This is a genomic window from Cytobacillus sp. Hm23 (genome assembly GCF_051842895.1).
In the GTDB taxonomy this organism is placed as follows: domain Bacteria; phylum Bacillota; class Bacilli; order Bacillales; family SM2101; genus Nanhaiella.
The window spans coordinates 173015-288357 of the sequence record NZ_JBPXRQ010000001.1 but is presented as its reverse complement, the minus strand read 5'-3'; the positions used below and the strand labels follow the sequence as shown (position 1 = coordinate 288357).

The 115343-nt window shown below is 32.9% G+C and carries 94 protein-coding genes (2 of these 94 running past the window's edge); 66 read left to right on the top strand and 28 right to left on the bottom strand.

Going from position 1 to position 115343, the window contains the following annotated elements:
* Together ACSVDA_RS01255 and ACSVDA_RS01250 are read left to right on the top strand one after the other, a co-directional pair.
* Positions 1 to 584, top strand: the end of a protein-coding gene (locus ACSVDA_RS01255; protein ID WP_485880168.1) for an MFS transporter. 595 nt of this gene lie to the left of the window's left edge; 584 of the gene's 1179 nt are visible here — the last part of the coding sequence; its start codon lies off the left edge, out of view; the stop codon is at positions 582 to 584.
* A gap of 226 nt (positions 585 to 810) precedes the next feature.
* The gene (locus ACSVDA_RS01250; protein ID WP_485880166.1) at positions 811 to 1257 is read left to right on the top strand and encodes a flavodoxin; all 447 of its coding nucleotides are present in this window, start codon (positions 811 to 813) and stop codon (positions 1255 to 1257) included.
* A 165-nt stretch (positions 1258 to 1422) separates the two neighbouring features.
* Here ACSVDA_RS01250 and ACSVDA_RS01245 read toward each other — a convergent pair whose 3' ends face one another.
* Positions 1423 to 2799, bottom strand: coding sequence for a L,D-transpeptidase family protein (locus ACSVDA_RS01245; protein ID WP_485880164.1), 1377 nt, complete (start codon positions 2797 to 2799; stop codon positions 1423 to 1425).
* Positions 2800 to 3687: 888 nt separating this feature from the next.
* Between ACSVDA_RS01245 and ACSVDA_RS01240 the strand changes: the two genes are divergently transcribed.
* Positions 3688 to 4122 (top strand): DUF6526 family protein, encoded by a 435-nt coding sequence (locus tag ACSVDA_RS01240; protein WP_485880162.1) that lies wholly within the window; start codon positions 3688 to 3690, stop codon positions 4120 to 4122.
* A gap of 384 nt (positions 4123 to 4506) precedes the next feature.
* Here ACSVDA_RS01240 and ACSVDA_RS01235 read toward each other — a convergent pair whose 3' ends face one another.
* The 3 genes from ACSVDA_RS01235 to ACSVDA_RS01225 all read right to left on the bottom strand — a co-directional run bounded on the left by ACSVDA_RS01235 (position 4507) and on the right by ACSVDA_RS01225 (position 9263).
* Positions 4507 to 5520 carry an S-layer homology domain-containing protein gene (locus ACSVDA_RS01235; protein WP_485880160.1) on the bottom strand — a complete coding sequence of 338 codons (1014 nt, stop codon included), beginning with the start codon at positions 5518 to 5520 and terminating at the stop codon, positions 4507 to 4509.
* A gap of 757 nt (positions 5521 to 6277) precedes the next feature.
* Positions 6278 to 7657, bottom strand: a complete 1380-nt coding sequence (locus tag ACSVDA_RS01230; protein ID WP_485880158.1) for an MATE family efflux transporter — start codon at positions 7655 to 7657, stop codon at positions 6278 to 6280.
* Between the two features lie 610 nt (positions 7658 to 8267).
* Positions 8268 to 9263 (bottom strand): metal ABC transporter solute-binding protein, Zn/Mn family, encoded by a 996-nt coding sequence (locus ACSVDA_RS01225; RefSeq protein WP_485880156.1) that lies wholly within the window; start codon positions 9261 to 9263, stop codon positions 8268 to 8270.
* 250 nt (positions 9264 to 9513) lie between these two features.
* On the opposite strand from ACSVDA_RS01225, the gene ACSVDA_RS01220 reads away from it, so the two are divergent.
* Complete coding sequence (locus ACSVDA_RS01220; RefSeq protein ID WP_214481847.1) at positions 9514 to 9666, top strand: YjcZ family sporulation protein; 153 nt, start codon at positions 9514 to 9516, stop codon at positions 9664 to 9666.
* A 1243-nt stretch (positions 9667 to 10909) separates the two neighbouring features.
* Here the strand turns inward: ACSVDA_RS01220 and ACSVDA_RS01215 are convergent.
* On the bottom strand, positions 10910 to 12370 hold the full coding sequence (locus ACSVDA_RS01215) for a phosphatidylinositol-specific phospholipase C domain-containing protein (RefSeq protein ID WP_485880153.1): 1461 nt from the start codon (positions 12368 to 12370) through the stop codon (positions 10910 to 10912).
* Positions 12371 to 12662: 292 nt separating this feature from the next.
* Here ACSVDA_RS01215 and ACSVDA_RS01210 point away from each other — a divergent pair, with 292 nt between their 5' ends.
* The 12 genes from ACSVDA_RS01210 (at position 12663) to ACSVDA_RS01155 (ending at position 26721) form a co-directional block, all read left to right on the top strand.
* Entirely contained in the window at positions 12663 to 14732 is a 2070-nt protein-coding gene (locus ACSVDA_RS01210) for a sigma 54-interacting transcriptional regulator (RefSeq protein WP_485880151.1), read from the top strand.
* Between the two features lie 639 nt (positions 14733 to 15371).
* Positions 15372 to 16901, top strand: a complete 1530-nt coding sequence (locus tag ACSVDA_RS01205; RefSeq protein ID WP_485880149.1) for a class I adenylate-forming enzyme family protein — start codon at positions 15372 to 15374, stop codon at positions 16899 to 16901.
* Between the two features lie 5 nt (positions 16902 to 16906).
* Entirely contained in the window at positions 16907 to 18085 is a 1179-nt protein-coding gene (locus tag ACSVDA_RS01200) for a CaiB/BaiF CoA transferase family protein (protein WP_485880148.1), read from the top strand.
* Between the two features lie 39 nt (positions 18086 to 18124).
* Positions 18125 to 19303, top strand: a complete 1179-nt coding sequence (locus tag ACSVDA_RS01195) for a lipid-transfer protein (protein WP_485880146.1) — start codon at positions 18125 to 18127, stop codon at positions 19301 to 19303.
* Positions 19304 to 19401: 98 nt separating this feature from the next.
* Positions 19402 to 19845, top strand: coding sequence for an FAS1-like dehydratase domain-containing protein (locus ACSVDA_RS01190; RefSeq protein ID WP_485880144.1), 444 nt, complete (start codon positions 19402 to 19404; stop codon positions 19843 to 19845).
* Positions 19846 to 19957: 112 nt separating this feature from the next.
* Positions 19958 to 20344 (top strand): MaoC/PaaZ C-terminal domain-containing protein, encoded by a 387-nt coding sequence (locus ACSVDA_RS01185; protein ID WP_485880142.1) that lies wholly within the window; start codon positions 19958 to 19960, stop codon positions 20342 to 20344.
* Between the two features lie 351 nt (positions 20345 to 20695).
* Positions 20696 to 21508 carry an SDR family NAD(P)-dependent oxidoreductase gene (locus ACSVDA_RS01180; RefSeq protein ID WP_485880141.1) on the top strand — a complete coding sequence of 271 codons (813 nt, stop codon included), beginning with the start codon at positions 20696 to 20698 and terminating at the stop codon, positions 21506 to 21508.
* Positions 21509 to 21718: 210 nt separating this feature from the next.
* The gene (hppD, locus tag ACSVDA_RS01175; RefSeq protein ID WP_485880139.1) at positions 21719 to 22834 is read left to right on the top strand and encodes a 4-hydroxyphenylpyruvate dioxygenase; all 1116 of its coding nucleotides are present in this window, start codon (positions 21719 to 21721) and stop codon (positions 22832 to 22834) included.
* 186 nt (positions 22835 to 23020) lie between these two features.
* Complete coding sequence (locus ACSVDA_RS01170; RefSeq protein WP_485880138.1) at positions 23021 to 23647, top strand: flavin reductase family protein; 627 nt, start codon at positions 23021 to 23023, stop codon at positions 23645 to 23647.
* Positions 23648 to 23726: 79 nt separating this feature from the next.
* The gene (locus tag ACSVDA_RS01165) at positions 23727 to 24635 is read left to right on the top strand and encodes a fumarylacetoacetate hydrolase family protein (RefSeq protein ID WP_485880136.1); all 909 of its coding nucleotides are present in this window, start codon (positions 23727 to 23729) and stop codon (positions 24633 to 24635) included.
* A 12-nt stretch (positions 24636 to 24647) separates the two neighbouring features.
* Positions 24648 to 25802, top strand: a complete 1155-nt coding sequence (locus ACSVDA_RS01160; protein WP_485880134.1) for a homogentisate 1,2-dioxygenase — start codon at positions 24648 to 24650, stop codon at positions 25800 to 25802.
* A gap of 568 nt (positions 25803 to 26370) precedes the next feature.
* Complete coding sequence (locus ACSVDA_RS01155) at positions 26371 to 26721, top strand: hypothetical protein (RefSeq protein WP_485880133.1); 351 nt, start codon at positions 26371 to 26373, stop codon at positions 26719 to 26721.
* A gap of 37 nt (positions 26722 to 26758) precedes the next feature.
* Here the strand turns inward: ACSVDA_RS01155 and ACSVDA_RS01150 are convergent, their stop codons facing one another.
* Positions 26759 to 27355: a TetR/AcrR family transcriptional regulator gene (locus ACSVDA_RS01150; protein ID WP_485880132.1), complete on the bottom strand. Its 597-nt coding sequence runs from the start codon at positions 27353 to 27355 to the stop codon at positions 26759 to 26761.
* Positions 27356 to 27502: 147 nt separating this feature from the next.
* On the opposite strand from ACSVDA_RS01150, the gene ACSVDA_RS01145 reads away from it, so the two are divergent.
* The gene (locus ACSVDA_RS01145; protein ID WP_485880130.1) at positions 27503 to 28390 is read left to right on the top strand and encodes an ABC transporter ATP-binding protein; all 888 of its coding nucleotides are present in this window, start codon (positions 27503 to 27505) and stop codon (positions 28388 to 28390) included.
* Positions 28387 to 29196, top strand: coding sequence for an ABC transporter permease subunit (locus tag ACSVDA_RS01140; RefSeq protein WP_485880128.1), 810 nt, complete (start codon positions 28387 to 28389; stop codon positions 29194 to 29196). The genes ACSVDA_RS01145 and ACSVDA_RS01140 overlap by 4 nt, the downstream gene beginning before the upstream one ends.
* Before the next feature lie 265 nt (positions 29197 to 29461).
* On the opposite strand, the gene ACSVDA_RS01135 is transcribed toward ACSVDA_RS01140, so the two are convergent.
* On the bottom strand, positions 29462 to 30073 hold the full coding sequence (locus ACSVDA_RS01135; RefSeq protein ID WP_485880126.1) for a hypothetical protein: 612 nt from the start codon (positions 30071 to 30073) through the stop codon (positions 29462 to 29464).
* Positions 30074 to 30435: 362 nt separating this feature from the next.
* Between ACSVDA_RS01135 and ACSVDA_RS01130 the strand changes: the two genes are divergently transcribed.
* From ACSVDA_RS01130 to ACSVDA_RS01075, 12 genes are all read left to right on the top strand, one after another.
* Positions 30436 to 31326: an ATP-binding protein gene (locus ACSVDA_RS01130; protein ID WP_485880124.1), complete on the top strand. Its 891-nt coding sequence runs from the start codon at positions 30436 to 30438 to the stop codon at positions 31324 to 31326.
* Positions 31327 to 31336: 10 nt separating this feature from the next.
* A complete protein-coding gene (locus tag ACSVDA_RS01125) occupies positions 31337 to 33259 on the top strand; it encodes a vWA domain-containing protein (protein WP_485880123.1) in 1923 nt (640 codons plus the stop codon).
* Between the two features lie 248 nt (positions 33260 to 33507).
* Positions 33508 to 33738 carry an excisionase family DNA-binding protein gene (locus tag ACSVDA_RS01120; protein WP_485880121.1) on the top strand — a complete coding sequence of 77 codons (231 nt, stop codon included), beginning with the start codon at positions 33508 to 33510 and terminating at the stop codon, positions 33736 to 33738.
* Positions 33739 to 34405: 667 nt separating this feature from the next.
* Complete coding sequence (locus ACSVDA_RS01115) at positions 34406 to 34978, top strand: TetR/AcrR family transcriptional regulator (RefSeq protein ID WP_485880119.1); 573 nt, start codon at positions 34406 to 34408, stop codon at positions 34976 to 34978.
* Between the two features lie 299 nt (positions 34979 to 35277).
* The gene (locus ACSVDA_RS01110; protein WP_485880257.1) at positions 35278 to 38298 is read left to right on the top strand and encodes an efflux RND transporter permease subunit; all 3021 of its coding nucleotides are present in this window, start codon (positions 35278 to 35280) and stop codon (positions 38296 to 38298) included.
* A gap of 1228 nt (positions 38299 to 39526) precedes the next feature.
* Positions 39527 to 40072, top strand: a complete 546-nt coding sequence (locus ACSVDA_RS01105) for a GNAT family N-acetyltransferase (protein ID WP_485880117.1) — start codon at positions 39527 to 39529, stop codon at positions 40070 to 40072.
* A 59-nt stretch (positions 40073 to 40131) separates the two neighbouring features.
* On the top strand, positions 40132 to 40524 hold the full coding sequence (locus ACSVDA_RS01100; RefSeq protein ID WP_485880116.1) for a RidA family protein: 393 nt from the start codon (positions 40132 to 40134) through the stop codon (positions 40522 to 40524).
* Between the two features lie 9 nt (positions 40525 to 40533).
* Positions 40534 to 40659, top strand: coding sequence for a hypothetical protein (locus ACSVDA_RS01095; RefSeq protein ID WP_485880115.1), 126 nt, complete (start codon positions 40534 to 40536; stop codon positions 40657 to 40659).
* A 640-nt stretch (positions 40660 to 41299) separates the two neighbouring features.
* Entirely contained in the window at positions 41300 to 42811 is a 1512-nt protein-coding gene (locus tag ACSVDA_RS01090; protein WP_485880114.1) for a right-handed parallel beta-helix repeat-containing protein, read from the top strand.
* Between the two features lie 676 nt (positions 42812 to 43487).
* Positions 43488 to 43895: a VOC family protein gene (locus ACSVDA_RS01085; protein ID WP_485880113.1), complete on the top strand. Its 408-nt coding sequence runs from the start codon at positions 43488 to 43490 to the stop codon at positions 43893 to 43895.
* A gap of 95 nt (positions 43896 to 43990) precedes the next feature.
* Complete coding sequence (locus ACSVDA_RS01080; RefSeq protein ID WP_485880112.1) at positions 43991 to 44383, top strand: VOC family protein; 393 nt, start codon at positions 43991 to 43993, stop codon at positions 44381 to 44383.
* Between the two features lie 179 nt (positions 44384 to 44562).
* Positions 44563 to 46209, top strand: coding sequence for a glycosyl hydrolase family 18 protein (locus ACSVDA_RS01075; protein WP_485880111.1), 1647 nt, complete (start codon positions 44563 to 44565; stop codon positions 46207 to 46209).
* 480 nt (positions 46210 to 46689) lie between these two features.
* Here ACSVDA_RS01075 and ACSVDA_RS01070 read toward each other — a convergent pair whose 3' ends face one another.
* Positions 46690 to 47493, bottom strand: coding sequence for a S16 family serine protease (locus ACSVDA_RS01070; RefSeq protein ID WP_485880110.1), 804 nt, complete (start codon positions 47491 to 47493; stop codon positions 46690 to 46692).
* A gap of 749 nt (positions 47494 to 48242) precedes the next feature.
* Entirely contained in the window at positions 48243 to 48809 is a 567-nt protein-coding gene (locus ACSVDA_RS01065) for a hypothetical protein (protein ID WP_485880109.1), read from the bottom strand.
* Positions 48810 to 49236: 427 nt separating this feature from the next.
* Between ACSVDA_RS01065 and ACSVDA_RS01060 the strand changes: the two genes are divergently transcribed.
* The 4 genes from ACSVDA_RS01060 to ACSVDA_RS01045 all read left to right on the top strand — a co-directional run bounded on the left by ACSVDA_RS01060 (position 49237) and on the right by ACSVDA_RS01045 (position 56891).
* Complete coding sequence (locus ACSVDA_RS01060; protein WP_485880108.1) at positions 49237 to 49674, top strand: MarR family winged helix-turn-helix transcriptional regulator; 438 nt, start codon at positions 49237 to 49239, stop codon at positions 49672 to 49674.
* Between the two features lie 15 nt (positions 49675 to 49689).
* Complete coding sequence (locus ACSVDA_RS01055; protein ID WP_485880107.1) at positions 49690 to 52803, top strand: MMPL family transporter; 3114 nt, start codon at positions 49690 to 49692, stop codon at positions 52801 to 52803.
* Between the two features lie 474 nt (positions 52804 to 53277).
* A complete protein-coding gene (locus ACSVDA_RS01050; protein ID WP_485880106.1) occupies positions 53278 to 55299 on the top strand; it encodes a sigma-54 interaction domain-containing protein in 2022 nt (673 codons plus the stop codon).
* A 206-nt stretch (positions 55300 to 55505) separates the two neighbouring features.
* Positions 55506 to 56891 carry a lyase family protein gene (locus ACSVDA_RS01045; protein WP_485880255.1) on the top strand — a complete coding sequence of 462 codons (1386 nt, stop codon included), beginning with the start codon at positions 55506 to 55508 and terminating at the stop codon, positions 56889 to 56891.
* A gap of 510 nt (positions 56892 to 57401) precedes the next feature.
* On the opposite strand, the gene ACSVDA_RS01040 is transcribed toward ACSVDA_RS01045, so the two are convergent.
* The 3 genes from ACSVDA_RS01040 to ACSVDA_RS01030 all read right to left on the bottom strand — a co-directional run bounded on the left by ACSVDA_RS01040 (position 57402) and on the right by ACSVDA_RS01030 (position 60831).
* Positions 57402 to 58649 (bottom strand): glutamate-5-semialdehyde dehydrogenase, encoded by a 1248-nt coding sequence (locus tag ACSVDA_RS01040; RefSeq protein WP_485880105.1) that lies wholly within the window; start codon positions 58647 to 58649, stop codon positions 57402 to 57404.
* 93 nt (positions 58650 to 58742) lie between these two features.
* Positions 58743 to 59840 (bottom strand): glutamate 5-kinase, encoded by a 1098-nt coding sequence (gene proB / locus ACSVDA_RS01035; protein WP_485880104.1) that lies wholly within the window; start codon positions 59838 to 59840, stop codon positions 58743 to 58745.
* 790 nt (positions 59841 to 60630) lie between these two features.
* On the bottom strand, positions 60631 to 60831 hold the full coding sequence (locus ACSVDA_RS01030; RefSeq protein WP_214481807.1) for a hypothetical protein: 201 nt from the start codon (positions 60829 to 60831) through the stop codon (positions 60631 to 60633).
* Positions 60832 to 61318: 487 nt separating this feature from the next.
* Here ACSVDA_RS01030 and cspD point away from each other — a divergent pair, with 487 nt between their 5' ends.
* A complete protein-coding gene (cspD, locus tag ACSVDA_RS01025; RefSeq protein ID WP_485880102.1) occupies positions 61319 to 61519 on the top strand; it encodes a cold-shock protein CspD in 201 nt (66 codons plus the stop codon).
* A gap of 473 nt (positions 61520 to 61992) precedes the next feature.
* The gene (locus ACSVDA_RS01020) at positions 61993 to 62301 is read left to right on the top strand and encodes a hypothetical protein (RefSeq protein ID WP_485880100.1); all 309 of its coding nucleotides are present in this window, start codon (positions 61993 to 61995) and stop codon (positions 62299 to 62301) included.
* Between the two features lie 204 nt (positions 62302 to 62505).
* On the opposite strand, the gene yjcZ is transcribed toward ACSVDA_RS01020, so the two are convergent.
* Positions 62506 to 62610, bottom strand: a complete 105-nt coding sequence (yjcZ, locus tag ACSVDA_RS01015) for a sporulation protein YjcZ (protein WP_320210245.1) — start codon at positions 62608 to 62610, stop codon at positions 62506 to 62508.
* A gap of 522 nt (positions 62611 to 63132) precedes the next feature.
* On the opposite strand from yjcZ, the gene ACSVDA_RS01010 reads away from it, so the two are divergent.
* Positions 63133 to 63696 (top strand): DNA-3-methyladenine glycosylase I, encoded by a 564-nt coding sequence (locus tag ACSVDA_RS01010; RefSeq protein WP_485880098.1) that lies wholly within the window; start codon positions 63133 to 63135, stop codon positions 63694 to 63696.
* 181 nt (positions 63697 to 63877) lie between these two features.
* On the opposite strand, the gene ACSVDA_RS01005 is transcribed toward ACSVDA_RS01010, so the two are convergent.
* Positions 63878 to 64027: a YjcZ family sporulation protein gene (locus tag ACSVDA_RS01005; RefSeq protein ID WP_485880096.1), complete on the bottom strand. Its 150-nt coding sequence runs from the start codon at positions 64025 to 64027 to the stop codon at positions 63878 to 63880.
* Between the two features lie 607 nt (positions 64028 to 64634).
* Here ACSVDA_RS01005 and ACSVDA_RS01000 point away from each other — a divergent pair.
* From ACSVDA_RS01000 to ACSVDA_RS00980, 5 genes are all read left to right on the top strand, one after another.
* Positions 64635 to 65822, top strand: coding sequence for a D-alanyl-D-alanine carboxypeptidase family protein (locus ACSVDA_RS01000; RefSeq protein WP_485880094.1), 1188 nt, complete (start codon positions 64635 to 64637; stop codon positions 65820 to 65822).
* A 93-nt stretch (positions 65823 to 65915) separates the two neighbouring features.
* Complete coding sequence (locus tag ACSVDA_RS00995; RefSeq protein WP_485880253.1) at positions 65916 to 66548, top strand: ABC transporter ATP-binding protein; 633 nt, start codon at positions 65916 to 65918, stop codon at positions 66546 to 66548.
* A gap of 90 nt (positions 66549 to 66638) precedes the next feature.
* Positions 66639 to 67415, top strand: coding sequence for an ABC transporter permease (locus ACSVDA_RS00990; RefSeq protein WP_485880092.1), 777 nt, complete (start codon positions 66639 to 66641; stop codon positions 67413 to 67415).
* A gap of 441 nt (positions 67416 to 67856) precedes the next feature.
* Positions 67857 to 68621: a tyrosine-protein phosphatase gene (locus ACSVDA_RS00985; protein ID WP_485880090.1), complete on the top strand. Its 765-nt coding sequence runs from the start codon at positions 67857 to 67859 to the stop codon at positions 68619 to 68621.
* Between the two features lie 364 nt (positions 68622 to 68985).
* The gene (locus ACSVDA_RS00980) at positions 68986 to 69909 is read left to right on the top strand and encodes an NAD-dependent epimerase/dehydratase family protein (RefSeq protein WP_485880088.1); all 924 of its coding nucleotides are present in this window, start codon (positions 68986 to 68988) and stop codon (positions 69907 to 69909) included.
* A gap of 508 nt (positions 69910 to 70417) precedes the next feature.
* On the opposite strand, the gene ACSVDA_RS00975 is transcribed toward ACSVDA_RS00980, so the two are convergent.
* Positions 70418 to 70837 (bottom strand): hypothetical protein, encoded by a 420-nt coding sequence (locus ACSVDA_RS00975; protein ID WP_485880087.1) that lies wholly within the window; start codon positions 70835 to 70837, stop codon positions 70418 to 70420.
* Positions 70838 to 71150: 313 nt separating this feature from the next.
* Between ACSVDA_RS00975 and ACSVDA_RS00970 the strand changes: the two genes are divergently transcribed.
* Together ACSVDA_RS00970 and ACSVDA_RS00965 are read left to right on the top strand one after the other, a co-directional pair.
* Positions 71151 to 71582, top strand: coding sequence for a GNAT family N-acetyltransferase (locus ACSVDA_RS00970; RefSeq protein ID WP_485880085.1), 432 nt, complete (start codon positions 71151 to 71153; stop codon positions 71580 to 71582).
* A gap of 579 nt (positions 71583 to 72161) precedes the next feature.
* Positions 72162 to 73232, top strand: coding sequence for a GerAB/ArcD/ProY family transporter (locus ACSVDA_RS00965; RefSeq protein ID WP_485880083.1), 1071 nt, complete (start codon positions 72162 to 72164; stop codon positions 73230 to 73232).
* A 392-nt stretch (positions 73233 to 73624) separates the two neighbouring features.
* On the opposite strand, the gene ACSVDA_RS00960 is transcribed toward ACSVDA_RS00965, so the two are convergent.
* The 4 genes from ACSVDA_RS00960 to ACSVDA_RS00945 all read right to left on the bottom strand — a co-directional run bounded on the left by ACSVDA_RS00960 (position 73625) and on the right by ACSVDA_RS00945 (position 77704).
* Positions 73625 to 73762 carry a hypothetical protein gene (locus ACSVDA_RS00960; protein ID WP_485880081.1) on the bottom strand — a complete coding sequence of 46 codons (138 nt, stop codon included), beginning with the start codon at positions 73760 to 73762 and terminating at the stop codon, positions 73625 to 73627.
* A 521-nt stretch (positions 73763 to 74283) separates the two neighbouring features.
* The gene (locus ACSVDA_RS00955; protein ID WP_485880079.1) at positions 74284 to 75018 is read right to left on the bottom strand and encodes a CAP domain-containing protein; all 735 of its coding nucleotides are present in this window, start codon (positions 75016 to 75018) and stop codon (positions 74284 to 74286) included.
* A 466-nt stretch (positions 75019 to 75484) separates the two neighbouring features.
* Positions 75485 to 76558, bottom strand: a complete 1074-nt coding sequence (locus tag ACSVDA_RS00950) for a nitric oxide synthase oxygenase (RefSeq protein WP_485880251.1) — start codon at positions 76556 to 76558, stop codon at positions 75485 to 75487.
* A 366-nt stretch (positions 76559 to 76924) separates the two neighbouring features.
* On the bottom strand, positions 76925 to 77704 hold the full coding sequence (locus tag ACSVDA_RS00945; protein WP_485880077.1) for a CAP domain-containing protein: 780 nt from the start codon (positions 77702 to 77704) through the stop codon (positions 76925 to 76927).
* A 1595-nt stretch (positions 77705 to 79299) separates the two neighbouring features.
* Here ACSVDA_RS00945 and ACSVDA_RS00940 point away from each other — a divergent pair.
* A complete protein-coding gene (locus ACSVDA_RS00940; protein WP_485880075.1) occupies positions 79300 to 80205 on the top strand; it encodes a M15 family metallopeptidase in 906 nt (301 codons plus the stop codon).
* 1234 nt (positions 80206 to 81439) lie between these two features.
* The gene (locus ACSVDA_RS00935) at positions 81440 to 81943 is read left to right on the top strand and encodes a YdcF family protein (protein WP_485880073.1); all 504 of its coding nucleotides are present in this window, start codon (positions 81440 to 81442) and stop codon (positions 81941 to 81943) included.
* Positions 81944 to 82312: 369 nt separating this feature from the next.
* On the opposite strand, the gene ACSVDA_RS00930 is transcribed toward ACSVDA_RS00935, so the two are convergent.
* From ACSVDA_RS00930 to ACSVDA_RS00920, 3 genes are all read right to left on the bottom strand, one after another.
* Positions 82313 to 83092, bottom strand: a complete 780-nt coding sequence (locus tag ACSVDA_RS00930) for a CAP domain-containing protein (RefSeq protein ID WP_485880072.1) — start codon at positions 83090 to 83092, stop codon at positions 82313 to 82315.
* Between the two features lie 776 nt (positions 83093 to 83868).
* Positions 83869 to 84648, bottom strand: coding sequence for a CAP domain-containing protein (locus tag ACSVDA_RS00925; RefSeq protein WP_485880071.1), 780 nt, complete (start codon positions 84646 to 84648; stop codon positions 83869 to 83871).
* Positions 84649 to 85455: 807 nt separating this feature from the next.
* On the bottom strand, positions 85456 to 86235 hold the full coding sequence (locus ACSVDA_RS00920) for a CAP domain-containing protein (RefSeq protein WP_485880069.1): 780 nt from the start codon (positions 86233 to 86235) through the stop codon (positions 85456 to 85458).
* Between the two features lie 408 nt (positions 86236 to 86643).
* Between ACSVDA_RS00920 and ACSVDA_RS00915 the strand changes: the two genes are divergently transcribed.
* Together ACSVDA_RS00915 and ACSVDA_RS00910 are read left to right on the top strand one after the other, a co-directional pair.
* The gene (locus tag ACSVDA_RS00915; protein WP_320209977.1) at positions 86644 to 86865 is read left to right on the top strand and encodes a hypothetical protein; all 222 of its coding nucleotides are present in this window, start codon (positions 86644 to 86646) and stop codon (positions 86863 to 86865) included.
* A 98-nt stretch (positions 86866 to 86963) separates the two neighbouring features.
* A complete protein-coding gene (locus ACSVDA_RS00910; RefSeq protein WP_485880067.1) occupies positions 86964 to 88190 on the top strand; it encodes an NADH:flavin oxidoreductase/NADH oxidase family protein in 1227 nt (408 codons plus the stop codon).
* A gap of 199 nt (positions 88191 to 88389) precedes the next feature.
* On the opposite strand, the gene ACSVDA_RS00905 is transcribed toward ACSVDA_RS00910, so the two are convergent.
* A complete protein-coding gene (locus ACSVDA_RS00905) occupies positions 88390 to 88599 on the bottom strand; it encodes a hypothetical protein (RefSeq protein WP_485880065.1) in 210 nt (69 codons plus the stop codon).
* A 390-nt stretch (positions 88600 to 88989) separates the two neighbouring features.
* Between ACSVDA_RS00905 and ACSVDA_RS00900 the strand changes: the two genes are divergently transcribed.
* From ACSVDA_RS00900 to ACSVDA_RS00885, 4 genes are all read left to right on the top strand, one after another.
* A complete protein-coding gene (locus ACSVDA_RS00900; protein ID WP_485880063.1) occupies positions 88990 to 89166 on the top strand; it encodes a hypothetical protein in 177 nt (58 codons plus the stop codon).
* A 433-nt stretch (positions 89167 to 89599) separates the two neighbouring features.
* Positions 89600 to 89923: a PadR family transcriptional regulator gene (locus ACSVDA_RS00895; protein ID WP_485880061.1), complete on the top strand. Its 324-nt coding sequence runs from the start codon at positions 89600 to 89602 to the stop codon at positions 89921 to 89923.
* Complete coding sequence (locus ACSVDA_RS00890; RefSeq protein WP_485880059.1) at positions 89916 to 90476, top strand: HAAS signaling domain-containing protein; 561 nt, start codon at positions 89916 to 89918, stop codon at positions 90474 to 90476. The genes ACSVDA_RS00895 and ACSVDA_RS00890 overlap by 8 nt, the downstream gene beginning before the upstream one ends.
* Positions 90473 to 91363, top strand: a complete 891-nt coding sequence (locus ACSVDA_RS00885) for a DUF4097 family beta strand repeat-containing protein (RefSeq protein WP_485880057.1) — start codon at positions 90473 to 90475, stop codon at positions 91361 to 91363. Before ACSVDA_RS00890 ends, ACSVDA_RS00885 begins: the two co-directional genes overlap by 4 nt.
* A gap of 214 nt (positions 91364 to 91577) precedes the next feature.
* On the opposite strand, the gene ACSVDA_RS00880 is transcribed toward ACSVDA_RS00885, so the two are convergent.
* The 3 genes from ACSVDA_RS00880 to ACSVDA_RS00870 all read right to left on the bottom strand — a co-directional run bounded on the left by ACSVDA_RS00880 (position 91578) and on the right by ACSVDA_RS00870 (position 95267).
* The gene (locus ACSVDA_RS00880; protein WP_485880055.1) at positions 91578 to 92633 is read right to left on the bottom strand and encodes an iron-containing alcohol dehydrogenase family protein; all 1056 of its coding nucleotides are present in this window, start codon (positions 92631 to 92633) and stop codon (positions 91578 to 91580) included.
* The gene (locus ACSVDA_RS00875; RefSeq protein WP_485880053.1) at positions 92630 to 93283 is read right to left on the bottom strand and encodes an MtnX-like HAD-IB family phosphatase; all 654 of its coding nucleotides are present in this window, start codon (positions 93281 to 93283) and stop codon (positions 92630 to 92632) included. The genes ACSVDA_RS00880 and ACSVDA_RS00875 overlap by 4 nt, the downstream gene beginning before the upstream one ends.
* Before the next feature lie 184 nt (positions 93284 to 93467).
* Positions 93468 to 95267 (bottom strand): beta/alpha barrel domain-containing protein, encoded by a 1800-nt coding sequence (locus ACSVDA_RS00870; protein WP_485880051.1) that lies wholly within the window; start codon positions 95265 to 95267, stop codon positions 93468 to 93470.
* Between the two features lie 745 nt (positions 95268 to 96012).
* On the opposite strand from ACSVDA_RS00870, the gene ACSVDA_RS00865 reads away from it, so the two are divergent.
* The 4 genes from ACSVDA_RS00865 (at position 96013) to ACSVDA_RS00850 (ending at position 98951) form a co-directional block, all read left to right on the top strand.
* Complete coding sequence (locus tag ACSVDA_RS00865; RefSeq protein WP_410629258.1) at positions 96013 to 96603, top strand: acyl-CoA-like ligand-binding transcription factor; 591 nt, start codon at positions 96013 to 96015, stop codon at positions 96601 to 96603.
* Between the two features lie 76 nt (positions 96604 to 96679).
* Entirely contained in the window at positions 96680 to 97534 is an 855-nt protein-coding gene (locus ACSVDA_RS00860) for an ABC transporter ATP-binding protein (protein ID WP_410629257.1), read from the top strand.
* Positions 97531 to 98235 (top strand): fluoroquinolone export ABC transporter permease subunit, encoded by a 705-nt coding sequence (locus tag ACSVDA_RS00855; protein ID WP_485880048.1) that lies wholly within the window; start codon positions 97531 to 97533, stop codon positions 98233 to 98235. The genes ACSVDA_RS00860 and ACSVDA_RS00855 overlap by 4 nt, the downstream gene beginning before the upstream one ends.
* A complete protein-coding gene (locus ACSVDA_RS00850; RefSeq protein WP_485880046.1) occupies positions 98235 to 98951 on the top strand; it encodes a hypothetical protein in 717 nt (238 codons plus the stop codon). The genes ACSVDA_RS00855 and ACSVDA_RS00850 overlap by 1 nt, the downstream gene beginning before the upstream one ends.
* 210 nt (positions 98952 to 99161) lie before the next feature.
* On the opposite strand, the gene ACSVDA_RS00845 is transcribed toward ACSVDA_RS00850, so the two are convergent.
* Both ACSVDA_RS00845 and ACSVDA_RS00840 read right to left on the bottom strand, forming a co-directional pair.
* Positions 99162 to 100241 (bottom strand): GerAB/ArcD/ProY family transporter, encoded by a 1080-nt coding sequence (locus tag ACSVDA_RS00845; RefSeq protein WP_485880044.1) that lies wholly within the window; start codon positions 100239 to 100241, stop codon positions 99162 to 99164.
* 392 nt (positions 100242 to 100633) lie between these two features.
* On the bottom strand, positions 100634 to 101722 hold the full coding sequence (locus ACSVDA_RS00840) for a tyrosine-type recombinase/integrase (protein ID WP_485880042.1): 1089 nt from the start codon (positions 101720 to 101722) through the stop codon (positions 100634 to 100636).
* A gap of 363 nt (positions 101723 to 102085) precedes the next feature.
* Here ACSVDA_RS00840 and hmpA point away from each other — a divergent pair, with 363 nt between their 5' ends.
* The 10 genes from hmpA to ACSVDA_RS00790 all read left to right on the top strand — a co-directional run.
* A complete protein-coding gene (gene hmpA / locus ACSVDA_RS00835; RefSeq protein WP_485880040.1) occupies positions 102086 to 103306 on the top strand; it encodes an NO-inducible flavohemoprotein in 1221 nt (406 codons plus the stop codon).
* Between the two features lie 633 nt (positions 103307 to 103939).
* Positions 103940 to 104623, top strand: a complete 684-nt coding sequence (locus tag ACSVDA_RS00830; RefSeq protein ID WP_485880038.1) for a response regulator transcription factor — start codon at positions 103940 to 103942, stop codon at positions 104621 to 104623.
* A 1-nt stretch (position 104624) separates the two neighbouring features.
* A complete protein-coding gene (locus ACSVDA_RS00825; protein WP_485880036.1) occupies positions 104625 to 105626 on the top strand; it encodes a sensor histidine kinase in 1002 nt (333 codons plus the stop codon).
* 94 nt (positions 105627 to 105720) lie between these two features.
* Positions 105721 to 106404 (top strand): ABC transporter ATP-binding protein, encoded by a 684-nt coding sequence (locus ACSVDA_RS00820; RefSeq protein ID WP_485880034.1) that lies wholly within the window; start codon positions 105721 to 105723, stop codon positions 106402 to 106404.
* Between the two features lie 29 nt (positions 106405 to 106433).
* Complete coding sequence (locus tag ACSVDA_RS00815; RefSeq protein ID WP_485880032.1) at positions 106434 to 109007, top strand: ABC transporter permease; 2574 nt, start codon at positions 106434 to 106436, stop codon at positions 109005 to 109007.
* A 779-nt stretch (positions 109008 to 109786) separates the two neighbouring features.
* Positions 109787 to 111541: a peptide ABC transporter substrate-binding protein gene (locus ACSVDA_RS00810; RefSeq protein WP_485880030.1), complete on the top strand. Its 1755-nt coding sequence runs from the start codon at positions 109787 to 109789 to the stop codon at positions 111539 to 111541.
* Positions 111542 to 111696: 155 nt separating this feature from the next.
* The gene (locus ACSVDA_RS00805; protein WP_485880028.1) at positions 111697 to 112623 is read left to right on the top strand and encodes an ABC transporter permease; all 927 of its coding nucleotides are present in this window, start codon (positions 111697 to 111699) and stop codon (positions 112621 to 112623) included.
* 1 nt (position 112624) lies between these two features.
* The gene (locus tag ACSVDA_RS00800; protein WP_485880026.1) at positions 112625 to 113560 is read left to right on the top strand and encodes an ABC transporter permease; all 936 of its coding nucleotides are present in this window, start codon (positions 112625 to 112627) and stop codon (positions 113558 to 113560) included.
* Between the two features lie 91 nt (positions 113561 to 113651).
* Complete coding sequence (locus ACSVDA_RS00795; protein ID WP_485880024.1) at positions 113652 to 114668, top strand: ABC transporter ATP-binding protein; 1017 nt, start codon at positions 113652 to 113654, stop codon at positions 114666 to 114668.
* On the top strand, positions 114668 to 115343 hold the 5' portion of the coding sequence (locus tag ACSVDA_RS00790) for an ABC transporter ATP-binding protein (RefSeq protein ID WP_485880022.1). 293 nt of this gene lie beyond the right edge of the window; 676 of the gene's 969 nt are visible here — the first part of the coding sequence; it begins with the start codon at positions 114668 to 114670; its stop codon lies off the right edge, out of view. The genes ACSVDA_RS00795 and ACSVDA_RS00790 overlap by 1 nt, the downstream gene beginning before the upstream one ends.

Sequence of the window (115343 nt, the reverse complement as noted above, 5' to 3'; positions counted from 1 at the left end):
CAAAAAATAAAAAATACATCCTCTATTGTGTTGCAATGATATTCTTTTGGTTCATGTTTTCTCAGCTAACAGTATCCATCCCGCTACATATGTATAACTTAACTAGTAGTGAGAGGTATGTTAGTTTAGTCATCACAGTAAATGCTATAACAGGACTGATGGTAATGATTATGATCAAACAATTATTTCATAGAATGAACATATACAGTCTGCTTACAATAGGTGTACTCACCATGTCATTTTCTTTGTTAATGATCAGTTTCATTTCATCGCCATATTGGTTATTAATATGTATAGTCGTATTTACGATAGGTGAAACGTTTGTATTACCTTCATCCGACATTGCAATTTCAGAATTTACCTACGGGCAGTTTCAAGGTTCATATTTTGGTTTTTTTGAAATATCCTTTGCTATTGGAGCAACTTTAGGAAATTTCACAGGTACCTTTTTGTTGAATAACTTTCCTAATAGTATGTTGCCTTGGATTATTTTTTCTAGTGTAGGAGTCATTAACTTTCTGCTTCTTACTATTTTGAGAAGAACTTCCGTTACTAGCTCTGTAATGAAGGAAGAAGTCGTATAAATGTATAGTGATTTTCAATTTTCACTTTATTTTATACGTATCTACTAATTATTAAAGCATCCTTTCTCAATTAATATCATAGTAAGATTAGAAGTATGAGTTAATCATTTAGCAGAAATAGGCATATGGTTGACAATGATTATCAATATCATATATACTAATCATATATTAATGATAACTATTATCAATTAAATGCTTCTGCTCTTTATCTAAGGGAGGATTAACAATGTCAACAGTGCTAATCATTTACGCGAGTATGTCTGGAAATACTGAATCGATAGCTGATTTAATAGAAGAAGGACTACAAGACAAAGGTGTAACAGTTGAAAAGAAAGATGTCTTTGACGTAGACATAAATATAATAGATAAATATAATTCAATCATATTTGGATCATATACTTGGGGGGATGGGGAGCTTCCAGATGAATTTTTAGATTTTTATGATGAGTTAACTGAGGTAGATTTGTCTGGGAAGGATTTTGCAGTGTTTGGTTCAGGAGATAGGTCTTATAAAATATACTGCGGAGCAGTTGATATTTTTGAGTCAGCTATATTACAACAAGGTGGAATGCTCGTTCAAGAGAGCTTAAAGATTGAGGACAGTCCTCAAGGCGAAGAAATAGAAAAATGTAAGCTGTTTGGAAGGGAGTTTGTTCGGAATATTAGAAAATAGGTTTAGTAGAATTAATCACTTACCTTAGAACAGTTCGACTGAGAAAAGGTAATTGCTTATAATATATATTTAGTAATTAAAGAGCCTAGCAATTCTACTAGGCTCTTTTTTGTCGTAATTTAGTATTATATTATTTTGTATATTTGTTGTTATAACTGAGCAAGGTTAAACTATCTTTACTTTAGTGCCAATTGGAATTTGATCAAACAGCCATTCAATTTTTTCATTTTCCATTCGAATGCAACCTTGCGTTACATATTCTCCAATAGATCCAGGGTTTATCGTCCCATGTATACCATATGTTCTGCCTGTTGTGCCTGGTACACTTAGACCTAGCCATCTACTGCCTAAAGGATTTGACGGATCTCCACCTGGAATATTTTTAGCGGTGTATGACGGTTCAACAAATTTAGTAATGATTTCAAACATACCCGAAGGAGTTGATAGATTTTCACCTGTTGAAACTGTTGTTTTGAAAAACTCATCACCATTTTTATATGCGACAAGAATATTATTAGATCTATTGATTTCTATCAAATAGTTAGCATTTACAGTCGGGCTATTTTCAATCATAGCTGTTTGATGCTGTTTAAAAATATTAGGTATAATTAATGTTTCACCACTTTTTATTGATTCGATATTACCATTTATTTCACTTATTTCTTGAACATAATACGATAGTTGATAATATGTATTCATAATACTATATAGCGTTTCTGCTTGTTGAACGGTATGTACTACGATCCCGCTACTAGTAGGTATTTCAATATTAATACCAGCTTTTACATCGGTTTCAGGGTTAAGTATAGTATTATATTCCATTATGAAGTTTAATAGCTTAGATTTACTATAGAATTTTCTCGCTACCTCATATAATGTGTCACCTTCTTGTACAGTATAAACAGCTAGTTTGTCCGGATTTGGAACAACGATTTGCATTCCTTCTTTGACATCTACTTCAGGATGCGTAATATTATTATATGATTGTATAAATTCAGTGTTATTTTCATTGTAAAATAATTTGGAAATTTGAAAAAGTGTTACTCCCTTTGAAATCTCATATTGGATGGAAATCTGTTTATGGCTATTAATTGATGCCTCCGTAGAACTTAAAAGGGTTTCTGAAGGTTGTTTACTCTCTATTTTAGTAGCTTGTACCTCTTCTGTATTTGTAGATGCAGATTCAGAAACAGGCTCTGTAACCACTATTATTTCTTGTACTTCTACTACAGAAGCTTCACTGATACTATTTGACTTAGTGTTGGTAGTATTTTCAGTAGACAAGTCTTCTTTTTCTTGTAACGTCTCATTAGTATGTGAATTTAAATCTTCTACCTTGTTATTATTTTTTTCAGTAGCTATTTCTTGCTCTAACTTTTTGCTTTCAAGTTGTACTTCAGCACTTGCTTCTGTTGGATTATTAGCTCTAAATAAATAATTACCTGTAACTATTGTTATGAAGATAATAAAAAGAATTGCATAAATCGTCATTTTACGTGTTATAGAATTATTTTCTGCACTAGCATTTGATGGATCTTGCAAAATATCACCTCATTTGTCGAAAATACACCTCCCTTATTTTACATTTGTATCATAATCTTTCCTATAGGATGATTCACTTATTTTTCTTTGTTCCTTAGGTTAACGGATACTTTTGACCTACCAATTTTGAGTCTATCTACTTATAAATGGAAAATTATAAATGATTAAATGAGGAAGAAATTTTATTATTAATCGTTACTTATAGGTCAAAATGAACTACTGTGTTGTATAGAGTGAAATGTAAAGATTGGAAAAATAAAGAATGAAGTTATTAAGTTAACTATGAAAATTTAGGAATCTGTGAAAAAGTTGGAATGTGTAAAAACAATTAAATGAACATATTTTGTATGTACATGGTAATGATGTAGTTGATTCAATTTATTTATGGATGTAAAGAATTTAATGAGAAAGAGCTTGGTCTTATTTAGCCAACAATTCAACAGTATAGTAAGAAAGTATGATAAATAATAGATTAATTAACATTTCAATAGAAAATGAATAAAAACTTATTGTGATGGTGTCATCAGGTAAAGCAACCAGAAAAAATGAGTAGACATTACAGTTGATAATACAGGAACTATGAATATAGATGTTAATGGTGGATTTAATCATTGGTTGATACTTTCCATTCTTAGATATAGCACGTATTAATCTAGCGTGCGTGGCAGCTTTTTTACGTATATAATTTAAATTTTCAAAATTCATCGTACTGTCTATTTTTAAGTAATAATCGCAACAAAGTTTACGAAAAAAATCCTTTAAAATTATATAAAAGTAGTAATTAGATAAACTGTTAAGTAAACTTGACTAAATTATCCGAAAATTGGTAAAATTAAGTGATATTTAACGTTGTAGACATTTTCTTAAATAATAAAAGAGGTGGGGAAAATGAAAAGTCAAAACTTTAAGAACCATGTTCGTATGCATCCAATTTATCATTACATAGGAGCGCCACTTGTAACAGTAGTATTTATTGCAACACTTGTCAATTTAATTATGGCGATTTATAGCGGTGAAGGGATTTTAACAGCTTTATTGTGGTTAGCTATTACATTAGGCTTATTTATAACATTTTCTTTAGTAAGACTATATTCAACGAAGTTACAAGATCGAATCATACGTTCAGAAGAGAATTTACGTCATTATACTCTTACGAATACAATGCTAAATTCAAGGTTAACGATCCAACAAATTATTGCTTTGCGTTTTGCGAGTGATGATGAGTTCCCAGCTTTATGTGAACGTACTATTAAAGAAAATCTACAACCTAAAGATATAAAAAAAGCAGTAAAGCATTGGCGTGGAGACTACTATCGTGTATAGATATAGATGATTTTAAATATTCTAATAAATAAACATATAAAAAAGGACTAGATTTAGTCCTTTTTTATATGTTTATTTATTCGGTATTATCGCATAACACGGATTGGTTTGTAATGAAGTAATTGGTATTCAATGAAATAGCACTATTAACGAATATATTTTATCAACTTTCACTGGAATGTAAGGAGCTTACTTCTAAAATAACAACTATATAATTTGTAAATAGTTAGTACTATATTTAAGCAACAAATATAGAAGGCATACCACATATTAGTCAAGAAAACCAAGTGGTATGCCTTGTAGAAAGGTCTTCTGTTCAACTGCATTAGTTAGTTAATAAGCACAATCTTCTTCCAACTGTATCTATTAAAGATGAAAAGATCCCTACTTGCCAATAAACATCTGTACCCAATAGTAACTATGTGAACCACCTTCAGTAAATCCAATACCAATTTCAGTATAGTTAGATGAAAGAATGTTTTTACGATGACCGTCACTGTTCATCCATCCAGTTACAACTTCTTCTGGAGTTGATTGCCCAGCTGCGATATTTTCTGCTGCGCTAGTCCACTGTACACCGAATTGCTTCAGCATATCGAATGGACTTCCATATGTGGGAGATGTATGTGAAAAATAGTTCTGATCACGCATATCTTCAGTTTTTATTTGAGCTACTTCGGTTACTTCAGTAGATAGTTCAAGTGGATGTATGTTTTCTTTTGCTCGTTCTATGTTTACTAAATCAAGTACATCATAAATAAACGAGTTTTCCACTTTGGTGGTATTTTTCTCTTGAGAATCTAGTGTTCGTATTACAAATACTGCCATTTGTGCTCGCGTTACATACCCATTAGGTGAAAATTCAGTTGGAGATATGCCAGTCGTAATATTAGAAGCCACTAGTTTAGTAACATAAGTGGTTGCCCAATGATGATAAGGAAGATCATCGAACACTTTATTAGATACGCCTTCAATATTAAAAGCCTCTACTAATATTTTTGCCATTTGAGCACGAGTCAACGGATTGTTCGGATTAAATTCTTCATTTCTACCAAAAACTTCTTCATCTACTAGGGCAGCTATGTATGGGTAGGCAGAATTTGATGTGCTTACATCTACAAAATGTGGATTTGGGCGATTATTTAAATCAATATTTAGTGCTCTTCCTATTATCACTGCGGCATGAGCTCTAGTAATATAGTCATTCGGAAGAAATGAACCATCTGGATAACCATTAATAACTCCTTGTGAAGCTAAACCTTCTATTTCTTCCTTAGCCCAATGATTAGACGGAACATCAGAAAACACTATACTAGCATGCACTTGATTAGAATTGAAGCCAACTGTTAACAGTGCGATTGCTAGGAATATTTGAGCTGCCTTTTGAAAACCTGTCATCTTCTCGTCTCCTTTTCCATTCGATATTTTTAAGATGGTTTAATAGCTATACAGAAATTAGATATAATAAATCTATTAGTATAATTATCCTCAAAAGGTATTCTATCTCATTATTAACTTTATAAAAAGGCAAGAAAATAGAATTATCAATAAATGAGTAGTACGACATAGTTAACAAGTACTAGGGACTAGAAGGAGGGAAGAGAGGCGACAAAACGTTAATGTATGTTCTTTATAGTTTTTCGTATAACTTGTTGTAATAGTTTCTAAACGTTATATAAAAGACAAGATGCCACGAAATTTAGTATTTTTAATAGGAAAACTACAATCAATTCAAAAATAGCCTAACTATATGTAAAAGTTGAAATCAATCTTTATTGAAGAAAAGGTGGTACGAACGCTTGTGATATACTTGTTCCTCCTTATTTGAAAAATCAATAACAATTTTTATTTTCTCCATAACTATTGGGGCAAACTACTGTTTTATCATTGTTACACCAACAAATGAAGAACAAAGTTCAACAATTTACATTATCGTTTATAACAAAAATTGAACCTGTTCATAAGGTATTTTACATCAATGATTTACTATTGCGGAATTACATAAAAACAAGATTATAGAGGGTTATATAATTAAAATACAAAAATCAGAAAATAAAAGTGGAGTGTATTTTAGAGGACTGTATGTATATTCATTAAAATTGTATTGGAAAACAATCCCCCTTCTTAAACTTAGAGAAGGGGGACAGCTAAATAATTAATTTCTTCCTTGCAATAATTCCATTTGATCAGAGACAAACTTATGTCGTTGAATATAAAATAAGCGTGTAAATAAACATATTGCTCCAACCGCTAGCCCTGATATTAAGCCAATCCAATAGCCAAATGCACCAAATGATGTATAGTTAGCAAGTATATATCCTAGTGGAAGACCAATAATCCAATAAGACACAAATGCCAACATAAAAGTTACATTTACATCTTTATAGCCCCTGAGAGCTCCTTGAATAGGACTTCCGATTGCATCTGATAACTGGAAAAAAATAGCAAAGAATAAGAACTGCTTCGTTAATGACAAGACCGTTGGATCAGTTGAATAGAGGCCTGCAACAGTATCTCTAAATATAAATAAACCTACAGCACACCCAATAGCTAATATTACTGCAATGCTAATTCCTAAGTAGCTATATTGAATAGCGTCTTTATATCTGTTCGCGCCTACTTCAAATCCTACCGAGATAGTTAGTGCCATTGAAATACTTAAAGGTAGCATATATAAAAATGATGAAAAATTTAGTGCTGCTTGATGAGCCGCAATTGTGTCGGTATTAAATTGACTCATTAGCAAAGTGACGGCAGCAAATATACTCGTCTCAAAAAAGATCGCAAATCCAATGGGTACACCGATTTTAATTTGTTCTTTCCAAGCTGTGAATGACAGTCTTTCAAATTTAGAAAAGAGTTGAAATTTAGCAAATGGTTGTACTTTTTTAATAATAAAAATTGTAATAATTAAGATACACCAATAAGTAATAGCTGAGGCATAGCCAGCTCCTACTCCGCCTAACTTTGGAAAACCAAATTTCCCAAAAATCAGTAAATAGTTTAATAGAACATTGATAGGGAGTGAAATAAGTGTAATGATCATTGTTGTTCGAGTTTGGCCAAGACCATCAATAAAGAAACGTAAAACGTTGTAAAAAAACAAAGGGATTAAACCGAACGACAATGCTTTTAAATAGTCAAAAGCAATATTACTTACTTGGTTATCTAGATCCATAGCATTTATAATCGGTTCTAATAAGAAGAAACCGATAATGAAAACTACTAGGGCGATGACCAATGATAAATATACTGCTTGAATAACAGAAAAAGAGACTTTTCTTTTCTCATCAGCACCTACATATTGTGAAACTATTGGCGTTAGTGCCATAAGAATTCCTGCTAATCCTGTAAATATTGGTACCCATAAGCTTGAACCTATTGCAACACCAGCCAAGTCATTTTTTCCCGCATGACCAGACATAATTGTGTCAAAAAAATTCATCGAAAACATGCCTAGCTGAGTAATTAGAATTGGAATTAAGATGGAAGTAAACTGTTTTAGCTTTTCAGATCTTGTGTTAGTTTCTTTCATTTGTAATCTCCTCAAATAGTGGGATGAACATTTATACAGATGTAAATAGATAAAATAATTATTAAAACCAACATGCAATTACGAACAAATTGTATCTTTACTTTGATAAACATAGTGGTTGTTATTCTTTGTGACGCATAGGACATATTAGAACAACAAAATTCGATTTTATAAGATCTTTATCGATGGCTGTTTGCGTGTTGCTTCTACATCTCTCTTCTATAAAATGATGACTGTTGAGTTTTGCAACATTCATCTTTTATTTTAGAACTGTAGAACCATAGATCACGAAAAGCGCCTTGAAATTTGTAATAAGAGTAAACCACAATATAACTAAGTTTAAGGCATTTTACTTCTCTAAAGAATATAAAATTCATATAATGCACATCAGTTACTCAAATTTTAGCGAAAACAAAAAAAGAGCCTTATCGTTTTAAACAATGAGCTATCGTTGAATGCGTTGTTTATGCCACAGTACGAAAATGGCACAACAGTGAGAATAATCTTTATTAGTTGGTTATTCAAACACCTTTTATATAAAATATGATTATATCACAACTATCCCGTACCACAATACTATGATACGGGATAAACGGTTGTTATTGTTAATTTAGTTCAAGGCTATTTTAAGAGTTTCGAGATTTTTTTCCATCAGGCTAAAATAATCTTCACCATTTGTAATGTCGTTATCAGTTAAGACTGACAAGTTATGAATTTGCAAAGGTGTTGCATTAAGCTCATTTTTAATAACATCTGTCACTTTTGGTTTTACATTTTGTTCTAATAAAATATATTTTATTTGATGTTCGTTAGCAGTTTCAATAATTTCAGCCAATTGTTTTTGTGAAGGCTCATTAGTTGAAGAAATTCCTGCAACAGCTATTTGATTGATGCCATACCTAGATTCCCAATAACTATATGCAGCGTGAGATACAAGTATTTCTCTGCGTTCTGCTTGTTCTATTGTTGTCTGGAACTGATTGTCGAGTTTTGTTAACTTTTCTTTTAATAATAGAAAGTTGTTTTCGAAATCATCCTTTGCCTCAGGTTTTAAGGCAGCTAAGGCATCTTTTATTTCCTCGGCCAGTTCAATCGCTAATGTCGGGTCTAGCCAAACATGTGGATTAAGATCATCGTCATGTTGGTCATGATCACTATCTTCATGCTCATTTTCTTCCAACTTCTCTTCTTCAGAATGATTTGCCTCTTCTTCGGAATGATTTTGTTCCTCATTCATCAATTTGTCAGCGGTTGCCACAAATTGAACATTCTCTTTTTCTAACGCATCTTTCATGCTATCTACATAATTTTCTAGTTGATTACTGCTATAAATGAATAGATTTGCATTGGCAATTTCGATCATTTTTTTAGGGGTAGGTTCAAATGTATGTGCGTCAGCTCCAGCAGGAATGACTGATACTACCTCAACATGTTCTTGTCCTATTTTCTTTGTGAAATCCTCCAATGGATAAAGAGTTGTATAAATTTGTAAGGTTTCCTCATTTGTTGGGCTTGTTGTTACGGTATTGCTATTCTGGTTACTACACCCTACTAATACAAGCATAATCATTATTGCTATTACGTATACACGATTGAGTAAAGACATATATAAGTTCTTCCTTTCTTTCAAACTACATATGTATTATATCGTAATCGTTACGATTTGCAAATAGTAATGATTACGTTTTTGAAAATATTTATAGGTGTAACAGCATGAGTATAGATGAATTTTTTCGTATTATTCCATATTTTATAATGTACCCAAAAAATTGTACGTTTTCATCATGTCCATTCGTACAAACAAAATACACTAATCTTTCATAGAAATATATAGATAAGAATGGGGAGGTGATATTATGTGTGGTTATGGTGGTGTAGCAGGTGCTGGCTACCCTGGATACGGTTACGGCCCTGGAGTAGGAGGAGCCTTTGGATCAGGGTTTGCGTTGATCGTTGTATTATTTATTCTACTCATTATCGTATTAGTCGGTGTGTGTGCAATTGTGTAAATAAAAAACTTGTCATTTCATATAGGGAGGTCCAAAGAACCTCTCTATTTTGATTTGTAGGCTGTTTTTGCATTGATTGATGCTTATCATTCTAAGGTATAAGCTTGTATATACCTAGCATTCGTGGCATCTTTTCTTCTGTACAGCGATGACTAACATATCAAACCACTCAACAACTCAACAGCAACTGAGACTACGAAAATAGCCTAATTATAAAATAATTAACGCATCTTACGATTAAATCATCTATAACAGCTTTGTTTAAATTGTTGTTAAGGCTGTTTTTGCATTAATTGTTGTTTTACATAATAAAGAGCTAACCCATGAGTATAACTTACGTTCGTAACATTTTTTCTTAACTAAAGACTACTCAATTACTCAAATGTAAGTGAAAAAAGCAACAGAGTTTACAAAAATAGCCTTATTAAAAAGCGAAAAGAGTAGTGTTCTCTAGGGATGCTTCCTCTAATTAAAAAATCAGCAGAAGTCAACAATTTATCTAGGTGTGATTTTGTTGGAATAACAAAGCGTATGAATAAAGCTTTAGTGGAAAGTAGAATGAAATGTTAATGTTCGAATTTCCAACTTAAAGTTTACTATATGAAAGGGAGTGACTATGGGTATACATAAAGAAGTTATGCTTATCATTCAATAATAATAACTATATGCTTCAACATTCAATCTTTACTCATGTACACGTATGTAACCTCCCTACTATCACAGGTGAGGTGTTTGTTTAAGTAGGGAGGCCGGATTTACAAGTGGATTAGTTTATCTTATGCAAGCGAAATTGTTCAGCTTGTGTAGTTGTCTTAGGTGAAATGCATATTTTAAGTCTAGAATCTATTCTTCACTTGAAAACTTTGGGAATTGTTTTATCTTTTTCCGGCAGAAGACTCTCACCTCAAGGAATGAGAAGGGCGAAGCCCAATGAGTAGGTGTGAGATGAATGTCGGTTGGCGTCAGCCAAAACTATTGGGAGAATATACTTGTACAGATTGCTCTTTGAAAACTGAAGATATGAGGTTGTTGTAGGAATTCGTCTGCAACGTAAAATCTTCAACGTTCCATCGCCCATGCTCTCCGAAGTTGCGAAAACCAAGCTAAAGTAGGGAGCGTGTGAGTAAACGTACAAGCTTTGCTTTCAGGGTAGGGACTACCCGTAGAGCCTGCTAAATAACTTGCGGCTACGCTAGTGTTCTCAGGAATCTCCCACTTCAATTGAAGCTAAGTTGTGAGTAGTTCAATTAACAGCATATATATTAACAGTAAATGACTGTCCTGATGTACTTAATGGGTCAGCAATATATAAAGAATCATTTTTGATTACCTCAGTATATGAACCATTTTTTAATGAGTTAAAAATGATTGGGTCAGTCCAGATAGAAACATCTTCTTTTACACTATAGCTAATTTTAGCAGCATTAGAAGTATCGACGATTTCCCAATACAATTTTTGTGTCCCAGCTGGTAAATTAGCTGTACTGAAATTGTTACTAGAACGATGTTTTTGGCCAGGTTGTGGTCCACCTTCAGAAGAAATTGTCGCAATGAGTGTTAGATCTTCTTTATCAGGTCCATCAAAAGTGCTTCCTTCGTTCATGCTTTTAATAATATCTACGATGTCTGTTTCGTGAAACCAATCCAACATGATGATGTTTAATGGCTTACTAGACCATTCATTTTGTACTAAGGTAGGAATTTCATTGTTAGCTAGCCGTACTAGATCATGTAACGAATCAACTCCTGTTGCTGAAAATGGATCAAAACCACCGAGAACCGCATCAACAATAACATCTTCATCTGCCGTTAACACTCCTTGAAGTACAAAAAACTTGTTTTGGCTTGCTGACTCTATACTTTCATTAAGCTTTTCTTTAAGGACTTCTACATCGGTTGTATTTGCCCAATCCGATTGCATACTAGATTTTCGATCCCACAACCAATTGTTAAATTCATCATCATATAGAGACCTTATATCTAATGTATTGGTATAACGCTGATGATCACTGCCGTATAAAACAATGACACGCTTATTTTCATCCCAAAGTTGTTCTAAAGGTACATGAACCCCATATGATGAAGGGATTAATAATTCTCCGAACGTATTTATGAGTAGGCTATTTAAGTAGTCGTAGCTTTTTTGGGTCATTTCGTAAAAGTGCTGGAAGTCTAAGATTATGATTTCTTTTTCATTATTTTCTATAAACCTTTTAGAGGCAGCTAGTATTTCATCTACAGATTCACCGTATAAGCCATGAAGAGTTCGTAAGTTAGTTTCTTGTATTTGATAGTCATCAAATACCGGTTGCCATACATTTGGTGCTACACGCAAATCAAAATAACGAACCCCTTCATTTAATTGTTGCTCAATAGTCAACCCTTGTGTTTGTGACCAATCAGCAACGATAGACTTTCCTGCTTGTGCAGCTCCGTTTTGTAACAAATTCTTTAGGTCCCAAAAGTCTGGACCCGGATCTCTTGGATCATTCGCATCATCCATAGTGGCTGTCCCAGAATCATGTGTACCTGGTAAAATAACTTCACGTAATGTTCGTTCCCCAAACTCAGGGTTTACCATACTAACTTGCTCCATCCAATTTGAATTGTCGTTTGCAGCACTAATATTGCTAGTTTTTACAATGGGGATAACTAGAAGTATAACAATCATTGTAAGAAATAATGATCTCAAGGCTTTTTTCATTATAAGAACCTCCTTTAGTTTTATAATTAATATATTATATAATTTAGAATTTTCTATAAACTATGAATTTCATTGCTAATAGCTGAAAATCTAACAAAAATCTTCTTTTTACGCTAAAATTCTTTAATTATTAAATAAAGTGATAAATATATTTATTAAACTCTATTGATAAATTGTAATTACTAGTAACAAAATGTATACAATTGAAGTATGTGATTAGAGGAAAATTGCCAATACTTATCGAAAAACGTAACAACAGGTTTTGCTATTAATTTAGTAAGAAGGTGAATGGATGTTAAGCGTAACAGATATTATGACAAGAGTAGATGAGTTCCTTTATGAGCATAGTTCAATTTCTGAAGCAATCGATATAATGAGAAGGCTCAAATGGAATACGATTCCTGTATGTGATAAAAATCAGAAATTAGTTGGTGTTTTTACGAGGAGCATCCTATATAAACAATTATTAAATCATACTAATCTCTCTACCAAAATAGGAGATTATATTCGCAAAGAAGTATATGTGCTGCCGACTAATACACCGTACGAAAAATTATATCCACTTACTCTTGAAAGCAAAGTAGGTACTGCAGTTGTAATAGATGAGAGTAGTATAGTAGTCGGTCTCGTAACGAAAACAGATTTAGTAGTGACATTTTTACAATCGTCACAATATTTAACGAATCAATTAGAAAAGATATTAGAAACATCTCAGTTAGGTGCATGCATGACTGATGAGAACGGAAGTATTTTATATGTAAATGAACAACTTTGTTCCATTTTTGAACTTAATGAACAAGATGTACTTCTTGAAGATGTCACAAATTATCTGCCAAAACATTATTTAAATGACATGGAAAGAGACTTACCAAAAAGGATGACATTCAATCATCACCACACGATTGTGAGAGTTTCGACATATAACTTAGTTAATGGAAAAAAAGGATACATCGCTTTATTTCAAAATGTAACTGAAATTGAACAAATAGCTCAAGAATTAGAGACTGTAAAGAAACTTAAAAGATTAGTAGAAACAGCAATTGATAATGCCTATGACGGAATCTTAATGATAAATGAGGAAGCAAAAATTATTTTCTTCAATTCGATGTTATGTGATTTATTTGAGTTGGACTCACATTTTATAAAAAATCAACATGTTGATCAAATTATTCCTCATTTCAATTTGCAAGAGGTTATGAAGACAGGTGTTGCTACTGTAAGTAAAGTTATGAAGATCAAGGGTATTAAATACATGCTTCATCGTATTCCTATTTATCAAGACGACATGATTATTGGAGCAATTGGTAAAATCAGTTTTCGTCAACTAAATGAAGTCCAAGAACAATTTAGAAAAATCGACCAAGAAAATAAATCACCTAGTATAAGTAATCATGTAACTGAAACATCTAGGTATTCATTTGATCACATCATTACAAGAAGTGCTAATATGGAAAAATTAATAAGAAGTGTAAGGAAGGCTGCTAAGGGGAAATCCACTATTTTAGTTCGAGGAGAAAGTGGGACAGGGAAGGAACTTTTTGCTCATGCTATTCATAGTGTCAGTATGACTAGTAATGGTCCTTTTGTTACAGTGAATTGTGCTGCGATACCTGAACATTTACTGGAATCTGAATTTTTTGGCTATGAAGCTGGGGCTTTTACTGGTGCTAAACAAAAGGGGAAATACGGAAAATTCGATCATGCAAATGAGGGTACGCTGTTTTTGGATGAAGTCGGTGATATGTCTTTGCAGCTTCAAGCGAAGCTATTAAGGGTATTACAAGAAAAAGAGTTTTATAGGGTTGGAGGAAATGACAGGATTCAAGTAAATGTGAGAATTATTGCAGCGACAAACCGGCCCTTAGAAAACATGGTAGAAAGTGGTGAATTTAGAGAAGACTTATATTATCGACTTAACGTCATTTCATTTGAAGTACCTCCCTTAAGGAAGCGGCAGGAAGATATACTAATTTTAAGTGATGCTTTTATAGATGAACTAAATCAAATAAATGGCACGAGTATAACAGGGATCGATGATTATGCCAAAAAGGTAATGTTGTCATACGATTGGCCTGGAAATATACGTGAACTTCGCAATGTAATAGAAAGAGGTATGGTTTTTGCGGAGCATGGGAAGATTGAAGTTCATGATTTACCTGATTACTTACTAAATAAAGTAAAGATACATTCTACTGGCATAGAAAATTCCATGAACAAACAAGCATTATTGAATGAGGCAGAAATGAGAGTTATTAAAGAAATGATGGAAAAAGTAGAAGGTAATAAAACAAAAGCTGCAAAAATGCTGGGCATAAGTCGCTCTCTACTATATAAAAAACTTGAAAAATATCAACTTATGTAAATGGTGTTTTTGTCTTAATTTAAGACAGTCAATCTAAACAATTGTATTAATAATATACAACAGTATTGTTAATACCTAGATTTAATGATCATTATTATCCGAATATGTAAATGAGTATTAATGTGTATACCTAATATAGTTACTAAATAACTATATAGTAATGAGAAAATTGTATTTTTAACTATTTGGCATAGAACTTGCTTATATTACGGAAGAGTATTATTCATGAGAGTAAACAAGGAGGGAGCTAAAACTACTTAAGCTTTGTTATTTTTTAGAAACCACACTTTATGTAAATTAGCTTATTGTGTATTTTGACTTATACTGTTTTCACATTGATTGTTGTTTTTGTACTATGATGTAAATACTATCTTTTCTCATTTAAATTGAGGTCAATTGCCAAAAAATTAATAATTACTGTTCTAAATTATTCTCATTAGCAACAAAGTCTACTAAAAAATTCTTGACTAATGAACTAATTCTTTAAATCTTATGTTATATGAATGAATTTTTAGCGCTGTTTTTAACCTTACATTAAAAGGTTGTAATACTAATAGGACTTACAGTTCGTGTAATAGTTGTTCTCAGAGAAATTGTACACAATATTTGTCACGTAAAATAATATAGGGGGGGATCAATTTGAATATTGGGAGTTGTCTCGCGATCAATGCAAGAAGGCATCCAGAAAAATGGGCTGTGACATTTGAGGACAAAGAGTATACGTACAATCAGCTAAACCAAGTTGTAAATCAACTTGCGCACGGTCTTCTAAACCTTGGAGTGAAAAAGGGTGACAAAGTCGCTTTATTACTTAAAAATTCGGATTATTTTGTAATTAGCATTTTTGCTGTGGCTAAAATTGGTGCTGTAGTCGTCCCGCTTAATTTCCGGCTCATGGCACGTGAATTAAATTATATTTTGGAACAATCAGATAGTGTTGTAGTGCTATATGATCAAGAATTTGATGATATTATTTATGAAGCGAAACAAGACGTTCATTCAATAAGGCAAGTAATAGCAGTAGCTAGTCCAAACAGAGCTGAACATCTTTCAATCAAGGAGGTATTATCTGAAAACATTGGAGAACCTGAAGTTGAAGTTAAAGAAGAGGATGATTTGCATATTTTATATACGTCTGGAACGACTGGATACCCAAAAGGTGCTTTATTTGATCATAAACGAGTATTAAACCTTGTCATAGCATCAATTGGAACGACTGGTTTAGCATCATTTGAAAAATTATTGCATGTTGCACCTCTTTTTCATAGTGCTCAATTAGGTTTATATCTCATTCCTGGTATTAGTGTAGGAGCATCACATGTCATTCATAAAGAATTTAATCCTGTAGAAGTACTGAAAGCAATTGAGAAATATGACATTACGCAATATTTTGGTGTACCAACGATGTATAACTTTTTATTGCAAGTACCAAATGCAAAGGAGTACAATTTGAGTTCTATTAAAAAGTGCTCATACGGTGCAGCTCCTATGGCACCAGAACTCGTAACAAAAAGTATGGAATTATTTCAAACTGATCAATTTTATAATTTATGTGGACTGTCTGAAGGAGGGCCGGCTGGAATTTTTCTAACACCGGAAGATCACAAAAAGAATTTGGGTGCTTCAGGGAAGGATCCAACATTGTTAACTGAAGCAAGGGTTGTCAACGAACAAGGTCAGGACGTAGTGCCCGGTGAAGTAGGTGAATTTATCCTTCGTGGTGAAACGATTATGAAAGAATATTACCGAAAGGAAAAGGAAACTCAAGAAGCATTACGTGAAGGCTGGTTATTCACTGGAGATTTAGCAGTGAAGGATGAGCATGGGTTTATTAAACTAGTAGATCGTAAGAAAGATATGATTATATCAGGCGGTGAAAATGTTTATTCAATTGAAGTAGAAAATTGTTTATACCAACACCCAGATGTTATGGAAGCCGCAGTTATTGGTATTCCTGATACAACTTGGGGAGAAATTGTAACCGCTGTCGTCGTTTTACACAAACAAAAAGGTGATGAAGAAGAATTAATAAGTTTTCTTCGCCAACATCTAGCAGGATATAAAGTGCCGAGAAAGATATTATTTGTTGATCAATTACCTCGTAATGCTTCAGGGAAAATAATGAAATATAAACTTCGGGAACAATTTAATGAAGTGAAAGAGCGGTGAATTCTATGCCTCTTTTATCTTCGCTAAATATTCTTGATTTTTCTGGACTGCTACCAGGACCATATGCGACGATGTTTTTAGCAGATTTAGGTGCAAATATTTTAAGAGTTGAATCTCCATCAAGGCCAGATTTGTTACGCATGACACCACCTATCGATGGGGAAGATTCAGTAGCACACCAATACTTGAATCGTTCAAAGCGTGCTATTGCTCTAGACTTAAAGAGAGAAGAATCAATAGGTATAGTAAAAAAATTAATTCATAAATACGATATTGTGTTAGAACAATTTCGACCAGGTGTCATGGATAGGTTGGGCCTTGGCTATAATGAGCTAAAACAAATAAACCCCAAGTTAATATATTGCTCATTAACAGGGTACGGGCAAACAGGGCCGTATCGTGATAGAGCAGGACACGATAATAACTATTTGTCTATATCAGGAGTTACAAGCTATTCATCTAGAAAGGGGTCCGTTCCAACCCCTTATGGGATTCAAATAGCAGACGTAGCAGGAGGATCCCATCATACTGTTATTGCTATAATAGCTGCAGCATATCACCGACAATTAACAGATCAAGGACAGTCAATTGATGTAAGCATGACAGATGCAGCGTTTGCTTTGAATGGGATTTCTGGTGCTGGGTACCTAGCAAGTGAAGTAGAGCCAGAACGAGAAGCATTAATGCTAAATGGTGGAACTTTCTACGATTACTATGAGACTAAAGACGGGCGTTACTTTTCTGTTGGAAGCCTTGAACCGAACTTTAGAAAGCAACTTTGTAAAGCTGTCGGAGCTGAGGAATTGTTCTCTCTTAGCTTAAGCATGAATAAAGGTGATATTGAATTGTTTAAAGACAAATTGAAAGATAAATTCCGATTGAAGACCTACGAAGAGTGGATATCAATATTTAATAAATTCGATGCTTGTATAGAGCCTGTTCTTCATTTTTCTGAAGCGGTTCATCATCCACAAATAAAAGCGCGTAATATGATAACTGACGTACCTAAGGATGAAGGGGGAAGTCAAAAGCAACTTGCTTGTCCTATTAAGTTTTCTTCATTTCAACCATCATACAGTCATATAGGTAGCCAGTTAGGATATCATACTGAAGAAATTTTACAGGAATTAGGTTTGAATGAAAGTCAAATAAGCTCTTATAAGAAGGCAGGAATAATCAGATAAAATAAACAATAACAGGAAAACATAGGAGGCTCTGGTATTATGAGTAAAGCAAGAATAATTGGTGCTGATATGGTGAAGTTCGCTAAACCAGGTAAAAATGATCCGTATGAGGATATGGCTTCAAAAGCGATTAGTGGGGCATTAAAAGATGCAGGAATAGGCATTGACGAAGTTCAGCAAGCTTTTGCAAGTTATGTTTATGGGGAAAGCACTTCTGGTCAAGCTGCAATCTATAAAGTAGGAATGACTGGTATTCCAGTTGTAAATGTGAATAACAATTGTTCAAGTGGATCTACAGCGCTTTTCTTAGCCCGTCAAGCTGTTGAGTCAGGATCAGCTGAGTGTGTACTTGCATTCGGTTTTGAAGAAATGAAACCTGGTGCATTACAATCTGTATGGAATGACCGTACATCACCGCTTGAACTGTTTCAAGATAAATTAGATGAATTTACTCCACAAACTAAAGGGTTCCCGATAACTTTGCGCATTTTTGGTGAGGCTGGAAACGAATACTTGCGTAGATACGGTGCTAACCCAGATATATTTGCCAAGGTAGCTGTAAAGACAAGAAGTCACGCTGTAAATAATCCTTATTCTATTTTTGATACCAAACTAACAGTTGATGAAGTATTAAACTCCCCAGTCGTTTATCCAGAACATTTAACAAGATTATGTGCTTGTCCACCATCTTGTGGTGCAGCCGCTGTCATTGTTTGTACTGAGAATTATGCGAGGAAAAAAGGAATTGGTAATGCTGTCGAAATCGTGTCACAAACGATGGCAACAGATACAATTTCAACCTTTCAAGACCCAATCAATTTAGTTGGAGCCGACATGACAAAGCGTGCAGCTAAACAATTATATGAACAAGCAGGAATTGGACCAGAGGATGTCCACGTAGTAGAATTGCATGATTGCTTTACACCAAATGAAATACTTACTTACGAAGGCTTGGGGCTTTGTCAAGAAGGTGAAGCTGAAAAGTTCATTAATGATGAGGATAACACATATGGTGGGAAATATGTTATTAACCCTTCTGGAGGATTAATGTCAAAGGGGCATCCACTTGGTGCAACTGGTCTTGCGCAATGTACAGAGCTTGTATGGCAACTAAGGGGTCAAGCAGACATTAGACAAGTTGAAGGTGCTAATATTGCTTTACAACATAATCTTGGATTAGGTGGTGCTGTTGTAGTAACGATGTATAAAGCTTCGTAAAAGCATACTTTTGTATATTCCAAGTTAAATAAAATTTCACAATCTTGTAGTTAACAAAATTACAAGTTTACGAGTAAATGATAAAGGAGTGATGATTTTTGCTAAAAGACATATCTACAAAAGTTGGAATGAAGTTTGACCCATACACATTTCCTGTTGAACTAGGTAAAGTGAAAGAATTTGTTTTAGCAATTGGGGATAATAATCCGATTTATTATTCAATTGAGGAAGCAAGAAAGCAGGGTTATGTTAAAATTCCAGTTCCTCCAACATTTTCAACAGTTATTGATATGTGGGGTGGTGCTGACTTTGATTCATTAGTAAATACACTTGAGTTAGACCCTTTGAAAGTGTTACACGGTGAACAATCATATGAGTATGTTGGCATGATTTATGTGGGGGATGTAATAAATGCAGAAAGTCGAGTTGTTCATGCTACTACAAAGAGAAATATGAATTTTATTACGGTTGAGACAACATATTCGAACGCTGATAAAGAAACAGTATTAATTGGAAAATCGGTTATTATAGAACGGCATTAATAAGCCATTTTTTACCCTGATCTACTTGAGTAGGTTAATGTAAGTTCACCGTTGGTCTAGTATCTAATATGACGTAAAACGAAAATGGTTATTGAGGGAGAGGGTTCAATTTATGAAGGATCTTCAAGTGATAGAGAAAGACAATATTTCTCATACACAAATTGTGAAGTATGCTGGAGCGTCTGGTGACTTTAATCCGATTCACACAGTCGTACCAATTGCAAAAAGTGTAGGTTTACCAGATGTTATAGCACACGGTATGCTTGTTATGGGAATGGCTGGTGATGCGCTTACACAATGGTTTCCAAGAAAAGATTTACGGAAATTTAAAGTGAGATTTTCCAAAATGACTTTCCCAGGAGAGAAGCTATCAATATCTGGAAAAATTGTAGAAGAAAAAAACGAAGATGGAGATACCATATTGTGTGGAAGAATATTGGTACAAAATGAAAATGAGGAATTAAAGCTTAAAGGTGACTTTGAAGTTGTGAAAAATTAGAAACAGTAAAAATGTTTAAAAAATCTGAGGAAATTTAATGTAGAATAACTACGTTGGCCGGATTTGACACTTTCTAGTATTGTATTTTTAAAAAATAATGAGGTACTCGGAATTATCCATCCATATTCTTTAAGGTCTTTTTATGCCTTTTTGAACAGCTTATAAAGCAAAGACTCTTTTCGTTGCCTTTGCTACTATTGAGTGTAATTTGAAACAGAAACAAATAATTTTTTTGCAATTGACTTCATGTAAAATGAGTAAAGATGTCACGATAATTTCTTAATGCAAAAAGCAAAAATTAAAGCAGAAACATCCTAAAAGAAAATAGAGACAAGGAAGGGAGATAAGGAAATGAAAATGCTAGAAAATCAAGTTGCAATTATTACAGGATCTGGACGAGGAGTTGGAAAGCAAGTAGCTGAATTGATGGCTGAACATGGAGCTCGTGTTGTTGTGTCTGATAAAGATCAAGAACCTGCCGAAGAAGTAGTTAGTGCAATTAAAGAAAAAGGTGGAGATGCTATTTCGGTTAATGGTGATGTCACTTCTTCAGAGTTTCCAAAACAGATTATGGATGAAACGATTCAAGCTTATGGCAAGCTGGACATTTTGGTAAACAATGCTGGATACACATGGGATGGGATGATTCATAAAATGACAGATGAACAATTTCAAGCCATGATCGATATTCATTTATTTGCACCATTTCGACTTATCCGTGAAGCAACACCATATTTAAGAAATGCTCATAAAGATGACGTGGCAAAAGGGGTTGATCATTATCGGAAGATAGTTAATGTCACATCAGTAGCTGGAGTGATGGGCAATGTGGGGCAAGCGAATTATTCATCTGCCAAAGCTGGTTTAATCGGCTTAACGAAAACAGTTGCACGAGAATGGGCACCTTTTCATGTGAATTGTAATGCAGTAGCATTTGGTATGGTTGAAACGAGGCTAACACAACCAAAAGAAAAGGGTGAATCTGTTAATGGTGTTGCAATTGGTATTCCAGAAAATATGAGGCAGATGATTCAAATGTCTATCCCTCAACAAAGAGCAGGAACAGCTTTAGAAGCTGCGCAAAGTATCTTCTATCTAGCATCTCCATTATCGAATTATGTAAATGGTCAAGTGTTAAATGTGAACGGTGGATTTTATTCTTAACAATATTCTCAATTATTAAATTTTATTAGATGAAATAATACATGTATATAAGACTAAAAAGCTAGTTATCTCTTAATTGGATAACTAGCTTTTCTGTATTCAACTAAAGCGTTTTGGCTTCACAGTATACTCTTGAGCCATACGCCATTTTTTTACTATTATAAAATTGAGAAAATTAATTATTTTATGAAAAATAGGAGGTTGTTGTGAATGAAAGAACAATTGTTAGAAACTGTTGAGAAGCAAGAGGAATTTTTTCCAGTAAGAGATGTAGACTATATTGAGTTTTATGTTGGGAATGCGAAGCAGGCATGTCACTATTTTTGTAGAACATTTGGCTTTAAACCAATTGCTTATTCTGGTTTAGAAACTGGGAATAGAGAAACTATCTCGTACGTTATACAACAGAATAATATTCGATATATTTTAACAGGTACATTAGAAGCGGAAAGTCGAGTATCTTCTTTTGTTAAAAAACATGGCGATGGTGTACGGGATGTAGCATTAGTTGTAGACGATGTAGATAAAGCATACAGTGAAGCAGTAAGCCGTGGAGCCATTGAACTTTTACCGCCAACTATATTATCAGATGAAAAAGGATCAGTTAAAAAGGCGGTCATCGGTACATACGGTGACACAATTCATAGTTTAATCGAACGTACAAATTATAGCGGAACTTTTCTACCAGGTTTCGAAAAAATTAATATGAATATACCATATGAGGATGCTGGTTTAATTGCAGTTGATCATGTTGTTGGAAACGTTGAAGAGATGGAGCAATGGGTTACTTATTACGAAGAAGTAATGGGTTTTAAGCAATTAATTCATTTTGATGATGATGATATAAGCACAGAATACTCCGCGCTAATGTCAAAAGTGATGACCAATGGCGGTAGAATAAAATTCCCGATAAATGAGCCTGCAGAAGGGAAGCGTAAATCTCAAATTCAAGAATATCTAGAATTTAATAACGGAGCGGGTGTGCAGCATATCGCTTTATTAACGGAAGATATTATAAAAACTGTTTCATCGTTAAAAGCAAATGGAATTGAGTTTCTTGAGACACCAGATTCGTATTATGAGATGTTATCTGAACGTGTTGGGGAAATTGATGAAGAAGTTGAGAAGCTGAAACAGCTAAAAATCTTAGTTGATCGTGATGATGAAGGTTATTTATTACAAATTTTCACCAAACCAATAGTCGATCGTCCAACATTATTTATTGAAATTATTCAGAGAAAAGGTGCTAAGGGCTTTGGTGAAGGCAATTTTAAGGCATTGTTTGAGTCAATTGAACGTGAGCAAGCAAGACGCGGGAATTTGTAACGAACAATTTTCACAATGATGTATTGTTGTTTTTTGTACGAGAAAATTACCATATGTTCAGCTAGTAAACGTGACCACCTTACTTTATAAAAACGGTGAAATCCCATAAGCCTCATCTAACATATGTATTTAATCTAGAAAACCATAAAATATTATACTAATAGTAACTTGAGGAGTTGAGTGCATTTGCAGATCGAGCCAAGCGATATTTCATGGCAGGACGCTTATAAGTTGTTAGTTGGGTCTGTTTTGCCACGTCCAATTGCATTTGTTTCTACAGTAGATGAAGAGGGACGGGCAAATCTTGCCCCCTTCAGTTTTTTCACATGTATTAGTGCAAATCCTATGCTTATATGTTTTGCTCCTATGGTTAGAGGAAGTGACGGTGCGAAAAAGGACACCTTAAGGAATATTGAAAAGACTAAGGAGTTTATCATTAATATTGTAAGCGAGGATATTATTTCACAAGTTAATGAATGTGCAACAGAGTATTCACCTGAGGTTGATGAGTTTACGATAGTGGGACTTGGTAAAGAAGCTGGTCAAAAAGTACAAATACCAAGAGTTCAAGAGTGTAAAATACATTTGGAATGTAAACTACATGAACTACATCATTATGGTTCTCACCCAGGGTCAGGCAGCTTAGTTGTTGGAAAAGTTGTATTAGTTTCTGTTGCAGACAATTTGTACGAGGATGGAAAAATCAATACTAGTAAGTTAAAGCCAGTCGGTAGATTAGCAGGGCATGCCTACACACGCGCAAATAGCGACACATTTATTTTAACAAGAAACAATATAAGTAAAGAGAAATAATCTTGATTAATAGTGGAAATTCGTTATTAACCGTAATAATAAAAAACTAGGATAACTAATTGACTTAGGAGGGACAAAAGTGAAATATGTCACCTTCAAGACGGCAGCAGGTATTGAGAGAGCCGGATGGCTACATGAAGAAAAAATAGTCGACATGCATGCTGTTAGTGGTGGAAAGCTTCCACATAACTTATTACATTTTATTGAAAACCATGATGCATATATTGATCTACTGGATAATGTACTACTGACTAATGATGCTATTTACTCACTAGAAGAAGTTAATATTTGTGCTCCACTACCAAAGCCACCAAGTGTTAGAGATTTTTATGCCTTTGAAGACCATGTGAAAACGGCAAGAAGTAGGAGAGGGCTTCAAGTTATTCCTGAATGGTATGAGATGCCAGTTTTTTACTTTTCAAACCATCAAGCGATCACTGGTCCTGATGACCTTATTAAAAAACCAAAGAATTGTAATTGTCTTGATTTTGAACTTGAAATTGCATGTGTTATCGGTAAGCAAGGAACGAATATCTCGGGAATAGAAGCGGAAGATTATATTTTCGGGTACACAATAATGAATGATTGGAGTGCTCGGGATATACAAGCGAAAGAGATGAAGGTAGGTTTAGGTCCTGCAAAAGGAAAGGACTTTGCTACATCAATAGGCCCTTATATTGTTACGAAAGATGAACTTGAAAAATATAAAATAGGAGATCTTTATGATTTACAGATGGTGGCTAAGGTGAATGGCAGTACGACATCTGTTGGCAATTTTAATACTATTTATTATTCATTCGCACAAATGATAGAAAGAGCATCGAAGGATGTAACACTATATCCTGGTGATATTATAGGATCAGGCACGGTAGGAACTGGTTGTATTTTAGAGCTTGGACCTGAAAAACAACGATGGTTGGAGCCTGGTGATTTAGTTGAACTAGAGATCACTGGCTTAGGGGTCTTAAAAAATACAATAGTAGAGTAAAGGGGGATCTTTGTGTACTACAGGCAAATGGGCTCAATTCCAAATAAACGGCATATACAATTTAAAAAAGAAGATGGTACATTATATCGTGAACAAGTAATGGGCACGAAAGGGTTTTCTGGAACACAATCAATATTATATCATCACAACATGCCAACGAAAGTATTAGAAACGAAACATTTTTCAAATACTGAAATAAAATTTGAAGAAAATTCGTCATTAATGCATCGGCATTTAAGAACTGAAAAATGTAATGCGACAAGTGATGCTTTATTCGGTCGCGAATATTTGTTAGGTAATGAAGACTTGCTTATCGGAGTCGTAAAGCCAAAAATAGCAATGAAGCATTATTACCGTAATGGAGATGGTGATGAACTGTTTTACATTCATTATGGTTCAGGGAAAATTGAAACAATATTCGGTAGTATTTATTATGAAGAAGGAGATTATATAGTTATTCCAATTGGTACCATTTATCGGATTGTACCGAATACAGAAGTGATGCAAACATTTCTCTTTGTTGAAACGAATAGTCAAATTACATCTCCACGTAGATATCGTAACGAATACGGACAACTTCTTGAACATAGTCCATTTTGTGAACGGGATATACATGGACCAGCTAAATTAGAAACGTATGATCAAACAGGTGTTTTTTCAGTATTAACTAAAGCTAGAGGAAGTATGACTGAGCATATTTTCCAACATCATCCGCTAGATGTTATTGGTTGGGACGGGTATTTATATCCGTGGAAGTTTAGCATACATGATTTTGAACCAATTACGGGTCGTATCCATCAACCGCCACCAGTCCATCAAACGTTTGAAGGACATAACTTTGTCATCTGTTCCTTTGTGCCAAGATTATATGATTATCATCCAGATGCGATTCCTGCACCATACTATCATAGCAATGTTAACAGCGATGAAGTAATATATTATGTTGATGGAAATTTTATGAGTAGAAAAGGGATTGAAGAAGGTTCAATTACGCTTCATCCAAGTGGTATTCCTCACGGTCCACACCCTGGAAAAACAGAAGCAAGTATAGGTAAAAAAGAAACAGCGGAGCTCGCAGTTATGATTGATACATTTAAACCACTAAAGGTTGTCAGCAATGCGCTAGATATTGAAGATCGAGCATATATGTCTAGTTGGAATAAATGATATTTGTGAACTCTTCATCCAGCCACTAAAAAGGGGAGAAATTAGCCTGATTTTATGATGTTTGCATAAGTATATTTGCTTATGCTTTTTTGTTTATAGTCGTTTATATTATTGAGATATATGTTAATTAGGCTGTGCTAGTGTTTGCCCGTTCATTTGTACATGGATTTTTTTGTTTACATTAATTCTTCTCGTGTAAGTTAGTGAATATTTTTACTAGTAACAGAAATGGCACCGTGGTGGCTCTATTCGTAAACGTTGTTACTATAGTTTACGAATAAAATGGTCAGAAATGTGGTTTTATTCAAGCAGAAAAAATATCGCTATATATAATACATGTTAAGCATCATCCTGTGTTGAAACAATTTAAGTTAGTTGTTCCTCTGACGATTCAAATCTTTGTGTAAAATGTTAACACAAATATTGTGTCATACAATAAGAAAAAATAATACATGTGTACGATGAGTGTACATGCTCTTCTTCAAATTATTAAGGCTTTTTTCGTAAATGTTGTCGTTTAAACACAATCCGGAAAAAGTTAATTTTGAAGAGAAGGGGGATAATTGTTATGAACAATATGCGTTGGATGTCAACAATGTTTAACGTAGGAAAAAGGTCTGGACGATTGATGAATCGCTTTAGAAAACGAAGAAGAAATAATTGGGTTGCAATGAGTGCATCAGTAGTGGCTTTATCCGTTCCTGCTTTACTCGGAATGGTAAGGATGAGAAATAACAAAACGATGACACAGCTAGGTGATGAGATGAAACGCATGGCTGAAAGAATGACTAATAATGCAAATGTTAAGTCTCCATTGCCAAATTTCGAATTTGCAGAGGAACTTGCACCTAACAACCCCAATAACAAAGTAAACAAACAGCAACAAAATGCTGCTACACAGCCGGCAAAAACTAAATGACAAAAGTATTGACCACCTTATGTAAGGTGGTCAATGATCATCGTCTTCCTACTATGCCATAGAAAAATAAATTTGTAAGATCTTCTATAAATTGCTCTTCACTTGAATATGAAGTTGACAACTGAAGCATCTCCTCACTCTTTTCACTAAACATGTTCAAATAAAAAATTACTAAAGATGGTGCAATATTATTATCAATTTCACCGTTTTTTTTCGCTTTTTCAATCATTTCTAGGAAAAGGGGAAATACTTTAGTTGAATAAATTTCTTTTACAAACTTATTCATTTCAGGGTCTTGCAGCAATAATTCATTTAATTTTGTTGCAGAATACTTTTGTATAGTCTCTCTTTTTTGAAATAGAATGAAACGTATTGTTTCCTTAAATGACCTCGACCCTTCTGAAATTAGTTTTTCGTATTCCTCTAAATGCTGAAAGTAGAACGATTTAAGCGCTTCTCTTATTAGCTCCTCCTTACTGCCAAAATGATTATAAATTGAAACTTGTGATACGTCCGCCTTATTAGCAATATCAGTAATTCGAATAGCTCTTGGCTCCATACTACTCAATAACTCCAAAGTAGCATCCTTAATCCTGTCTTTGATCCGTTGTGCTCGTTTTTCAAACCCATTCATTGAACTATCACCTTTTTATCTCACGTAATATTATGAAATATTTTGATTAATATATTTCATTATACCATTGACTTTAACATTTTAAAAATTTAAAATTAATGTAATGAAACATATCATATATTTCATAAATTGAAGGAGGAGTGTAAAGTGATTCAAGTCAACGACCTGACTCAACAATTTTCCAATGACAAAGGGATATTTGATGTATCATTTGAAGTCCATAAAGGAGAAGTTTTCGGTTTTTTAGGCCCAAATGGTGCTGGTAAATCTACTACTATAAGGCATTTAATGGGGTTTATGAAACCACAGCGAGGCTTTTCCACAATAAATGGCGTAAATTGCTGGGAAGATCAAGGTAAGGCTCGAAGCTACGTAGGTTATTTACCTGGAGAAATTTCATTTTTAGAAGGTATGAGTGGGATGGAATTTATTAATATGATGGCGGGCATGCAAAACATTAAAGACTTTAGAAAGCGTGATGAGTTAATTGAGCGACTACAATTTGATCCTAAAACACCCATTAGAAAAATGTCAAAAGGAATGAAACAAAAGATTGGTATTGTTGTCACATTTATGCATGATCCAGAAATCTTTATTCTAGATGAACCGACGTCAGGTTTAGACCCATTAATGCAAAAAACATTTATTGATATTGTGCTAGAAGAAAAGGAGAAAGGGAAAACGTTTTTAATGTCTTCACATAGCTTTGCTGAAATCGAAAGAACGTGTGATCGAGCAGCAATCATTAAGGATGGTCGAATCATTACAGTAAAAAATATGCATCAACTCCAATCTATGCAAAGAAAGATCTTTGAAATTACTTTTGCATATGAAAATGATATTGAAAGATTAACAGCCTCCGGGCTTACGGTAGATATAATAAAAAATGGTGTAGCTCGGGTTGTCATTCAAGGGAATTATAATGATTTAATCAAAGAATTAGGTAATTACGATATTACTAATATGAGTATAAGTAACCAAAGCCTTGAGGAAATTTTTATGAATTACTATGATTCAAAGGAGGGGATAAAGTGAATGCACCACTATATAAACAAATGATCAAATCAAATGTTAAAGGCTTTTTAAGCTTCGGAGTAGGGTCAGCTCTTTATGTAATTTTAATGACTTCTTTATATCCATTTATTGCTGACAACGCTGAGCAAATAAATGATATGTTAGATATATATCCAGATGCTCTAAAACAAGCATTTGGACTTGAGTCTTTCGGGACTTACAGTGAATTTATTTCTGTAGAATATTTTGGTTTGTTTTTTCCTATTATTTTAGGAGTATTTAGTGTGATGACAGGTGTGCAACTAATCGCAAAACTAGTTGATAGAGGCTCAATGGCGTATTTGCTTTCAACAAAAGTCACGCGTAGTTCAGTCGTAATTACACAAATAGCAGTATTAGTTAGTGGATTAATAATCATTGTTTTTTTAACATTCATTGGTGGTGTTATTGGAGGGGAATGGCTAATTGATGACCAATATGCCATTGGAACGAACGTATTTTTTAAGATCAATATAGTTGGATTATTATTGTTTTTCGCCGTTGGAGGTTATTCTTTCCTCATATCTGCCCTACTGAACGATGAGAAGCTAGCATTTGGTCTTGCTGGTGGATTGACTTTTCTCTTTTATGGGTTAGATATGGCAGGGAAAATAAGCACTGACTTGGACTGGTTGAGAAATATCACTTTGTTCTCGCTGTATGAACCGAGTCAGATTGCTATTGGTGAAGGAGATGTATATTCTTCATCTCTTATTCTATTGAGTATTGGTGTAATCATGTTTATTTTAGCAGTATACGTTTTTAAACGTCGAAATTTACCTTTATAGTCATTGAATGTTATATCTAGGAGGGCCTTTCTAAAATTTTGTTGTTGTTAACAAATTAGTTATATAGTTATCATTGATTACAGAAGAATAGATGTCCCCAATTCTAGTTAATTCGAAAAAAAGACCAATGCTAAAACAGCAATAATAAAAAATAGGGCTAGCCTTGGGGAAAGGCTAGCCTTTATTAGTAAAAGGAAAAAATGATTGTTTGATTTTTATTATATATTATTTATAACGTAGTTAATCTTTGCAACTGCTGAGGCTTTCATAAATTAGTATCATCTATTTCCTTCAAACCAGCATTTAGTAAATAAAATTTAACATTGTCAATTTGGGCTTTATCAATGACTATACTGACTGGTCTTATTTTCGAAGCATTGATGATATGAAGCTTTACTTCAAAGCCTTCTTTGATTTTGTCATGGATTCCAGCGTATTCATGCCACCTACTCATTCTTGTAACTTTGAAGTAGTTAAATTGCTCCCATTTATACACTTTGCCTTTTACTAACATTCCTTCTTGCAATACTGTAAATATACTTCTGTCACCATTCCAAGTAACGAGAATAGTTAATAAAAAGAAGTTCGGGAAAGCCTCAACTATACTTAGATTGTTTATATAACCTAAAACCAAAACAGTTGTTAGTATTAGCGTCATGCTAAAAGTAGTCCATTTGATTATTTTCCATTGCCTTGATGCAAAGGAGTGATTTGTAATGATCATACCGTCGACTAACATGCCATGTTGTTGAAGGTCTTTTGGCGTAGGATATACTAATGTTACCGAGATTTGGATTAGCTTCTTTGTTTTATTATAATGAAACACGGTTAATCCAATAAGTAATATTAATAAAATAGTATCTAGTACTAACATCATACATGCAAAGCCCCTTTACCCACACAATTATAAGTAACAATAATGTATAATAATTGTAGGTAACTAAGTAAATTCGACAAAATAATGTAAATTCCTCTGTATTCTTCCTTATATACTTGCCGATAATTAACTTATCAATGAGCACACACCTTGCCAACTTACTATAATTCTTTATACAATACATTAAGTTAAGATATATAAAAAGTAGGTTATTTTCGCATATACTTTTCAATTATATATTAACGTACAAATAGAATTTCGAGGAATCTCTTTTTCTAACTTTACTTGCTATTTTTCATTCCATTAGCAACCAAGTGATCGAAAAGAGCCATAAAAAATATAGAAGGGTTTGTAACTACAGCATGACAGCTAACATAAATACGATACAATTGCCTAATCAAATAAGTAATATACTGAAAAGCAGAACCAATAATAAGTATCAACAAGAGGACAGTTTCCTAATTGGAAAAGGTGGTTATACGAGTTACAATACAAATATTTTATTTGATGCCATTGTTGCACTATCTTTAGGAAAAAGTGTGTTGCTTAAAGGACCAACAGGATCAGGTAAAACGAAATTAGCTGACACGTTATCTAGCTTCTTTCAGCAGCCGATGCATAGTATTAACTGTTCGGTTGATTTAGATGCCGAAGCTTTACTTGGATATAAAACGATTAGTGACGTCAATGATAGACCGACAATCGATTTTATTCCTGGTCCAGTAATAAACGCGATGCAAAAAGGGCACCTCTTATATATAGATGAAATTAACATGGCAAAGCCAGAAACATTACCTATTTTAAATGGTGTCTTAGACTATAGAAAGATGATTACAAATCCATTTACAAGTGAAGTAGTTCGAGCTGAAGATGGATTTGGAGTCATTGCTGCAATTAATGAAGGCTATGTAGGGACAGTTCCTCTAAATGAGGCGTTAAAAAATAGGTTTATTGTTATTGAAGTACCATATATTCAAGGTGATAGTTTAGAGAATGTTCTCAAAGAGCAATCAATGTTATCAAATGAAAAGCTAATTAAATCGTTTGTCACACTATCTGCTGATTTAATTACACATGTGAAACAAGGGAACATATCTGAAGAGGCTGCATCAATACGTGCACTTATTGATACATGTGACTTAGCAGTTCACTTACCTCCTGAAAGGGCTGTTCAACGAGGTATAATTGATAAGCTCGAAGATGAAAGAGAAAAGTCTGCGGTAAAAAATATAGTCGAAACTCTATTTGAATGAGGAACTATTAATGAAGCCGATACAATTTAACGATAAAAAGATTGATTCTTTCTTATTTATGGAGTTATCTGACCTTGCTAAAGCACTTACAAAAAACGAAGAAGTCGAGGTAGAGTTTGGCTTTCGTTCTTATTACGATGTCATTCAACAGAAAGCATATGTTAGTCATTTTTGGGATCTTCGAGAGCGTCAAGAAATGATAGCTGGGTTGAAGAGTGAAGTATATTTACGTTGTATTGGTAATATAAACCATACTAATATGCTGGCATATAAGGCTTTTGTCAGGAAGATAAAATCTGCAAATCTTACAAGCTTTGCAAAGCAATTATTTATGCTTCTTGAGGATATTCGTTTAGAAGGAATTTGTATCCGACAAAGGCCAGGTACGAAAAAGGCATTTGTCAAACGAAGAGAAGTTTATAGAAAGTATTTTGAAGATCAACTTAAAGTCAATATAGTAAAAAGCGTATATACAGATGCACTATTTAATGCAATCTATTTACTCATTACATCCGAATCACCGTTAGAAGAAATTCCAACTATTAATCAGAACGTGGATTTAATAATTCCGTTTCTTCAAAGAGAGCTGCCAAAAATATATGAAGCAACAAAAACTGAAGATAGTACAAATATATGTTGGACAATCATAGAAGTTTTGGATGAAGTATTAACAGCTGATATGTTAAACATTTACTTCTTGTTGCCAGAGACGGTGTTGCAAGAAATTGATAATGGGCAAACATTCCGTGACTTAAAACGTAAAGATAAATTGAAGAATGACGACATGTTGGCAAAAAGCCACGATGATGAAGACAAGCATGAAGATGAACTCCCGACATGGCATCGTGAAACAGAAACGACAACAAAGAGCTTTTTGCAATTTGATCTAGAACAAGGAACCAAGACAGACCTTATCGGTCAAGGTGTAAGGAAAGGTGAAAGTGGAGACCAAGCGATGGGTATCGTACAAGGAAGTTCACAGCAAAGCTCTCAAAGTGATTTTTCGCAAATGGAATTAATGGAAGGGGAGCACGAGGAGAAAAACTTTGGCGGGGATTCCTCGTATGGTAAAGAAAATAGGTTTGCTGTTGCTCATCAAGTGGAGATTATGAGTCCTTCAGCAAATGATATATCGTTATATAGAGACTATAAAATGTTAGTAACACCCTACCAAAAAAAGCTAACACAAACGATTAAAAAAACAGTTGAAGCAAAAAAGATTTTACCAAAAAATGATTTGCATTTTGGCCGCTTGAATCGAAAACTCACTAAGCTATTTACTGATGATCGTCCACGAATGTTTTATAAAAAAACGAATCCGTCTACACAATTGGACGCTGTTTTTTCATTATTAGTTGATTGTTCGGCATCTATGTTTGATAAGATGGATCATACAAAGAGTGGGATAACACTGTTTCATGAAACGTTGAAGTCTCTTTTCATCCCACACCAAATTGTAGGTTTTTGGGAGGACACAGCAGACGCTACAGAAACTAATCAGCCGAACTATTTTCAAACAGTCATCGACTTTCAATCTTCTTTAAGAAAAACGAGTGGCTTTGAAATCATCCAGCTTCAAGCGCAAGAAGACAATCGTGACGGTTTTGCCATACGGTACCTTACTAACCAACTCCTACAAAGAATAGAAAACCAAAAGTTTTTACTTGTTTTTTCAGATGGTGAGCCAGCGGCCTTTGGCTACGATCAAAATGGTATAGTTGACACGCATGAAGCTGTTCTACACGCAAGAAAAAACAATATAGAAGTAATTAACATTTTCCTGGCAAATGGAGAAATTAGTGAAGGTCAAAGGAGTACCTTCGAGAATATATATGGGAAGTTCAGTATAGTTGTAGAAAACCTTGAAGAGTTATCTGATGTACTATTCCCATTATTAAAGAAGCTATTACTAAAAACTATTCATACTGATTAATAATATGGAATCAGGTAAGAATAATTTACCTGATTCTTTCCATCAAAATCATGTGTAGATATACTTAGAATTGTTGTATGTTTAGTCATTGGAAAGTGAACGAAAAAAAATAAAGGTTTTTTTTCGTAAAATTTGTTAGTATTTGAATAGTATAATAGCGGTGTTGAGTGCTGTTACTGAATTATTGAAAGTAAATTTAGTTACAATAAAACTATGTTATAACAGCCTATTAAAAGGAATTGATAACAATGTATCTCACAATAAAAGAACTTGCAGATTATTTATCCATAACTGAAGCAGCTGTTGAAGATTTAATACTACATAAAAAAATTCGGGCTGTCTTTGATGGTGAACAATATTTAGTAAATAAAGATCAGTTTACGACACATATGGAACAATTAGAGAAATATAAGAAACTAATAGATGAGATACTTCAAGAACCTATCCCAGAGGATATAGATGTGAAGGATGAAGATTGATTGACTATGCAGAACTTCTTACTGCTCAGCTAACGCATGAGATGGAGCCTCTAAGTTCCACGTTGGAGCCAACCTTTTGTATCCCTAAGTGGTACTTATCGTCGTACTTCATGTAGATGTCAGGTAAAGGGAATTCAATCTGTACGGTAAATATGTTTACAAGTAAAAGGGAATATTAGCTCTCGCATAGGTTTGTCCGCTCAACTCTATATATTATGTTGCCGGAGAACGAGTTATAAGGATTTTATTACGTATTCTTGCTATCGTTAAACCGAATTCACTTATTCCTTACCATTGAGCTACGCCATTCTCATGGTTAATTTAGTAATGCTTTATGTCTTGTAAGGTTTCAATTCTCCACTCAAGTGATGCTGACCTCTACTAAAATCTTTGAACGACATCAAAGCTTTTACATCCTCATTTATGTTAATTGCTAAAGAGGAATTGTTTTATACTCAAAAATAAGATACGATAAATGCAAAAACCTATATATTAGCGTAAATAAATGCGTTTTCACATTGATAGTTGTTTTTCGTATTAGGAAATAAGCTCTTACAAATATAGCGATTAGGTAACACAACTGCAACAAAGGTTATGAAAAGAGCCTTAATAAAAGGTATAACAATTTGTACTTAAACTGTAGCTCTACGGAATGAAGGTGAACTTCATGGGAAGAAAGAAAAGAATAGAAAAAAAAGACCTTTTTGAATCAACTCGTAAATTACTTATTGAAAAAGGATACGAAGGTTTTCATTTTAAAGCACTTGCTGAACAACTTAGTGTAGGTAGAAGTACCATTTATGAATACTATGCTAATAAAGATGAGCTTATTTTTCATTACATAAAGCACGTTTCAGATAAAATTTATGATGAATGTAAAAAAGTGTTAGAGCATACTGATTCTTTAGTGCAGCTTCAAGAATTGCTTACTATTTTTCTTAAGCACGGGGAAACAATACACGAAATGATCCAAGTATATAAACATATGAAGGCGTCAGCAAATCATCATGATGAAAAAATGGATGTACTTGAAAAAGAAAATGAGCGTTTCTTTGAGATATTAGTTAATGTGATAAAATGTGGGCAACAAAGGTTTGTTATCCGCAATGACTTGCAAGCGCATAGCATAGCCAGTGTCTTTTTTAGTTCTATTTTGATCCCAAATACTTTAAATATGGATATTGACCAATGGAGTGAAACATTATTTACTTTATTTTTTGATGGCATTAAGGCCAAATAGTTGACACTTCTGTCGAGAATGTGTGATAATAACTCCGATTAAGGAGTTTTTTTGGATGTATTCGACACATATGTCGAAAAAAAGGGAGTGATGGACCGGAAAGTTATCTTTACTATATAACTAGGATATGATTTAAGAGATTAATAATTTTTTAGTCAAACAGTTTGAAAACTTATAACTGATACAAACCGTGAATATGATAAAACATAACTTCCTGACATTACATTATGCATACTTACTGCTTACGGAAAAAATAGTGTTAAAAAATATAATATTAAATGAACAGAAAGGACATGATGATGACTTTTTTAACAAAATTCAGCTTGAAAAATGCCGTTGCCGTTTTTATTATATCTTTTCTTTTATTATTTGCAGGTGCATATTCTTTTACTACGTTAAAGCTTGATTTGTTACCGGATATTGAATTTCCACAAATATCTGTTGAAGTAATATATCCTGGTGCTTCGCCTGAGGATATGGATGAGTTAGTGACAAGTAAACTGGAAGATAAATTTAAAACAATCGAAGGTGTGAAAAAGCTCCAAAGCTCGTCATTTGAAAGTGTAGCCATTGTAAATTTAGAATTTCCATTTAATGCAGAGATGGACGATATTGAAGCACAAGTTAATAACTATATGAAGGAAACTATACTGCCCGAAGAAGCCATTACGAGTGTGAACCGCTTTTCATTTGGTTCATTACCTATTTATAACATTTCACTATTTGCTAAAAACGATAATGACTTACAGGAATTGTTAGAGGCAGAAGTTTTACCAGAACTTAATAAAATTCAAGGCATAAGTAGTGTTAGCGTTGGCGGTATACAAGAAGAACTTGTACAAATTACTGTTGACCGAGAAGAAGCTCAGCGTGCGGGTTTAAGTCTTGCACAAATAAAGGAACAAATAAACGGAAAATACTTGTCGTTTCCGGCTGGTAATATTAAGTCAGATGATATACAGATCCCCATACGTATTCAAGAGGGCTTACAATCAGTTCAAGATTTAGAGAATCTTATTGTTTCATCGCCATTTGCACAAGACGGTAAACCTCTCTATTTGAAAGATATAGCGACAATAGATTCGGTTATAGAACAACCAGAATTAACAAGGTATAACTTAAATGATTCACTGTCGTTAGCAGTTATTAAAAAACAAGATGCAAATACTGTTGAAGTGGCCGAAAAAGTGCGAACTGTGTTGGATAAATATTCAAATGAACTAGATTATGCGATAGGCTTAGACTCTGCTGAAGGTATTGAGAAATCAGTTGAAACGTTAGTACGAGAAGGTTTATTAGGAGCGCTGTTTGCATCAGTAGCAGTATTGCTGTTTTTGCGAAATGTAAGAGCAACAATTATTGCCATTATCTCCATACCTTTATCTTTACTTGTGTCTTCAATATTTCTAGCTCAAATGGATATTACGTTAAATGTCATGACGCTTGGAGGAATGGCGGTAGCTGTAGGAAGAGTGGTAGATGATAGTATCGTAGTCATAGAAAATATATTTAGAAGAGTAAGGAAGTCAAAGACGAGTATAACAAACGACATTATTCAAGATTCAACGAAAGAAATATTAAAAGCTATCACATCTTCTACACTAACGACTGTTGTAGTGTTTTTACCTCTCGGCTTTGTCGGAGGGATAACAGGAGAATTTTTTCTACCGTTTGCTTTAACAATTGTGTTTTCATTATTAACATCGTTGCTTGTAGCTATTACTATTGTACCTATATTAGCAAAATTTTCTTTCAAAAAAATACCCGAAGAAGAAAAAGAGGGTGTTTTACAGAGGTTTTATGGTAAAACAATCTCTTGGTCATTGAACCATAAAGCGCTTGTGTTAGTAGTTTCGCTTCTCTTACTCGTTGGTTCGGGATTCTTAGTTCAATCCTTAGGATTTACATTTATCCCTAATGAAGAAGAAAAGACACTAGTTGCGAGTATCGAGCTCCCATCCTCTACATCATTAGATAAAGCAAATGATGTATCTTTGCAAATTGAAAAAATGTATATAGATCAATCCGAAATCAATGAGGTTACAGCTGGTGTAGGTAGCCGAGATTTTCGAACCGGATTAAAAAAACAAAATCAGGCTAGTTATTTTCTTACGTTAAATGAAGATGTAAACACTGCTTCATTAGTGAAAAAATTAGAAGGAAAAATGGAACAAATCGTTGACAATAATGCACCTGGAACAAAGATTGGCATTCAAGAGCTTGAAACAGGAGGACCACCTACGAATAATAATGTCAATATCGACTTGTATTCTAACAACTTAGAAAAACTGCAAGAAGCATCTAAATTAGTGGAAGATTATTTGCTAAATCACTCCTCGTTGAAATATGTAACGAATAACTTTGAAGATAAGCAAAAGCAAGTTGTTGTGAATATATATTCGAATAAAGCACAGCAATACGATGTATCAGGTTTTCAAATTCTAGGGACGGTTGTTGATCAAACAAAGCCAGTTTCCCTCGGTAATCTCGCATTTGATGAGAAAGATCATCGTGTTCAGTTATCATATAACGATGACATCACCTCGCTCGAGCAATTAAAGAATACACAAATTTTTACTGCGCAAGGACCTATTGCTATAAAAGAGCTTGCAGAGGTTAAAGAAATTGAAACGTTTACGTCGATTCAAAAATTAGATGGAAAAGTATTTGCACGTATCTCAGCTCAAATTGATTCAGAAAATATTCAACAGATTACACAGGAGGTTATCGCGGGAGTTGAAAGAGATATAGTTCTTCCTGAAGGTGTGTCTTTTGAAGGCGGCGGAGGTAGTGATGAGACTGTTGAGACATTCCAACAACTAGGGATAGCAATGATTTTTGCGATTGGACTCGTTTACATCACTATGTTGATCACTTTCGGTAAAGCTCGAATTCCATTTATCATCCTATCTTCACTCATATTTGTACCGATCGGATCATTTGTTGGGTTGTCAATTGCACGTGAACCACTATCAGTAAGTGTAATGATTGGATTTTTAATGTTAATCGGTATCGTCACGACAAATGCGATTGTTCTTGTTGACAGAATTGGCCAAAACCGTGAAGAAAAAGGCTTTACTATACGACAGTCGATTGTTGAAGCAGGCAAAACAAGGCTACGCCCGATATTAATGACTGCATTCGCGACGATTGCTGCGCTGTTGCCTTTAGCATTTACAACATCATCTGGGACACTTATTTCAAAGGGCTTGGCAATTACTGTGATTGGGGGGCTTACCTCGTCTACTCTGTTAACATTAATCATTATTCCTATAGTCTATGAACTCTTTTTTATCAGCCAAGTGAAAAAGGAAAGATAAAAATATATACCGTTTAGCATGACAAAGGCACATGTATTTTAACATGTGCCTTTTATATTATCTTTGATTGATATAATCTACTATTGCATGATAAATTTCGAAACCTTGATAAGAAAGTAGAGTGATTGCAGTAGCAGAGAAAAATCCCATCATAATTAATTTAATCCATGTCATCTTCATGCTCCCCCTTGTTATTGAAATATTATTTTAAAGGAGGGCTTTATCCACATAATTTGACTTAAAAAAGACGGCAAACAGTGTGGATTGGCGTTTTATTAAGTTAATATAATTAGAATGTATTATTAATATGTTTAATATGATGAAGCAAACTACTGTTAACGGCCGTACCCACATATCCAATTGATTATTATTATCTTTTGGCATGAATGATTGTAAGTGGGAGGCCTCAATATTTGACGTCTCTTCAATTGCAATAATATGATCATAATCTTGTATATTTATACCAAAAAGAAGACTATTAAGTAATAGAATTAAAATTAGCATATATTTTTTCATTTCTTTCACATCTCTTCGCAAGTGTGTAATGTAATAACTATAAACTATTAACAATGTTTTTTAAAGACTGTTTTTACATTGACGAAAAATGAGACTAGCCTTTTACACAAGCTATGGAAAAGAAAAAGATTGGAAAAATGTAAGATGGAGAAAGAAAATTCAATTTAGAAATAATAAAAAAGAACACTATCGAAGAGAGCCTTTAACGAAAAAGTGAACAAAATGAGCAACAAGCAAAATCAAGCTATTAAAAAGTAATAAGTATAATAAGGCTGCAACGACATAACCAAGTCCTTCATTATGTAGAAACATAGCCAGTTGCAAACCAATAAAGAAGTATAGAAAAGGAACAACTAGCATTATCAAACATAATTTTAAGTTGGAATTATTATTTTTAATATTTTTTACAAAGAAATACCAGCTTCCTATAATGATCATTATAGCTGTGGCGTATATAATCAACCTATTTCACTCCAATAATAGTGTAACTGCACTAATTTTTTTATTTTCGTTTATTAGACGAAATTTTTGTTAAAATGTTACTTTAACTATATATTTATTTTCTAATTTTTAGTAGATCAATGGATAGGTAACAAAATATGTAGAAAACTAGATGCTAAATATTCATAATTAATTTTTATGTAATCATTTATTTTTTATTCTAGTTTCAGCATAGTAGAAAGAAGATTTAATATATACAAGGGAGTAAATTATGATTATTAGTAAACAAGAATTTTGTGAAAAGGGTTTACACTATACCATTAGATCAGCAGACGTTCAAGATGCACAAGAGTTGTCCGAATTAAGACTACAGATTGATGGAGAAACAGAGAACTTGGATAGGGAAAAAGGTGAGGCATTTATTGATTCATCAGGATTTGAAGAGATCATAAAGACTGATAGTGAAAAAGAAAGAAATTTATTTTTAGTTGCTGAAACTCGTAATCAGATTGTTGGATTTGCAAGATGTGAAGGTGTTTATTTAAGAAGGTTCGCTCATAAAGTAGAGTTCGGTGTAGGTGTATTAAAAGGTTTTTGGGGACATAGTATAGGAAAAAATCTATTAAATGAATCAATTAAGTGGGCTGATGCAAATAGCATTAAAAAAATGACCTTGAATGTCTTAGAGTATAACGAGAAAGCAGTTAATCTATATAAAAAACTCGGTTTTGTAGTTGAGGGAGTATTAATAAATGATAAAATGCTATCAGATGGTAAGTACTACAATACTATTATTATGGGAAGGTTTAAAATTTGATTTAGCACAATAGTGAGATACCATATGATAATATTGTAAAATTGGGAGGTAGAGCGTGAATGAGTGAGAGAAAAAAGGTCTTGACTGGATCACCCTGGGAATCAACTGTGGGTTATTCAAGAGGTATTCGTGTAGGCGATCGAATAGAAATAGCAGGAACGACTTCTATGAAAAATGGTCTAGTTGTTGGTGAGGATGACGCATATCAACAAACTGTTTGTATTTTGAAAATAATAGAAGAGACACTCCAAAACCTTGGTTCAACAATAAATGATGTTGTTAGAACTAGAATGTTTGTAACTGATATATCAAAATGGGAAGAAATAGGAAAAGCTCATGGAGAGATTTTCAAAGATATACAACCTGTTGCTACGATGGTAGAGGTCAACGCACTTATAGATCCAAGATTATTAGTTGAGATAGAAGCTGAAGCGATTGTACGTATGGAATAATTTAGTGGATTGATTAGCAAAACGTTGTTATTTACTCAACTGCTGCTTTTAACGATCAGAGTCTTTAATGGTGGTATTTTTCAAACAGGTGGAGTAGAGTCTCCGCCTGATTTATCGATATTGAATTTTACTTGATGGAGTCACTTATGTTGTTAATTTAATACGTATACTACTAGGTTCATAGTAGCTATTTTAGGTACCCCCCGAATAATATTCTAAAAAGAACCCACTTTATCCTATTATTAAAATGCTGTTGTATAGTAGAACCTTCCTCAGCCTCGCAAAGTGCTCTTGGCCATAATGACTTAGCACTGTTTTAAGTTATTACTATATATGTTAAATACTTAGCGACAACAGTTTAATTTTTTAAAAAGGTACGATCATAATTTTTCTATCTTGCTCCAAAAAAATCCCCCTCCTAGTAGAAAACCTAATTAGTATAATTTTTTTGGATACATTATACAACATTTTAGGATGGATTGTATGAATATTTTTTAACAAAAATGATGCAAGATATTTTATGATGATCCATTCAATTGTTTGTTTTACCTAGCGGCTGCCGTTAAAACAAATCTATCGAGTTGGATTCTATCTATTGTAACAGATACTCCCTATCTGTTACACGCCTTTTTACCAAAACTAAAACACTTGTCTATACGCTTTTTCTGTCCACGCATAAAATGGTTAAAGTGATAGCATCTAAAAATTAAATTGATAATCTGAATAATCCTAACTTTCTCGCTTAAAGAATGAAAAAATGAAAGGAGATGAAAATATGAACACACTTACAGTTCCAACAGATTTTAGTACAATTCAAGAAGCGGTTGACGCAGCAAATCAAGGCGATGTCATCGAGGTACTTGCAGCTGGTGGACCCTACGTTGGCGCGACGATCTCAACGGATAATCTTTCCCTCAAAGGTAAAGGTAATCCAGTAATAGAAGGTTCGGTTAATGGGTTTCTTCTTAACGCCGTTTCGGATGTCCTAATTGAGGGTTTTACTGTCCAAAATAGTGTTCATGGTATAAATTTAATGTCAAGCACCACTAACACTATTATAAAAAATACTGTTCAGGATAACAGTGTTAGTGGTGTAAGTTTATTGGCTAGTGACTTCAATACTATTGGAAAAAATATGATTGAAAATAATAATGTAGATGGAATAAATTTAGCGTTTAGTAACAACAACATTATTGAAAAGAATACCGTTCAAAATAATAGTGTTCAGGGTATATGGTTATCTTCTAGTAACAATAACATCCTTGAAAAAAATATTGCTCAAAAAAATAGTATTCATGGTATAACTTTAGCATCCAGTAATAATAACACGCTTGAAAAAAATACCTCGCAAAGTAATAGTGTTAGTGGTGTAACTATAGCTTCTAGTACCAACAACGTGCTTGAAAAAAATATTATTGAAAATAATAATCTTAATGGCATAACTTTAATGACTAGTAACAACAATACGCTCGAGAAAAATACCGTTCAGAATAATTTTCTTAATGGCATAAATGTATTGGTGGGTAACAACAATACACTTGAAAAGAATACCGTTCAAAATAATGGTTCTGACGGGGTTGGGTTAGAACGTTCTGACTACAATATGCTTGAAAAGAATACCGTTCAAAACAATGTTTTTGACGGTATAGAATTAGAAGGTTCTGACTACAATACGCTTGAAAAAAACACCGTTCAAAATAATATTTTTGACGGAATACAATTAGCAGGCTCTAGTAACAATGCGCTTGAGAAAAATACGGTTCAAAATAATGTTTTTGATGGTATAGAATTAGAAGGTTCTGACAACAATGCACTTGAAAAAAATACGGTTCAAAATAATGGCTTTGATGGTATAGAACTAGTAGGTTCTGACAACAATATGCTTGAAAAAAATACTGCTCAAAATAATGGCTTTGACGGGATTGAAATAGAAGTTTCTCAAAACAATACGCTAATAAATAATACAATTCAAAATAATGAGTTTGATGGGATAGAGTTAGAAGTTTCTCACGACAATGTGCTTGAAAAAAATACGGTTCAAAATAATGGTTCTGATGGTATAGAATTAGAAGTTTCGGACAATAACACGCTTGAATCAAATACGATTTTAAAAAATAAGGTTAACGGAATTGAAGTAGTCTCATCTAGTGAACAAAATATCGTGATCAAGAATACTACTCTCGACAATGAAAATATAGACCTTGTCGTTAATCCAAATACGAACACTGTCGTAAACAATGTTTGTAATACGAGTGATCCCGCTGGACAATGTACTAGTGGCTGTTAACTAGTTCTCATTAAAATGATAAAGATACTCATAACAATGAAAGCAAAGTGTTATAAACAATCTTGTATTCTAGCACAATTCTTAATGGTCGTAATAATGATGAAACAGACCATTCGGAATTAATAAACAACGTGGTGAAAAACTATTGCCATTAAATTTAACTAATTAGCTTGTTATCAACCATACTATATTGATCTTTAACAACAAAATGACGAATACAAATAGAAGGATAAATTCAAATTTATTAGAAATTATCCTTTTTTATTTTTAAAAAAAATCGTTAAGCACCGTCTATTGAGACTTTGAAAATTAACTAAACTATTAAATAGATGTGAAGCCTTTACGTAAGAGATCAAATTGTATGACTTTTATGGTTATATTTAAAACGATTTTTTATTCGTTATTATAAACACACTGAGAATGCAAATAATGTTACAACTTAAGTCTTCAACATTATTCTGATGAAGTAGTTAAAAAATATTTGTTTAACATAAAAATATTATGTTAACAAAGGTACAACAAACGTGTTATTTATACTTAAAAACACCTACACAATTTAGTTGGTAATGGTTTTAGAAAGGAGTTATTCATACAAAAGTTTCATTTATTAAAGAGGTTTTTCATTCTCCAAGTAGAAAATAATATTCGTAAGAGTATTAAGGAGGAGGATGGTAGAATGAAGATAATACCATATTTATATTTTGCAGGGAATTGTGAACAAGCTTTAAATTATTATAAAGATGTATTTGAGGGTGAAATTATATCTTTGCAACGATTTCATGAAGCACCTGATATGCCAGTTAACGAAGAAAACAAAAATAAGGTGTTGCATGCACGTTTCCAGATGGGAGAGCAAACAGTTTATTTTTCAGATGGTCTAGATACCCAAGCTATCGAGAAAGGTAACCAAGTGACATTAACGATCGAGTTTTCAAAAGTTGATCAAATTGAAACTGTATATAGTAAATTAGCAGAATCAGGAGAAATAATCATGCCTCTTCAAGACACTTTTTGGGGAGCAAAGTATGGTAAAGTGGTAGATACGTTTGGTGTTTGTTGGGATTTAAATTGTCAACTATCATAAATCACAAGATAATAGACGTAAGGACTACTGTTGTATGTTAAAGCAGTAAGCTTTAGTCTATCACAACGGTTAAAAAGAAGGAGAATTAAAAAAGAATGCACGTGCAAGGCTTTAATCATGTAACAATAAACATTAGTAACCTCACTGACTCTCTTAAGTTTTATGTTGAAGTTTTAGGAATGGAACTTGTTCACAAAGGGAAGAAAGATGCCTACTTAGAATGGGGAAGTGCTTGGATATGCTTACAGGAACGAGAGCAATACCCTAACAAACTAGTTGAACAACTGAGTGTAGATCATGTTGCATTTTCTATTTCAGAGGATCATTTTGATGCTGCCGTTAACATATTGAATGATAACGAAGTAATAATAGTGAGAGGCCCAATAAAAAGAGGAACTGGGTGGGCGATTAACTTTCTTGACCCTGATGGAACACAGCTAGAACTACATACTTCGACATTAGATGATAGAATGAAAGTGTGGAAATAACATTTTAAGACTGAAAGTTTCATTTAAGTTACATTTCTGCAACAATACACTTAAAATGTCCTTTTTTGTAGTATAGTAGATTGTAAAGAAAACTGTCCTTCATTCCTAGATAATAGATTAAAAAATGAAGGCTTTTTTATTTTACGGGCAGAATACTTCTAAGAGAAAGGTGTGCGGAAATGAAGAAAATAGGCTTAATGCTGCTTGTATCTGTTTTTTTACTTACTGGTGTTGTACAAGCTGAAGGGCGATTTAATATGTCATATTTGTATGGTGGTTCAAACGATAGTTATCTAGAATCAATAGAGAATACAAATGAGCTTTTAGATGTCGTCAGCCCTAACTACTTTAACTTAACAGAAGATGGTGATCTAGCACTAGAAAACATTGATCCAAACTTTGTTAACGAGATCCATGATCAGAATTTAAAAATTGTTCCTTTTTTAAGTAATCATTGGGATTTTACTCAAGGTGAAAATGCTTTAAAGAATCGGGAAAAATTATCTACTGACATTGCTAAAGCAATTGAAACTTATAATCTGGATGGAATTAATATTGATATTGAAGGTCTAAATGAGACTGTTAGAGAAATGATGACAGATTTTGTAAGACTCTTACGTTCAAAGCTTCCAGCAGATAAGGAAATTGCAGTCGCTGTAGCATCTAACCCAAATGGATCAACTGTTGGTTGGGCAGGACAATATGATTATGAAAAACTAGCAAACTATGCAGATTATTTAATGATCATGACCTACGATCAATCATATCGGGGAAGTAATCCGGGGCCTGTTGCAAGCATTTCGTTTGTGGAAAAGTCAATCGAAGCTGCATTTAATTTCAACGTTCCAGCAAATAAAATCGTGTTAGGTCTACCATTTTACGGACGTATTTGGAAATTAGAAGATTTGGATGATGAAGTAAAACCTAAAAGTGATAAAATCATCGGAGATGGGGTATCACTCACAAAAGCGAATAAATTATTTGAAACATTTGATGTAACGATAAGTTATTCGGATGAATATGAAACTCCTAAAGCTACCTTTGAAATAAAAGAAGGAGACCCTGAATTTCAATTAGCATCTTGGAAAGACCCTCTTGAGCCAGGCAAATATGAATTATGGTTCGAAAACGAACAATCATATAATGAGAAACTAAAGCTTGTAGATAAGTATAACTTGAAGGGGACAGGGAGCTGGAGTCTTGGCCAGGAAGATCCGTCATTTTGGACTTATTATGCCGATTGGCATCAAAGCAATGAGACAAACGACAATCCGCAAAAAGAAACTGTCTATTTCTCAGATGTACAAGCCGACTTTTGGGCGCTTGCTGATATCATCTTTGTGAAAGAAAAAGGTTGGATGAATGGGAAATCATCATCAATATTCGCACCTAATGACCATCTTACTAGGGCACAAGCTGCTGCTATCTTAGTAAGAGCATTGGATTTACAGCCAACAAAAGAAGTTAGTCAAACATTCAATGATGTTTCTACTGAGCACTGGGCTTATACTGACATTGCAATTATTGCCCAACATAATATATTTAAAGGCAGTAATGGCAATTTCAATCCAAATGACGACATAACTAGGGAGCAATTTGCTACAGTACTGTATCGAATACTTGGTAACGGGGATGTCTCAGAAGTACCACAAAATCCTTTTTCAGACGTAGATTCATCAAGGTGGTCGCATGATGCAATAGCGATTATGAAAGAAAGGGACATTTTTCAAGGTCGTGAAGACGGCTCGTTCGATCCGTTAGGCAAAACGACTAGAGCACACACTGCTGCTTTGTTACATCGAATTGCAAATTTAATTGAAAAATAACTCTTAAACAACAACTCAAAGCCGCGTTGCTTCTATATGCAACCGGCTTTTTCATTTTAATCTCATTAATTATTGCTTTATCGTAAATTAGAACTAAATACGATAATAACTAACGCTAGTGACATCCAAATCTGATAATAGTCAAATTAATCAACAACGCTTTCTCAAAATTTATGTGAATGAAAACAACAAAGCATAATTATGTAACAGGATTGTTGGTCCTGTTTACTAACTCAATGTTTTTCAGCAATTTGGCTTTATATTTACTTATAGTGCAAAATAGCGTTTAATAAGAGTGCATTTTTATCTCTTAAATTCACATCTATTTATCTACTAAAAGTTTTTAGAATTCTATGAACTTCACGCACTTTTTAAAAACTAAAAGTCCCTACCAATTATTAAAAGCAGAGACTTTTTGATGTACGGGTTGACCGAACCGTACCGAACCGAACCAGTAATAAATAATGATTTTTTAATTAATTATTTACTCGTTAAATAATTATATGCCTCTTCAATTGTTTCAACTGGGATTAATTGGATGTTGTAATAATTTTCTTCAACTATATTCTTTCCTTTATTCTCCAATGATTTTGGAATTATACAAAATTCATAACCAGATTTTTCTGCTGCCTCTATTTTAATTTCTAACCCATCAATACTACCTACTTCACCTTTGCTATTTACAGTTCCTGTCCCTGCGATTTTTCGCCCTTTGATTAAGTCTTTATCTCCAAGTTGGTGAATCAATTCAAGAGTCATAATCATGCCGTCAGAACCACCAGTTTCACCATCTTTAATTATTATCATATCTTCAGGGATTTCACGTTTTAAGAAAGAGCTTGCGAAAATCATTCCCTCTTTATATCCATTTAATTTGCTTTCTTTACTTTTGTCAATTGAAGATGAAACAATGGACTTTGTAAGAGGTAATATTATGTTAATATTTGTATTCGTTTCCTTTGTAATTTTTTTAATGATTGTCAAATCTTTCTGCTTTACTCCTGGATATGTAAAAATAGTTAGTTTACTAAAATGCGAGTCTTTCATTCTATATTCTTCGCTTATTTTACTTTCTAGGCTAGTTGCATGCCCTTCAGTATATATATAATAGTAAAAAGGTGAAGAAAACGACCAATATAGCACTAGAGCACCTAACAAAATCCTCGTTATTATGTTCAATTTCTTGTATGTTTTTTCTTCAAAAATGCATTTAATTCCACTTAAAAGTAAATAAGCTCCAAACAAATATAATAATAAGGGTAATGCTTCAAAAAATTCTATCAAAACAACCATCTCCTGAAACGTATGTTCTTAAATGCTAATATCTACAATTATAGAATTTTACACATGATAAATCAATGAAACTTTATTAAGAGACAAGAGTGTTGAAGAGATTTAAAAGTAATTAAAAATTCAAAAAGAATAGAATAAGTAAAGAAATAATCTTCTAAATAGCTATTCCCTTTTTTATGATGAAATATGTATTAGAAAATATAATAATGTATAAACAAATTATTAAAATAAAATCTTGTAGGCATTGTTGTTATTTCATGGAATGGGAACTAGGTAGATAATACTGGAAGGTTGAAATTAATTTATCCTATGAGTTTACACCATTAGACTGTAGCTATAATGCTATAGTCATTTTTTAATATTGTCGGAAAATGCTCTTGTCGAATTGATAACGCATAACAACTTTGTATAAGGATCTGAAATGATTAGATACAATATTATCGATGACGAGCTATTACCAACTGGCGAGAGAGCGTATTCTGACGATAACGTATGCTAAATCATAACATTATGAGAAATTAAAATGATAAGAGATTTAAAACCAGGTTGCTATATATTTATTAACTTTATAAATGAATAAATGTATTTCTTTGGTTGAATAGCTGAACCAACTATTAATGTTTATCCAGCATTGAATTAAGGAATTTAAAAAGCACCTAATTTGTTCCTTGTCAATAAGACTGATAAATAAACCCTTGTAATATCTGTTTTTTTACAGATTCACAAGGGTTTGTTTTTTACTATTTCTTATCTGAGATTTGAGCATATCCAGCGTCTATTAAACGTTGATTTCTTTTATCTAATTCTTCTAGAATTTCTTTTGAGGACATTGTAGAAAGACTAATGTTTTCTTTATCCTCCGTGTATAGTTTGAATAAATCACCTGTTTCTCTAATCAATGTCAAATCCTCTTCCGTAAACGCATCTCCTTTTATACTTTTATCATATAAGTCATTTACAAGCCCTAACGTATTAGCTATTAACCAATCTGTTTCTATTGGGGCATGTGGGGCTTTAGTTAAAGTAAGTTTTGAAAGGTACCGCAACAATTGTAAATAATTAAAGTCTTCTAACTCTGCTAATTCTGAAGTCGAATAATCAGGAAAAATAAAATTAACCCAATAAATATCTGTAATATATTCCAAATATGTTGTTTTCAATCTGTCTTCAATTATATTATTTTGCTTGTGTTGAACATAATTGAAGACAATAGAAATCACCAAAAGACATGCTGAAATTTCTTTTGCACGGTTTTTAAGTACACTTATTAAAAATTCTTTTGCTCTGTTTTTTAGTTTACTTATCATCTTAATCTCCTTGTATATATACTTCTTTGTATTAGACATACATTATTATCGTAAATATTTAAAGAGCTTTCATTGGTAAATTTATCTATCATCCCATAAAACCAACCATGATCTAGCTCTGTTCAGTAAGTTCTAACCAAATTAATATAAAATTCAAAGACGTAAAGAACCTAGATTATATAAAACCACTTATTAGAGAAGTTTTTACTTGGTCATTCTTTAATAAATAGGATAAGAAGTGACTGTTGAATTTAGTTAAATGATTAGTCAGCTTAAAAGAAATAAACTCACCTCCATTTAGCTCACCTTATTAGCCCTAACCTTATATATAATTTTAAAAAAACTAAATTGACAAAACTGAGTTCACGAATTATAGTTTAAGTGTTGAATAGTTAAACAGTTGAACTATAAAGGGATGTGGCAATAGATGAACCAAGAAAAGTTAAAGAAAACGATAGAACGATTTGAAATTGCATCATTTACAGTGTCGAAAAAGATTGGTTCTGAAATCAAGGAGCAAATTCAAGATGTTATTACGAGTGATCAACATTTAATTCTTCGTTACATTCATAAGTTTGGACCTTGTATTTCTACAGAATTATCTGAAATTTTTAATGTTCAAAAAAGTGCTATAACAGCTATAATCAATCGACTAGTTGAAAAGGGGTATATTAAAAGGTCACGGGATGATCATGACCGTCGAGTCATATATTTGTCTACGACTGAGGAAGGAGAGAAGATTTATCAATGGACAGAAGAGCAAGTGAATAAAATAGTTGGTGCTTATTTAAGTAATTTTGATGACGATGAAATTCATTCATTTTTAAATACTTATGAAAAATTAATGTATTTAGTAAATAAATAAACTAGGGGGAGAAACATGAAGTATGTTATAAAAGGGAAGTGGATAGTTTTACTAGCCTGGGTAGTGCTTGTAACGTCACTTATGCTATTGGCACCCAGCTTCGTTGATCTAGTTCGAGAAAAAGGGGAACTAACTATGCCTGAACAATACTCTTCAGGCTTTGCAAATAAAATTCTTGAAGAGCAAGGTGTCTCTGGTGAACAAATCGCCCTCGTATTTTATAACGAAAACACTCTTTCAACGGCTGATATAGCTGAAGCGGAAGATGCAGTAAAAATATTGGATACAAAGAAGGAACAACTCGGTATCACTGAGGTGCTCTCCCATTTTCACGAGCAAGAATTAAAAGATCAATTTGTATCAGAAGATGGTAAAACCATATTAGTAACATTAACTGTTGACAGTATGAATCGTCAGCCTATAGAAATTAAAAATGATTTATATGATGTCATCAATAATATTAAGGTAGATCACTTTTATACAGGCTCCATGATTATAAATGAGGATGTGATTGTGAACTCTGAAGAAGGTCTGAAAAAAACAGAGTTCATTACAGTCGGATTTATTTTGTTGGTGCTAATCTTTGTTTTTAGATCCCTCATTGCTCCATTTATTCCACTCATCACAGTAGGGCTTACATATTTAGCATCTCAGTCAATCGTCGCATTTTTAATTGATGGATTCAACTTCCCAGTTTCAACGTTTACACAAATTTTCCTCGTTGCAATTTTGTTCGGGATCGGAACGGATTACTGTATTTTATTGTTAAGTAGATTTAAAGAGGAAATATCAAAGCATGAAGATGTTTCAGATGCAATAGTTGAAACATATCGTACTGCTGGTAAGACTGTTATTTTCAGTGGAATAGCTGTAATGATTGGTTTTGCATCTATTGGATTTTCAACATTTAAGCTATATCAATCTGCTTCTGCGGTTGCAGTTGGCATCGCGGTATTGCTTGTTGCATTATTTACTGTTGTTCCATTCTTTATGAGCCTATTAGGTGGAAAACTATTTTGGCCAGTGAAAAAATCACTTGAACATCGTGAAAGCAAACTGTGGGATAAAGCTGGACAGTTTACCTTTAAACGACCTGTTATCGCTTTAGTTACAGTACTCGTCATTGTCACTCCATTTCTCATTTTTTATGAAAACAAACTTTCCTTTAATAACTTAGATGAATTAGGTGACGATTTTAATTCAGTGAAAGCCTTTCAAATTATTTCAGATAGCTTTGGACCTGGTGAATCTTTACCGACGACTATTGTTATTCAAAATGATGATCCGATGGGCGATTTAGAATCAATTTCTATTATTGAAAAAATTAGTAGAGAAGTAGCTACAGTAAATGGAGTAGCTTCAGTTAGAAGTATTACTAGACCAATTGGAGAACCACTTGAAGAGTTATTCGTTCAAAATCAACTAGCCGAACTAAATGGTGGTTTGGCGGATGGCAATGATGGAATTCAGCTAATTAGTGAAGGCTTACAAGAAGCTAGCACCTTGATGTCACAAAATACCCCTAAGTTGAATGAAGCTACTGACGGAATAAGTGATTTGATTAATGGCACAAATCAACTGAAAAGTGGTGTAGCGGGACTTGCAGATGGTTTGAAATCAATTGAACAAGGAATGTGGGATAGTTCATACGGCGCTAATCAATTAAAGGATGGGCTTATCGAGTTACAGTATAATGCTCAAATATTAGCAAACTCACAATCTGAACTGCTCAATGGATACAATGAGATTGCAAATGGACTAACTAGTTTTTCAGCGGGTTATGAAGAAATTGAAGTTAACCTAGGAAATCTTCAGTTAGCTTTAGCAAATGTGAACAGCCAATTCTCACATATAACCGAAAAATATCCCGATCTAGCAGAAGACCCACAATTTATAGCAATCACTACAACAATTAATGAAGTTTATGGTGGTTTAACAGAGCTTGGCACAGGTTTACAACAATTAAATATCGAATTTATAAATGTTGTTGAAAGTGTTGAACTAGCAAATTTAGGATTTGATGAAGCGATTAAGGGTCAAGAAGCATTGGCTGAAGGGTTTGCAGGCTTCATTGACAATATTGGACAATTAGCTTCAGGTATATCCGGCTTAGCAGCAGGGCAAGAAAGCATAATCGTTTCGCTTCCAGGTGTTAGTAGTGGAATCGAACAAATTGTTGTTGGTCAGCAGGAATTAAGGGAAGGTTTTCAGGATTTAGGTGGTCAAATCACTGAGTTAACAGATGGTTTAGACCAAAGTGTTACTGGCTTAAATGAAGTTTATACTGGATTGGAAACGGCAACGGACTACCTAGCTGAATTATCTTCTGCTCCAGACGAAGCTTTAACAGGTTGGTATTTGCCTAATGAAGTCTTAGAAGATAATGATTTTAGTCGTGTATTTGAAACATATATGTCGGCTGATCAAAAGATCGTTACTATAGATGTGATTTTTGATGAACACCCATACTCAGAGGAAGCGCTAAGTCAAATTGAATATATTGAAGAGGCAATATATCGAGGTATAAATGGTAGCAAATTAGAAAATGCAACGTTTGGGATAGGTGGAGAAACAGGTATTAATGCAGATTTGAAGAAGATGTCATCAGAAGACTTTTTGCGAACTGTCTTTATTATGATCATAGGCATCTTTATCATGCTAACGATATTATTAAGATCATTAATTATGCCAATCTATATCATTTTATCATTAATTTTAACATATTTTACTTCGGTAGCTTTTGCAGAAATTTTATTTGTAGATTTACTAGGCTATGCTGGAGTAAGTTGGGCTGTACCATTTTTTGCCTTTGTTATGTTAGTTGCATTAGGTGTAGATTATAGCATTTTCCTAATGGATAGATTTAATGAAAATCAATCTTTATCAGTAAAAGAAGCCATGCAGTATGCGATGAAAAACATGGGGACAGTAATTATTTCAGCTGCGCTAATATTAGGAGGAACTTTTGCGGCTATGATACCTTCAGGGGTTCTTTCACTCATACAAATTGCAACGATACTGTTAGTCGGCTTATTATTATACGCGTGTGTAATATTGCCACTATTCATTCCAGTGATGGTAAACACGTTTGGGACAGCAAACTGGTGGCCATTTAAAAAGGATAGATGACTTCGGTTATACTAATATTAAATGAGATCTTTGTAAATATTCCAGATAGTTGATTTAACATCTCAAACAATAAATTAACAAACTTATCAATAAGCAGAGTTTTAGAAATATTAAGCCTGAGTTCAATTTTAGTTGAACTCAGGTCATATTTTTTTGGTCTTTTACGACTATATTAATTTTTTACAAAGCTCTTTTTCTCATAACCTTTGTTGTAATTATTACTAATAATGGGCAGCATGATAAGTGTTAAGTGAACAAAATAATTGTATATGAAATAAAGGTGTCCGGGTAGTTAGAGAGATACGTGTGTATCTTAGAACGAATGCAACAAGAATTGCCCGGAAAGATATATACAATTTTATATCCTCTTATTCAAAATAAATAAACTTTTGGAAGCTTCATCCAACACAACTGATGGTATAATAATTATTAGAATAATACAAAAACAATGGATTTACGATAGGATGTGCAAAAGTGGAGAGAGTAATAGTTATGAGCCTAGGTAGAGAAACAAATAAATATATTTGTAGACAAGTACGAGAAATTACTGGACATCGTATTGAGGTAAAAGGATATTGTATAGGTGATACGATAAATGAAGATTTCTCAAAATGTATAGTTGTAAATTCGGTAGATTTACAAATAGATAATTTAAGGTTGATCAAAATTCCACAGCATGTAAAGCATATTTATGCAAAGCGCGTTATCAATCATCAATTTTTAAAAGAATTAATCGATATCCCAGCTGGCACTGATGTATTACTAGTGAATGATCATAAGGACTCGAGTTTACACGTTATTAAACAATTAAAAAATTACGGTATTGATCACATCAATTACCATCCATATTATCCAGGAATAAAACAATATAAACAATTAACACTAGCTATTACCCCAGGTGAAACAAAATGGATCCCTGATTGCGTTAACAAAGTGATTGATATTGGAATAAGAAAATTAGATATAACAACAATTATAGAAATACTGCAAGAGTTAAATTTACTGTCAGAAAGTAGTGAAGTGCTATCATCTGAATATGTGAGTGAAATAATAAAGTTGTCGAAAAAATTAACGAAAATTTCTGAAGAATCAGAGCAAATTAAAAATATGTTTCAAACGATAATAGATAATACGAACGATGGAATTATTTACTTAAATTCAAGGGGAGAAATATCTGTAGTAAATGAGTTGATGCTATCAATTTTAGGAGAAGAAAAGGATATCATCTTAGGAAAAAGAATTAAGGATGTATTACCGAGTCTACATATATGGCAAGTTGAAGAGGTTGATAGAGAAATCATGAAAATCAGTGAAAGAGAGGTTGTAATAAAAAAAGTTCCAGTCAAAAAGAATGCTTATATAGTCGGCTATTTAATCACATTTGAAGATGTAATGGAGATTAAAAACATAGAATATGAGCTTAGACGACGTATGAGAAAAACAGATCATAATGCAACATATATATTTGAAGACATTATTGGAAATAGTGACATGATCGTAAAAAATATTAATTTAGCAAAAAGATTGTCATTAAGTAGCTCAACTGTGTTAATACAAGGTGAAAGTGGAACTGGAAAAGAATTTTTTGCCCAATCGATACATAATTTTTCGAAGCGTAAAAAAGGTCCTTTTGTCGCAGTAAATTTTGCAGCATTACCTGTAAACTTGTTAGAAAGTGAATTGTTTGGATATGAAGAAGGGGCTTTTACTGGTGCTGTTAAAGGTGGAAAGGTCGGACTTTTTGAGCTTGCTCACGGCGGAACGATCTTTCTTGATGAGATTGGAGATACCCCATTAGAGTTACAGGCTAGATTGTTAAGAGTGTTACAGGAGAAAGATGTTCGAAGAGTGGGTGGTTCAAAGCGGATACCTATTGATGTTAGAGTAATCGCAGCCACAAATAAAGACCTAAAAGAAGAAGTAGCAAAGGGAAAGTTCCGACAAGATTTGTTTTACCGAATAAATGTATTACCGCTCTACTCTCCAAGTTTAAGAGAGCGTAGAGAAGATATTCCTCTCTTAATAGCACATTATTTAAAACGTTTTTCAAATGGGAAAAATATACCGCTAGATAGTTTCTTTGACGATGAAACTACTCGCTATTTAGTAGGTTATCACTGGCCAGGGAATGTCAGAGAATTAGTTAATGTTATTGAATATTTAGTAAATATTAAAAATCCATCTATAAGAATACAAGTTACAGACTTACCAGGGTATGTTTTGTCTGAAAGATTTGATGATTTATGTACAGAGAATGATCGTTTTATCGATGAAGACATGTTATGGCTGTTACATAAAATTAATGAGAGTAATGGTATTGGCAGAAGAGCTCTCACTGATTTAGCGAAAAGTGAAGGAATTGATCTAGGTGAAAGTAAGATTCGCAGATTACTGAAAAGGATGTATAATTTAGAATTAATTCATAGTTATACAGGGATGAAGGGGACTGTCGTTACAGAAAAAGGTGTAGCAACATTGTGTAGCTTAAAACTATAATACACGGAAAATAAAATAAAAATGGATAATGGGATTGATAACGGGATGTTTTTTTGTCCCGTTATTATTTTTCGACAATAAAAAAGCTGAAATATCGGGATTTTTCAGCTTTTTTTATTGGCATATTTTTTGCAAATAGTATAAAAGATTAAATATATAGAAAAAGAGAAAGTTGTAACCGTAATTAAGAGGGGGAAATAATTATGATGGTAATAGGCCAAAGGAGCGAAACAGATTTTCTAGGTACGAAGGGTATTCCAGAATCTGCATATTACGGATTACAGACGTTAAGAGCAATAGAGATGTTCCCGATCACAGGGTATCGGGTGCATACTTCATTAATAAAAGGAATCGCTATAGTTAAAAAAGCTACTGCTCTAGCTAATATTAAAAATGGCGTATTAGACAAAAGGATAGGACAAGCTATAGTTCAAGCTACAGATGAGATTATTATTGGTAAATTGCATGATCAATTCATCGTAGATCCTATACAACCTGGTGCTTGTGCTTCACTTAATATGAATGCAAATGAAGTTATTGCTAATCGTGCCCTTGAAATTGTCGGAAGAGAAAAAGGTGATTATTCATTTATTAGTCCAAATACCCATGTAAACATGTCTCAATCAACAGGTGATGTGTTTCCTACTTCGTTTCGATTAGCTACACTTGATATGATAGAACAACTACTAACAACGATGCGAAATATGGAGCAAGTTATAATACAAATTGTAAACAAATTTGAACAATTATTCCACTTTAGTGACACACACCTTCATGATGTTTTACCTATACGGTTAGGGCAAGAATTTGAAAGCTACCGTAACATGATTCAACGTGATATTAAAAGGATTACTAACTCAAAAGATCAATTATTTAAGATCCATATCGGGACAAAACCGATAGGAACAAGGCTTAAAGAAGTAACTATTTTTAGCGATCAGGTTGTTGACAATATATCACAAATTAGTGGGTTTCAACTTAAAAAGCCCGAACAGATCGTTGATGCTAACGATCAAACAGATGTATATTCTGATGTTATTACAGCTTTAAAAAATAACATGATAAATATATCTAAAATATGTAACGACCTAAGGTTAATGTCAGTTGGATCAAACGCTGGCATATATAGAAATTCTTTGTCTGCTACATCAGAAATGTCAGGACAAATAAACCCAGTTATAAGCGAAATCATCAATCATATTACAAACCATGTTGTTGGCAATGATCTGAATATTGGGATGTCAACTGAAACAGGAAATTATGGATTACATGTGATGGAACCTGTATTAGTTTTTAATTTAATTCAATCAATCAATATGATGAAGAATGGATTTAATGTTTTTACAAATTATTGTTTAAAACGAATTGAAGCTGATGAAATGCAAATAATGAAGAATATCGAAAGGAATGTTCCAGGTCTAACTGCACTAACACCGTATTTAGGTCATGAAAAAACATCACAAATTGCGAGGCAAGCTATTTTAACTGGCAAATGTGTGAGAACTGTTTGTTTAAAGTTAGGTGTATTAACAGAAGAACAGTTGGATCATATACTTGATCCTATGAAGCTGAGAAATCCAGGAGTTATTTAAAATATATTACTAGTATTTAAAGGGTAGGAGATAGATGTAATCCTGTGTATTAAGTTTTGGATTACAACCACAACCTACTGAAGAGCTTTCGATTAGCAGGTTTAAAAGGTAATATGATGATTAGTAATTTGGATTCAATGAATATTATCTATATGGACAATATGATATTAGATAAAAATTTTTTACGGATAATCATATACAATAATTAAACAACCAATTTTTCCTTATTTTGAAGGTGATATAAGTAATATTACTAAATACATTTTGTGCTATCCTCGAAACCGATTACTAAAAAGAATACAATAACGATAGAAGGTGTCGGAGAGATAAAAGGTGAGTTTGTTGAAGAAAATGGCGTAGGTTACTTACAAGTATGTAATTAGTAAATATAAAACTAGTAAAAAAACTCACTTGACACTATTATTTGTCAAATGAGTTTTTTAGGTTGAATGTTAATAAGTTTATCTATTATTGTATAAACATTCTTATTAAGGAAAAGAGTTAATAGCTTTATTTTTTAGTTTGTCCTGTGCCATAAATACGATATTTAGTTGAAGTTAAAGCCTCTAATCCCATAGGCCCTCTAACGTGTAATTTTTGTGTACTAATACCAATTTCTGCTCCAAAGCCAAATTCAAAACCGTCTGTAAATCTAGTAGATGCATTATGATAAACAGCTGAAGCATCAACTGCTTGTAAGAACAACTCTGCATTTTGACTATTTTCTGTTACTATACATTCAGAATGATGCGTTCCATATGTTTTGATATGGATTAATGCTTCTTCAATATGCTCAACAATTTTTATATTTAGTGTGTAATCATTGTATTCTGTGCTGTAATCATCTTCTGTTGCATCATTAATCCATGGGACGATTTGTTTAGCTTTATCACAACCTTTTAAATGAACTTTTTGTTCACGGTATAAGTTTGCAAGCGAAGGAAAATGTGTTTCTGCAAATTGTTTATGAAGTAAAAGTGTTTCCATAGCGTTACATACAGATGGACGTTGAACTTTTGCGTTTAAGGCAATGTTTGTTGCCATAGTAGGATTGGCTTCATTATCAATATACGTATGACAAACCCCCGCACCCGTTTCAATAACTGGTACTGTAGCATTTTGTATTACGTTTTGAATAAGAGAAGCACCTCCTCTAGGAATTACGACATCTACTAACCCATTTAATTTTAACATTTCATTAACAGAAGATCGGTCTGGATTTGATATTAGTTGGATAACATCTTTTGGTATATCTGTTTTGTCAAGAACATCATGCATGATTTCTACAATACGTATGTTAGAAGATAGTGCCGATGTCCCGCCTCGTAATATGACTGCATTTCCACTTTTTAAACATAGACCAGCTGCATCTACTGTAACATTAGGGCGTGCTTCATAAATCATGCCAATTAAACCTATTGGGACTGTGACTTTATTTATACATAGACCATTAGTTGGTTGAAATTCATCTATTGTTTTTCCTATAGGGTCTTGAAGGTCCACGATTTGTCTTAAGCCGTCTGCTATTGCTGTAATTCGATCAGTGCTTAATGCTAATCTATCTTGTAGAGGCTTACTTAAACCGTTTTGTTTGCCGTTCATTAAATCTATTTTATTTGCTTCAATAATAGATGTCTGATTGTGGACAAGTGCATCTGCAATCGCAGTTAATGCCTTGTTTTTCTGTTCAGTTGTGATGCTAGCCAATTTATGAGAAGCTTCTTTTGCAAGATAAGCTTTCTTTTTCACTTCACTCATTAATTTAGACCACCTCGTCATTTATTTGTTTTTGTTTATATTGGGAAAAAAGAACAAACAATGTAAGCGTATAGGATCTGCCCTAGTAGGGGTTTACAGCGTAACCCATTCATCCCGATGAATGACCTCTATACGTTGTACATCTATTCTATTCTTTACTTCTTCTGTTGAAAGTCCGACTACAGCTTTCAACTGCCACGATGCATAGTTTACAACCCCACGTCCGATGACATTTTCATTTTCATTTATTACTTCTACAACATGCCCGGGATGAAAATCACCTTCGACTGTAGTCACTCCAGCTGGCAGAAGACTTTTACCACAAGAAGATAGTGCATGTTCTGCTCCATTATCAACAGTAATTGTGCCATGTGACATGGAGTGAAAGCCAACCCATTGTTTTTTTATTGGAAGATTATTCAAGTGTGTATGAAAATATGTTCCCTTGCCATTTCCGTTTACAGCTTTCGTCATATCTAAATATTCACGGGCTCTTCCGACAAACACCAATACTCCTCCGCGCATTGCGATTCTTGCAGCTTCAATTTTTGAACGCATACCGCCTGTACCAACTGATGAACCAGCGCCGCCTGCATTATTAAACATATCTTCAGTAATTTCTTTAACAACATCAATTTTCTTTGCATTACCATCCTTACGTGGATCTGCTGTATATAAACCATCCGTGTCTGTAAATATGAGTAACTGATTTGCTTTTACTAAGTTGGCAACAAGAGCAGATAAAGTATCATTATCACCAAAATTTAATTCCTCTACAGAAACGGTATCGTTTTCGTTGATAATTGGAATGGTTTTTTGCCGTAAAAGCTCCTCAATCGCCATAGATGCATTATGCATTTGTTTACGATTTGTAAAGTTCGCACGTGTTAGTAATATTTGTGCTGTGGTACAGTTATGTTTAGAAAATACATCATTGTATGCTTGCATTAACAATGCTTGGCCTACAGCAGCAGCAGCTTGTTTTTCGAATAATTGTTTTGGTCGATTATTATATCCGATTTGTTTAAACCCAGCAGCAACTCCACCAGAAGTAACTAATATTATTTTATAACCAGACTTATAAAGCTCGAACATTTCATTAGCAAAATACGCTATTTTTTGCTTGCTTAGTTCTCCATCAGCTGTTGTAAGAGAGCTACTACCAATCTTAACTACAATTCTTTGTTGCATTCTGTTCACACCCTTATGAGTATATACATATTAATTAAGTTTAATGGTATAGTTATTCAATATATTCATTGTTAAATCCTATTTGTAGCTATTAATTTTAATTATTATACAGCATATATGCATATAAATAAAAGAAATATTTAATATTTTCAGAGATTTTATTATGTCTATTTTCTACATGCTTGCTTTAGTTTTTTGTACATAATATGTATACATCTATTTATTTGCTTACTAGGTAAATATGACGGAGATATACTTTGAGATCACATACTTCGGGAAGGTTCAGAAGGGTGGAACAAAGCAAAGGCGTGGCACGGAAGACAAGGATGCCTTATACAGTTTGAAGTCAAATATGTAATTTGGAAGGGGCTTTGTGATGTAAATAGAGGCCGTTATTACATCAATTATTTTTATGTGGCAATAAGCGCATATAAAACTTCTTTATCAATTGTTGTCTTCTACATAAGGATGAATTTTGTTGTTTAAAATTGAGTAAATACAACAACACAATTTACGAACAGGGGATAAATGATGTGAGTTACAATGAATGCGGAGCCAGTGTCCATATTGAAAAATGCCTGTACTCGCACGGATTGTTGCTTCTCGGACAAAAAGAAAAGTTCGTATACATCTAGCCTTAGTGGCATCTTTTTAGGCTGGGGTAGAATCCCCTCTTAATGGTCATTATTAAATAGAACAAAGTTTACGAAAGAGCTAAATTTGTTCTTAGTGATTTTGATCATATTTAATCAGGTGGAGGATGTAACCACCTGATCATGACATAAAAGAATCATTTGTTAATTCGCTTTTTAATAAAATTCAGTTTAGACACTGACATTAGTAAAAAATAAATAAATGCAACGGCAAATACATATGCAATTTGATTTTGCATGCTAGCGAAAAATAAAGCTCCCATGAGACTAGCGAAGGCTAATAAGGCATTTATATTACCAGAACTTAATTGAGATTTTTTAGTTTCTTCAGCTTTCAAGATGACCACCTACCTCCAAGATTGTATGATATCTTAAACTTTGTTTTCGTTTTTTTGAACGGTGTGAATTCAATGAGTAGGAGTTTCGAACTGCTCTCACATTTTAGCACTTAAACTCATACTTCTGTTAATGATTATACACAAAAAATCGGCTATTAATATAATTTCACAATAATTTCAAAATATCATATTACAAAAAAAGAGAGATACTGATGGTAGTCAATTTGTAGCTATAGTGAGGAAATTTTGGGATGTGGTTAAACCAGCATATTTGCTAAAGATAGCTTTAATATAATGTTTTTAATAAAATTATTTTGAATTATTTTTTTAAATGTATTTGCATTTTTTGCTTCTTATTGGTACTATTAATTAGAATTATTTTTGTTCGTATGTAAGGATAGAACGAGTGTTAAACTTTTCATCTGAATATCATTAAGAGCAAGAATAGTAATACAATGTGGGAAACATCCACACAGGAGGAAGTATAATGGTACAAGGTAAAGTTAAATGGTTTAATTCAGAAAAAGGTTTTGGATTTATCGAAGTTGAAGGTGGAGACGATGTATTCGTACATTACTCAGCTATTCAAGGTGACGGATTCAAATCTTTAGAAGAAGGTCAAGAAGTATCATTTGAAATTGAAGAAGGTAGCCGTGGACCACAAGCTACTAACGTTCAAAAATTTTAATTCAAACTTTTGAAAAGAGACTCATCTTGAGTCTCTTTTTTTATCAACGCATTGTTTTTTGTTACTATTATCGTCAAATTAGAACAGCAAGGCTGAACGAAGATCCCACGAACGAAAGTTGTGTAATACATTTATAAAAATATTTGAAAGTTAAACCCGGTTATTCTCGTTTATATAAATTTTTGTGAGTTGTATTTTAGGTAATTGAATCATTATAAAAAGGGTGACTAAGAAGAGCTTGTTCGAAATTTCTATATGTAAATACTAAAGGGTCTGTCACAATAGAAATGTTTCCCAGCCTTATTCATAAGTCACCCTCAAATAAAAACAGGTAAGTAAAAAGGTTTAATTGATTATAACATAGTTTTTTCATAATCAAAAATATAATTTGTTTTTTTTCTTTATTAGAGGTAAATGATTCACTTCATTTTTCGAAACCAAAATGAAATGAATAAGCAGAAAGGATGAATTGAATGGAGAAGATTTATTTTGATTTTTGGTACTTAAAATCTGAAGAAATAGAACTAGATGGTTCTGAAACAGATCGAATTAGTTATGAAATCGCAATTGGTGTATTTGCTGATCCCGATTATAATCATTTATTAGATGATATTAGAATTACTGGATTAGATAAAGATCAAATGTTAATGTTTAAGATTGACAAACCTGATGAATTATTTTCTAAATTAGAAGAAGAAGGGTTACACAGTGTAGTTGCAGATATCAAGGCTACCGGTTCATACACAGTTATGGGTAGTAATGAGATAAAAATTAATGAGTAAATAGTTAATCATTAATTTTACGCATGCAAAGAGTGGTGAAAACACCACTCTTATTGGAATCCTATATGTTGAGGAGTGTATAGGTTGTCGATTACAGGAATTCGCAACCAATTATCTTTATTATAGTAAAATTCTGGCATCCTACTATTAGCTGTGTAACGTTAGTTTAGCTTTTTATCTTTTTCTATAGAAGCTTTTTATTTTTTAATAAAATCCTGTACATACGCAACCTACAATAATTAACAGAACAAAAATGACTATGACAAACGCAAACATTGACCCAAATCCAGCACCATAACCATCCACCATAACTTTTCCTCCTTTCTGGAATATACTATAACCTATGTTAGAATGGGTGATTTGCGTGTACGAATGTCCATAATTAATTCGTCTATTTTCTGACTATTGTCGTAAATAAGGTTCGTAATATTATTGATTCAATCTCTAGGTGGGATGTTGTACAATTATTAAAATGAGGTGGCTGTGATTGCTGTTAATGTTTATTAAGAAAATTGACAATGAATATGACAACGGCCAGGTAAAAATGCAAATCATATAGGTATTATCATGTAAATATGAATCAGCTTAGTTATGTAAAAGATGGAATAATTGCATCTAGAAGATATACATATTCTGTAAATTAGTCATTAAACAATGTATGTTGTTAACGAAGAACTATCTTATTACTGATCCCTTATGTTTATTCTCCGAGCTTCTTCTATACATACCTTGAAGCATATTTGAAAAATACGAGTGATTGTAGATATGATATGACAACAAAATAGTTCTAGTAATAATAGTTTTTTTAATGTAATGAGAGGAGTATACTATATGACTGTTAAACGCTGTGAATGGGTTAATGATGACCCTTTATATATACATTACCATGATCATGAGTGGGGTGTACCTGTTTATGATGATCGACTTTTATTTGAGTACATTTTATTGGAAGGAGCACAAGCGGGATTAAGTTGGTACACCATTTTAAAAAAGAGAGAGAACTATCGCAAAGCATTTAACGGGTTTGATCCCGAATTAATAGCTAAATATGATGAAGAAAAGATTCAAAGCTTATTAAATGATAAGGGGATAGTTCGGAATAAGTTAAAAATACGATCTGCTGTTACAAATGCACAAAGCTATTTAAGGGTGGTTGAAGAGGTCGGCTCTTTCTCTAACTATATATGGTCATTCGTTGATGGAAAGCCTATCCAAAATCACTTTCAATCTATTAAAGAAGTACCGGTTTCAACTCCAATTAGCGATGCGCTTAGCAAGGATTTAAAAAAGCGAGGTTTTAAATTTGTTGGAACAACAATTTGTTATGCTTTTATGCAAGCTGTTGGTATGGTAAATGATCACGTAGTAGATTGCTTGTGCAATCAATCATCGTAATTTCTAAGCTTTCAGCCATTAAGTAATGAGAACATATTACAAATGATCGTTCATACGTATGTAAGGGATCTCCAGGGCAAGATTACAGTATAATAAAGAATATCAAATAGAGCATGAAATAAAAGCAGATAATTAGACGCTTTATATTTAATGCTCTTTTGTTATATTCGAAGATAATGAATTAACAAACAGCTCTAGCTACAGTAAAAAGTACGATAACTAATAGAATAAACAATACAACAATTACAGCGAAAGAACTATTACAAGATGGACCGTAACCATAACTACAAGATGGACCATAACCATAACTTCGTGACGTACCGTAACACATGATAGTTTCTACCTCCTTTCAAGTTGTGTATATTAATATTAAAAGTTGTATTCTTCTAGCACACAACATTACAATTACATAAGACGATAATTAGTAGGATAAATAATACGATAACCAAGATTGGTATTAATGTAGTAGTATGGCTCATTTTATAAAACCTCCTATCAAGTGAATAATATTGTTTAAGACTATTTTCGCATTGATTGTTGCTTTCCGTTATTAGATCTAAACACATAGCCCCTTGCGTTCGTGAAATCTTTTCTATTTATACAATTATTGAGCTTTCATAAAACACACATACTGTCCAAGTTTTAGTAAACATAGCAACAAAGCTTACGAAAAGAGTCTTTGTTTATTACAAAAAATAAGAATGTAGTGATAGGGATAGATGAAAGAAAAGGTTGGTGGTAGTAATAATATATGTATTCGTAATTGCTTTGCTTGTACGAATTGATTGGTAATAGAATACATTTTTATAGCAGTTTTCATTTATATTGATATGAACACTAGGATATAGAGCTTTGTAACGGCCTGAAAAGTAAAAGAATTTATGATATCATAGTTAAGTGAGTCTATTAGTTTAGATACAACATATGTGGAGGCAACTATGATAAAGAAACTAGTGAAATTATGTATAATAGTTACATTTATGTGCTCCATTCAAATAAAGAATTATATTGCTTATGCATCAGATGAATCGACCTTCAACATTAATAGTGAAGCGGCGATTTTACTTGATGGAAGCACTGGGGATGTATTATATAGTAAAAATGGTGATCAATTAATGTATCCAGCAAGTCTAACCAAAATAGTAACGGCTATTATTGCTATAGAAGAAGGAAATTTAGAGGATCAAGTTACAGTAAGTGAAAATGCTAGGAATGTTGATGGTACACGTGTTTATCTAGAGGAAGGTGAACAAGTTACTTTACTTAAATTAATTCAAGGTTTATTAATTAATTCAGGTAATGATGCGGGTGTAGCTATTGCTGAATACTTTGATGGCAGCGAAGAAAAATTCGCTGAACGAATGAACAAATTTAGTGAAGAAAAAATAAATGTTCAACATTCTCAGTTCAAGAACCCACACGGTTTATATGATCCTGAACACTATACTACAGCCTCAGATATGGCTCAAATTACTAAATACGCGATGCAAAATGATACTTTTCGTGAAATATTTGGTACAGTGGAATTAGAGTGGAAGGGCACAGGCTGGGAAACGACTCTATATACACATAACGAACTATTAAGGTGGTATGACGGTGTTACAGGTGGTAAAACAGGATATGTTGATGAATCAGGTCATACATTAGTTACCTCTGCAACTAAAGGAAACTTAAACTTAATAGCAGTTGTTTTAAAAGCATCCTCAAAAAATTTAGCCTATGAGGATACGACTGCACTTTTTGATTATGGCTTTGAAAATTTTATAAAGAATGTGATTCCTAAAAACAAACAATTTGTTGACGAACATAATAATGAATATGTCCTTTCTGAGGATGTGACCTATACTAAAAAAAGCAACGAAGATGTTTCATTGTCGACCGATGAGCAAGGAATGCTAAGCATTTTAGGAGAACAAAATAGAGTAATAAATACGTATCAGTTGGATAAGGTTGACATGAAAGAGAATATGAAAGATGGAGAACAAACAGAGGCTACTGAAAGCAAAGAAGGTAGCTTATTGATAACTACATTTATGTTTGTGATTCCTTTGTTTGTTTTTTTTATTATGATTTCAGTATATAGAAAAAGGAAAAAGAATGTTTCTTATTATAAAGAGGTAAACTAATTATTATATTCCTTATATAGGTATGAAGAGAGTTACAATGCCCAAGAAGGTATTGTAACTTTTTTAATATTATTTGGAGGCAGGGACATTGTGATGTTTCAATTAGAAAATGTTACTTATAAGAACATATTACAACTAAAATTATTGCAAATCCAAACTGGCAGTGTAACAAGTATTATCGGGAAAAGTGGATCAGGTAAATCTACTTTATTAAAGTTGTTAAACAATATGATATCAAGTGATAGTGGCGTAATTTATTATAATGATAAATCTATAGAAGAAATAGAGCCAGTTGAATTAAGACGTCAAGTAGTGACTTTAACACAATATCCTGCCATTTTTGAAGGAACTGTTAAAGACAATTTGCTTTTAGGGCTTAAGTTATCAGAAAAGAATTATACATCAGTGAATGATGAAGTCTTATCAAGAACGTTAGCAATGTTTAACTTACAAACTAAGTTGGATGTAGATGCGAATAAATTGTCAGGGGGAGAACAGCAGCGTCTCGCCTTTGCAAGAATAATACTTATGAAAGCACCTGTGTACCTATTAGATGAGCCCACATCTTCCCTTGATGAAGAAACAGAGGATTTGGTTATGGATCGGTTTATTTCTCGTGCAAAAGCAGAGAAAACAACTGTTGTCGTGGTAACACATTCTATGAAAGTCGCGGAGACATACTCAGATTTTATAATAAACATGGAAGATGTTAATGCTTATAAATGATACATTTAATTAGTATATGACAAAAAAGTAATTTTCTTATCTTCTCAAAACATATAGCAAATACCAACAGTGATATAGGATGTGAAAGCCATGAATACGATTGAAGATATTTCACTAAGTCAACTATTAAGCGCATATATATTTATTATTATTTTATTATTTATCGTAAAACGGAAGGGCATAAGTAGAGAACGAGAAATCTTAATTGCTTCTATACGCATGACTTTCCAATTAATATTAGTTGGGTACATACTTACTTATGTATTTAAACACTCTAACCCTTGGTTAACTATTATTATAATATTACTTATGGAATTATTTGCTGTTTATAATATTTTCAAAAGGTCAAAGGAGACTATTTCATCAGAGCTAAAATGGTATATAACGATCTCGTTATTTATCGGAACAATAACAACGATATTGTATTTCGACTTTGTCGTTATCAATTTTATGCCTTGGTATGATCCTAGATATTTTATACCTATTTCAGGCATGATCATTGGCAATGCAATGACTGGTATTAACTTGGGAGTGAATACGTTAATTGAAGGAATGAAAAGTAAAAGACATTTGGTCGAATCTGCCCTTATGCTCGGGGCAACACCAAAGGAAGCTTTTAAAACCATTGTTAATCAAGCTTTTGATGCAGCTATCCTACCAACGATAAATAGTATGGTTGGTATGGGAATTGTTTTTTTACCAGGAATGATGACAGGAGTTATCCTATCAGGAGCTGATCCTTTAGTTTCAATAAAATACCAAATTGCTATCGTTTTAGGCATTACTGGAAGTGTATCATTATCAGTTTTCTTATTTATCCAGTTCGGTTACAAAACATTCTTTACTAATCGAGCCCAATTAAAATAATATTAAAGGCTCAGTCCCCCATCATAGTAATAGTTTATATGATGGGGGATTGATGCTGTATATGTGTATATAAGAAATCAAGTACTGTGAAATTAAAAACTAAACTTCGTATATGGTTAATATTAAGAATGATAATCTGGATTTCAAGATAAAATTGTATAAGTAAAATCTTTAAATATTGAATCCTTCCGTGTAAGCCTTAGCCAATACGAGGAAACGGTTCAATTATTAATGAAAATACTTGTTTGTGGAGATAAAAACAGCAACTTTTAATGCAATTGAAGTCCCAACAAATATGAAATAGTGATAATATCCAAAATAGCTTAAGAATAAATGGCAATGTTGTAATAATGAGCTATCGTTCTGCGTATATTGTTAAATCAATATTCTCATAATTTAAAATAGAGCAATTAATATAAAAAATGGAAGGAGAGGAATTTATTGGTTGTCGATATCCATAACCACATTTTGTATGGATTAGACGATGGGGCTACAACATTAACGGATACAATTGATATGGCAAAGAAAGCTATTGAATTTGGAATTAGCCATGTTGTTGCTACGCCTCATCAGGATTTTAAAAATTACTATAATCCACCAACAAATATATATGAAAAACTAGATGAGGTTAATAGACTATTAAAATCTGAAAATATTCCGTTAACGATTTGCCCTGGTATGGAAATTGGCTTATATGAAGGTATCATTAAAGACCTAGAGAGGAATCAGCTCATATCTTTGAATGATTCACATAAATACTTGTTAATTGAATTACCTAGTGAATATATACCTCATTACACGGAAGAAATATTTAAAAAAATGAAATCTATGGGATACGTACCGATCATTGCTCATGCTGAAAGGAATGCAGAAATTCGAAGACACCCAACTAAACTATTGCATTTAATTAACCAAGGCGCATTAGCGCAAGTTACAGCAGCTAGTGTAATTGGCTTATGGGGACATAGATTACAGAAAGTAACATTATCATTAATTAAGCAAAACCTTGTTCATTTCATAGCATCAGATGCACACAATACAAATAGTCGATCTTTTGATTTAGTATGTGCATACACGTTTCTTGACAAAAAATTATCACTACATTATTCGAACTACTTCAAGGAAAATGCTCTTCATATTATTAATGGAACACCCATTATAACGGCTGTCAAATTACAAAAAAGGAAGAAATTATTATTTATTTAAATACGGTAAATTCAGCATCTCTTCACGTACTCAAAAAAATTGTTTGTCTAAAGGATGTTTTTGCATTCATTGTGTATTCGAACAAAGATATATAAGTGAAAAATTGAGCTCATAGCATCTTTTTTATTAATTGAGTTTTTACACTCATCAAATTGTCGGTTTACAAAGGCTGTTTTCGTCTGGATTGTTGTTTTTCGTATGAAAAAATAAACATGCGTCAACTAGAGTTCCTGGCATATTTTCTTCACTGACATATAAACCACTTTTTATAGCACTGACTTGGTAACAATAGCAACAAAGTATATAAAAAGAAGCTAATTAAAGGAGAGCAATCAAAGCTATTTATATGAAAGGGGGCAGGATTTTGAAAGTTTTAGTAACCGGGGGAGCAGGATTTATTGGTTCACATATTGTAGAAAGGCTTGTGCTAGAGAATTATGAAGTTACTGTAGTAGATAATATGTCAAATGGGGCTAGGGAGAATATTCTTGGACATGTATGTCTTCATCATGTTGATATTACAAGCTCTGATCTTGAAGATGTATTTTTAAAAGAGAAACCGACATTCGTTATTCATCAAGCGGCACAAGCATCTGTCCCTTATTCTATGAAAAATCCATTAGACGACAGCAAAATGAACATACAAGGTACAATTAATTTACTGCAATGCTGTATCAAATATAATGTAAAAAAAATCATTTTTGCGTCAACAGCCGCGGTATACGGTAAACCTCATGTAACACCTGTGGATGAAAGTCACGTGCTCAGTCCAAAATCGTTTTATGGTGTGTCGAAGGTATGTGCAGAAACGTATATTCAGTTATACGAAAGTATGTATGGACTCAAATATTGTATTTTAAGATATGCTAATGTGTATGGGCCAAGGCAAGGAATGAAAGGTGAAGCTGGCGTTATTTCTATCTTCTTAAACAAGGTCCTTGAAAATGAGCGGATTGAAGTTTTTGGTAATGGTAATCAAACGAGAGACTTTATTCATGTTAAAGATGTTGCAAATGCAAGTTATCTGGCACTAAGCGGTGGTGATAATCAAATAATGAATATTAGTACAGGAAGTCAAACGTCAATTAACGAACTAATAGACTTGTTGTCAAAGGCTACGAATAGAGAAATTAAACCTGTTTATGTAACAGCAAGAGAAGGTGAGATTAATAAAAGCTATTTAAGTAATAGTAAAGCACAAAAAATGTTAAATTGGTATCCAAATTTCCAACTGGAACAAGGAATTAAGAATACGTTAAAATATCTTATTAAGAAGGTAGGAGAATGATAGATTTGTAAGAAATATAAACAAAGGTAAAGAAAGTCTAAGAAAGTCTAAGAAAGCCTAATGGATATATATCCAGATTATGTTTTGAAGTTTTTTTTGGTAGTAACATTGTAATAAATGTTGATGGTTAGTAAAGTAGGCTCTTTGTATTTTGTGTTTTAAGCTACGTTTTTTTTTGATTCAAATTCATTGCTTATCGGTTTACACCATAAATTTATATATTTTATCTTTGTAGTGGCAATTTGATAAATGTACAATAGGATGAAATTTAAAAAACTTAAAAATTGTAAAAGTAAAAAAGATTTCCTGAACACTTTATATATCTTAGAATATATAGCTACAGAATGCAAAAATCGCCTAGTAAAACGGTGGCATTGATTATCTTCGTTTTTTCATTAATATTAACAAGAAAGATGATGATAACATCCTTTGTATTTGTAAACAGGGAAAGAAACATGATCCTAACAGAATGTATACTTTGGAAGTTAAAATGTGTAGGTGGCGTTTTTTAGTTAGCGTTAACTGAGGTTAATAATTTTATGTAGATTTTTAATATCTCAATTAATTCTTCTTTTTCATCTATTATTTGGAATGTAGAGTATTTAAATGTACCTTTAAAAACCGTATCATTTTTTCTTATTTCTATATCTTGATTGTTTTTTACTAATGCCAGAAAACCAGCAGTATCCCTTCTTAAATAACTTATTATTATATCTCCTGAATCGATATCGACAATTTGTACTTCGATATGATCATTATCATCATTTTCTAATACTACAATATTACTATCACAATATCCTTCATTCGATTGGGGAATAATAGAGTGTAACTTATAACCAGCTTGCTCCTCTTCATATAAAATTGATTCTAATTCAACAAGGTTTTCCCGTTCTAATTGACCAGCGATTTGATAAACTTTGTAATCCATATAAATACCTCCTATATTATCATTGAATGTACAATTCAACAAACAAAGAAAAGTTCCTGTTAATTTTCAAAAAAAATCAATTTTGTCTGCCCCTTTACCTTTAATCCCATTGGTTAAAACAAATGAAACATTGCTTCCCCATATCATTCCAACTCTTATTGAAACCTACCAAATAACAAAAGACACTTTCATATTTAGTAGGCTTTAATGTCGATGTGGTTTCTAAATTTTGTTTTGTATGTAAACATTGAATTACAAATAAATCCATATCGTTTACAATAAAGGTAATTAAAACTAAAAGGTGTGAACGAATATGGGGATTATATTAGCAACAGAAAAGAATGTAGAATGGATTAACCACCAGTATAAGATAGCAGGATTTTTTCCAAGTGATTTACAAAATGAAATTGTTGCAATAGTAACTTACAATGGAAAAAATGCAGGTATAGGGCGTTTAGTTCAAATTGATAAGGATAATCTGGAAATGGGAGGTATTTATATTCTTCCAGCATACAGAGGGCGTAAGCTAGCTGGAGAACTAGTATCATTTTTAGTTCAAGAAGCAAAAAAAATAGGTGCTACTAATGTTTATTGTATACCATTTGAAAACCTTGGGACTTTTTATAAAAAATATGGCTTTATAGAAGTTCGCCCACAAGAAGATGATATTCATGAATCAATAATTAATAAATTTAACTGGTGCTTACAGGAATACGATAAAAATGTGTTGTTGTTTAGATTATAATTGAATAATGTCAATTTGTTTATGCAAATTGGAATAATATTTTGTATGAGAGGAGTATACTATTGGAGGTTCTGTTGTTAATCGCATTTCTAAATATTACTATCATTTTCACTCTATTTTACAAGCTGAAGAACACAAACTGAATTGGGCAGAGGGAGAACAATAGAATTTTAACACAAGTTTTATTTAGTATACTATTTTGTGATAGCTAAAGTAATGGCTTTATTTTTGTGTAAACACAATTATGTGCACTAAGTAGTCAGGAGAATATAAAATGGAATGCAATGACATGATGTTATGAAAATTGTCCTACTCTATGAATAGAGTAGGCGTTATATTTTGTATGAAAAGTAGTTATGTTAATGCATCTGCAATGATTGTTTAGAGTGACCAGTGATTCACCAGTTCCATTATTTAAGGTAGACAGCTGATACATGTGACAACTGGGATGTGAAAACAATATAAGTAATATTCTTCTATTATGTAAAAGACATAGTATTTTTATAATAAAATACTGGAAATAGTAAAAAATAATCAATATTACTATTATTGGATTACCTTTACTAATAGGAGAAGCCTATGCAAGAAAAACTACAACCTCATCAAATATTTGCTCTTATTTATATGTGTCAAATCAGTGTAGGAATCTTTAGTTTACCCCGCATAACAGCTGAAGCATTTGGAACAAATGGATGGCTAGGAATTGGAATAGTGTCCGTATTTTTTGTGGTAAATATACTACTTATCGGGTTAGTCTTTAGTTTTGGAAAGGGACGTACAATCTTTAATATTATGGATATCCTACCGAAGTTCCTCTTATGTCCACTTTATATTTGTGTTGCATTGCTTTATAGTGCCCTTGGAATATTAATAGCCAAAAATTTTCAATTAATACTCAGTATGCTCTATTACCCGAACATGTCTATTTTATTTGTTGTCCTAATGGCTATTTTAACATACTGGCTTGTTCGTAGAGGAATTTATCATATCGCTAAAGCCACTGTTGTATTCTTTTCAACGATATTAATTGCGCTCTTATTAGGATTCCATATACCAGAATTTTCGTTCACAAGATTAACTCCATTTTTTTTTGAAGGAGAAAAGGAACTATTAATGAAAGGGAACCAAGTAGGCTTACACTTTCTAGGTGTTGAAATCGCTTTACTTTTTATACCTTTTATTTCGAAACTGAGCACTGCTGTGAGACCTATATTATTTGCTCATCTCTTACTCACATTTATTTATCTAGCTACTTGTTTTATATCGTTTGGATTTTTTAGTTTTGAGCAATTAATAAATGATGTATACCCTGTTATAACATTACTTGAATATGTTGAATTTCCAATTGTAGAAAGAGTTGAAGGTTTTGTTATTAACTTATTTATGTTTGAAGTCCTAGTTACCATTGTATTATTTTTTTGGGGAGCAGACCAATTTTTACAGCAAGCCTTACCAAAAATTCCACCACGCTTATCAATACTATGTTTATTAATAGTTTCTTCTTTAATCACGGCGTTTATAAATACAAGGAGTGAATTAGAACTTTGGATATACTGGCTCCGATCAGGTGAACTACTAATAGCGATGCTGTTACCAATTATTTTGTTAATTCTTATAGGAGTACACCACTTGTATAGAAACAAGCATTGATTTGTTATGTTGTTTTCGTAATGATTTTCGAGCATGTATTTCTTACATCAGTGGCATCTTTCTTACTTAAAAAGAGTCTTACAAAATCCATTAAAATCCACTATTAATAAAGCTTACAACATAACTTACGTAAAAAAGTAAGTAGTTATTGCTAAGTCAAAACAGCCCTCATGAAGAGCTGTTTAGTATAATCAAATATTTAAATAATACTTTCTGATCAATTCTTGCTTTTTTTGTTCGATTTCATTATATATATCAATATTGGATATTTTTTTTCGTATACCTTTTAACATATCTTTTAACAATGTTATCACCCTTTACATTTGATACTCTAAGTATAGGATGACATCGAGTTTCTGAAATCGAGCAATAGATTGTTTTTTTTCTCGTACTTATGACTGAATCGAACCTACTTCAATTGTTCCATCTAACTTAAGTGGCTCATACCATACACGATATTGATTAAGTTCCATGTTAATAAATAATATATACGACAGAGCTTCTAATGTATGATTGTCTATTTTGCACATTTTATTTTGAATGTGGAGAAGATGATTCAATATGTACTTAAACTACAACTAGTACGAATTCTATTTTTTATTGAGTATCACTAGGGAAAGGGTGTACAGGCTGTGTCTTTATTTTAAGAGAAGAGTGTCTAATATTCAAAGATCATAATTTAAGTGCAAAAAAATAGCCCTATTCACCCTGTGAGAGAAAGGACTAAAATGAAAAAGAGAAAAATTGTTTCACCACTTAGTAAGTATTATGAACTATAAATATGTCAGCAGTGTGCTGAAAATGTGACAATTTCGTGACATTTCACTAACGAATAGACGTACCATAAAATAACACATTAACCATTTAGTTTATAAATATAATTATGACATTTTTAAAACTTTTATTAATCTAATTCGTTTAATTAATTGAGAAGGAAAAAGATAAACATTTTTACAATGTTTCAGCAATAAAAAAAGTTAGTATTTCTATAAATTCTATATATAGAAATACTAACTGTAATTACACTGTAATATTTAAATTGAAAACTTATTTATTTACCGATAAACATTTGAGTCCAGTAATTTCCTTGCTCAACATACCCTACGCCGATGTGAGTAAAACTTGAGTTAAGGATGTTTTTACGATGACCTTCACTGTTCATCCAAGCATTTACAACATCCTGAGGTGTTTTCTGACCGTATGCAATGTTTTCTCCAGCTGACTTATAAGTTATACCGAATTTCTTCATCATATCAAACGGAGAACCGTATGTTGGACTATTATGATCAAAATATTTGTTAGACTGCATATCAGCAGACTTAGTTCGTGCAACTTTACTTAGACTCTCGTCTATTTTTAGTGCAGATAGTCCACTTTTTGCACGCTCTACATTTGTTAATTCAACTACTTGTAGCTCAAATTTACTTAATGCTGAAGATTCCTCTTGTGGTTGTTCTGCCTGTGGCTTTTCAGGCTGTGTTGGTGCACTTGTCGGTGGTTGAACAACAGGAGCTTCTTCTATAGGCGTATCTATAGGCGTATTATTCGATTGTTCTTCATTAGATGGTTGAGTTGGGATGTCAAGCTTAATATTGTACTGTTTACTCAATTGTTGTAATAATTGTTGAATCATTTCATTTATTGTTTCTTGTGGGATCTGTGAATGCACTTCATATTTTACGATAGGTTTTATTGTAGGTTGATTGCTTTCTGCTGAACTCATTCCTGGTGAAGCAAATAATAGAGTCATAGCAGTTGCAGTAGATAGTAATATTCCTTTTTTCATAGTGTTATTCCTCCTCGGTGTTTAAGAAAATTGTATCTAGTTTTATTTCTCTCTTACATCAACTATATCATGAAATTTTTGTAATAATTAAGGGAGAACATGCCAGTGACATATATAAGAATGTCCTAATAGTTTTAATTTGATGAAAACAATGATCACTTAAGTGACTATAAGACATTACCAAATAAATACATTAAATAATATTTTACTATTAAAATCCATTACTGATAAATAATACATTAATTTGACTGTTGACACATTTTCTATTGCTAACTTTTAAGACAATTTCATTACAAATTGTTAACAAGCAATGTTATATATTTGTAATATAATATATAGGCTTACGGAAACAAATTTTAGAAAGAGGTTAGATGAGGGGTTAAAAAACTTCTTGTTGAACATTAGAAAACCGTAACTCAATATACATGTTCGATGTAATGTTAATGAGTTACGATCTAAATGGTATTTATAAATTCGGATTTTCCTGTTTATAGAAGTTAGGTGTTATATGTGAATTATTATATTCTTTGTGAAAAATGTGAGTTGTTGCAGGTGATACAGGTGGGACTAGCCATGTCCAATCCCCAGTAACTTGTCTCCCGCAAGCTTGTTCTTTTTGTTCAAACATCTTAAATTGTTGACTTGCAGTATGATGGTCAACAATACTAACGCCATCATGTTTATAAGAGTATAACACAGCTGTATTTAATTCAATAAGTGCTCTGTCCTTCCATAGAGTAGCTTGCTTTGTCGTATCAAGTCCCATTAAAGAAGCTACCTTGGGAAGTAAATTATACCTGAATTCATCTGCGAGGTTTCTTGCACCAATTTCTGTTCCCATGTACCATCCGTTAAATGGAGCAGCTGTGTATTGTATACCTCCAATTTCTAATTTCATATCAGAGATAATTGGAACAGCATACCATTTAATATTTAAATCTTTAAACCAAGCATATTCGGGGTGTTGTAAATGTACTTCAATGACTTTTTCTTTAGGGATATGAAAAAACTTAGGTATGTTATTATTTATTTGTATGACAATCGGTAATAAATCAAAGTGTGTACCTTCACCTTTCCAACCGAGCTGTTGGCATTGTTTAGTGAAGGGGATGGAGCTTGGATCTCCGATTACACCATTGTCCGTTTCATAGCCAGCGTAACGAATTAATTGATGGTTCCAGATTCTTATTTGCCCGTCTTTTTTCATTGGGTTAAAAATAGTAATGGTGGATCTTATATTGCCATTGTTCGAAGCATAATCAATATGTTTGAACAATGCATCACCTATATCTTCCTCAGTTGTGAGGTGTCGAAAATCAAAAACTTTTAGGCTGTCCCAAAAGAGTCTGCCAATACATCGATTACTATTGCGCCAGGCTAACTTGGCCCCGTATTCTAACTCTTCAAACGTGTGGGAGTATGTGCCATAGTTGGTAATTTCTTCTGTTATGCACGTTATTCGATCATTAACTTCTCGTTCTGTTTTTTTTAATTCCATGTAACATTCTTTAATAAATCGCTGTGCTTCTTGAAGTAACAAGTTGTTCAATTAATAGTCCTCCAGTTTTTCTACTTCACCGAAAGTGTAATAGAAATTAAGTTAAACTTCAAGTTATACATGCATAGTTGCTAATAATGAGTTGGGATTGAGAGTGATAAGGATATTTTCAGGTTAGGATGAAAGTTTGATGAATGTTGTTGGAGGATTTTACCTAAAGTTAATTTTCGCATTGGGACGGATTATATTAAAACTTGCAACATCTTGTGCTTTATAACTTTAACAATCATAAATACCTTGTTTGCCATCTCAATTGTATAAATGGCAACAAAGTGTATCATAAGATTAAAAAAGCCACCAATCTTCAAACTGTTCTTTTGATTGGTGACTTTAAAGTTATAATTCTAGTTATTTACCAATAAACATTTGAGTCCAATAGTTACCTTGTTCAACGTAACCAACACCAATATGGGTGAAGCTAGAATTTAAAATGTTTTTACGGTGACCTTCACTATTCATCCAAGCATTCACAACTTCTTGAGGTGTTTTTTGACCGTAAGCAATATTTTCTCCAGCTGATTTATATGTGATAGCGAACTTTTTCATCATATCAAACGGTGAACCGTAAGTTGGACTATTATGGTCAAAATATTTATTAGACTGCATATCAGCAGATTTAGTACGTGCTACTTTACTTAATTCCTCATCAATCTTTAACGCAGATAATCCATTTTTTGCACGCTCAGCATTCGTTAAGTCAACAACTTCTTGTTCAAACTTGCTTAAAGCACTTGACTGTTCAGTAGCTGGCTCTTTAACTTCAGTTTGTGGAGCTGGTTTAGAAGTATTTTGCTCAACTGGTTTTGGTTTAGTTACTTCTTGTTCAGGCACAGCTACATTGCTGTTATTTAAAAGTTTTTTTGCTTCAGTTAAATCGATATTATATTTCTCAGCAATTTGGTTAAGCATATCTTGTATATTTACATTGCCCTCTGTCATTTGCGTAATTACTTTTTGTAAGTTTGGAGTCAATTGACCTTCATTAAATTGGATTTCTTGTGGAGTTGGACAATCTATTTTAAAATTAGAAGTATTAGTATTAGGGTTATTAGCTGCAGAACTCATTCCAGGTGAAGAGATTAATAACGTTACAGCCGCTGCAGTTGATAATAAGAATGTTTTTTTCATATTGTTATTCCTCCTCGTTGTTTATCTTACATATCCACTATAACATCTCTTTTTTGTCATATTTATGGTTGGAATTCCCAATGTAATTGAAAGAATAGTAGAAAAACAGATAAAACATTGAGAGATCAAGGCTAAGCGACAAGTATAAAGGTTTACGTGCATATGCTGAAATACCATATAAATACATTAAAGATAAATATTACATTGATATAAGTGTTGACAACTTTTTAGATTGCTATATTTACTACAATTTTATTACAACTTATTACATAATTTTGATGATATATAACATATTTGTAAAAATTAATGATAAGGGACACATTGTATTCTCCTGTTAGTAGATATGGATATAACATCTATATCGTCCTCTTTTTTAATGCGATTTAAGTTTCTCCATAAACATATTTAGAAAGTTGGTCAAATGTGATAAAAAAAGCTTTGTACTATATAGTATAAAGTTATACAAATGTAAAAATAAGTCAATTAAATCTTTTTCGTTTTACATGACATAAACAATAGTAATTAGTCGAGAACTTGGATAAAAATATTATATCAACATGACCAACTCCCCATTAATTGACCAGTTTCTCAGGTTCGAAAATTTTCCCGTTTCTAGGTGAAGTTGATAAAAAGAATGACAATGAAAGCAACAAGAAATATGATTTTGATTAAAGAAACATATCACATCAATCAATTAGTTCAATTCATCAAAGCATGGTGTTAGTGAAGTTAGAAATACTAAAGGTTATTGAAGAAGTGTTGCATGTAGGAAAGTTAGTATAGAAGCATATGTTGTTATTTTAATTTGAATGAATTTCGAATTTCTTGATTTAAATAAGGTCAAAGGGGTCAATCTTACTTTATATATAGAACTTAGATCTTTCTTGTTTTATGGAAAGGCTGTTTTCGCATTGATTTTTGTTATTCGTTCTAAGACCTAAGCACGTATACACCTCTTTTCTTCTGGACAACAATTACAATCAGCATAAAACCACTTTTAATAGTGATAACAATAGCAACAGTGTTTTACGAAAAGAGCCTTAGCAAAAAAGGCAGTGAAGTGAAAAATACATTTAATCGTTTTTTTAGTGATATTGGCGACTAACGAGAAGAGATAAGGCACGTAAATATCGACGAACCTTTTTATACAGTTGAGAAAAATTTATACAGAAGGTAGCATAGAGCAAGTGGCGATTATGATTTATTTTGATGGAATTAAGCCTACAGAAGTGTATTACGTTTCATTTAGCTTGAAATTATTTGAAGACCTATCAATTTTCGAACACAAATCTTTTTATTCCGTAAATCGAAGATGAATGAAAAGGTAAATATAGAAATAAAAGTATCGGTTTCTCTTTCTTATCAAATTTGCATAGCATAGAGGTGTCTTAAAAGTATAAATGCACACTTTGAGACGCCTCTTTTAATTGACGATAACTATATTAAAAGAATCTTAAGAAGTTCTTCATAGTTATATAAGTTTATAGTTAATAAATTTCCAGTATATTAATAGTAACTTAAAGATAACATTTTGCTGAATGATTGCCCCATTGAACAATATTTACAAATACTTAATTCAGAGGAGGAAACAGAAGTTGCTTGAGTGGGGATATTTTTTAGTTTTAATATTATGTCTAGGTGCTGCAGCAGTAAATGTAGTCGTTGACCCTATTTTTGAAGGTAATAAAAGAAATCAACCATTTAATGAAGATAATAATGTTGTCGTCAAAGTAGACGATATCAATACACATAAAAACTTAGTAAAACAAAGATTAACTAAAAGACTTATTTATCAGGGAGATTTACTCCTAATCAATTCTCAATACCCCGTTCGTGAAGAGAGTGTAAGATCAGATATTGTAAAATTATTTAAGTATAAAGAATTAAAGCAGGGATATAGATTACGTAATACTAAAATTCAATTGTCTAGAGATGTAGCACAAAGGTTTTCGCAAATGGTATATTCCGCTAAAAGAGATGGTGTGCGGAATTTCACAATTAATAGTGGTTTTAGAGGGTTTGATGAGCAAAATAAACTATATAAAGCGATGGGACCTACCATTGCAATGCCACCAGGTTATAGCGAACATAATGTTGGCTTATCACTTGATGTGGGTTCAACTAAATCGAAAATGATTCATGCAGCTGAAGGAAAATGGGTTGAAAAAAATGCTTGGAGATTTGGTTTTATTTTACGCTATCCAAAGGATAAGACTGAAATTACAGGTATACAATACGAACCGTGGCATATTCGTTATGTCGGTTTACCACACAGTGCAATAATGTATGATAATAATCTTGTTTTAGAAGAATATTTAGATTATTTAAAAGAAGAGAAGATCGTTTCTGTTATTGTGAACGGACATAGTTATACTGTTTATTATTACCATATCACACAAATAAGCTCCGTAAAGTTACCACTAAACAAACGCTATGAGCTTTCAGGGAATAATGTAGATGGTATAATCGTGACGTTATACGAACATGAGATGGTAGTATAATTTATCACAAATGTTCTTTCACTTTTACATGGTTTCATACTTTACGAAATTAAAATAGAAATTATAATGACTAATTAAACAGTTAAGGAGAGCTTTATTGTGAAAAAGTTAACTGTAGTATTCACGATTAATATTATCGCAGCAACTAGTAGTAAATATGTATACAATAGGTTCTTATCGTAACTCCGTTGCTTTTTTACTATGAACAGACAGTATGGTGAGAAATAAGAAAGTTATTTTTAAAATAACAAAAATACCATATATGTACCTTATACTTGAAAACGAAAAGAAACAATTAATGTAAAAAACAAACATACAAAGCAAGCGTCTTAAAGTAAGATAAAAGATAAGTACCATTTAACGATATAATATGACATAAGCAATTCCTTCATAATAAAAGGAAATTGCTTTTTTTGTAATTAAATGTAAATTATTGTTGGAGGCTCTAGATAGGAATAATGTGGATATATTGGAAGTTATAATATATATTATTAAGTAGGCTGAAATAATATATAGTAAACGTTGAAAGATAATAGTATATGGTATTTCGCTATTTTTGCATGGGGTAGCACTAAATATTTACACATATACAATTAGATGTTGTACATCTCTTCTGCTATAAAGCGATGACTGTTTCATAAATTCACGTCTTAATCCTCTGAGTCAGATTAATAGGACAAAAGTATACGAAGGGCTCTTTTCGTAAACTTCTGTCCTATTGAGACATATATAGAACAGCATTAATTATTATATGCAATTGACATCATTATAAATGAGAAAAGATGCCACGAATGCTTGGTTTATACGTATTTAGTTCTTTGTACTAGAAGAAACAATCAATGAGAAAATAGCGTTTCTAAAATAGACTTTAATATATTTGAGTCGTTTATGTTGACAAATAAATCGCTATATCAATGTCGAGCTAAAGATTTGAATAATTAAGTATGAAAAAGTATTGTTTATAAAATTTATGAAAATAGAGGGGGGTTTCATGAAAATTCTATTTAGAATTATTTCTATAGTTTGTTTTCTTTATGCTTTATCAATAATTTTTATCAAAGGTCATCTTGATATTATAACGATTTTTTTATCGATTTTAGCAATAATTTTATTATTGTGCTCATTTTATTACAAACAAGTGTTGTTTTATATTTCAAAAAGAAAAAAGCTTAGCTTTTTACTTTATTTATTTTTAGGGCTATTTATATTAATGAGCCTCTCGTTCGAAATTCTTATGAATAAAGCACAAAATGATTCAATTCCTACTGATATTGATTATATTATCGTTCTTGGTTCGGGTTTAAAAGATGGCAAACCATCAGCAACATTACAAAATAGATTGAATATTGCTGTCGATTTTATGAAAGAGTATCCCGACATACAGGTAATTACTTCTGGAGGAACTGGTATCGGTGAAGTAAGATCTGAAGGAGAAGCTATGGAAGAATATCTAATATCCTTAGGAGTTGAAGAATCACTAATTATTCCCGAAACAGAGGCAACGAGTACATTTGAAAACTTACTTTACTCCAAAGGGTTAATAGCTGATTTTGAAAACAACAATCGCATAGCTATAGTAACTAGTGACTTTCATTTGCTTCGTGCTAAAATGTTAGCAAAACGTCTAGACTATGATGCATACGGAGTTTCTGCTAAAACACCATTATTTGAGACAGTCTACTCGCATATTAGAGAATATGCAGCACTTGTCAATTCGTTTTTCTTTAATAAACAATAAAGCTCCTATATTGATATATTTAAATAAACTCGTTTTATTTACGAAATAGTGGATTTCTAACTCAAGTAACAACAGTGAATACTGAAACAATTCCAAATAAATTGAACTACTCTCCACTTAGCTTCGCTTGAAGTGGGAGATTCCTGCGAACACTAGCGTAACCGCAAGTTATTTAGCAGGCTCTACAGGTAGTCCCTACTTTGAAAGCAAAGCTTGTACGTATACTCACACGCTCCCTACTTTAGCTTGGTTTTCGCAACTTCGGTGTTGAGGTGAGAGTCTTCTACCGGAAAAAGATAAAAAATGAGCTATTCTATTTTTTCATAGAATAGCTCATTTTTTAAATAGTTTGCTAGCTTAGTTGTTTCATTATTTACTAATAAACATTTGAGTCCAATAGTTACCTTGTTCAACGTAACCAACACCAATATGAGTAAAGCTAGAATTTAAAATGTTTTTACGATGACCTTCACTATTCATCCAAGCATTTACAACTTCTTGAGGTGTTTTTTGACCGTAAGCAATATTTTCTCCAGCTGATTTATATGTGATACCGAACTTTTTCATCATATCAAAAGGTGAGCCGTAAGTTGGACTATTATGGTCAAAATATTTGTTAGACTGCATATCAGCAGATTTAGTACGTGCTACTTTACTTAATTCCTCATCAATTTTTAACGCAGATAATCCATTTTTTGCACGCTCAGCATTCGTTAAATCTACAACTTCTTGTTCAAACTTGCTTAAAGCGCTTGACTGTTCAGTAGCCGGCTCTTTAACTTCAGTTTGTGGAGCTGGTTTAGAAGTATTTTGCTCAACTGGTTTCGGTTTAGTTACTTCTTGTTCAGGCACAGCTATATTGCCGTTATTTAAAAGTTTTTTTGCTTCAGTTAAATCGATATTATATTTTTCAGCAATTTGGTTAAGCATATCTTGTATATTTACATTGCCCTCTGTCATTTGCGTAATTACTTTTTGTAAGTTTGGAGTCAATTGACCTTCATTAAATTGGATTTCTTGTGGAGTTGGACAATCTATTTTAAAATTAGAAGTATTAGTATTAGGGTTACTAGCTGCAGAACTCATTCCAGGTGAAGAGATTAATAATGTTATAGCAGCTGCAGTTGATAATAAGAATGTTTTTTTCATATTGTTATTCCTCCTCGTTGTTTATCTTACATATCCACTATAACAGCTGTTTTTTGTCATATTTCTGGTTCGAATTCCCAATATAAATGAAAGAATAATTAAAAAACTGATTAAACATTGAGAGATCAAGGCTGAGCTGAAAGTATAAAGGTATACGTGTATATGTTGGAATACCATATATAAACATCAAAGAGAAATATTACATAGATATAAGTATTGACAACTTTTTAGATTGCAGATTATATTTCAAGCATATTACATTAAGTAACATGATGTTAAAATATGTGTAATTATCACATGTAATATTTAAAAAATTATATATAGCCATGATTGAAAATTACGGTTTCTGAATACGAAGATTGTCATTAAATAAAATTTGATACGAAGGCAATTTGACTATAAACAGTATTCAAATAATTTATTAGGCTCTTTTAATAGGCTGTTTTGGCATAATGAAATAAACCGTACATAACCTGTGTTCGTGGCATCTTTTGTTTTGTACAACGAAGACTAACAATGTAAATCCACTTTTTCTTACTAAATTGATAATAATAGCAACAAAAGTTAAGAAAAGAGCCATTCATCGACAAATAAAAATGCTGATCATGAATATGTACAGTCTTAATGTTTGGAACAAAGGTAGCAAACAGAAGTTTAAGATGTAAAAAAAATTATGTATATTTCATTTTATAATGTCGAATTAGAAATTTTAATACGAAAAAAAGTTAGCTATTCTATATTTCTAAGAATAGCTAACTTTGAGATTAATAGTTTTATTATTTACTAATAAACATTTGAGTCCAATAGTTACCTTGTTCAACGTAACCAACACCAATATGACTGAAGCTAGAATTTAAAATGTTTTTACGATGACCTTCACTATTCATCCAAGCATTTACAACTTCTTGAGGTGTTTTTTGACCGTAAGCAATATTTTCTCCAGCTGATTTATATGTGATACCGAACTTTTTCATCATATCAAAAGGTGAACCGTAAGTTGGACTATTATGGTCAAAATATTTGTTAGACTGCATATCAGCAGATTTAGTACGTGCTACTTTACTTAATTCCTCATCAATTTTTAACGCAGATAATCCATTTTTTGCACGCTCAGCATTTGTTAAGTCAACAACTTCTTGTTCAAACTTGCTTAAAGCGTTTGACTGTTCAGTAGCCGGCTCTTTAACTTCAGTTTGTGGAGCTGGTTTAGAAGTATTTTGCTCAACTGGTTTCGGTTTAGTTACTTCTTGTTCAGGCACAGCTATATTGCCGTTATTTAAAAGTTTTTTTGCTTCAGTTAAATCAATATTATATTTCTCAGCAATTTGGTTAAGCATATCTTGTATATTTACATTGCCCTCTGTCATTTGCGTAATTACTTTTTGTAAGTTTGGAGTCAATTGACCTTCATTAAATTGGATTTCTTGTGGAGTTGGACAATCTATTTTAAAATTAGAAGTATTAGTATTGGGATTACTAGCTGCAGAACTCATTCCAGGTGAAGAGATTAATAATGTTATAGCAGCTGCAGTTGATAATAAGAATGTTTTTTTCATATTGTTATTCCTCCTCGTTGTTTATCTTACATATCCACTATAACAGCTGTTTTTTGTAATAATACTGGAATAAATCACCTTATTTATTTAATCACTTAGTCAAAAGTCAGGATGAAAAGGTGAGACATACTGATAGATCAAGGTGAACAGGGAATATGAAGCATAAAATTGATAATGGTAATTGTACCAAAATTAGTTAAGACAGAAAAATATTACATTGATATAAGTATTGACAACTTTTTAAAATACAGATTATATTTCAAGTAAATTACATTAAGTAACTTAGTATTAAAATACTTGTAATTAATATATAGTAAAAATTGCTATAATAATATGTAGTGATGAATTACTATGATCATCCATGCTATAAATTATATTTTTTGTATGATTTGAGTTAATGAATAGGTTATAAAAACATGTAAGTTCATTAAAAAATTTTTTCAGACATATTTTTACGTTCTTATTAAGAGGCTGTTTTCGGATTGATTGTTGTTTTTCGTATTAACAAACTAACATACACAACTAGAGTTCGTGGCTTCTTTTCTTCTGAACAACGATGACTAACAATATAAAACCATTTTTTTGGTACTAAATTGTTAGCAATAACAACAATGTTTACGAAAAAAGCCTTGCAATGACAATTAAAGTACACAGAACATGAACAAAGGTAGAGAGATATTAGTAAATTACTTTCAAAAAAATTATGTATATAACCTTTTAAAATGTCGAATAAGAAAATTTAAATACGAAAAAAAGTTAGCTATTCTATATTTCTAAGAATAGCTAACTTTGAGATTAATAGTTTTATTATTTACTAATAAACATTTGAGTCCAATAGTTACCTTGTTCAACATAACCAACACCAATATGAGTGAAGCTAGAATTTAAAATGTTTTTGCGGTGACCTTCACTATTCATCCAAGCATTCACAACTTCTTGAGGTGTTTTTTGACCGTAAGCAATATTTTCTCCAGCTGATTTATATGTGATACCGAACTTTTTCATCATATCAAACGGTGAGCCGTAAGTTGGACTATTATGGTCAAAATATTTGTTAGACTGCATATCAGCAGATTTAGTACGTGCTACTTTACTTAATTCCTCATCAATTTTTAACGCAGATAATCCATTTTTTGCACGCTCAGCATTCGTTAAATCTACAACTTCTTGTTCAAACTTGCTTAAAGCGCTTGACTGTTCAGTAGCTGGCTCTTTAACTTCAGTTTGTGGAGCTGGTTTAGAAGTATTTTGCTCAACTGGTTTCGGTTTAGTTACTTCTTGTTCAGGCACAGCTACATTGCCGTTATTTAAAAGTTTTTTTGCTTCAGTTAAATCAATATTATATTTTTCAGCAATTTGGTTAAGCATATCTTGTATATTTACATTGCCTTCTGTCATTTGCGTAATTACTTTTTGTAGGTTTGTATTTAATTGACCTTCATTAAATTGGATTTCTTGTGGTGTTGGACAATCTATTTTAAAATTAGAAGTATTAGTATTTGGGTTACTAGCTGCAGAACTCATTCCAGGTGAAGAGATTAATAACGTTACAGCTGCTGCAGTTGATAATAAGAATGTTTTTTTCATATTGTTATGCCTCCTCGTTGTTTATCTTACATATCCACTATAACAGCTGTTTTTTGTCATATTTGTGGTTCGAATTCCCAATATAAATGAAAGAATAATTAAAAAACTGATTAAACATTGAGAGATCAAGGCTGAGCTGAAAGTATAAAGGTATACGTGTATATGTTGGAATACCATATATAAACATCAAAGAGAAATATTACATGTATATAACTATTGACAACTTTTTTGATTGCACTTTTTGTTACATCTATATTACGATTAGATACACAGCAGAAAAAAACTTGTTACTTCGTAAACATTCTGTAGTTTAGCTTGTGATATTGTATGATAAACTTTTATTTTGACGTGACAAACTGCCTTTACATAGCATATTAGCATGTAAGAAAAAGGAGGTTTGCACGATATATGCAGTATCAGCAAATGGGCACTACACAAGCTCAGGATATCGCTAATTATCAGCAACTATTTATGCAACATGCCGCACTAGCAGAGCATTACACACGTCAGATGATGGCTTTTGCAAGTAATTCTAGTTCTTACTATAGATATGCTGAGCTAGTTTATTTTCATAAATCAAGAGCGATTAGATACAAAGGGTTATTCTCTGCTACACCGTTTATACAATAGAAATAATCAGGTGGAAAACATTCTCCACCTGATTAAAACGGTTTATAAGTTATTGAATATTTTTTACATAACATATAGAAACCAAAGGAGTGAAATAAGTGGATTCAGTTCTTTTCAAAGAATTTACGTTAAACAATGGTATTAAAATTAAAAATCGATTTTTCAAAGGTGCAATGAGTGAGGCTCTTGCAAATAAGCATCACCAACCTACTGAAGCAATTTATCGTTTATATGAAACGTGGGCGCGTGGTGGTACGGGAATAGTTGTGACTGGTAATGTCATGGTGGATAAAAAAGCATTAGGTGAACCGAGAAATGTCGTTGTTGAAGATGAAAGTATGTTACCTTATTTAGAAAAATGGGCAGAAAAAGGAACAATAAATGATACACACTTATGGATGCAATTAAATCATCCTGGCAAACAAGCTCCAAAAGGTATTGTAAAAGAAACAGTTGCTCCATCCGCAATACCTTTGCATGAAAGTTTAAGTAGGTTTTTTCCACACCCTAGAGAAATTACAAGCTCAGAAATTTCTGATTTAATCCGTCGGTTTGGTAACAGTGCAAAACTCGCAAAAAAAGCAGGGTTTACTGGTGTGCAAATTCACGGAGCACACGGATATCTTATTAGTCAATTTCTATCTCCAAGACATAATCAACGCAATGATGAATGGGGAGGAGACATAGATGGTAGAATGAAATTTTTGATAGAAATATATAGAGAAATACGAAATCAAACTGGATCGTTTCCGATAAGTGTGAAGATGAATTCTGCTGATTTTATGAAAGCAGGCTTTACTGAGGAAGAAGCGATATATGTCGCTAAACAATTAGAAAAAGAAGGAGTAGATTTATTAGAGATTTCAGGAGGTTCATATGAAAATCCTCAAATGACAGGAAGAAATGTGAAGGAGAGTACAAAAGTTAGAGAAGCGTATTTTCTTGATTTTGCTGAAAAGCTTAGAAAAACAGTACATATGCCATTATGTGTTACAGGTGGATTTCGGTCAACAATTGGAATGGAAAATGCAATACAATCTAATGCAACAGATTTTATTGGAATTGCTCGTCCACTAGCAGTTTATCCAGACCTTCCACATTTAATGGCAAACAAAAGTCTTCAAGAAGTCGTCTTATCTCAAAAGAAAATCGGGGTGAGAAGCATTGATAATAAAGCACCCTTTGAAATGATATGGTATTCACAGCAAATGAAGAGGTTAGGGCAAGGGAAAAAGGTTAAACATAGTCATCCCGTCTGGCTTTCACTACTTCAGGCGGTGTTGAAAAATGGCAAGGAAGCTATACAACAACAAAGAATAAAATAACAGTTTCTTTAACTTTGTTGTTAATGTTCTTAAATTTCAGCGTTCTTTAAAGATTCTTTTCCTATACTATATTGCTTTTTCTCACTTACAATTTGTATAGTTTTTAAAGAAGAAAAGATGTGCGAATATGATAGCTCTTTCGTGTTTAGATGTTATTACGAAATTAACACTTATATCGAAGACAGCTTATTTATATGTATTAATACGAAAACAACAAATAAAAAGAACCATCTCTATTTTTATCTGGAGACTGGTTCTTATGCTTGTGTTTATAAACTAAGTCTTTCTTCGTTTTCGTTTTCCGTGTTCTCATATCAGCAAATATAAAGGGGCTCCTGTTTTCTTCAGGGTTCCTTTTTCCTTCTCTTATTGCTTTCAGCCGAATCTTTTTTGCTTTAGATTGTGCCAAAATAATCACTCCTTTAAGAATATTTGTTCTTTATTATAGAGTAAAATAGAGAAGAGCTCAATACTTTACTCTAACTAAATGTTAGTTTTTTGTCTTAAAGAAAAGTGTTTCTTATTTCATTATTCTTTTTCGTTTACTGTGTTGCTAACAAAGCGGGGATTCAACAAAAGACCCAACAATGACTATATTGATAAAAAAAGGCATTCCAAACATTTTTAGAAACTTAAGAATAATGGAATTAACATTAGTTTGGGAGTGAAAAAAATGAATTTTTATAGCATATCTACCAGGGGACTTAGAATCCACAAACTATATGTACTATAATGGTTAATAAGTGTATAACATTATTACAGGAGGTTTGAAGGTGGTTCATATACACCTTAACACAACATGAATATACTAAGAGCATTTGGGATATTTATCTTTTTTATTTTCGTAATTCTTTACATAATCATTCGTTTAGGTATGGAAAGTAGTACCTTATTTCAAATCGTAACGGATATATTACTGTCTGTAGCTGTACTATTAACTGTTATGTCTATGTTTCTTAAAGCAAGAAAGAAATGAAGATTTATAAGTGAACAAATGTAATAAGTACATAAACTGGAAGACTGTATGGTGTTGTTACACTTACCGTCTTCTTTTTTTCCTTATTTTGAAATTATACTGTTCGCTATTTTTCGAACTTGGAATAATTGCGTATAAATGAAGCACTCTTGACGTTTTGTGCTCATTTTAAAAAATGAGTGCAATAGCAACAAAATTAAAAGAAGATTTATGGTCATCATAAAGTTAGAATTAAATTGAGAAAGATTCTATGTTGTTTTATTGCATATTTTCTATGCACAGTTTGTATATATGAAATATGGGCGGTAAAACTTTGTTTAGTACCTTGCATTATTCAATACTGTATATTATCATTAAGATGTGGTAAATATTAGAAATGATATGTAGTAAATTTGCAATAACTTGAAGAAAAGCAAAATAGGAGGTGCATATAGTGAATGTACAATTTAAAAAAGGTGTCTTAGAATTATGCGTCTTACTTTTAATATCAAAAAAAGATCAATATGGCTATGAACTTGCTCAAAATATATCGAATAAAATTCAAATGGCAGAAGGAACTTTATACCCATTACTTAGAAGGCTAACGAAGGACGAATATGTTTCAACTTATTTAGCAGAATCGACGGAAGGACCACCAAGAAAGTATTATTCATTAACAACTAAAGGAAGGGACTATATGACTATTCTAGTTGAAGAATGGCAGCAATTTTCGAAGGCTGTGAATTTATTTATAGAGGAGGGATTAAATCATGAGTAAACAAGAATTTTTTACTAAGCTTGAGCGATTATTAAGGCGTGTTCCAGAACATGAACGAAAAGAAATGTTATATGACTATATAGAGCATTTTGAAGTAGGGCTAGATAATGGAAAGAGTGAAGAGGAGTTGATAAATGAACTCGGTGAACCAGAACAGATTGCGCGTGATCTTTTGACAGTGTACCGTGTTGAGCTAGCTGAAAAAGATAAGTCAGTTTCAAATATGATGAACGCAATTTTTGCTACGACAAGTCTTAGTTTTATTAATATTGTATTTGTATTGGGTCCTGTATTAGGTTTATTAGGTGTATATATTGCGTTATGTGGAGTTGCTATTGCGCTAACACTTTCGCCAGTTTTACTCATATTATCGTTACTGTTTAATGGCGCAGTAGGGAGTTTAGTTGTTAACTTCTTTGTGACAATCACGTTATGTAGCTTAGGTTTATTAATGGGGATAGGTATGATAAAGGTCGGAAAGTATCTATATAATATTATTCTCCGTTACATTAAATTTAACATTCATATTATAAAAGGAGGTCAGGCAGTATGAACAAACTGTTACTTGGGTTACTAGTAGTATTTCTTATAGGAATTGTTGGAACAGTTGTTTCAGTTAATACAACAGGAGGCCTATCATTTAATACGGTAACATTACATGATAAAAAAGTAGTTCAGAATGAAGAGATAGAAATAATTGAAATAGATTTTACATCAACTGATATAGAAGTTTTACCTTCTGACGATAATCGCTTTACTATTGAGGTGAATGGTAAAGTAAGTGAAAAGCTGAAAGATAAATTTCAATTAAAAGTAGAAGAAAAAGATGATTTACTGAAGGTAGAGTTTAAAAATCCAGATACTTATTTTCATATTGGTATATCTATAGTGGATACTACTGTATCAGTATTTTTGCCTACAAAGTTATATGAATCAGTTACAGTACACACAGCGTCAGGTGATATTGAAGCTGAACAAATAATGGCTTCTCAATTTAATGTATCAGCAGCATCGGGAGATATTGAAATGGAAGGCATAGAAGCTGATCGAATCTTTGTAACAACTGCATCAGGAGATATTACAGTAGATGATCAGCAAGCTGTTCATTCATCATTTAAGGCATCATCTGGTGATATGATTTTAACTAATGTGATAGGTGATGTTAAAGCACATAATGCATCAGGAGATATTTCCATATTTAATGAGAAATCTTCTGGTAACATTACCGCAGATGCTTCGAGTGGTGATGTAGATATTAAATTTGTAAAGTCCCCGTCATCTCTTTACATTAATTTTAGAAGTAGTTCAGGTGATGGAATAGTTGAGCTAGATGGGGTGAGCTATGACGAAAAATCTGATGATCGGATAATTGGCACGATTGGATCTGGGGATCATGAATTAATTGTTGACATATCATCTGGTGATTTCACACTCCGATAATAATCACGACTGATAAATAATGCGAATTGACCGATAAACCCGAGTAATTGAGCCAAAAATGATAAAAATTGACCGATAAACTAAAAGATTTGACCCGTAAATCCAGGAAATTGACCGATAAACTATAGGATTTGACCCGCAAACTCATTTAGTTGATCAATATCGTAGTAGGGTATGACCCTCACTGCTTTTACGCAGTGGGGGTCATACCCCTTTAGCACCCAAAAATTTGTTGCAACATAGGGTCTACCTCTAGAAATTGCAAGGCTTGCTGCCGATACTCTTCATCATGCAAATATGTATACCGATTCGGTTTAATTGTTGGAGCGATTTCAATGGCCTGTCGGTATTCATCCTTATGTAATTGTAACGTTTTTATATATTCAAAAAAGCCAGTTCTAGTAAATACTTTCATCATTCGTTCTGCACGATGACATTGTACATTAGCCATAATATATGTAGCGAGGCCAACTTGAATCCCATGCATTTGTGGTGTAGTGGATGTTTTATCAAGTGCATGAGATATAAGATGTTCTGAACCACTAATAGGAGAACTATTGCCACTTATCGCGGTTGCAATTCCACCCATAGTCAAGGAACTAATTAATTCCTTTAAAAAAATGGGGTTACTTATTTCATTCATCGGGGTCCGTATAAAGCTATTTACAGCTTTTTTACTAAGCATTGATGCAAAAGCGTTAACAGAACTCACCCCATGGTTTTCTTCAAATTCCCAATCATACAATGCAGTGATATTTGACATTAAGTCACCGATACCTGCTAATATGAATCGCTTAGGTACTTGTTCTATAATTTTCAAGTCAGCAATAATACCATAAGGGACTTTTGCGGGTACCGTTGTTTTCTTGCCATTAACCTCGATAGAACAATTACTGCTTGCAAATCCATCATTGGACGCTGAGGTAGGTATACTTATAAATGGTACTCTTCTAGAAAAAGCAATATATTTTCCATAATCAATGATTGTTCCACCGCCCATTGCCAAAACGACTTCATAACGTTCCATCTCAAAGGCAGTTTTGATAAGCGCTTGTATATCTAAATTACTTGTTAACAGTTTCATATCTAACTTCAACGTTGTAATCGATTGTTGAATCGTATCTTTATATGTATGGTAAGTAAAATCATCGAAAAGAATAACCCCATTTGTAAAACCATGCTTCTGTAATATTTGTTCTAGATGTAGCGAAGCCCCTTGCCGTATTTCCAAAATAGCAGGGATGGGTATAGAAGTCACAGGATTAATCATTGAGATATCATTCCTTTGTTCACCAAATACTGTTCAATTTCTGTAAATGCTTCTACAGCAACATATGGTAATTTCTTTTCACTTAATAAATTCTGTAGGCCATTCTTTGCAAAAGTGATATCTGCGTGTGCAGCAGGATGGGAATCGGGTTCACTATCTCCAGCGAAAAACACAAGGTCATATTGTTCTTTTAACTCTTGAATTACTTTTGCTTTATCAATTCCGTACCGTTCAGAGTAATGTCTATGTTCTGGGTCAATATTTAAATGCACATTTCTTTCTTGATAAAATCCTTTATTAGAAAGCACTTCTACGTCAGATACATGATATTTCTGTAAAATATGTTTTATGTAGTAGTCAGTTCCTGCACTTAAAATATAAAAATCACCACCGTTTTGTTGAACATGTTTGATGAATGTAGGTACGTATTCATCAATCGGAATAGCAAGAATATCATCAATGATTTGTTGTTCTTCTTGATGGATGGATGTAAATACTGTTGATAAGAAATCAATGTCCTTTATATCTCCAGCCTTCCATTGCTTACGTAGCTCTTCACCTTGTTTAAAATATTTTTCGATGACGATATAATAAAAGTCTTTTTTCGAAATTGTACCATCGAAATCGGAAACAAATGCCCATTTTTTCAATATTATTACCCCCATTTTTTCATGTCTTTTTTGTTGTTTTCGAATGAATAAATTAATGGCTTCGCTATAGTATTCTCTATGATTTGCTATGATATATCATCATAACATAATTCGTGCTTGGATAATGAAATGTTTAAATTTCACAGAAAAAAATATAGTAAACTACTAATATTATTGTAGTTTACTATCCGAGTTCATCTGTTTGTTTTTGAAAAAATCGATAGCTCCATATTAGACCAGTAGAGAATAAGATTAATGCTATATACGCTGGTAACAGGTGTATAAAGGTCGTATAACCGATCGCTATATGTATTGAAATCCCAGTTATAAAAGCTGGGATACCTCCAATGAACAAAGTCCACCATACCCATTTGTTACCTTGTTGAAATCCCCATAAAGATACCGTTAACACTAATAAGCCGACACTAAATAAGGCACTGCCAAAACCAGCACGATCGTGGGCGATTACAGGGGTTAACCGCTCATTAAACATTTGAATAAGTTCAGGTGGCATGCAAATATACAATAAATCTGTCGCTACAAATACCGATGTAACACCAATATAAGAAATAATAACTCCCCCAAGTACAAATGAAAATCCTAACATTACAAATGCAAGTTGGCCAAACAAACTTTGCTTCCATATTTTATGGTTTTTTGTATTCGTAGAAGTAGGGGTATTAGTAAGCCCTTTCGTTTTTAAAAATCCTAACACGTAAAAGGGTAATAGTAGCAGCCAAAACAGCAGATGAAGCCAATCAAAATAACCATACCCTATAAATAAAAAGATGCCGAGAAATCCTGTTATAGCTGCTAGATCAATCGCTTGCTTTGCCCATAACAACCCCTTTTTAACACCGTATAAAGCTAAATTCATATAAACAATGCCACCTGAAATCATTGTTCCAGCAAGCGTCATTCGATCGTGAGACATAAATAACAGAATTCGTTCATTAAAAATCCAAATTGATTCCTTGTTCATTCGTAAGAACTGTTCATCATATGGCAACAGAACAGACGTCAAGCTAATAATAAGAGCGATTATACCACCTATGAAAATAAATAAACCGAACAACCAATAATATTTCCAACCTCGTTCGGGTATTATTTTTTCTTGTCTAGTTGTTAATACAGCTTCATTTATCCGCTTCGTTAAGCCTGGACCTGCGAAAACATAACCACTAGAAAGCAAGATTAAATCTGCACCAGCTTCTAAAAGCAATAAGGCGTCATTAGGCTCTTTAACCGCTCCAACCGTAATTATAGGTTTTGTGAACTCACTTTTTTTCAAGTATCCTATTTTTTTTATGAGATCGTCTGTAATATTTGTAGTTAACCAATCCTCATCTAATACAATACCATCGAAAGTATCAAAGAAGTCGAGCGTGTGATCGTTAAGAGATTGAATAGGTGTTGCGACGTAAATAGGTTTAGTCGTAGAGAAAATGTTCCCATTGATCGCCATGTCTGATTGAATGATAAAAACATCAGCTAGCTCATCTAATTCTGACATCAACGTGTTAAGTTCTTGTTCATTCCCAACTAAACGCATTAATAGTTTCTGTTGTGGCTTTAATTTATGTAATTTTCGTTTAGTTTCATCTAGACCAATGGATTGGAAGTCATTTGAAAACTTAATATACTCTTCCTGAAAGTTAACTTCTGGTGTAGTTCCTTTCTTTGAGTCTATCGTGATCGGCCCGATCTCAATAAAGCTAAATCCTAAGTTGGAAAAGGCCTTTGTCCCAGAAAGTAATGGGTCTATTTTTCCCGATAAACCAACAGTGTGTTTGAAGTGAATATTGTTAACTTCTATCGTAAGTAAGGGTGAGGATTCTTCCCTACCCAAAAAGTTAATAATATGATGACCACCTGGGAGAGAAGCAACCATGTTCATACTTCTATGAATAAACTCACGAGAGGTGGTCGGCGACAGGTGTTTAATTACTGGTTTAAATATTTGATGGTAGGACCAATCTGGCATCGCTTACACCCCCAATTTGTGTTCCTCATTTAATTTTACCATCTCAATAGGGGAAAATGTTCCATCGAATAGAATTAACGTAAAAGAAATATAAGTGTTTATTATAAAAACATTATGTAAACAACAAACGTTTAATCAATTATTTAATGAACAAAGATCACTCTCTCTAGTTGAGTACATGTTTATTTCTTAATATGAGAACAGCCTTCCTAACAAAGAACAATCTATGTGTTTTTTTAAATCAAAAATTTTTAAAGTAGAAAAATATTACGAACGTAAGTGTATGTGTGAATTTAGCTAAGAACGAATAGCAATAATTTATACGGAAAGATTAGACGGTACTTTTCTTGTCATTTTTAATTCTGTACCAACGATGACTAACAAATAAAACCACTTAGTTGGTATTAATTTAGCTACAATTGCAATAAAAGATTACGAAAAGACTCTGAGAAATACTACATACTAGGTGCAAGTTGAGGGTAAGAACGTATGTTTTTAATAATGATCCTTGAGTATTGATTAGTGTATTTAGACATTAGACAAATACATTTAGCACTTGAAACATAAAAGTTTGCAGTCAAATAAAACCATTCAATTGAATGAAGCGGGCTACCTAGCTAATAAGGTTCATAAGGAAAATGAAAAAAAAATATGTCTCATAAAAATTGACAGTGACTGTCAATTAGCATAGACTATCAATATAATTCCACAATTAAAGTCCGACTTCAAACTAGGAGGCGATTCGATGACTGAGCATAAAAAGGCAAGTCTCAGAGATAGAAAGAAGGCAAAAACGAGAGCCGTTATCCAACATCATGCTTTAGCCTTGTTTGAACAGCAAGGCTATGCCAATACGACTGTTGAACAAATAGCCGAGGCATCAGAAATATCGCCAAGTACGTTTTTTCGCTATTTCCCAACGAAGGAATCTGTCGTACTTGACGATGATTATGATCCAATCTTAATTAAAGCATTTCAAGCGCAGTCGAAGGAACTTACACCAATCCAAGCTTTTCGAGGAGCAGTAAATGAGGGAATGTCTTACATTCCAGAGGAAGGGAAAGAAGCACTTCAAGAGAGAATGAAGCTAATTATGTCTGTACCTGAACTCCGTGCAGCAACATTAATTCATGCTAGTGGGACTGCAAAGTTAATTGCAAAGCTGATATCCGAGAGGCTTGGTTGTGATGAGAATGATTTAGCTGTCACTACACTTGCTGGATCTATAATAGGTGCACTTTTTTCAGTCGCATATTATTGTATTCAACATCCTAACGTTAATGTTGTTGACGCTATTGACCAAGCTTTAGCGCAATTGGAATCAGGTTTTAAATAAAAGCGGTAATGGTTTCAGGGTAAGCATCTATACATTCAATGCTCTTAGATCAAATGCTAACTATGGGGTGATTTTGTTGATTGAAGTTGCTAAGCTTAGATATCAATATCCAGGCGTTACTGAAAAAACGATTAGAGGCCTTGATTTCAGTGTGAATAAAGGAGAAATATTTGGCTTTTTAGGCCCATCCGGTGCAGGAAAAAGTACAACACAAAAGATTTTGATAGGACTGTTAAAAAATTACGAGGGTAGCGTGAAAGTTAATTCAAATGAGTTGCATTCTCTAAACTCAACTTACTATGAACAAATAGGTGTTGCATTTGAATTTCCTAATTTCTATCAAAAGTTTACTGCATTAGAAAATTTAAGATTTTTTAACAAAATGTATGCAGAAAAAACGAGTGACCCAGAAAAGCTATTAAAGCTCGTTGGCCTTGAGGAATACGCTAATGTGAAAGTGAGTAAATTTTCAAAAGGTATGAAAATGAGATTGAATTTTTGTCGTGCCTTACTTAATCATCCAAACATTTTATTTTTAGATGAACCTACATCTGGGCTTGATCCAGTAAATGCAAAAAAAATAAAAGACCTCATTCTAGCAGAAAAGGAGAGAGGTACGACAATTATTATAACAACTCATAATATGCTGACTGCAGAACATTTATGTGATCGTGTAGCTTTCATTGTAGACGGTACAATTGCGGCAATCGATTCTCCAAAAAATTTAAAGTTATCAAAAGGAAGAAAAATCGTTAAATTAGAATATCGGAACAATCAATCTTGTTATGCTGACGAATTTCCGTTAATGAATCTAGGGGAGAATGAAGATTTTCAGCAAATTATTAGAAATTATGAACTTTTAACTATTCATACACAAGAAGCGACACTTGAAGATATTTTTATTGAAATGACAGGAAGGAGATTGGCATGAGACTTGTACATGCGGTTGGAATGGATATCCGCTTTCAGATGCGTCAAGGGTTCTATTATGCATACGCATTAGTGTGTCTATTCTATGTGATCGTATTTCACTTTTTACCTGATGCCCATTTGGAAAAAGTCTCTATTGCTATAGTTTTTTCTGACCCTTCTGCCTTAGGCTTTTTCTTTATTGGTGGAATTATGTTATTAGAGCGTGAGCAAGCAACCTTAAATTCGTTATTCGTTACACCACTTCGCATCCATGAGTACCTCATCTCAAAAATAATGTCACTTACTATATTAGCACTAATGTCGAGTACTTTCACCATGCTCATTTTCCATCATGATCAATTGAATATACTCACCTTTTCTGTTGCAGTGGTGTTAACTTCAATTTTCTTTACCTTACTTGGACTAATTTTAGCTGTAAGGGTTTCTTCAGTGAACGAATACTTATATTTATCACCTCTATACATCATTGTGTTTTTTCTTCCATTATTAGAGTATTTCAACATTTATGATACATGGCTTATGAATTTATTACCGACAAGAGCTACACTGTTGTTACTTGATGGCAGTCTCGATACAATAACTGTTTCACAGTTCATAAATGCTTGTATCACTCAAGCTGTTTGGATATTGATCGTTTATGTACTTGCATATAAGGCTTTTTATAAATTTATTGTGTTACGAATAGGAGGGAGCAAATAATGAAACGAGTAGCTGCATTAGCTGTACAAGACGCTAGAAATATTATTAAAGACCCGATACTTGTCATCGCAATTTGTTTTCCCTTTATTTTAGGATTGACTGCACGGTACGCCTTACCAGTTATTCAGAGCTGGGTACTTGGCACATTTCAATTTGATCTATCAAATCATTATCCCTTTATTATTAGTTTGTTATTATTAATGACGCCTTTATGGATGGGAGTGTTAATGGGGTTTATTTTATTAGATGAAAAAGATGAAGGTGTTGATCTTTATTTTGCTGTGACTCCATTAATGAAGTCTGGGTACTTCATGTTCAGGGTTTTTAGCCCAGCTGTTCTAACATTCTTTCTATCTTATATAGTTATTATGTTACAAGGTTTAGTACCTTGGCATGTTATTAATTTTTTCCCAATTGCAGTCATGTTGGCATTGGAAGCACCGTTACTATCACTTATTATGGTTACTGTTTCATCAAATAAAGTAGAAGGGTTAGCAATTTCGAAGGTCCTTACACTAATGTTTTTCACACCTGTCCCACCATATATTTTTCACAATAGTTGGACGATGTTGTTTGGAATTGTACCCTTTTATTGGCCAGCAATCATCTTTATGGAGGATAGTAATCGTGTAGCTTTATTATATGCTATCGGTCTTCTTGTTCATATCATATGGCTGAATATAGTTATGAAAAAGTATTTAACAAGGGTTAGCTAATTATATTGCGTTCATTAGTCGTACTAACTGATTTAAAATAAAGGTTATTGTTATAATATGTGATACGGTAATAGCTGTATATTGATAACCAAATATCCATAAATTATCTATGTTATCATATGAGTATAAAATAATAATATTATGTAAACTAATATATGTTCTTCTTATTATTTTTTAATTTCAAACGTAACTGCACATTAACATGTTAGACTATTTTTTAAGTTTTTTGCGTAATGCTGAAATGCTAATTAATAATAGAAGTAAAATGGGGAGTAAGAATGCAATAATGAACTCAGCTGAACGAAGAAAATAAATCCACTTTTCTAATTCAACTTGAGTATTTATTACAATTGTGCATAGAAAAGAAACGAGCAATAAGCATATGATCGAAACCCTTGGAGAAATTTTAGGTATTGCATGTTGAAGTAACTGGTCGGCTCCCCAAAAAAATACAATAATCGTAATGAGTACTTCAAATAAAAATAAATGGATAACAATCCCTTCAACTCGTGCTATAAAAGGAAACTCAATATACTCAAACATCGTTAATAACGGATACGTTTCATTAGATAATTGTCCATAGCTAAAGAAACCAAATGAAATCAGACACGTTATAGAATAGATGAAAGTTAGTAATAATTGGGAAAATAAAACTGGCTTAAAAGCTCCTTTTAATTTTGCGAAATATGGTATTAAAAATAATGACATTTCGATACCCAAGAAATGCAATGCAACTTGATTACCTTTTTTTAATATTTCTTTCTCTCCTTCAAAAAGAAAGGGTGTCAATCTTGTTAGTCTAAATTCTCCTAGATTGTATCCCAATACGAAAACAATTAAAATTGTTATAAAAAAAACAACTGTAGCTTTTGCAATATGATATATACCACTCCTAACGAGCCAATAGGTGATAAATAGAACCATTATTACAAATAATGATGCTGGCATTGTCGGATAATATTGCATACCTATTATTAATTGAAAGTTTTTAGCTATTAAAATGCTAAGTGAACTATAAATTAATGCAATAATAATATAAAATGGCTTTACTAAGAAATTTGGTAAATGACTATTAAAAATCTGGAAGATCGATTTACCTTTACTATAATGAAATACAAGCCCTATTAATAAAATATTCACAATGAAAATCATTGATACAATACTTATTCCGATCCAGCCATTCGTTCCAAAAGCTTCTGCTGTAACACGGGGTAAACTAAAAATACCTACACTAATTTGGGTCATGTAGATAAGGATTGCAACTTGATAAGGAAAAAGTTTTTCTTGCATGATTGTTCTCCTATATTTTTTAACAGGAAATATTTATTATTAATGTATAGTATTAACTTAAGAGGTAGAAGATATGTATTTTTATACAAGGATTATGAAAGCAACAAATAAAAGGACTAATATAAGTGTCATTTCTGACTTATATAGTCCTTTTTATTAGTTTGATTATGTTTATAATGAACTTGAATTTTTGATAATTCTATTGAGTGATTGTATAACGTGTGTGTAATGCTCATCAATATATTAAGGTGCATATGGCATGCTGTGAAGTTTGTCGTTCGATAAGGTTGAGGCAGCTCATCTCCTATAAAACAAAACCATTGCAATCATATATATCTTTTTATTTGTGTAATTTAGCAAGAGCATTGTACAACAATCATTAGGCAAATGATCTATCCTTCATTAAGTAGAGCGATAGCTTTTTTCTTCGTTTCACTTTGGATATGTGCATAAATTTGAGTAGTTGCAACAGATTCATGCCCTAATAAATTTTGAATCGTTAATACATCAACCCCTTGCTGAGCAAGCTCTGTCGCAAAACTATGTCGGAGTTTATGTGCAGTAATATGTTTGTATGTCAAAAATGGCAGGTGTTCCTTTGCTTTAACTAGATGACGGTTAATCATCTTTTGTACTGCACTAATTGAAATTCCGAGTTTTAGTTTTTTCCATTTAAAATCATAACCGACAAAGAGTGGATCATTTGGTTTTTTGGGACGGATGTCTTCATCAAGCTTATGTAGATACATTTGTATATTGTTAAGTGTGTCGTCTGATAAGGGGACACTTCTTTGTTTATTACCTTTCCCAATGACTGTAATTTCCTTACGATGCCATGAAATACTATGTACTTGTAAGCTACATAATTCTGAAATCCGTAATCCTGTCATCATCATTAAGTGAATGATTGTAATGTCTCTATATTTAAATAACTGTTGATAAGTTTTCTCCCTGTTAGATTTATAATTATCTTCGTTATTGATAAATGTTAATAATTCACTACATTCCTGTTTTGTTAAGAATACCGGCTCAGAACGTCCTACTTTAGGTCTTTCGATCCCTTCAATTGGGTTACTTATAATTACGTCTTGTTGCTGCAAATAAGAGAAGACAGATTTTAACGCTGATAATTTTCTATTAATTGTTTTTGGATTATTTTTTTGTTCAATCGCAAGATAACGAACGTAATTTCTAACGCCTGAGGGCTCCAAAGCTATAAAATCATCCAACGTAATGTCATTCATATTAAGCTCAATACTCGCTTTTTCGATGACGTACTCGAAGAAAAACTTGAAGTCGTATATGTAGCGTTGAATTGTATTTGTTGAATAGTTTAAAGAAATTCTACTTATTAAATATGCCTGTATAAATTGAGGCATGTTAGAAAAATAGTGATAGTTTTTTTCGACATCAGTATAGTCATTGTCAATTGCTAGAGTTTGTAGTTCATCTGATTGATTAATTTTATGAAAGATTGACATAATCGTTCACCCTTAACTATGAGTCTATAATATTCGTATTAATAGTTCCGTGAAATATATGTTTCATGGAACTATTATAAAGAAAGAATATTCAAACGTCCATACTTTACGATTAAAATACATAAATTCCATTAAAAAGGGCATATTTTAGCTGTAAGAGGTTTTTCCTCACTTTAGACGTATACTATTATAATCGGTTTTTAGTGATCTTATATCCAAATCTGAAAGGTCGTTTTTTCTGAAGAAAAAGCATTGTCACAAATTAGACAAATTATATGTGATTCAAATCACAAGGAGAGGTCTTAGTTTTTACTATAATTACATTGTAAACGATAATAACAACTTGACTAGGAGAGATAGAAGATGCTAGATCAAAAAACAATTGAAATTATTAAATCAACAGTTCCAGTACTTGAAGAGCATGGTGAAGCTATTACAACTAGATTTTATGAATTAATGTTTGGCAATCATCCTGAATTATTGAATATTTTTAATCACGCTAACCAAAAACAAGGTAGACAACAAAAAGCATTAGCTAGTGCAGTATATAATGCGGCAAAATATATTGATAATTTAGAAGCCATTATTCCTGTGGTGAAGCAAATTGGCCATAAACATCGAAGTTTAGGAATTACAGCGGAACAATATCCGATTGTAGGAAAGCATTTGTTATTAGCTATTAAAGATGTGCTAGGTGATGCTGCGACAGACGAAATAATGAATGCATGGGAAAAAGCATACGGTGTAATTGCAGATGCGTTTATTTCAGTTGAAGCAGATATGTATCATGAAGCTGAACAAAGCCATGGTGGTTGGAAAGATTTTAGGAAGTTTATTGTAGATAAAAAAGTCAAGGAAAGTGACGTTATCACATCTTTCTATTTAAAACCAGAAGATAAACAAGCTATTTCTAGCTTTATACCAGGTCAATACATTAGTGTAAAATGTAGCATAGAAGGTGAAGAATACACTCATATACGCCAGTATAGTTTATCAGATGCTCCAAATAAAGGATATTATCGTATAAGTGTTAAAAGAGAAACTGGGCAGGGAGACATTCCTGACGGTAAAATTTCTAATTATCTTCATGACGTCGTACAAGAAGGAGATATATTAAATCTTAGTGCCCCAGCTGGTGATTTCATACTTAATACTGATCAACAAAGTGATGTAGTCTTATTAAGTGGAGGGGTAGGAATTACACCGATGGTAAGTATGCTTAATACCATCGCGGATACTCAACCTGAACGTAAAGTTACTTTTATCCATGCAGCTATTAACGGAAATGTTCATGCCATGAAAGATGAGGTAAGTGCTGTTACGACAAAAAATGATCATATTTCAGCATATTATAGCTACAATGCTCCAACGGTAGATGATAAAAATAATACAGCCTTTGATCATGAAGGTTTCATTACACTAGAGTGGTTACAACAAATAGTTCATAACAGAAACGCTGATTTTTATTTCTGTGGTCCTCTTCCATTTATGAAAACAGTTTATCAGTTACTAAAAGAAATAGGTGTACCTCAGGATAAAATTCATTATGAATTCTTCGGCCCTGCGAGTGATTTGGAAGGATAGTGTTTGCCAACTAGAAGGAGCTTTGAGAGGTAAGCTGAATGGTTTACTCCTCATGATCATAGCCGCCGATAATAATATAAAATAACAAAAATAACCACCTATATATCAGGTGGTTATTTTGTTATAGGAGCACAGTAGCGAGACCAGGTGTTTAAAATAGATTTCCATCGTTTTCTAGATCGTTATTTTCAGCTCCAAAAACAACAACTAAATGCTACAAAGGCTCGTATAAAAAATAGCACTTAGATATAGCAGAGATATGTAGTTTGTATAAACTACTGGTTTGGCGAACTATAGTTTAATAATTCTTAGTAAGCTAATTTAGTGTGATGGATATATATACGGCTCTTTTCGGAAACTATGTTAATATTGTCACCAAATTAGCATAGTAAAAAGGGGGGTTATACATTTAACATCGTTCTTTAATGAGAAAATGCCACGATTGATAGTTGTGTACGTTTCTATTACTTAATTCTGAAAACAACAGTTAATTCACTATAGTCTATAAACTACTACAACGGCGAGTTCGTTTACATAAGTTATATTTTTAAAAACTAAAATAAGTTTAGGTTATTTAATCAACGGTTAGAACTTAATTAGGTGCAAGAAATATAAAGATAGGATGAATAAGTGATGAAAATATTGATTGTGGAAGATGATAAAACAATTGCCTCAGGACTTGAATATTCTTTGCAAGAAGAAAACTATGCTACAATTCTTTGTCATGATGTTGCATGTGCGAAAAAGGTGCTCTCAGATCAATTAGACGAATTTGCGTTATGTTTGTTTGATTTATCTCTGCCTGATGGCAGCGGGTATGATTTATGCCGTATCGTAAAAAAACAAGCGGATGTTCCTGTGATTTTTTTAACTGCAGTTGATGATGAAGTAAATGTGGTAATGGGTCTAGACATGGGGGCAGACGATTATATAACTAAGCCGTTTCGTATTCGTGAGCTTCTTTCAAGGATCAGATCAGTTTTACGAAGATACCAAAAGCAGACACAGACAAAATCTGTCATTACAATAGAAAATGTTCAAATTAATACAAATGAGGGAAAAGTGTATAAAAAGGGGGTGGAAATTACCTTGACAGCTTTAGAATATCGTCTCTTACTTATCTTCGCTAACCATATCGGTCAAGTTCTTTCAAGAAATCAGCTATTAGAACAGATTTGGGATGTTGCTGGGGATTTTGTAAACGATAACACTTTAACCGTTTATATTAAGAGGCTACGTGAAAAGCTAGAGGATCATCCCCAAAAACCGACGATTATTAAAACAATTCGTGGGTTAGGGTATAGGGTTGGTGAGTAGCTTGTTACGTCATAAAGAGATGCAATTGTATTTATTTATCATGTGTTTGATTAGTCTTTCTGGAACGATCCTTGGAGCTTTGTTATCAATTAGTGCAATGGTACTTATTTTCATATGTTCACTATTGTTAGTTGCTATCAACCTCATTTTTACACGCAGGAGATACCGAGAAATAGAAAGTCTTTCTTATTATTTGCGCCAAATTAGCTCAGGTGATTATACTCTTGACGTCCGTGATAATGAAGAAGGTGAGTTAAGTATACTAAAGAACAATATTTATAAGGTCACATCGATGCTATCGGAGCATAAATCTCTATTGCAACAAGATAAAATCAAGCTAACTGATGCAATTTCAGATATTTCCCACCAGCTTAAAACCCCACTCACCTCAATGATGGTAATGACAGATTTGTTAAGTGATAATGAGCTGCCAACAGCAAAAAGAAATGAATTCACTTATAATCTACGTATTCAAATTGAGCGTATTGAATGGCTTGTTTCCTCATTATTAAAGATATCAAAAATCGATGCAGGAACGGTTCAATTCAAAAAAGATCGAATAAACGTGAAGAAGCTTATCCAAAAATCAATTGATCCTGTTTTGATTCCGATGGATATTAAAGAACAAGTATTATCAATTAATGGTGAAGACACAACCTCTTTTATTGGTGATCTTAACTGGTCAGCCGAAGCTGTTATAAATATATTAAAAAACTGTGTGGAACACACGCCTGACGGTGGTGTAATCACCATTTCTTTTTCAGAAAATGCGCTGTTCACTGAAGTCATCATTGCTGACAATGGTAAAGGGATTCCAAAGGAAGATATACCATATATTTTTAAACGGTTTTATAAAGGAAAAAATGCGAATACCGATAGTATCGGTATTGGTTTAGCGATAGCTTACAGTATCATTACTAGTCAAAACGGTGATATTGAGGTTCAGAGTAAGGAAGGTGAGGGAACACGCTTTTTGATTAAGTTTTATAAACAAGTTATATAATATCAGTAGGTGACTATATTGTCATTTTAGAGTCATTGGATAGTCATTTTAGACAGTTATATTAGAAGTACGTCGACTTTTGGAGGTTATACCATTGGAAATTTTAAAAATAGATAATCTGTCTAAAATATACGGTAAAGGTGACACGGCAGTTAAAGCACTTGATGATGTTACATTTTCGATTCATAAAGGTGAATTTGTCGCAATTATTGGACCGTCAGGATCTGGGAAGTCAACATTGCTTCATATGCTTGGAGGTGTTGACAGACCTTCAAGCGGGAAAGTATTAGTCGATAAAACCGATATTTACCAGTTAAACGAGACTCAATTAGCTGTTTTTCGGCGAAGGCAAATAGGCTTAATTTATCAATTTTACAATTTAATACCGATATTAACGGTTGAAGAAAATATTACGTTGCCATTATTACTTGATGGACATAAAGTAGATAACAAGCTACTTGATGAAATCGTTACGACGATAGGGCTAAAAAACCGCTTAGGTTATTTACCTAATCAACTTTCAGGTGGACAGCAACAACGAATATCGATTGGAAGAGCATTAATTAGTAATCCGACAATCATGTTGGCGGATGAGCCGACAGGTAACTTGGATAGCAAGAACAGTAATGAAGTAATAAATTTATTAAAATTGTTTAATAAAAAATATAACCAAACATTGATCGTCATTACACATGATGAAAAAATTGCTTTGCAAGCAGATCGAATTATATCTATTGAAGATGGAAGAGTTGTCAAAAACGAGGTCATTCGTCCATGAATATTATTAACAAACTAACTCTCAGGCATTTGAAGAAAAATAAAAAACGTACGATCGTAACCATTATTGGTATCGTTATTTCTGTTGCAATGGTGACGGCTGCAGCCACGCTTACGACGTCATTTATAAGTGCCCTGCAAAAAAATGCGATGGAACAAACTGGGGAATGGCATGTTGTCTACAATGATGTTAATAAAGGTCAGATTGAAAGTATTAAACAGGATGAAAATATAAAGGCAATGTCGCTTGTTAATGATGTTGGGACTGCTCTTTTAGATGGAGCACAAAACAGGAGTAAGCCTTATTTATTTGTAAAAGAATATAATGAGCAGGCATATAACCAATTTCCGTTTCAATTACTTGCTGGAAGGTTTCCGAATGCAGATAATGAAGTCGTTATCTCTAAAGATTTCGCAACAAATAGAGGTGAAAAATATGAAATTGGTGATCATTTTACAATAGAAATTGGAGAACGATATGTAACTGGTGAGAGTGGTGAAGAACCATTAGACCAAATGGTACCATTACAAAAGACAGATGGAGTTAACATCGAAACATTAAAAAATACACAATTAATAACTTATACAATTGTTGGGGAGATTGAAAGTCCGTCATGGGATACAACATTATCTACACCTGGATATATGATTATAAGCTATTTAGATGAGAAATCACTTATAGCAAACAAAGAAGTTGATGCATATATCGCTCTAAATAAAGTCAGTCAATCTTTATATGATACCTCAAGTTCTTTAGCTGAAAAAAATAATATCGAAGCTGATAAGATACAATATAATACTCACTTGTTGAATTATTATGGAGTAACAGGCAAAGAAAACTTAAGAATGACAATCTTTGCTTCAGAGATCATTATTATAGCGGTTATTGTAGCTGGCTCGGTTGCCTTAATTTATAATGCCTTTACGATAAGTATTGCTGAACGTGCTCGATATTTAGGAATGTTAAGCAGTGTTGGGGCAACAAAGATTCAAAAACGTAATTCTGTTTTGTTCGAGGCAGCAATTGTCGGCTTCATTAGCATTCCAATAGGTATGATTACAGGGTTAATTGGTGTAATGATTACTCTCTCAATTATTAACACATATATACAACAATCTTTAAATATAGGTGAGAAACTATTAACGCTAACCGTTACGCCAATGTCAATATTGATTACAATTGGTGTTTCACTAATTACAATCTTCATATCATGTTATTTACCAGCTCGGAAAGCTTCAAACGTTTCAGCTATTGATGCCATACGCCAAACGCAAGATGTCAAACTAACAGGGAAAGTAATTAAAACATCAAAAATTGTTCGGAATTTATTTGGAATTCAAGCTGAAATCGCTTTGAAAAATGTAAAGAGAAATAAAAAAAGGTACCAAATAACGATCTTTTCCTTTGTGGTGAGCATTATCCTTTTTATAACGGTTTCTTTTTTTACCGATAATTTACAAAAATCAATAGAACTTTCACAAAGGAACGTTAATTATGACATTCAAGTAACAACTATAAATGAAGATACAACAATGTTAAAGTCTTTATCTACACAAGATAATGTAACGAGTGCTAGTATTGTAAAAACAATGCATCTATACTCATGGATTGATGATAATATCGTACCTGATGATTCTAAAAAATGGATTGCTCCAACAAATAAAAAAAAAGATGGAAAAATCCTCTATAGAGTAGACTTAAATGTACTAGATGAACATAGCTTCGTTGAATATGCTAAATCAATTAATGTAGATCCCGAAAAGTTGAAGAATTCTGATCAGCTTAATGTGATATTGATAGATACATTTAAACACATAGATGAAAAGACTCAGCAAATAATTGAAGAAAAATCTATTTATGCACAACCTGAAATGAAAATAGGTTTAATTGACAAAGTATTTGGAACAGGGAAACAAGCAGGGGAAACATTTATAAATTCTGTGGAAATAGCAGCCGTTACTGACCAATATCCAATGGGAGATATTACGATAGATTTCCTTGAATTTGAAATCGTCATACCAGAAAGCTTAGTGGAACAACTGTTTCCTACTAGTTATGTGCAAGATTTTTTTACGAATCTCTACGTAACATCTTCCGACCCAATGAAAACATACACTGAAATCGAAGAGCTAAATGATGCCAATTTCTTTATTTATAGTTCTCATGTTGAACGAAAACAAAACAAACAGCTGATGCTATTAATTAAAGCATTTTCCTATGGATTTACGATACTCATAACAGTGATATCAGTTGCAAATATATTTAATACGATTTCTACTAGTATTGCTTTACGCAAAAGAGAGTTTGCAATGCTAAAATCAATTGGTATGACCTCTATAGAGTTTAACAAAATGGTTAATTATGAAAGTATCTTTTACGGAATAAAATCCTTGTTATATGGCTTACCAATTAGTATCGTAATCATTTATGCCATTCATCGGGCCCTGATGAACACAATCAAACTTCATTTTACGATACCTTGGATAGATATGCTGTTTGTTATTATTGCTATATTTTTGATAGCAGTTGGAGCAATGCTGTATTCCAGTACTAAAGTAAAAAAAGATAATATTATTGATGCATTAAAAACGGAGAATATATAGGTTTAAAGGTAGTCTTGGGAAATCATTTTCCTGAGACTACTTTGTTATATAGATCGAAAATTATCAATGAAAGCATACGTAGGTGGGTTTAATAACGGTTTCAAATGTGGGTAGGCTCATATTAATGAATGTCAATCAAAACTAACACGATAAAATATTTGATTAGCACATGTAGCAAATTTATGCTCTCCAATTTTCGTAAAGATACGAACTTGGTTTTGGAAAGAGCCTATTATAATTTTATTTTACAATGGAAAGGAGAAAGATTGCTTTAGACATTTTACGTTAACTGTATTTCTTTTCAATTATAAGCAGGTAGATAGTTGTTTTATTTTTTAAACAAGATTTCTAAAGAAGAAAAAAAGCCAAGACCAAGAACACTAATTTTATGAAAAACACTAGAACAGAATTATCTAGATGTACAACATAGAAGATAAAATAATTGAATATTTAAAACATTTTTACATTGTGTATGGATTCATATACACATAACTAACAAGCTCTTATTACCGTCCATACCGATATACCATTATTAATCCTTCAACAAAAAGCGCTGTTTTTATAACACATATGTATATGAGCACGATATCCAATTTGTACATTGACTCTAGATGCATTTATACACATTTGCCTTGGCACACATCTTGCAGAATACATACGTAAGAGCGTGGAACAATTGTAATCTTCCAATGATCACACACACAGAAGGTTGCAATATAGGTTATCGGTAATGTTATCCGTAACTCAAGGCACACGCAATAATAAGAGGAGGGGAAATTATGAAAAAGAGAACAAGTTGGTTAATGGTCATGTTAACTGTAGTATTGGCAGTCGTGCTTGGTCTTGCTGGTTGTAATAGTGAAGGTGCTTCACAGACATCTGACTCATCATCACAAAAAAGTAACGAAAATAGTAGTGATAATAACAATAAGGAAGCTGAAGGTACGAATAGTGAACAAGTTTATAACACCATTATGAGTGAGCCTACTTCATTAAGTCCTGTCTATGCTGCCTATACTCAAGATTTACTTCTCTTAAATAACATTCAAGAGGGGCTAATGAGAAAAGGTCAAGATGGCGCTACACTTGAATATGGCTTAGCAGAAAGTCATGATTTTGAAGATAATACCTATACATTTTATTTAAGAGATGCTTCATGGTCAAATGGTGAGCCTGTAACGGCATATGATTTTGAATTCGGTTGGAAGACAGTAATGGATCCACGCAATGCAGCAGAGTATGGGTATTTGTTTGAAATTACATTAATCACTGGAGCTGCTGATTTGGTTTATATGGAAATTCCTGAAAATGAGGCTGAAGCTGAGTCAGCTATACAAACAGCCAAAGACGCTGTAGGTGTCAAAGCACTTGATGATAAAACACTAGAAATTAAAGTGGATGGTGAAAGCCCAGCTTTTCTAGAGTTACTTGCTTTTCCATCGTTAGCACCAATTCAACAACAGTATTTTGAAGAAGTTGGCGGTGTAGATGTGTATGGGACTGAAGCAAGCAACATGCTTTATGCAGGTCCTTTTGTAGTAGACGAGTGGTCTCACGATGAAGTAGTTGTTTTAGCGAAAAATGAAAAGTATTGGGATAAGGATACGGTTCAACTTGATAAAATCAACATGCCATGGATCTCAGATGATAATACAAGAATGCAAATGTATGAGCAAGGTGATATAGATGGTGTAGCTCTCCCTAGTGATTATATTGATCAATATGCAAATAGTGATGAAGCAACGTTGCGTACAAGAGCAAATACGTGGTGGTTTGTATTAAACCAAGAAGGAGAAGGGCTCCAAGGTGAGTATTTAAGAAATGCTAAGTTTCGTGAAGCATTAGCAATTGGCTTTGATCGTGCAGAAATGAGTCAAGTTGCATGGGGAGGAACGCAGGTTCCTGCAGGAGGCATTATTCCTCCAGGTATGGCAGGTTCACAAGCAGGTGTAGATTTCCGCTCGGAATTCACTGAAAATTCTAAGTTACTTGAATTTGATATTAAAAAAGCCAAACAACTCGTTGAAGAAGCAAAAGCTGAAATTGGAGAAGATGTTCCTGAATTTGAGTTAATCGTTTACCAAAGTGATGATTGGGCAAAGACAGGGCAATATTTGCAACAAAAATGGGGAGAAATCGGTGTGCCATTTACGATTAAACAAACGGACTCCAAAATTAGAAGAGCATTGATGGATAGTAGAGATTACCATTTAGTAGCAGCAGGATGGACTGCTGATTATGATGAGCCAAGTACGTATTTGGATTTATTTGTTTCAACAGGATCTTTTAACAAAAATGGATATGTAAGTGAAGAATACGATCAAGTACTTGAAGATGTAAGAGCAACGACTGATATTGAAGAGAAATTTAATTTATACGCTGAACTGGAAAGGATTGTTGTGTCAGATTATGCGTATATTCCTCTATCACATGATGGTTTTTATAGTTTAGAAAGAACATATGTAGATGGTATTGTCACTCATGCTGTTGGTCCAAGATCATCATACAAATGGGCATCGATTACAGGAAAGTAAAAAATATAAACTTTACTTCTATTGCTGTTGTTTTAACTTGATACGTATGTACTAATTTGAATTTCAAAATAATCAAGGTATATGTTTTGTGCATATACCTTGATTTAACTTAATTACTCTTACTTAAGTCACACCAAGATAGGAGATGGATAAGTATGCTAAAGTTTTTCCTCCGGCGTTTATTTTTTATGATCTTAACTTTGTGGGTAATATGTACATTATCATTTTTCTTTATGAAAGCAATTCCTGGAACGCCTTTTGAAGAAGAAAAAATTCCACCAGCAGTGCTAGAAAATATGAAAGCCAAATACGGATTAGACAAACCGATACCAGAACAGTATGCAATATATTTGTCAAATGTTGTACAACTTGATTTTGGGGTATCGTATAGAATAAAAAATAGAGAAGTAACGACCATTATTGCAGAGAAAATTGGACCTTCTGCGGCAATCGGGTTGCAAGCAGTTGCGATAAGTATCCCATTTGGAATATTACTTGGCATTATTGCTGCGATAAGGAGAAATTCATTAATAGATTATTTAGCTGTCGGTATTGCAGTATTTGGATTCGCAATTCCAAGCTTTGTGGCAGCAGTATTACTCCAATATGTAATTGCAGGGAAACTAGAATTATTACCTATTGCACAATTTGAATCATATAAACATACGATACTACCTTCGTTAGCCATTGCGTTAGGAGGTTTTGCATATTACACAAGGATGATGCGTTCGGAGTTACTCGAAGTGTTAGGACAAGACTATATAAAAACAGCTAAATCAAAAGGGTTGTCTCAGCCTCTTGTCCTTATAAGACATGGTATTCGAAACGCGATGATTCCACTCATTACTAGCTTACCAGTTGTAATCATTTTCAGTATGACAGGCTCGTTAGTCGTTGAAGAAATCTTCGCGATACCAGGTATTGGTAAGGAGTTAGTAACTTCAGTTATAACACGAGATTATACAGTAACGATGGGTTTGACGTTATTTTATGCGATTTTATACATCATTAGTCTATTTATTGTGGACCTATTGTATTCAATTGTTGACCCAAGAATTCGTGTCATAGGGGGGACTGAATAGTATGAATACAGATCCTATGATCCAAGATAAGAGATTCCAGCCTTTAGACAAGAGTATCTATAAAGCTGATCATGATAAACAGTATAAAAGTATGTCTTTTTCTCAAGATGTTTGGCGCCGTTTAAAAAAACATAAACCAGCCATGATTTCGTTGTTTTTCCTAGTAGTCATTACTTTTATGGCGTTTGCTGGTCCATATATGAATGAACATGATGCAGACTACCAAAATTATGACAGCATTAAAATGGAACCAACGATGGAAAATGATTATTGGTTTGGCACAGACACATTAGGTCGGGATATGTGGACCAGGACGTGGGAAGGTGCGAAAATATCACTACTCATTGGTGTTGTCGCAGCAACATTAGATGTTATTTTTGGCGTCGTCTATGGAGCTATTGCTGGCTACTTTGGAGGAAGAATTGATTTTATCATGATGCGATTTATAGAAATAATCGTAAGTATACCTAACATAATATTTACCATTTTACTATTGATGGTCATTGAACGAGGAATATTAGCAATTATTATCGCAATTGCTCTTACAGGTTGGGTGGGGATGGCCCGTCTTATCCGTGGCCAAGTAATGAGCTTAAAAAGTAGAGAATACGTATTAGCAGCGCGTTCTTTAGGATCAAAACCTATGAAACTTATACGTGTACATCTTATTCCTAATATGGTGGGCCCAATGATGGTTAACATGTCTTTTACGATACCAGCAGCTATTTTTGCTGAAGCTGTACTTAGTTTTATTGGCTTAGGTGTACCACTGCCAGATGCGTCTTTAGGTTCCTTAGTTAATGATGGAAGAAAATTACTTCTATTAGAACCTCACTTGTTATTTTTTCCAGCAACGATTATTACTTTGATCATTCTATCATTCAGTATTTTTGGAGACGGTTTGCGTGATGCAGTAGATCCAAGACTTCGAAAATAAAATAGATATTCTATGTTAATTCAATAAATGTTGTAAATATTAATAGCCTTATAAACAACTATTTTATTCAGCTTAGGGGGGTATAGACTTAATGAAAAAGCTATTAGAAGTAAAAGACTTATACTTTTCTTTTGATACATTTGAAGGTGAAGTTGAGGCAATACGAGGAGTAAGCTTTGAAGTGAAGAAGGGAGAAGTAATAGCCTTAGTCGGTGAATCAGGTTCTGGAAAAAGTGTTACGTCTCAAACTATTGTCGGGTTAAACCCAATGCCTCCAGGGCGCTATAAATCAGGTGAAATACTATTTGAAGGAAAAGATATATCCAAACTAAACGACAAAGAATTGCAAAAAGTACGTGGCGCTGAAATATCAATGATTTTCCAAGACCCTATGACTTCGTTAAACCCAACAATGAAGATTGGCAAACAAATTAGCGAGGGCCTAATAAAGCATCAAGGATTATCAAAGGAAGCTGCTAAACAGAAAGCAATTCAAATGCTTAGTTTAGTAGGTATTCCTAATCCTGATAAATTATTAAATAATTATGCACATCAATTTAGTGGCGGAATGAGACAACGTGTCATGATTGCCATTGCATTAGCTTGTAACCCGAAGCTGTTAATTGCAGATGAACCTACAACGGCACTTGATGTAACGATACAGGCTCAAATTATAGATTTAATGAAAGATTTACAAAAAAAGATCGATACATCCATTATTTTAATTACACATGACCTAGGAGTTGTAGCTAATATTGCTCAGAGAGTCATGATTATGTACGCAGGGAAGATTGTTGAACAAGGCTTTTTAGAAGAAATATTTTATAACCCTAGGCACCCTTATACATGGGGATTGTTAAAGTCCGTACCCCGTTTAGATTCGAGGGAACACGGAAGGTTAGCATCAATTCCTGGTACACCGCCACCATTGAATAACCCACCTAACGGCTGTCCATTTGCAGAGCGCTGTGATTATGCCATGAATATTTGTGCGGAAGAATATCCTTATGAAACAACTAAATCAGCAACTCATAAAGTTGCTTGCTGGCTTGAGGATCCAGCGGTTCCTCCGATACATCAACCTATGCAGCTAGGAGGACAAGTATAATGGGAAACGTTAAACCGTTACTAAAAGTGAAGAATTTACACAAAGAGTTTAAAGTCGGGGGAGGCCAGAAACTTAAAGCAGTAAATGACGTATCTTTTACAGTAAATGAAGGTGAAACTTTTGGTTTAGTAGGAGAGTCAGGTTGTGGAAAATCAACAACAGGAAGAACAATATTGCAGTTATACGAAGCAACAAGCGGTGAAATTATTTTTGATGGTGAAGACATCTTAAAAATGGACAAAAAAAGAAAAAGAGCATTACACAGTGATATCCAAATGATCTTTCAGGATCCATATGCATCTTTAAATCCAAGGTTAACAGTCACAGAGATCATTGCTGAAGGAATGGATGCACAAAAAATGTACAAAAAGAATAAAAAGGCTAAGCTTGCACGAGTGTATGAGTTGTTAGAACTAGTTGGCTTAAATAAAAATCATGCAAACAGGTATCCACACGAATTTTCTGGTGGACAGCGCCAGCGTATAGGTATCGCTAGAGCATTAGCAGTACAGCCGAGATTTATTATAGCAGATGAACCAATATCAGCGTTAGATGTATCCATCCAGGCACAGGTTGTTAATTTATTTCAAGAATTACAGGAAAAGAACAAGCTAACTTACTTATTCATTGCTCATGATTTAGCGATGGTCAAACATATATCTGATCGCATTGGTG

Bases quoted from the DNA above. Each gene is read 5' to 3' on its own strand.
- ACSVDA_RS00930 (WP_485880072.1), bottom strand. From the start codon at position 83,092: ATGAAAAAAACATTCTTATTATCAACTGCAGCTGCTATAACATTATTA.
- ACSVDA_RS01005 (WP_485880096.1), bottom strand. From the start codon at position 64,027: ATGTGTTACGGTACGTCACGAAGTTATGGTTATGGTCCATCTTGTAGT.
- ACSVDA_RS01125 (WP_485880123.1), top strand. From the start codon at position 31,337: ATGAAGCCGATACAATTTAACGATAAAAAGATTGATTCTTTCTTATTT.
- ACSVDA_RS01120 (WP_485880121.1), top strand. From the start codon at position 33,508: ATGTATCTCACAATAAAAGAACTTGCAGATTATTTATCCATAACTGAA.
- ACSVDA_RS01135 (WP_485880126.1), bottom strand. From the start codon at position 30,073: ATGATGTTAGTACTAGATACTATTTTATTAATATTACTTATTGGATTA.
- ACSVDA_RS01000 (WP_485880094.1), top strand. From the start codon at position 64,635: ATGATAAAGAAACTAGTGAAATTATGTATAATAGTTACATTTATGTGC.
- ACSVDA_RS01185 (WP_485880142.1), top strand. From the start codon at position 19,958: ATGAAGGATCTTCAAGTGATAGAGAAAGACAATATTTCTCATACACAA.
- ACSVDA_RS01060 (WP_485880108.1), top strand. From the start codon at position 49,237: ATGAACCAAGAAAAGTTAAAGAAAACGATAGAACGATTTGAAATTGCA.
- ACSVDA_RS01195 (WP_485880146.1), top strand. From the start codon at position 18,125: ATGAGTAAAGCAAGAATAATTGGTGCTGATATGGTGAAGTTCGCTAAA.
- ACSVDA_RS00865 (WP_410629258.1), top strand. From the start codon at position 96,013: ATGACTGAGCATAAAAAGGCAAGTCTCAGAGATAGAAAGAAGGCAAAA.
- ACSVDA_RS00990 (WP_485880092.1), top strand. From the start codon at position 66,639: ATGAATACGATTGAAGATATTTCACTAAGTCAACTATTAAGCGCATAT.
- ACSVDA_RS01080 (WP_485880112.1), top strand. From the start codon at position 43,991: ATGCACGTGCAAGGCTTTAATCATGTAACAATAAACATTAGTAACCTC.
- ACSVDA_RS01105 (WP_485880117.1), top strand. From the start codon at position 39,527: ATGATTATTAGTAAACAAGAATTTTGTGAAAAGGGTTTACACTATACC.
- ACSVDA_RS01215 (WP_485880153.1), bottom strand. From the start codon at position 12,370: ATGAAAAAAGCCTTGAGATCATTATTTCTTACAATGATTGTTATACTT.
- yjcZ (WP_320210245.1), bottom strand. From the start codon at position 62,610: ATGGTGGATGGTTATGGTGCTGGATTTGGGTCAATGTTTGCGTTTGTC.
- ACSVDA_RS01150 (WP_485880132.1), bottom strand. From the start codon at position 27,355: ATGAATGGGTTTGAAAAACGAGCACAACGGATCAAAGACAGGATTAAG.
- ACSVDA_RS00830 (WP_485880038.1), top strand. From the start codon at position 103,940: ATGAAAATATTGATTGTGGAAGATGATAAAACAATTGCCTCAGGACTT.
- ACSVDA_RS00945 (WP_485880077.1), bottom strand. From the start codon at position 77,704: ATGAAAAAAACATTCTTATTATCAACTGCAGCGGCTGTAACGTTATTA.
- ACSVDA_RS01055 (WP_485880107.1), top strand. From the start codon at position 49,690: ATGAAGTATGTTATAAAAGGGAAGTGGATAGTTTTACTAGCCTGGGTA.
- ACSVDA_RS01180 (WP_485880141.1), top strand. From the start codon at position 20,696: ATGAAAATGCTAGAAAATCAAGTTGCAATTATTACAGGATCTGGACGA.
- ACSVDA_RS01040 (WP_485880105.1), bottom strand. From the start codon at position 58,649: ATGAGTGAAGTGAAAAAGAAAGCTTATCTTGCAAAAGAAGCTTCTCAT.
- ACSVDA_RS00955 (WP_485880079.1), bottom strand. From the start codon at position 75,018: ATGAAAAAAGGAATATTACTATCTACTGCAACTGCTATGACTCTATTA.
- ACSVDA_RS01200 (WP_485880148.1), top strand. From the start codon at position 16,907: ATGCCTCTTTTATCTTCGCTAAATATTCTTGATTTTTCTGGACTGCTA.
- ACSVDA_RS00890 (WP_485880059.1), top strand. From the start codon at position 89,916: ATGAGTAAACAAGAATTTTTTACTAAGCTTGAGCGATTATTAAGGCGT.
- ACSVDA_RS00850 (WP_485880046.1), top strand. From the start codon at position 98,235: ATGAAACGAGTAGCTGCATTAGCTGTACAAGACGCTAGAAATATTATT.
- ACSVDA_RS01045 (WP_485880255.1), top strand. From the start codon at position 55,506: ATGGTAATAGGCCAAAGGAGCGAAACAGATTTTCTAGGTACGAAGGGT.
- ACSVDA_RS01100 (WP_485880116.1), top strand. From the start codon at position 40,132: ATGAGTGAGAGAAAAAAGGTCTTGACTGGATCACCCTGGGAATCAACT.
- ACSVDA_RS00925 (WP_485880071.1), bottom strand. From the start codon at position 84,648: ATGAAAAAAACATTCTTATTATCAACTGCAGCTGCTATAACATTATTA.
- ACSVDA_RS01020 (WP_485880100.1), top strand. From the start codon at position 61,993: ATGGAGAAGATTTATTTTGATTTTTGGTACTTAAAATCTGAAGAAATA.
- proB (WP_485880104.1), bottom strand. From the start codon at position 59,840: ATGCAACAAAGAATTGTAGTTAAGATTGGTAGTAGCTCTCTTACAACA.
- ACSVDA_RS01075 (WP_485880111.1), top strand. From the start codon at position 44,563: ATGAAGAAAATAGGCTTAATGCTGCTTGTATCTGTTTTTTTACTTACT.
- ACSVDA_RS01065 (WP_485880109.1), bottom strand. From the start codon at position 48,809: ATGATAAGTAAACTAAAAAACAGAGCAAAAGAATTTTTAATAAGTGTA.
- ACSVDA_RS00845 (WP_485880044.1), bottom strand. From the start codon at position 100,241: ATGCAAGAAAAACTTTTTCCTTATCAAGTTGCAATCCTTATCTACATG.
- ACSVDA_RS01230 (WP_485880158.1), bottom strand. From the start codon at position 7,657: ATGAAAGAAACTAACACAAGATCTGAAAAGCTAAAACAGTTTACTTCC.
- ACSVDA_RS00935 (WP_485880073.1), top strand. From the start codon at position 81,440: ATGAATAAAGCACAAAATGATTCAATTCCTACTGATATTGATTATATT.
- ACSVDA_RS01250 (WP_485880166.1), top strand. From the start codon at position 811: ATGTCAACAGTGCTAATCATTTACGCGAGTATGTCTGGAAATACTGAA.
- ACSVDA_RS00995 (WP_485880253.1), top strand. From the start codon at position 65,916: ATGTTTCAATTAGAAAATGTTACTTATAAGAACATATTACAACTAAAA.
- ACSVDA_RS00805 (WP_485880028.1), top strand. From the start codon at position 111,697: ATGCTAAAGTTTTTCCTCCGGCGTTTATTTTTTATGATCTTAACTTTG.
- ACSVDA_RS01130 (WP_485880124.1), top strand. From the start codon at position 30,436: ATGACAGCTAACATAAATACGATACAATTGCCTAATCAAATAAGTAAT.
- ACSVDA_RS01010 (WP_485880098.1), top strand. From the start codon at position 63,133: ATGACTGTTAAACGCTGTGAATGGGTTAATGATGACCCTTTATATATA.
- ACSVDA_RS00900 (WP_485880063.1), top strand. From the start codon at position 88,990: ATGAATATACTAAGAGCATTTGGGATATTTATCTTTTTTATTTTCGTA.
- ACSVDA_RS00840 (WP_485880042.1), bottom strand. From the start codon at position 101,722: ATGTCAATCTTTCATAAAATTAATCAATCAGATGAACTACAAACTCTA.
- hppD (WP_485880139.1), top strand. From the start codon at position 21,719: ATGAAAGAACAATTGTTAGAAACTGTTGAGAAGCAAGAGGAATTTTTT.
- cspD (WP_485880102.1), top strand. From the start codon at position 61,319: ATGGTACAAGGTAAAGTTAAATGGTTTAATTCAGAAAAAGGTTTTGGA.
- ACSVDA_RS00885 (WP_485880057.1), top strand. From the start codon at position 90,473: ATGAACAAACTGTTACTTGGGTTACTAGTAGTATTTCTTATAGGAATT.
- ACSVDA_RS01225 (WP_485880156.1), bottom strand. From the start codon at position 9,263: ATGTCTTTACTCAATCGTGTATACGTAATAGCAATAATGATTATGCTT.
- ACSVDA_RS01210 (WP_485880151.1), top strand. From the start codon at position 12,663: ATGTTAAGCGTAACAGATATTATGACAAGAGTAGATGAGTTCCTTTAT.
- hmpA (WP_485880040.1), top strand. From the start codon at position 102,086: ATGCTAGATCAAAAAACAATTGAAATTATTAAATCAACAGTTCCAGTA.
- ACSVDA_RS00870 (WP_485880051.1), bottom strand. From the start codon at position 95,267: ATGCCAGATTGGTCCTACCATCAAATATTTAAACCAGTAATTAAACAC.
- ACSVDA_RS01220 (WP_214481847.1), top strand. From the start codon at position 9,514: ATGTGTGGTTATGGTGGTGTAGCAGGTGCTGGCTACCCTGGATACGGT.
- ACSVDA_RS00810 (WP_485880030.1), top strand. From the start codon at position 109,787: ATGAAAAAGAGAACAAGTTGGTTAATGGTCATGTTAACTGTAGTATTG.
- ACSVDA_RS00970 (WP_485880085.1), top strand. From the start codon at position 71,151: ATGGGGATTATATTAGCAACAGAAAAGAATGTAGAATGGATTAACCAC.
- ACSVDA_RS00975 (WP_485880087.1), bottom strand. From the start codon at position 70,837: ATGGATTACAAAGTTTATCAAATCGCTGGTCAATTAGAACGGGAAAAC.
- ACSVDA_RS00915 (WP_320209977.1), top strand. From the start codon at position 86,644: ATGCAGTATCAGCAAATGGGCACTACACAAGCTCAGGATATCGCTAAT.
- ACSVDA_RS01090 (WP_485880114.1), top strand. From the start codon at position 41,300: ATGAACACACTTACAGTTCCAACAGATTTTAGTACAATTCAAGAAGCG.
- ACSVDA_RS00855 (WP_485880048.1), top strand. From the start codon at position 97,531: ATGAGACTTGTACATGCGGTTGGAATGGATATCCGCTTTCAGATGCGT.
- ACSVDA_RS01110 (WP_485880257.1), top strand. From the start codon at position 35,278: ATGACTTTTTTAACAAAATTCAGCTTGAAAAATGCCGTTGCCGTTTTT.
- ACSVDA_RS01115 (WP_485880119.1), top strand. From the start codon at position 34,406: ATGGGAAGAAAGAAAAGAATAGAAAAAAAAGACCTTTTTGAATCAACT.
- ACSVDA_RS00795 (WP_485880024.1), top strand. From the start codon at position 113,652: ATGAAAAAGCTATTAGAAGTAAAAGACTTATACTTTTCTTTTGATACA.
- ACSVDA_RS01235 (WP_485880160.1), bottom strand. From the start codon at position 5,520: ATGACAGGTTTTCAAAAGGCAGCTCAAATATTCCTAGCAATCGCACTG.
- ACSVDA_RS00800 (WP_485880026.1), top strand. From the start codon at position 112,625: ATGAATACAGATCCTATGATCCAAGATAAGAGATTCCAGCCTTTAGAC.
- ACSVDA_RS00880 (WP_485880055.1), bottom strand. From the start codon at position 92,633: ATGATTAATCCTGTGACTTCTATACCCATCCCTGCTATTTTGGAAATA.
- ACSVDA_RS01085 (WP_485880113.1), top strand. From the start codon at position 43,488: ATGAAGATAATACCATATTTATATTTTGCAGGGAATTGTGAACAAGCT.
- ACSVDA_RS00965 (WP_485880083.1), top strand. From the start codon at position 72,162: ATGCAAGAAAAACTACAACCTCATCAAATATTTGCTCTTATTTATATG.
- ACSVDA_RS01240 (WP_485880162.1), top strand. From the start codon at position 3,688: ATGAAAAGTCAAAACTTTAAGAACCATGTTCGTATGCATCCAATTTAT.
- ACSVDA_RS00920 (WP_485880069.1), bottom strand. From the start codon at position 86,235: ATGAAAAAAACATTCTTATTATCAACTGCAGCAGCTGTAACGTTATTA.
- ACSVDA_RS00960 (WP_485880081.1), bottom strand. From the start codon at position 73,762: ATGTGCAAAATAGACAATCATACATTAGAAGCTCTGTCGTATATATTA.
- ACSVDA_RS01155 (WP_485880133.1), top strand. From the start codon at position 26,371: ATGAACAATATGCGTTGGATGTCAACAATGTTTAACGTAGGAAAAAGG.